Raw genomic sequence first — 115,343 nt, 5'->3', positions numbered from 1 at the left:
ACCGTGATAGGTGCTGCTTTAGGAGGAATTCCGGCTGATTTATTTGGTCGTAAGAAGACCCTCTTTTGGATTGGCTTAAGCTTTTTCATTTCCTCTATAGGGGCTGCAATTGCACCCGATGTGAATTTATTCATGCTATTTAGATTCTTAGGAGGTCTAGGTATTGGTGCTTCTTCCGTAGTAGCACCCATCTATATCTCAGAAATAGCCCCTGCAAAACATAGAGGTAAATTAGTTATCTCCTTTCAATTAAATATCGTTTTAGGTATTTTGATCGCATACGTTTCTAATTACTTTATTCAAGGAATGGAAAATGATTGGCGCATCATGTTAGGAGTGGTTTCCCTACCCTCTTTATTATTCTCCATTTTGATTCTATTGACTCCTGAAACACCTCAATTTTTACTTTTAAAGCGTAACGATTTAGCGGGAGCTCGTAAAGTATTAGAATTAGCAGATCCCAATCCAGAGGAAACTATTAATCGTATTCAAACGAATGCAAATAAGAATTTGACTCAGGAGCGCTTGTTTTCAGGCAAATTTGTTTGGCCTTTAACCTTAGCCTTCTTATTCGCCTTCTTTAATCAAATGTCAGGGATTAATGCCATTATTTATTATGCACCCCGAATCTATGAATTAACAGGTTTAGGAAAAGAGTCTGCTCTATTATCTACTGCAGGAATTGGAATCGCTAATTTACTTTTCACGCTACTAGGTTGGTATTTAATTGATCGGGTGGGTCGCCGTATTTTGATGTTTATTGGTTCGATTGGGTATATAGTAACGTTGAGTTTAATCGCCTATGCGTTTTATACGGAGTCATATACTTATGTGCCTATTTATATTTTTGCCTTTATTGCCTCGCATGCCATTGGTCAAGGATCTGTGATTTGGGTATTTATCTCAGAGATATTTCCTAACTCTGTTCGAGCTTCGGGTATGGCATGGGGTTCTTTAACTCACTGGGTATTTGCTGCATTAGTGGCAAACTTCTTCCCTCTTTTTACAGAATCGTATGGCGGGACACTTATTTTCGGTTTCTTCGCAGTGATGATGGTAGCTCAATTAGCTTATGTTGCCTTTATGATGCCTGAGACAAAAGGCGCGAATTTGGAAGATATCGAACAATCAATCATTATGCACTAAGGAAAATACCTATGTTATACTTCGATCCGAACAGCAGCAAACCTAAATACCAACAATTAATTGATGGTATAATTGATGGTATTAATTCCGGCTTATTAGAGCATGGAAAGCAATTGCCTTCCATTAATAAGGTAGCTAGTGAGTTCAATATGGCTCGAATGACTGTCACGAAGGCATACGATGACCTGAGAGAAAAGGGATTAATTAGCTCGCATCACGGAAAGGGTTTCTACGTTTCCAGTACAAATACGAAGAATGCACTACGTGTCTTTATCTTGATGGATGCTTTAACCCCCTACAAGGAGATTTTGTATGAGAGTATCATTCAAAATTTAGGTGATGACGTGAGTCATAATCTATTCTTTCATTACCATGATATCGAATTGTTTGAGGAATTAATCACGAATAACTTAGGTAAATACAATCACTACATCATATTGCCCCACTTTAATAAAAGCGTGGCTAAGATTGTATCTAAAATTCCGAAAGACAAACTTTTGGTATTAGATATAGACATTAAGGAGTTTAGTGATGATTATTCTATTTTGTACCAAAACTTTGAGACCAATATCTACCAAGGCTTAACACAGTCGCTAGATAAGGTTAAAAAATATGGACAAATCAACCTTGTCCTTAGTTCTAAAAGCTTTCAATATACACCAGACGGTATTATACAAGGGTTTACTAATTTCTGCACAAAGAATGGTTTAGAATTTGATATTATACCTGATTTAGATGACGATTACGAATTACAGGCAAATCAGGCTTATATCGTTTTTAGAGAGTATGATTTGATCAAAATGATCAACTGGACAACTAAAAACAAACTTAAACCAGGGAAAGATATTGGCATTATCTCTTACGATGACACTCCATTAAAAGAAATCATCGCTGAGGGTATCTCTGTCATTTCCAATGACTTCAGTAAAATGGGCGAAAGAGCTGCCCAAATGATCATTAACCGTGAAAAAGGACGCGAATCGAATGAATTTTATTTCATCGATCGAGGATCATTATAAATCCAAATGGACATTTAGCCAGCCGGCATCCATTTTCACGCCTAAGGTAGTATAAAAGTCAATAGCAGGCTGATTCCAATCCAATACTTGCCACATCATACCTGTGCATTTCATTCTTTTAGCTTCTTCAATGGCCTCATTGATAAGCTTTCTACCCAAACCTTTTCCTCTAAAAGCTTCTTTAATATACAAATCCTCTAAATAAAAACGTCTCCCCTTCCAGGTCGAGAATCGGTAATACCATAGGGAAAATCCAGCTAATTCATCATTCAAATAAATCAGATTAGCCGTGAATAAGGGATTATCTGAAAAACCTTCTTGAATATAATCAGCTAAACTAGAAGTTACTTCTTCAGGTGCCTTCTCAAAAATGGCTAATTCCATCACTAAATCTCGAACTAGGCCAATATCTTCTTTGGTGGCTCGGCGTATATTAATCTTATCCATTGATCGCTCTTAATTTAGTTAATAACGTTAAAAAGTCTTCTGGGAACTCTTGCTCGAATTGCATGAATTCATTGGTAACGGGGTGAATAAAGCCTAAAGAATAGGCGTGTAATGCCTGACGAGGACAAATTTTGAAGGCATTATCAATAAAGGATTTAAAACTTGCCATTGAAGACATATAGCGAATTTTATCTCCGCCATAGGTACTGTCAGAAAACAAAGGGTGTCCAATAGATTGGAAATGGGCCCTGATTTGATGGGTTCTACCGGTCTCTAATTTAAACTTGACAAAAGAAGCAAAACCAAAAGTTTCCATCACCTCATAATGTGTTATGGCAATTCTTCCATATTCTGAATCCTCAGGAAATATCGCTTGTATCTTTCGGTCCTTCGGACTTCTACCTATTTTACTTCGTATTGTCCCATTTGATTCCTTAGGAACACCCCAGCAAATGGCATAATAAGTTCTTTCAATACTATGTTCAAAGAATTGTTGACCTAGAAAATTCAAAGCAAATTCAGTTTTGCCAATCACTAAAATGCCTGAGGTATCTTTATCGATGCGATGTACAAGTCCTGGTCTGATATCTTTTTGTCCGGGCAGATTTTGGCAATGAAATAATAATCCATTCACTAAAGTGCCCGACCAATTACCCTGAGCGGGATGCACCACCATTCCTGGTGATTTATTCACAAGAATAAGTTGATCATCCTCATAGATAATATCAATCGGAATGTCTTCAGGATATACTTCTTTGTCTCTCGGAGGCGTTGCAAAAGAGACGGTAATATTGTCTAAAGGCTTAACCCGGTAATTAGACTTAATTAATCCACCATTCACCTTCACCGATCCCGCGTCAATTCCTACTTGAATCTTATTGCGGCTAGTGCCTGCAATTTTAATCATCAAATATTTGTCGATTCTCAGTAATTGCTGACCTTTGTCAACGGTGAAATTATAATGCTCAAACAAGTCATCTTCCTCTTCGGAATCTGGAGCATTCATTTCTGGATCGATGGACATAACAAACTTTGAATTTAACGCGTTAAACCTACCTTCACCGATGGAGGAGATATTTGATGAATGCTGGAATTCAAAAGGAATTCAAGTGTTTGTCAAACGAGATGACCTCATTCATCCCATCATTTCGGGAAATAAGTGGCGCAAATTAAAAAATTATATCCAAACCTTCTCATTAAACGAACATTCTGGGATACTTAGTTTTGGAGGAGCCTATTCCAATCACTTATTTGCTCTCGCCTTCGTAGGACATTCACTAAGAATTCCTACGGTTGGAATCGTACGAGGAGAAGAATTAATTATCACAAGCAATCCCTATTTAAATCAAATGAATGATTGGGGTATGAGATTGCATTTCGTGGCCCGGTCACTTTATCGTGATAAAGAAATTCCAAGTGAGTACGAGAACTACCTATGTATACCAGAGGGAGGATATGGCTCTCAAGCGATAGACGGAATGGATAATTTAGTCCATGAATTACCATCTTGCGATGCTATTTATTGCGCTATAGGAACTGGCGCTACGGCCATTGGTATTGCACGCGCCACAAGTGTGCTGGTTACAGGTATTCTAACTTTAAATAACCGGGCTGAAATAGAGGATCATTTGAAGGATTTTCCAGCCGCCAATTTAAAGTTAGACGATAAATATATCTTTGGGAAATACGCAAAATCGAATGCTGATTTAGAAACTTTTTGCAGGGATTTTTATGAAAAACACCAGATTGCCATCGAGCCCATTTATACGGGCCGGATGTTCTATGCTTTAGTTGATCATATAAAAAATGGCCACATAGCTCCTGATTCGAAACTAGTGGCCATCCATACGGGAGGAATAAAATAGTTTATCCTACCGAACCTTCTAATGAAATCGCTAAAAGCTTTTGAGCTTCTACGGCGAATTCCATGGGTAATTGATTCAATACTTCTTTCGCATATCCATTTACAATTAAGGCAATGGCCGTTTCTGTACTCAAGCCACGTTGATTGCAATAGAAAATTTGATCTTCACCAATCTTAGACGTAGTCGCTTCGTGCTCTACGGAAGCAGTATTGTTTTTCACCTCTAAGTATGGGAAAGTATGTGCTCCACATTTATCTCCTAATAATAAGGAGTCGCATTGTGAGAAATTCTTAGATCCATCTGCCTTACGAGCTACTTGAACTAAACCACGGTAAGAATTCTGAGAGAAACCTGCTGAAATACCTTTAGAAACGATACGGGACTTAGAATGCTTTCCTAAGTGAATCATTTTTGTCCCTGTATCTGCTTGTTGGTAATTATTTGTTACGGCTACAGAATAGAATTCTCCGATAGAATAGTCTCCTTTTAGGATAACCGATGGGTATTTCCAAGTTACAGCTGAACCTGTTTCTACCTGTGTCCAAGATAATTTTGAATGAGCCCCATCGCAAATACCACGCTTCGTTACAAAGTTGTAAATACCGCCCTTCCCTTCTTTATCACCTGGATACCAGTTTTGAACGGTAGAATACTTCACCTCTGCACCTTTATGTACATAAATCTCTACAACTGCGGCGTGCAATTGATTTTCATCACGCATGGGTGCAGTACAGCCTTCTAAATACGAAACATACGACTCATCTTCCGCCACAATAAGAGTACGCTCAAATTGGCCTGTTCCAGACGCGTTAATTCGGAAATAGGTGGATAATTCCATTGGGCAACGAACACCTTTTGGAATATAGCAGAAAGATCCGTCTGAAAATACGGCACTATTAAGCGCAGCGAAGTAATTATCTTTTACAGGAACCACTGAACCCAAGTATTTCTTGATCAATTCAGGATGTTCTTTTATGGCCTCAGAGATAGAGCAAAAGATAACACCTTTCTCCATTAAAGTCTCCTTGAAAGTAGTAGCTACTGAAACCGAATCAATAACGGCATCAACAGCTACATTAGAAAGACGCTTTTGCTCGTCTAAAGAAATGCCTAATTTTTCGAACGTACGACGTAGTTCAGGGTCAATTTCATCCAATGAATTCAATTGCTTTTTTTGAACCGGAGCAGAATAATATTTCAACTCATCGTATTTAGCCGGAGTGTATAATAAATTCGCCCAGTCAGGCTCCTGAAGTGTTCTCCAATAGCGATAAGCTGATAAACGCCATTCTCGCATCCAATCTGGTTCATTCTTTTTATCAGAGATAAAATGAATAATCGATTCACTAAGACCAATGGGAGCTTCATCTGTCTCGAAATGAGACTCAAATCCGTATTTATAATCGGACGTGGTTACTTCTTGTAAAATATCGTCTACCTTCTCTGCCATAATTTTGCATTTAGATGACAAAATTACAAAAGGATTTTGGAGAAAAATAGACTTAGTTTAGAATTATTCTAAACAGTTAAAATAAAGGTGTATTTCTGATCAGGCTTTCCTCTAGAGAGATAAATGTTTCTGTACGCTGAATACCTGTAACTCGTTGAATTTTATCGTGTAATACTTCTCGTAAATGTTGTGTATCCCGGCAAATAATTTTGGCAAAAATGGAATAAATACCTGTTGTATAGTGAATATTAACCACTTCTGGGATTTGTTCTAGCTGCTTTGCCACATCCTCATAAAGACTACTTTTGTCCAAGTAGATCCCAAGAAAGGCTGTTATATCCCACCCTATTTTAGAATAATCAATTAATAATTGAGCCCCTTTTACAATACCCATGGATTCCATCTTTTTCATCCGAACATGCACTGTTCCTCCAGAAACATCGAGACGCGTACCAATCTCCGTATACGGTAGGTTAGCATCTTTAACCAGAATTTCTAAAATCTTATAGTCCAAAGGATCAAGTTCAAACTTCTTTTCCATTTAATATTTGTAAATATTTAAGCTTCGAATTAAAAATTATGCAAAAAAAGACATTTTTTATTGAAAAATTTTGAAAAATATAAAATCTCCTTTTATATTTGTCCTACTAATTATTGCAAAGGTAATAATTTTCACTGTAGGGTGATGAAATTGGCAGACGTGCCCTCCTGTCTCGGGGGTGGTGAGTTCAGGATAAACACGGCATAATGGGTTGACCACTAAATCAGTTCTGTGTCGCGGCTAACTGCACCTTGGAGGTTCGAATCCTTCTCCTACAGCATTTTAATTAATTTGGTTTTTAGTTTGTTGATGAAGTGTAATGTTAAAAGCAATCTTATTTTAGGATTGCTTTTTTTAGTTTATATTAATCTATATATTTGGTAGACAAACTAGTTTTCATAAATTAAACCCCTACCATTATGTCATTAAGATTAGGAGACATCGCACCCGACTTTAGTGCGGATACGACATTAGGTCACATTAACTTCCATGAGTTTATCGGTGATTCTTGGGTATTGTTGTTTAGTCACCCGGCTGACTTTACACCTGTTTGTACAACAGAATTAGGCAAAACGGCCTTATTAAATGGTGAGTTTCAGAAAAGAAATGTGAAGCCTATTGCCATATCAGTTGATAGTTTAGAATCTCACAACAAATGGGTACCGGATATTGAAGAGGTAAATTCCGTTAAAATGAACTTCCCCATTATTGCAGATCCAGAAAAGAAGGTTGCCCTTCTTTACGATATGATTCACCCGAATGCTTCAGAAAAAGCAACTGTTCGTTCGGTATTTGTGATTGGGCCAGATAAGAAGATCAAATTAACGTTAATCTACCCTGCTTCTACGGGTCGTAATTTTACAGAAATTCTTCGTGTAATAGATTCCTTACAATTAACGGCCAATTACCAGGTAGCAACACCAGCGGATTGGGTAAACGGTGAAGATGTAATCATTGTTCCAGCAGTTTCTAATGAAGATGCGGTGGCAAAATTCCCGAAAGGATTTACTTCCGTGAAACCTTATTTACGCAAAACACCACAACCGAATCTTTAATTCTCTAGAATTTATTTAAACGCCAAAATTCATTCCGTGTGGATTTTGGCATTTTTATGTTTAAAACCGTATTTTTGCAGTTCATTAATATCATCCGCATGTTATCTACGATTAATTTCACAAGTACCTCCGCTTATAAAGCACTTCAATTAGATCAATCACGTCTAGCTTCCACTACAATAGTTCAGTTATTTAAAAAAGACGCCACTAGACAAGAAAAATATAGCCAAACTTTCAATTCCATTTTTTTTGATTACTCAAAAAACCTAATAGATGAGAAAAGTTTTCAATCGCTTATTCAATTAGCGAAAGAATGTGGCTTAGAAGATGCGATTCAAGCACAATTTAAAGGCGATAAAATTAATCAAACAGAAGGTCGCTCTGTATTACATACGGCGCTTAGAGCTAAAGCATCAGCCTCTGTAGTAGTGGATGGCGAAAATATTATCCCTAAAATTCAAGCAGTAAAAGCTCAAATGAAAGACTTTTCTAATCGTGTCATTTCAGGCGATTGGAAAGGATACTCTGGTAAACAAATTACGGATGTGGTAAACATCGGTATCGGTGGATCTGATTTAGGTCCAGTGATGGTGACTGAGGCCTTAAAACCTTATAAAACGCGTTTAAATGTTCACTTCGTCAGTAATGTGGACGGTACGCATATCGCAGAGACACTGAAGAAGGTTAATCCGGAAACAACTTTATTCTTAATTGCTTCTAAAACATTCACTACACAGGAAACAATGGCTAATGCCTTTTCAGCTAGAGATTGGTTCTTGGCTGCGGCTAAAGATAATGCAGCCGTAGCAAAGCATTTTGTGGCCTTATCTACGAATACAAAGGCGGTGGCTGAGTTTGGTATAGATACAGCCAATATGTTCGTCTTTTGGGATTGGGTAGGCGGTCGTTATTCATTATGGTCTGCTATTGGTTTGTCTATTTGCCTTTCCGTAGGATTCGATCATTTTGAGGCTTTATTAGCAGGTGCTGAGGCGATGGACTCTCATTTTGCGAGTGCTTCTTTAGACCAAAACATTCCAGTTATTCTAGGTTTATTAGGTATTTGGTATGTGAATTTCTTTAATGCTCCTACTCACGCCATTCTTCCTTATGATCAATATATGCACCGTTTTGCCGCCTATTTCCAACAAGGGGATATGGAATCGAATGGTAAGACGGTAGACCGTTCAGGAAAACGTGTGAATTATGCAACAGGTCCTGTTATTTGGGGAGAGCCTGGAACGAATGGCCAACATGCCTTCTATCAATTAATCCACCAAGGAACGCAATTAATTCCTGCCGATTTTATTGCACCGGCAGTGACTCATAACAAAATTGGTAATCACCACACTTTATTGATGTCTAATTTCTTCGCACAGACGGAAGCCTTAATGAATGGAAAATCGAAAGAGGTGGTTGTTGCTGAATTGCAAAAAGCAGGCTTGAATGAAGCAGAGATTGAGAAATTAGCTCCATTTAAGGTGTTTGAAGGAAATAAGCCGACGAACTCTTTCTTAGTGAAGCAAATCGATCCACATACCTTAGGTTCATTAATTGCGATGTATGAACACAAAATCTTTGTTCAGGGCGTGATTTGGAATATTTTTAGCTATGACCAATGGGGTGTAGAATTAGGAAAGCAATTAGCTAATTCAATTCTACCAGAATTAGAAAATGAAGAGAAAATCAATTCTCATGACTCTAGCACTAATGGATTGATTAATCAATTCAAAGCTTGGAGATAGGAATTACTTCAATAATGTGATGATTTCAGAGATGGAGAGCAGGTTCTGTTCTCCATTTTTCATGTTCTTTACGGAAGCTTTTCCTTCTTTTAGTTCAGACTCCCCTATTACAGCTACGAATGCTATTTTTTTCTTGTCAGCAAACTCGAATGATTTCTTGATTTTAGCAACATCCGGATACACTTCTGAAGGAATTCCTACTTTACGTAATTCATTTGCCATTCCTAATGCAGCTTTGCGCCCATCCTCATCGAAATAGGTGAAGAGGATAGCACTGGCACTGGTAGAGATTTCAGGGAAAAGTGAAAGCTCTTCCATCACGTCTAGGATACGCTCAATCCCAAATGAAATACCCACACCTGACATATTAGGCAAACCAAATGAACTTGTCAGGTCATCGTAACGTCCACCGCCCACGATTGAACCAAATGGTAAATCGACAGCCTTACCTTCGTAAATCAATCCAGTATAATAGCTCAATCCACGAGCTAATTTGTAATCAAATATTAGGTTATCGTTACTAAAGCCATTGGTTTCCGAAAGACTCAAAACTTCTTTAATTTCAGCTAAACCCTGCAGTCCAGTTTCATTCGTTCCAAAAAACGAAGTTAATTTCGCTAATTTAGCCTCATTTGTTCCCTCAAATAATACAAGCTCTTTTAAGGCCTCTACCTTTTCAGCGCTAAAACCATTCTGAATTAATTCATCAGCTACCTTATACCAACCAATCTTATCTAATTTGTCTAATGCAACAGCGAAAGAAACGAAACGAGCGCTTTCTCCTAAAGTATCTACAATACCAGCTAATATTTTACGGGAATTCAAATAGAGGTTTACACGTAATTTTAAAGAGGTGAAAATAGACTGAAAGAGAGCAATTAATTCTGCTTCATTTACTAAGGAGTCAGAACCAATAATATCCGCATCACATTGATAAAACTCGCGGTAACGACCACGCTGAGGACGATCAGCCCGCCAAACGGGTTGAATTTGGTAGCGACGAAATGGGAAAGCCAAATCATTGCGATTCATGGCAACGAACCGTGCAAAAGGTACTGTTAAATCGTAGCGAAGACCTTTTTCAGATATTTTTGTGGTCAGAGATTTAGACCCTGCGTCGATGTCAGAAGGAGAAACTTTGGACAAATAATCACCACTATTTAAAATCTTAAATAATAATTGATCGCCTTCTTCTCCGTATTTACCAGTCAAAGTAGATAGATTCTCAATGGCCGCGGTTTCAATTGCTTGAAAGCCAAAACCTTGAAAATGAGTCTTTATAATGTCAAAAACATAATTACGTTTTGCCATCTCAGAAGGGCCAAAATCCCTAGTTCCTCTTGCGTTTGCTGGTTTCTGCATCATATTAAAAAAAACAAATTTAATTAATTATGCCATAATATTTTTGATAATAGTCGATTTTACCTATTTTTGCAAACCAAATTATCAAAGACATGGCAGTAACTAGACTAAAACGTAAAGACAGAAGAAATAAAGCAGTAGCTAACAACAAGGTTGCAGCTATCAAAATCTTAAAAGCAAGACCAACTATTAAATTAGTTGATGTAGAAGCTATCAAAGCTAGCTTTGCTAAATAAGAATAATATTCTTTAAATTGAAACCGGTTTATGCCGGTTTTTTTATGTTCAATTCAATCCTATTCAACAATGAAAAAGACATTATTTGCAATTTCAGGGCTATTTTTAGCTTCTATCAGTTTTACACAGGCACAAGATCACCGTCATGTAAAGCCTAATCCAACTAACCCCAATGACACGGAATATTGGGAGCCAAGCATACCAGTGGTTACTCCTGGAGCCATTCCATCTGATGCTATCGTATTGTTTGATGGAAAGAATTTAGATAATTGGGAGTCTGCAAAAGATGGCTCACCGGCGGCTTGGAAAGTGGCTGATGGAAAAATGACTGTAGTAGGAGGAAAAGGAAATATCTCTACAAAGGAGAAATTTACTAACTACCAATTGCACATTGAATGGCAATCCCCTATCGAGCCAGAGACGTTAAAAAGCCAAGGAAAAGGAAATAGCGGAGTTTTTATGCAAGGTATGTACGAAGTTCAAGTAATGAACTCGTATCAAAATCCAACCTACCGTAACGGTCAGGCAGGTGCTATTTACAAACAAACACCTCCTTTAGTAAATGCAACGTCAAAAATGGGTGATTGGAATACCTATGACATCATATATACGGCACCGGTATTTACTACAAATGGTGGTATTGAAACACCGGCTTATGTGACAGTTATCCATAATGGAATTGTAGTTCAAAATCACACCAAAATTCAAGGTACAACAGAATACATCGGTCAACCTTTGAATCCAGTTCACGGACCAGGACCGATCAGTTTACAAGATCACGGGAATGCAGTTAGCTTCCGCAATATTTGGTTAAGAAAAATGTAATTAATTTCTTAATTTTGAAGGGAAGGTATTCAACATGGAAGCCTTCCCTTTTTTTGTTTCTATGAAATACATCATTAGCTGGGTTTTACGATTTATCCCAAGAAAATTTATTCAATTATTTGCACATCGATTAATCAAAATTTACAGCATTTTCTTGCGAGGAAATAAGGTACATTGCCCCGTTTGTGATCATTCTTTTAGTCATTTTCTACCTTATGGACGTTTAACTCCACGTGAAAATGCGCTTTGTCCTTCTTGTTTAAGTTTAGAGCGTCATCGATTGATGTATTTATACTTAAAAAACGAGACTCCCTTTTTTACGGATAAGCCTAAATTATTGCATATCGCACCTGAATATTGCTTTATTGATCGTTTTGAGAAGCATTTGGGAGATCAGTATATTACTGCGGATATTGAGAGTCCATTAGCAAAAGTGAAGATGGATTTGCATGATATTCCTTTTCCAGATAATACTTTTGATGCTGTTTTTTGTAATCACGTATTAGAACATGTGAAGGATGATGTGCGCTGCATGCAGGAAATTCGCCGTGTTTTGAAACCAAGTGGATTTGCATTATGCCAAAGCCCTCAACGTTACGATCTAGCCACTACCTACGAAGATGCGAGCATTACAAATCCTAGAGAGCGAGAAATTCATTTCTTACAAGATGATCACTTACGTATCTATGGGCGTGATTATGGTACTCAATTGGAAAATTCAGGTTTCAAAGTGGAACAAGTGAATCTGATTGAAAAATTAGGATTAGAAGAGAGCAAGAGATTGGCTCTGCCTTTAGAAGAAATCATTTACGTTTGTCGAAAATAAGATGCGCTACACTCCTTTTTCTGCCGAATTATTTAAAAAGAATCGTTCGAAATTATACGCTCAATTGCCTCCTAAATCGATCGTGGTCATTAGTTCGAATGATATTATGCCCACGAACGCCGATGGAACAATGGGATTTCGTCAGAATAGTGACCTATTTTATTTATCCGGTTTAGATCAAGAGGAGACCTTTTTGATATTGTATCCAGATGCTCCTGAAGCACAATGGCGAGAAATAGCCTTTGTTCGCGAGACATCTGAATTGATTGAGATTTGGGAAGGTCATAAGTATACGAAAGAAGAGGCGACGCAAACTTCTGGGATTAAAAACATTCAATGGACGAGTAATTTCGATAGCCTATTAAAGATCTTAATCTATTCTGCTAATCATTTGTATTTAACCGATAACGAGCATTTAAGAAATGCCTCGGTTGTTCAAACGCAGAATGCTCGTTTGGGAATTTCACTTCGTGAATTGTATCCTAATCATGCCATAGGGCGCCTCGCTCCTATTTTAAGTGATTTAAGAATGCAAAAAGAGCCTGAGGAATTACAGGCATTACAAGTGGCATGTGATATTACAGAAAAAGGATTCCGTCGCGTATTAAACTTTACGAAACCAGGCGTCACAGAATACGAGATTGAAGCAGAATTCATTCACGAATTTACCCGAAATCGATCTGAAGGCTTTGCCTACACACCTATCATTGCTTCAGGTGCTAATGCTTGTGTGCTTCATTACATCGATAATGCCTTGCCATGTAAAGATGGAGATATGCTTCTATTAGATGTGGGAGCATCCTATGCAAATTACAATGCGGATATGACTCGAACGATTCCAGTAAATGGTCGTTTCTCGCCACGTCAAAAACAAGTATATCAAGCCGTGCATGCCGTATTAGATTATGCGACAGAAATTATGCAGCCGGGTGTGTTTTGGGTAGATTACCAAAAAGAAGTTGTGCGTTTCATGGAAGGGCAACTGATCGATTTAGGTTTATTTACACGTGCTGATGTAGAAAAGCAAAATCCTGCTAATCCATTATTCAAAAGATATTTCATGCATGGCGTGGCACATCATTTAGGATTAGATGTGCACGATGTTTGGGATAAATACAAACCTTTTCAGGAGGGAATGGTTTTAACCTGTGAACCCGGAATTTATATTCAAGAAGAGGGATTAGGTATTCGTTTGGAAAACAACCTAGTCATTCAGAAAGGAAAGAATACGAATCTAATGAAAAATATCCCCTTGCATTGGGAGGAAATTGAAGATTTAATGAATCAATAAAACGGGTTAAATGCCTCGTTTTGGCTATATTTGTAGCTTAGTTTTTAGGGAAGCCCTAAGGAGAAAAAATTCTATATGAAACACCTGCGTAATTTTTGTATTATTGCCCATATTGATCACGGTAAAAGTACCTTAGCCGATCGATTAATTGAGTTCACCAATACCGTTCAGAAACGCGATATGATGAATCAATTGCTCGATGATATGGACTTAGAGCGCGAACGCGGAATTACGATTAAATCGCACGCGATTCAAATGCAGTATCCCAAAGACGGGGAATTATATACTTTCAACTTAATTGATACGCCTGGACACGTTGATTTCTCCTATGAGGTATCACGTTCTATTGCAGCCTGCGAAGGTGCATTATTGATTGTAGATGCGTCTCAGGGTATTGAGGCTCAAACAATTTCCAATTTATATTTAGCGATCAGTCATGATTTAGAAATCATTCCTGTTTTAAATAAAATTGATTTACCTGGCGCCATGCCAGAGGAAGTTTCTGATCAAATCATCGATTTGATAGGTTGTAAAAAAGAAGATATTATCCACGCCTCTGGTAAAGAAGGTATCGGTATACAAGATATCCTTGATGCAGTGGTAGAACGTATTCCTGCACCTAAAGGAGAACCTGAAGCTCCATTACAAGCCTTAATCTTTGACTCTACTTTCAACTCCTACCGTGGTATTGAGGTAATTTTCCGTGTATATAACGGTGAAATTAAAAAAGGAGACCGTGTCAAATTTATTAATACAGGCAAAGAGTATTACGCAGATGAGATTGGAACCTTAGGTCTAGAACAAGAGCCCAAACAAATCATTAAAACAGGGGATGTAGGCTATTTAATTTCTGGAATTAAAGAAGCGAAAGAAGTGAAGGTGGGTGATACAATTACTCACGTAGCGAACCCTACCCTTTCTGCTATTCAAGGTTTTGAAGAGGTAAAACCGATGGTATTTGCTGGGATTTATCCAGTAGAAACCTCAGAATTTGAAGATCTACGCGATGCGATGGAGAAGCTTCAATTAAATGATGCTTCCTTAGTTTGGGAACCTGAGACATCTGCCGCTTTAGGATTTGGTTTCCGTTGTGGATTCTTAGGCATGTTGCACATGGAAATTGTGCAAGAGCGTCTAGAAAGAGAATTCGACATGACAGTCATTACGACTGTCCCTTCCGTAAAGTTCAAAGTATTAACGACTTCAAAGGAAGAAATGTGGGTATCAGCTCCTGCTGATTTACCCGAGACAAACTTAATTGACACCATTGAAGAGCCTTACATTAAGGCACAAATAATTACAAAATCTGAGTATACAGGGGTCATTATGAGTCTTTGTATGGATAAGCGAGGTATTTTAGTGAATCAGATTTATTTGACAACTGACCGTGTGGAGTTGACATTCGATATGCCTTTATCAGAGGTTGTATTTGATTTCTTCGATCGTTTAAAGACCATTTCAAGAGGATATGCCTCTTTAGATTACGAATACAAGGATTATGAACCAGGTGACATGGTTAAGTTAGATATCATGTTAAATGGCGACAAGGTTGATGCTTTATCTGCCATTGTGCACCGCGACAAAGCCTATGATTGGGGTAAGCGTTTGTGTGAAAAATTACGTGAATTGATTCCGAGACAGCAATTTGAAATTGCCGTCCAGGCAGCGATTGGTCAAAAAATCATAGCTCGTGAAACAGTGAAAGCCTTACGTAAAGACGTATTAGCTAAATGTTACGGTGGTGATATTTCTCGTAAGCGTAAATTACTAGAGAAACAGAAAAAAGGTAAAAAACGCATGCGTCAAGTGGGTAACGTAGAAATTCCACAGGAGGCATTTATGGCAGTCCTTAAACTAGATTAGTAGAGAATAATTATCACATAAAATTTTTAAAAACAGGGTTTAAAGCGTATTTTTGATATTCAAACGAAATAAGATGGCTGAAATTATTAGAATGCCCAAGATGAGCGACACGATGTTAGAAGGCGTGATTGCAAATTGGCTAAAAAAAGAAGGTGACGTTATTAAATCAGGTGACATTATTGCGGAAGTCGAGACGGACAAAGCAACGATGGAATTAGAAAATTACGAAGACGGCACTTTATTATATATCGGTGTAAAGGTTGGTGAAGCAGTTCCAGTTGATGGAATTATCGCTATTGTAGGGACACCAGGTGAAGATTATTCAGCACTTTTAGCGGCTCCTGCTGCAGCGTCAGCTCCAGCACCTGTTGTAGCCGCAGAAACACCGGCAGCAGCTCCAGTGGCAGAAACTGCAGCCCCTACCCCAACAATCGACTTAAGTGGAGTTAAAGCAGTCGCTGTTCGTATGCCTAAAATGAGCGATACGATGGTAGAAGGCGTTATCGCTAAATGGTTAAAAGCTGTAGGTGATGTCATCAAGAATGGAGACATCATTGCTGAAGTAGAGACAGATAAAGCTACCATGGAATTAGAAAACTATGAAGATGGTACACTATTATATATTGGAGCAAAAGAAGGACAAGGTGTCATCGTAGATGGTATTATTGCTATCGTAGGAGAACCTGGTGCTAATTACCAATTGATTTTAGATGCTGAGGCAGCGCCTAAATCGGCTGCACCCGCACCAGTAGCTACAACTCCGGCTCCTGCGCCTGTGGCAAGTGCACCAGCACCTGTCATTACAAAGGCTCCAATTGCGGAAGAAAAAATCGCTTCTAAACCAGGTGCAGAATTGAAGGCAAGTCCTTTAGCTCGTGCTTTGGCAAAAGAAAAAGGATATAACTTAAACTGGATTACGGGAACGGGTGAAGGTGGACGTATCACAAAGGCAGATGTGGAAGAATATAATCCAAACTCTGGCGGTGCGAACGCAAACTTCACAGGTGGTGTGGAAAGCTTTGAGGATATTCCAAACAGCCAAATGCGTAAAACAATCGCTCGTCGTTTGTCTGAATCTAAATTTAGCGCTCCAGAATTCTATTTAACGATGGAAATCAATATGGATAAAGCGATGGAAGCGCGTGTATCTATGAATGAAGTATTACCCGTGAAGATTTCATTCAATGATATGGTGATTAAAGCCACTGCTCTATCCTTAGCGAAACACCCTAAAGTAAATTCTTACTGGATGGAAGATCGCATTCGTGTAAACAAACACGTACACATTGGTATGGCTGTAGCTGTTGAAGATGGCTTGCTAGTACCAGTGATTCGTTTTGCTTCTGAAAAATCAATCGCACAAATCTCAGCTGAGGCGAAAGATTTAGGAGGAAAAGCAAAAAATAAATTATTGCAACCGAAAGATTGGGAAGGCAATACATTTACCGTTTCTAACTTAGGTATGTTTGGAATCGACCAATTCACTTCTATTATCAACTCTCCAGAATCATGTATTCTTGCGGTAGGTGGTATTAAAGAAACCGTGGGTGTTAAGAATGGTCAATTCTATGCAACCAACATTATGAAATTAACATTGACTTGTGATCATCGCGTGGTAGATGGTGCAACGGGAGCTGCGTTCCTGTTAACCCTGAAACAATACTTAGAGGACCCAATCAAAATGTTTTTATAAAATTGATTCAGCAAGCCTCGAGTAATTTCGAGGCTTGCTTTTTTTAGATTACATACAATGAGCACAAACAATATCAGAATTGCGGTACAAAAGTCCGGACGTTTAAGCGATGATTCTTTAAAGCTTTTTAAAGAGTGTGGCATTAAATTTGAATCGGGTGGGTCTAAACTACGATCAATTTCTAGCAACTTCCCTATCGAGTTTTTATTTCTTCGCGATGACGATATCCCAGGATACGTGGAAGATGGTGTAGCTGATTTAGGAGTTGTGGGCCTAAACGTATTGATGGAGCACACACGCAAGGTAGATATCGTAAAAGAACTTGGTTTTTCTAAATGTCGTCTATCATTAGCTATTCCTAGAAGTGAAGCATATACAGATCTAAGTCAATTTGAAGGAAAGAGCATAGCGACGTCTTATCCCAACCTAACGAATCAATTCCTTAAAAAGAATGGCGTAAATGCAGAGATGCATGAGATATCGGGCTCAGTAGAGATTGCGCCAAGTATTGGACTTGCAGAGGGCATTTGCGATATCGTGTCTACTGGAGGAACACTTTTAAGCAATGGGTTGAAAGAGGTAGCTACGGTTTTCCAAAGCCAAGCAGTGATGATCTCTAACAATTCATTATCAGCTGAAAAACAGGCTATACTCGATAAACTATTATTTAGAATTGATTCTGTTCAAAGAGGTCAAAACGCAAAATATGTCGTGTTGAATGTGCAAGAACAGAACATTGAAAAAGTGACGGCTCTTTTGCCAGGGATGAAATCCCCTTCCGTATTGCCATTAGCAACGAAAGGATGGTTCTCACTTCACTCGGTTATTGAAGAAAACGATTTTTGGAATATCATCGAGAATCTTCGAGATGCAGGTGCAGAAGGAATTTTAGTTTTACCTATTGAAAAAATGATTCTTTAATCATGTTTACACAAATCAACTATCCTTCACCGACAGATTATGCTCGTCTTTGCGAAAGACCGGCATTGGAGCAGGCTGCTTTAGGTAGCTTAATTGAAGGTGTTTTTCAAAAAGTACAAACAGAAGGCGATGCTGCACTTCGCGAATTGACGAAGAATTATGAGAATCGAAATATCGATTCCATTCTCTATACACCAGAAGAGATTGATCAATTCGCAGCAAAAACAGAGGAGCATTTGCAGAAAGCTATAAAACACGCGTATGATAATATTTATGCCTTTCACAACGCACAAAAATTAGTTTCAGCCAAGATTGAAATTAATCCAGGCGTTGTCTGCTGGCAAAAAGCAACAGGCATAGATAAAGTGGGTATTTATATTCCCGGAGGCACGGCACCCCTATTCTCAACCGTTCTAATGTTAGCTATTCCCGCTAGGATTGCTGGTTGTCTAGAGGTTGTTTTATGTACTCCCGCAGAACATCCAGCCATTTTTTATGCTGCCAAACTTTGTGGTGTTACTAAGATGGCTAAAATTGGAGGTTCTCAAGCCATTGCAGCGTTAACTTTAGGAACAGAAAGTGTACCGAAGGTATATAAAATCTTTGGGCCAGGTAATCAATATGTTACAGCCGCTAAAATGTATGCTAATCGATTAGGTACTGCCATCGATATGCCAGCTGGTCCTTCTGAAGTGGCCGTTTATGCAGATTCCGAAGGGGTTCCTGCATTTATTGCTTCTGATTTACTTTCACAGGCTGAACATGGAATTGACTCGCAAGTCTTCCTAGTGAGCACAGACGAAAGAATTATTCAGGAGACCTTTCTAGCCATCGAGGATCAACTAAAAGAATTACCTCGAAGAGAATTAGCTAAAAAGGCATTATTGAATTCAAAATTCATTTTAGTAGCAACAGAAAAAGAAGCGACAGATTTATTAAATGAATATGCTGCTGAGCACTTGATCCTAGCCTGCAAGAATCCAGAAGCATTCGCAGATCAAATCAGGAATGCAGGATCTATTTTCTTAGGAAATTATACCCCAGAATCAGCAGGTGATTATGCTTCGGGAACGAACCACACTTTACCTACAAATGGATTTGCGCGCTCTTATTCAGGAGTAAACTTAGATTCATTCACTAAGAAAATAACGCTTCAATCCATCAGTAAAGCTGGTTTAAGCCATTTAGGCAACACAATCATTGATATGGCAGAAGCAGAATCACTTCAAGCACACGCTAACGCTGTTAAAGTACGATTAAAATGATTTTTCAGAACTTCATATTAGAACATATTTGGAACTTAAAACCTTATTCGTCTGCCAGAGATGAATTCAAAGGTAAAGAAGGTGTGTTTTTAGATGCCAATGAAAATCCAATGGGTTCCGGCGTTCCAAAAAAATGGAATCGATATCCTGATCCGTTACAATTAACGATTAAGGAGCAATTAGCGGCTATCAAACAATGCAATGTCGATCAAATCTTTTTAGGGAATGGATCTGATGAGGCAATTGATTTAATTATGCGAATGACCTGTCAATCGGGTATTCACAATATTATTCTTTGCCCTCCTACCTATGGAATGTACGAGGTTAGCGCTTCCATTAACCACATTGAACAGCGAAAAGTAAGTCTACTTACGAATTACCAGTTAGATGTGGCTGGTATTTTAGAAGCAATCGATTCAAATACGCGTTTGCTATTTATTTGTTCTCCTAACAATCCCACAGGAAATAAATTAAATCGTACAGATATTTACACCTTGATTGAATCCTTTACAACAGGATTCGTCATCATTGATGAAGCCTATATCGATTTCTCTGATGAGCCTAGTTTTATTCAGGAATTAGTGAAATACCCGCAATTAATTGTGATGCAGACACTTTCCAAAGCTTATGGATTAGCCTCCCTGCGTTTAGGAATGGCCTTTGCTCATCCCACAATTATCGGACTGTTAAATAAAATAAAGCCTCCTTATAATATCGGTGGAGCAACACAAGAAATTGTGATAAAAGCGTTAGCCAATACCTCATTTAAAGAGGATACGGTTTCTCTGCTATTGGCAGAAAGAAAACGTTTAATGGAATCTTTAGGACAAATTCCTGAGGTAATTCACATTTATCCATCTGACGCTAATTTTATTTTAGTTCGGTTTAAGAAATCGAATGAGCTATTTAATTATTTGATTTCAGAGAAATTAATCACCCGAAATAGAAGTACTGTTACTTTATGTGAAGATTCTATTCGAATTACGATTGGGTTATCAGAAGAAAACGATAAATTAGTTGATCTAATTTCTAAATTCTACGCAGCATAATATGTTAAAACGCATTGTCCTTTTCTTGTTTTTATGCTGTGGCTTCACTGCTGCAAAGGCACAAATGAAAGATTGGGCTGCGGGATTTAGAGTCGGCGAACCGGGCGGATTTATGATAAAACGCTATTTGCCCTCTGGTAAAAATGCGGTCGAATTTAATTTTGGGACGTATGGTGGACTTTGGGGGACGAATCGTTCTTATCAAAATGGCTCCTTTCAAAATATTGGATTCTCTCTCAATGCCTTGTATTTATGGCATCGACCTACTTTAGTAAATTCTGATTTGCATTATTATTATGGGGCTGGCCCGCAATTTGTTTCTAGAAATCTGTTTTCAGACAATTCGGTCTATCCTGAAACAAAAAGAGGCCTCGGTGCGGCCAGTATCGCTGGCTTAGAGTATTTCCCAATAGACGCCCCTAACCTATCCTTCTTTGCCGAATTAGGCTTATACACGGAATTACTCCCCAATCCCTTCTTCTTGCATATTCAAGGAGGTGTAGGTGTAAAAGTCAATTTTTAATGGGGATGTAGCTCAGTTGGCTAGAGCGCTTGCATGGCATGCAAGAGGTCGTCGGTTCGAGACCGATCTTCTCCACTATTACAATCTATCCTTAAACGATTCGTATCCGAAAGATTTAAACAATTGGAAATTACCTACTGTATCTATTTTTCCAATATTAGGTAGATTAACGCCATTGAAAGTGGTCGTTTTCACCATCGTATAATGAATCATATCTTCCAAGATGATTTCATCTCCTATTTGAAGCGGCTGTTCAAAAGAATAATCACCATAGAAATCACCCGCTAAACAAGTCATACCTCCAAAACGGTAGGTCGGCTTTCCTTTTTCAGGTTCAGAGTTCGCTCCTCTAATCCGTGGCTTATACGGCATCTCTAAGGTGTCAGGCATATGAGCCGCAAAGGAAACATCTAGTATGGCTACTGTAATCCCTGCAGACTCGATAATATCTAGAACGGTAGACTTTAAGAAACCTGTTTGCCAGCCTACAGCTGACCCTGGTTCTAGAATAATTTGTAAATTAGGGTACTTAGAACGAAATCCTTTCAGCAAACCGATTAAATGATCGACATCATAATCAGCCCGCGTAATCAAATGACCGCCTCCTAGATTTAACCATTTTAAAGATGGAAGTAGATCTCCAAATTTCTCTACAATAACGGCTAAGGTTCTTTCCAACACATACGAATCATTCTCACAAAGCGTATGTGAATGTAATCCTTCTATCCCCTCTGGTAAAATCCCTAAATCAGATCTGCGAATACCTAATCGAGAACCGGCAATGCATGGATTATACATATCGGTATCCACCTCCGCATATTCCGGATTAATGCGTAATCCACAGGAAATACCTGCTGTTAAAGCACGCTCTTTGTACTGATGATACTGATTAAGTGAATTGAAGGTAATGTGACCTGCATAAGAACTTAATTCAGCCCACTCAGATTCTAAATAGGCAGGTGAATAGACATGAGGTTTAACACCCATTTCCTCAAAAGCTAGGCGAGCTTCGTGCAATGAACTAGCCGTAGCTCCAGCTAAGTACTGTTTAACTAAGGGGAATTCATGATAAAAGGAAAAACCCTTTAAAGCGCAAATAATTTCAATTCCAGCCTCTTTTTGAACTCTTTTTAAAAGTTCCAGATTAGAAATCAATAAATTTTCCTCCAATACATAACAAGGAGATGGAATCGAAGGATAGTAATTCATCTTAATATTCGTGAGGTAAAGTGATGTTGTGTTGCTCATCCCAAGGCAAACCATGGATGTTCAATAATTCCATAAATGGATCTGGATTAAATTCTTCCACATTGAAAACGCCTGGAGCAAACCAAGAACCATCAATCATTAAAGAAGCTCCAATCATAGCAGGTACACCCGTCGTATAACTTACGCCTTGTGCTTGCACCTCTTTATAACAATCTGCGTGATGGCAATTATTCCAAACATAATACGTAGCATCCTTACCATCCTTAATACCTTTGATTTGGCAACCAATAGACGTTTGGCCTGAATAATTCTCTCCTAATGTCCCCGGTTCTGGTAAAACTGCCTTTAAGAACTCTAAAGGAACGATATCCGTTCCATTGAACTTAATCGGTGCAATGGAAGTCATGCCTACATTTTGAAGTACTTCTAGGTGAGTCAAATAAGCTTGACCAAATGTCATCCAAAAACGAGCACGCTTGAGCGTAGGGAAATTCTTTGTTAATGACTCTAATTCCTCGTGGTATAATACATAGGATTCTTTAGGTCCAATATTAGGATAATCAATCGGCTTATGAATCGACATCGGTTCGATTTCAATCCACTCCCCATTCTCCCAATACTTTCCTTTCTGCGTAATCTCCCGAATATTAATTTCCGGATTGAAATTCGTTGCAAATGCTTTTCCATGATCTCCTGCATTACAATCAATGATATCTAAATAATGCATTTCATCGAAATAATGCTTGTTAGCGTAAGCCGTATAAACACCTGTAACACCTGGGTCAAATCCACAACCTAACAAAGCCATCAAACCCGCTTTCTTAAATTTATCTTGGTAAGCCCACTGCCAAGAATATTCAAATTTGGCTACGTCTTTAGGCTCGTAATTCGCCGTATCTAAATAATGAACACCCGCTTCTAAACAAGCATCCATAATCGTTAAATCTTGGTAAGGCAAAGCCACATTAATCACTAAAAATGGCTTTTCTTCTTTAAATAAAGCTACTAATTCAGGTACATTATCTGCATCCACTTGACGAGTCTTCACAGCTGTAGGTAAACCGATAGCTACACATTCAGCAGCAATGGCATCACATTTAGCGAGTGTACGAGAAGCTAAAACAATCTCAGAGAAGGAAGCAGGGTTCATCGCACATTTTTTTACTACGACATTACCAACTCCACCAGCACCAATAATTACAATTTTTTTCGACATAGATTTTTAAAAAGAAATGCAAAAATAGAACATCAAAGCCTAATATCCATATTAATTTTTATATGGACGGATAATTTTAACAATGCGCTCTAGCCAAAACCTTTGGAATAATAAATCCTCACGAACTCCGTAACTCGTGCTAGCATGTATAAAACTAATAGATGGCTTTTCTTTTGTGATTAGACCCACATGATTGATCAACCCTACCTTACCTGTCGCAAAGAATACCCAATCTCCTAATTGAATATCTTGAAGCCTAATTTCCTCCCCAAATTTAGCTTGGTCTGCGGAAACACGCGGTATACTGAAATCATTTGATGAGTAGGCTTTAAACAATAAGCCAGAGCAATCCATCCCTTTTGTATCCATACCACCTGTACGATAAGGAACTCCTTTGTATTTTCTTGCTTCTTTTAAAATCGCCTTAATCTCTTTAGCGCTGTAATATGAAGAGCCAGGCTTGTGAAACATCCGCTTGACAAAAGAACAAGAATCCACTAGAATGACTAACAAGCAAAGTGCTAAAAATCGCTTACACATAGCGCAATTCTTTTGTTTCGAGATAAATTAAAACACCCTCCGTCACTTGATGACCCATAGATTGTAAAGTTTGTTTGTAACGAGCAATTTGTTCATCGTGCTCTGGCTTTGATTTACCCGTTTTAAAATCAATGACTTGTAAGGCATCACCTACCCGATTCACCCGATCAGGTCTTACAATCGATCCATCGGGACAAAGTAAATCCACTTCATTAAAAGCTAAATTTTCTCTCTTAAAAAATCCCTGCACTTTCGAATCCATAAATAACTCATCAATAAGAGATACATCTACCTTTGATTTTGACCTTACTTCTTGCCAAGCATCAAAATCAGGCAATTGAGCTAATAAATCATGTAGGCGATTACCGATTTCTCTTTTAGTCGATGAAGCGGTATATAAGTCAACTTTGGCTGAATTTACACGTAATGAAATAGCTTGATCTGCAATTTTAACTTGTAATTGAACATTTTTTGTCTGTTTTGCTAAATCCTCTCTCGATGATTTGGGCTCAACAATTGAATCGGAGAAGGTATAATAAGAACAAGCTAAAGAGGAGTCAATCTGCAAATATTCAGGTAAATCCATTTTTGTCCCCTTTTCTTCTGCATATTGATATAAAAGCTTTCCGACGGATTGATCAAAAGAGGCAATGGTCCTTGAATGCATATCAGCCTCAGGAACAGTTAAAAGAAGATGCAAGGATTGTTTAGGCCTTGTGGTGGCCACATATAACATATTTAAGGCATCTAAAAATATAGCTTCTTTCTCCACCTGTGCCGCATTTATTAAGGAAGGAAATGGCAATATTTCACTTGAATTAACACGTCCATAAATGGGTGGTAAATTCAATGTCTCTTCTCCCAATATAGTTGATGTTTCATCTGGATTGATATCAAACCAAATACGCTCAGATTCAGCCTGAAAAGTCCAATTAATATAGGGCACAATGACCACAGGATATTCTAAACCTTTCGATTTATGAATACTTGAAATAGTTACGGCATCTGCCTCCGAATCACTAGTGATGCAATAATTGTTTCTGTTTTGATTAAAGTGTGTCAAAAATCCGGCCGTTAATTTATCCTTATTTAAAACATACTCGTTTAAAATATCCAGGAACTTCCATAAGTAATCTTGTCCTTCCTCATTAGTTAACAAGTTGAAAACAGAGATTAACTCATATACCCATTGAAGTAGATCTATAAATTCAGGAACTACAATACCTTGGTCTTTAAAATATAGAATTGAATTGGAAAGTGCAGAACTACTGGAATAGCTACTAAGCTTTTCAAGTTCAGCTTCACTAATCACCTTACCTCGAATCTCCGCAAACTGATACACTAATTCATAGAAAAAGAGATTCTCTTTCGGGTTTTCAAGTAGGGATAAATAAGATAATATCAATCCTACTAACGGAGAATAATGCACCAAAAGTGAATCTGATGAGATAATAGGTATACCAATTTCTTTTAAACGCAAGGCTAGAAAACGAGAATGCTTATTCTTACGTGTCAGAATAGCGATGTCTTGATAATCAAAACCGAGCTTTCGATTATGTTGAATCAAATGGATGACCTGCCTTAACATAAACTCATTTTCTGGCTCTGTATAACCTGTAGGTTCTTTCGAATTATGGTATACCAAAAGATCCACCGTCCCATTGAATTCAGCTGACGGAATTTTCGGATTTTGTTTCAAATTATTGCCATACAAAGGAGCAATCAATGGGCATAATGCATTGACCTGCTGGTTTGTGGTTAAAGATTCGAAGAAGTCATTATTAAAGTTGACTATTTCTTTCGCACTTCGGTAGTTATCAGCTAGTGAAGCTGGGGTTACTTGATTCAATAAATATGAGAATCGAGATTCGTCTAAACTATCCTCATCAAAATGAATGTTTACTAAGGAGGCATTCTGAGTCGACAAAGAAGCAATCAAACTTACCTCTCCTCCTCTAAACTTGTAAATGGATTGCTTTGCGTCTCCTACTAATAAACTTCGCTTTCCAATGGATGTCGCATTTTCGATGAGTGGCATGAAATTCTTCCATTGCAAAATGGATGTATCTTGAAATTCATCAATGAAAATATGAAAATAGCGATCCCCTAATTTTTCATAAATAAATGGAATCGGATCCGTGGAGATAACTTCATATACTCTTTTAGAAAACTCTGAAATAGGAATCGCGGAATTCTCTTGTTGGTAAAGACGCATTTCTCGCTGAATCAGATTCAACAAGGCAATCTTCTTCAAATCTTTAAGTACCCAGTTTAAAAACCGATAACGCTTAGAATAAAGCGATTGCAATTCCAGAAACTGCGAGCCTAAATCGCTTAATTCTGCCGAATTAGATTCGATCAATGCTTTATCTACCGCACTTGCCTTTCCAGAGGACCAAGTATTCTTTTCAATGGCAGTCTTTAAATAATGATAGGACTTATCTGCTAATTCAGGTGATAATTCAGCAGACTTCATTATACCCACTGGGCCCTTTGAACCATAAAAATAGAGAGAATCATCTAGATTCATTTGGGCAATTATAGCGCAGAAGTTTGTCGCAATTAGCTTTACTTCCTCTAGCATCTGATTATTCAAGGAGCGTAGGTGATCCTCTAGGTGTAGAAAATCTCGAACAGTCGATGAAGCAATCTGAGGTTCAATTTTAAGAAACTTCTCATCAAGGGTAATTTTTAAAAAGCTATGCAAGCTATCCCTCATACGATTCCAGTTTCGACCTTCAGAGACTTCTTGATTTGCGAAAGATAAAATCAAATCACTTAATTCTCCATCCCCAGCATTATTCACCTGATCCAGTAAGCGATTAATTAACTCATGAATTAAATTATTTGAATCAAGTAAAATTTCATATTGGGTAGGCAGATTTAATTCGTCTATGAATGACGCGCTCAAACGCTGAACGAAAGAGTCAATAGTCATCACAGAAAACAAACCGTAATCTTGAAGTATCTGCTGTAAAGTAGTGGCAGCACGAAAAGCTAATTCTTCCTTTGATAAATCAATACCATCGGCGGCTAATTCTTGCTGAATTTTGGTCAGAATGGAGACAAACTTAGGCTGATCCTCAACTGATGTAGAATGAAAACTAGGATAATCAGCAATTCCAGATAAAAATTGTAAAATTCTTTGACGCATTTCCTCAGCCGCTTTTATCGTAAAAGTGACTGCCAGAATACGTCTAAAATACCCCTTCGTTTCTACCTCTGAGAGCGCCATCTTCAGATACTCGATGGTCAAGGTATAGGTTTTCCCTGAACCAGCTGAGGCTGAAAAGAGCGTAATTTGTTGAGGCTTCATGCAAATTCTATTAAGAATGCAAGATAAAATAAAAATAGGATTAATTCGGTATGCTTTTATTTCACTATCTTTGTTTCCCGTAACCAAATCAACAATTCTATCAATGTCTGGTAAAGGGAATCCCAAGAAATCCAAGTTCATTTTTGTTACGGGTGGTGTAACAAGCTCGTTAGGCAAAGGCATCATTGCCTCTTCTTTAGCTAAACTACTTCAAGCGCGAGGTTTAACCTGTACAATCCAAAAGTTTGACCCTTATATCAACATCGATCCAGGTACCCTGAATCCTTATGAACATGGCGAATGCTATGTAACGAATGACGGAGCAGAAACCGATCTTGATTTAGGACACTATGAGCGTTTCTTAAATACACCTACTAGCCAAGCTAATAACATTACAACCGGCCGTATTTACCATAATGTCATCACGAAAGAACGTAGAGGTGATTATTTAGGTAAAACAGTACAGGTAGTGCCACATATTACGGATGAGATCAAGCGTAATATCATGTTATTAGGCGAATCTGGAAAATATGATATCGTTATCACGGAAATTGGAGGTTGTGTGGGTGATATTGAATCATTACCATTCATAGAAGCAGCTCGCCAATTAAAATGGGATTTAGGTGAGAAGAATACTTTGTTTATTCACTTAACCTTAATTCCTTATTTAGCCTCTGCAGGAGAATTAAAAACAAAGCCTACGCAGCATAGCGTGAAGCAATTATCAGAATCAGGAATTCAACCTGATATCTTAGTTTGCAGAACAGAACACCCAATTCCGCAGGAGATGAAGAAGAAAATTGGTTTATTCTGTAACGTTTCCGAGGCAGATGTAATTGAAGCACGTGATGCTTCTACTATTTATGAAGTGCCTCTATTAATGAAGGAAGAGCGTTTAGATAGTCGCGTATTATACAAATTAGATATTTACAACGACAAAGAATCCAACCTAAAAAATTGGACTAACTTCTTGTCAAAGCTTCAAAATCCGAAGTTTGAGATTAATATCGGTTTAATTGGTAAATATGTTGAATTAAAAGATTCATATAAATCAATTGCAGAAGCCTTTATTCATGCAGGCGCGGCGAATGACATCAAAGTAAACTTGCAGTGGTTATCATCTGAAACGATGGATTCAGACGATTTATCTGAAACCCTGGCGGGATTAGATGGAATCTTGGTGGCACCTGGTTTTGGTGAGCGTGGTATTCAAGGCAAAATTAATGCGGTGAAATATGCGCGTGAAAATAAAATTCCATTCCTAGGTATTTGTTTAGGTATGCAATGTGCCGTTATTGAATATGCGCGTAATGTCATGGGATTAACAGAGGCTCACTCTTTCGAAATGAATCCTGATAGTCCAGATCCGGTGATCAACTTGATGCTAGAGCAAAAAGACATCTCTGAAAAAGGAGGAACGATGCGTTTAGGCTCTTATCCATGTAAGATTGAAAAAGGGACTTTGGCTTATAAAATATATGGCAAATCGTCCATTCAGGAGCGCCACAGACATCGCTATGAGTTTAATAATGACTATTTAGATCAGTTCCATAAAGCAGGCTTGATCACCTCAGGAATCAACCCAGATTCAAACTTAGTCGAGATTGTCGAAATTGAAAATCATCCTTTCTTCGTAGGAGTTCAGTTTCACCCAGAATATAAGTCAACAGTAGAGAGTCCTTCTCCCCTGTTTGTTCAATTCGTAAAAGCAGCACATCAGCATGCTGTTCCATTCATTAAAAATTCTAAATAAGAAATCATGGATAGAAATTCCATCACGGGTATTGTTTTAATTATGGGTATGCTTTTAGGCTACCAATATTTCTTTGCCCCAAAAGAGGAAGCATCGGTAGCTCCTAAGGCCGTTGCCTCAAAAACAATTGCTCACGCTAAAAAAGATACGGCTGTCATCGCCGTTCTAGATTCAACAGTTCAAAAAGAACAAGTATATACGCTTGAAAACAAGGATATCGTTGTTAAGGTATCTTCTATCGGAGCTAAATTAGTTTCTGTTCAACTAAAGAATTACAAGAGCTACGCAAATTTCAATGCAGGCAAAAACGACGGATTGTATATATATAATTCGAATAAAGATGAATTTGCCATTGAACTACCTACCACTTCGGGTAAGGTCAAGTTAAATACAATCGCATTTGTTGGTGTTCAAACAGGTAACAAAATTGAATTCACCGGAACTACTCCAGGTGGACAAGTGGTTAAATCATCTTATAATTTAGCTGAATCTGGGTTCCTGTTAGATTATCAATTAGATGCTAAATCGGTAGCTTTATCAGGCGGTGACTATTTCATTCACTGGAAAGAACAAGTACATCAAACGGAAAAAGATATTACCGAAGAACGTAAAGCAACCATTAATTATTTGCTAACAGAGGACGAAGAATTTGATTATTTGTCGGAAAATCCAAGTTCAGTAACTAACGAGAATTTAGACCAAAGCATTAAATGGATTAGCTTCAAGAAGAAATACTTCCTAAGTGGATTAATTCCTCAAGGATTTACTTTTAAGAAAGCTTCATTAACGGCTACACCTAATTTAACCGATAGCCTAAACATCAAGACCTTAGATGCGCAAATCGTTGGATCTGCATCAGATCTTTCTGCTGGTAAATCTAACTTCCAATTTTACTTTGGACCCAATGATTATTCCATCGTTAATAAGGTAGAGGTGCCTAATTTTGGTAAAAACGTGAAGCTTAGCTATGACTTTTTACTGCCAATTACGAAATACATTTTCGTTCCTTTATTCGGATTCTTAGAAAGCCTATTTACAAATTATGGTTTGTTGATTATTGTTTTAGTTTTAATCATCAAAACTGCCTTATTACCACTTACCTATAAATCGTACGTTTCTATGGCTAAGACGCGAATCTTAGCTCCTGAAATCGCAGCGATTAAAGAGAAAATTGGTGACGATGCTGCGCGTGTACAACAAGAAACGATGAAGTTATACGGTGAGGTGGGTGTTAATCCTTTAAGCGGATGTATTCCGGTATTAGCAACGATGCCCGTTTTAATGGCTGTATTTATGTTGTTCCCTAACTTGATTAATCTTCGTCAAGAGTCTTTCTTATGGGCGAACGATTTATCGACTTATGATTCATTTATCACCTTGCCATTTAGCATACCTTTCTACGGAGCTCACGTGAGTTTGTTTTGTTTATTAATGACCGTTTCGCAATTAGCGTATGGGTATTATAATAACCAAATCACACCAGATCAACCAGGTCAACCCATTAACATGAAAATGATGGCGTATGTGACGCCTGTTATCTTCATGTTCGTGATGAACTCCTTCCCTGCTGGTTTAAGTTTCTATTATTTCGTATCGAATTTGGTAACTATCGGTCAACAATTAGCCATTCGTAAATTCGTAAATGAGGATAAAATCAAAGCCTTATTAGACGAAAACAGAAAGAAAATTGCCGCAGGTGGTGGCCCTAAAAAATCCAAGTTCTCTCAATATCTTCAAACCCAATTGAAGACGATGGAAGAGCAACAAAAAGAAGCAGCAAAGAATACTAAGAAGAAAAAATAAGATGAACACCTTAAGCACAGCCTATTTTGAGAAAGCGAAAGAGTTAATTCCGGGAGGAGTAAATTCTCCGGTTCGCGCTTTTAAGTCGGTCGGAGGTAATCCCGTGTTTATTAAATCTGCTAAAGGTGCTTATTTGCAGGATGTAGATGGTAATTCTTATATTGATCTTATCGGCTCTTGGGGACCTATGCTTTTCGGCCATGCACATCAAGTGATTGAAGAAGCTGTTCGTAATGCTCTAGGTAATGGTTTTTCTTTTGGTGCTCCGACTTATAACGAAGTATTAATTGCGGAAAAAATCATCTCCATGATTCCTTCCGTTGAAAAAGTTAGATTAGTTAACTCTGGAACAGAGGCAACTATGGCTGCCATTCGCTTAGCAAGAGCCTATACGAAACGTGATAAAATCATCAAATTCGAGGGTTGCTACCATGGACATGGTGATTCCTTCTTAATCGCTGCTGGATCAGGTGTTGCTACCTTAGGAACTCCCGATAGTCCTGGAGTGACTGTATCGACAGCGAGAGATACATTAACCGCTATTTATAACGACCTTTCCAGTTTAGAAAACCTATTTAAAGCTAATCCATCCGAAGTTTCTGCGGTGATAGTGGAACCTGTTGTAGGAAATATGGGCTTAGTGATTCCCAAAGAGGGTTATTTAGAGGGTGTCCAGAAATTATGTCAACAATACGGCGCATTACTTATTTTCGATGAGGTAATGACTGGTTTTAGATTATCATCGAGTGGTTACCAAGGTCTTTCTGGTATTCAACCTGATTTAACCACCTTAGGAAAAATTATTGGTGGTGGACTACCGGTAGGTGCCTACGGAGGAAAAGCCGAAATAATGGACATGATTGCTCCTGCGGGTCCCGTGTACCAGGCTGGCACTTTATCAGGTAATCCTTTAGCTACGACGGCGGGTTTAGCTATGTTAAACTTAATCACAGATAATCCTTCAATTTATACGGAGTTAGCATCGCGTGGTTTAGCTCTGAAAGATGCCATGAGTGCTGATTTAAAGTCTTTAGGACTTAATTATACCATTAATCAAATCGGATCCATGTTTACCCTATTCTTCACGGATAAAGAGGTCAACAATTTTAGTGATGCGAAAACTTCAGATACCGCCTTATTCGGTAAGTATTTCAAAGGGATGCTTGCAAAAGGCATCTACTTACCTCCATCGCAATACGAGTCTTGGTTCTTATCCACGGCATTAGGGGATTCAGAATACGATCGAATTATCTCTGCTAGCAAAGAAACGCTTCAATCATTATAGAATGAAAACGCCGGCCTACAGCCTGATCATACCTGTCTATAATCGTCCACAAGAATTGGATGAATTATTAGCGTGTATTCAGTTGCAGGAATTTCGGGATTTTGAAGTGGTTGTTATTGAAGATGGTTCCACCAATGATGCCGCTCAAATTATTGAAAAATATAAGGCATCTTTTGATTTAGCTTATTATGTCAAAGAAAACGGTGGCCAAGGATTTGCCCGTAATTATGCTTTTGAAAAAGCTAAAGGAGATTTCTTTATTATATTAGATTCAGATGCGCTCTTAGAACCGACTTATTTGAATGAAGTGGACAAGGCCATTAAGGCAGATCATTTAGATTTATTTGGCGGTCCAGATAAAGATCATCCAAGCTTCTCCCCTATCCAAAAAGCCATCAGTTATTCCATGACTTCTTTTCTTACGACAGGAGGAATTCGAGGTAAAGAAAAGAACATTGGGGGACAATTTCATCCGAGAAGCTTCAACATGGGTATTTCTCGGAAAGTATATGAGGCGACAGGTGGATTTAAAATCACCAGAATGGGTGAAGATATCGAGTTCAGTATTCGATGTATCTCCATTGGTTTTAAATCTGGGCTAATTCCGAAGGCCTTTATTTACCATAAAAGAAGAACCGATTTTAGACAATTTTATAATCAGTTACATTTTTTCGGAAGAGCAAGAATCAATATAAGTCGTTTCTTTCCGAAAGAATTAAAGCCAGTTCACTTTTTCCCTTTCCTATTTTTCTGTTATTACGTTCTGACAGGATTAGCTCTATTATTTTTTCCTTCTCTAGGTGTTTTGCTTTTTTGCGGAATAATCATCTACAGCCTTCTTGTATTCTTCAGTGCTATTATAAACACCAAAGATTACCGAATAGCTTTATTAGCCATATTCGCGGCTAACATTCAACTATTTGCGTATGGAAAAGGCTTTGCGGAAGAGGGGTTACGCAAATGGCTTAGTAATACAACTGCTTAACTAAATAGTTTTGCACGTAATCCTCCACACCATCTTCTAGACTTGTAAAGGGTTTATCATAGCCAATTGAACGCAGCTTTTGCATCGTAGCTTCCGTAAAATATTGGTATTTATCACGTATATCTGCTGGTGTATCAATATATTGAATAGTAGGCGTTAAGCCTAAAGCTTGAAAAGTAGCCACACCTAAATCGTTAAATGATCTAGCCTTACCCGTACCTAAATTATAGATACCCGAATTTTTCCGATGCTCCATCAGGTAGATACAAACATCAATCAAATCCTTTACATAGATAAAATCACGCATTTGCTCTCCATCTTTAAAATCACTTCGATGTGATTTAAACAGGTTAAGCGTGCCGTTCTTTGTAATTTGTTGATACGCATGCCAAATAACGGACGCCATTCTTCCTTTATGGTATTCATTAGGACCATACACATTAAAAAACTTAAGTCCAGCGAAGAAAAATGGCTTTTTAGGCTGATTTAATGCCCAAATATCAAAGTCGTTTTTTGAATCACCATACGGATTCAAAGGCTTTAAGGAAGATATCAATTCCTCCTTATCCTCATACCCATTTTCACCCAGACCATAGGTCGCAGCTGAACTAGCATACACTAATGGAATTTGATAATTAACACAGGCCTCCCAAACCTTCTTAGAATAATCTAAATTCAATTCATCAAATATCGCCGTATCAAATTCGGTCGTATCCGTTCTTGCTCCGATGTGAAAAAAGAACTCCACTTCTCTATTATTCTTTTCTAACCAAGCAAACAAGTCCTTGCGATCAACCCGCTCCATGATAGCCTTATTAGCTAAATTTAGGTTCTTTTCAGCGTTTGAAAAGTCATCGACTGCAATGATGTAACGAAATTTCAACTCGTTCAACTTTTGAATCAAACAACTTCCAATAAATCCTGCGGCACCGGTTACAATGATCATAATATGCGTATTAAAAACACAAATTTACACAGATTACCGGAAGGTTTATTAACTTTGTGCAATTATTGGAACTCTGCTATTGTTTTCCCAGAGTCCCTCCACAAAAACTGAAAACAATGGTATACGTCATCCGTAAGGAACATTTTAATGCGGCTCACCGCTTATTCAATCCAGCCTGGTCAGAAGAGAAGAATCATGAGGTTTTTGGACCTTGTGCAAACAATAATTGGCATGGCCATAACTTTGAATTGATCGTAACTGTGAAAGGGATACCTGATCCAGATACGGGATTTGTGTATGATTTAAAGCAATTAGGAGACTTAATTAAAGCGGAGATCATCGATAAAGTAGATCATAAGAACTTAAATCTAGATGTGGACTTTATGTTTGGCAAGCTAGCTAGTTGTGAGATGCTTGTGATGGAATTTTGGAAAATTTTAGCTCCCAAAATTAAGGAAACCTCTGAAACAGCTACACTTCATAAAATACATTTGATCGAAACAAATAAGAACTCGGTCGAATATTTCGGGGAATAAAATGAAATACTTCATCCTAGCTGGCGAAAAATCTGGAGACCTTCACGGTTCAAATCTAATCCGAGAAATCGAATTATTGGATAAAGAAGCAGAAATTCAGGCTTGGGGTGGAGATGCCATGGCAGCTCAAGGGGCTGAAATACTACAACACCACAATCAATTAGCCATTATGGGCATATTAGGTGTTATTCAAAACCTCCAACGCTTAAAGAGATTATTTAAGACCTTTGCAAATCAAATTGATTCCTTTCAACCTGATGCAGTCATCTTTATCGATTATGGCGGATTTAATCTAAAGGCGGCAAAGATTGCAAAAAAGAAAGGATTCCAAACGCACTTTTACATTGCCCCTAAAGTATGGGCATGGAATAAAGGTCGAGTAAATGAATTGAAAAAGTGGATTGATCGCCTGTATGTTATCTTCCCATTCGAATTAGAGCTGTTTACAAAAGCGGGAATTCATACCCAATATGTAGGTAATCCTTTGCAAGATGCTATTCAGGCATTTGCACCTAATCCTACATTTACCTATCGAGATAAAAAATACGTGGCACTATTAGCCGGAAGTAGAAAGCAAGAAATTAAAACAGCTTTACCCTTATTTGAACAATTGGCTAAAGCTAATCCTGATTTACAATTTCTTATTGCAGGAATTAGTGAATGGAAGGAGTTATATCAAACAGAAATACCTGTTTTATTTGATCAAACCTATGATGTGGTAAAATCCGCTGAAGTAGCGATTGTCACCTCAGGTACGGCTACTTTAGAAACCGCCTTATTACAAACACCTCAAATTGTTGTCTATAAAACGGATTGGGTCTTCTATTCTTTGGCAAAAATCGTCATTCAAATAAAATACATCTCCCTAGTGAACATTATCCTAGACAAATTAGCCGTCCCTGAATTAATACAAGCTAATTTCTCTGTAGAGCACATGACCGCAAAGCTGAGAGAACTATTATTGAAAGGAACTATATATCAACAACAAAAGGAAGATTATCTAACCTTAAAGCAAATAGTAGGCGATTCAGGTGCCTCTAAGAAGACGGCATCTTTTATTTACTCTGCAGCTTCAGCTAAATAATTTTTAATCCAAGACTTCTGAACTCCGGGAATCGATTGATAATAACGAGCAATATCCAATTTATCTTTCTGGAAATCACCCGTTGTATAATACGGCTCTCTTATCTTGATTTCTTTATTTACAAAGTCAAAACCGATCATAATTAAGGGTACCTTAGCTCCGTCGGCTATATAATAAAATCCAGTTTTTAGCTCCTGTACATCCTTGCGAGTTCCTTCTGGAGCTAATACAGCATAGAAAGAATCCTTAGAATTATAGATATCTACAATGGCATCGACTAAATTTGATTTAGTCCCTCTGTTTACCGGATAACCGCCTAACCACGAAAATATACCGCCAAAAGGTCCTTCAAATAATTCTTTTTTACCCCAAAACAAAATGGGAATCTTGAGCAAGGAACGGGCGCCTAATCCAATCGGAAAATCTTTCCAAGTAGCATGTGGGCAAACAATAACTAAAGCTTTCTTTAAATCGCGAGGCACCTCTCCTACTAATTTCCAACCCGCTAATTTAAAAAGAACATCAAAAATCGGACTACTGACTAACATATGAATCTAATATTTCTTGAATTTGACTAAAATCTTTAGCGGGGTCTATCAAATAAGAAGCAATACCTAAACCTTTCGCAGAATTAATATTAGCAACATTATCATCAAAAAACAATACATCTTGTACTTGAAGATTTTGTTCAGTTAACACTTGCTGATAAATAGCTGTATTTGGTTTGACTAAGCCCATATCAAAGGAAAAATACACCTGATCAAATAGACTAAACAAACTTTCACCGGACGGACCTAAACCGACTTGAGTAAATCGCTTCGCGTGTATGGAACTCGTATTACTTAATAAATAGAGTGAAAACCTAGATTTCAAAGACAAAATCCATTCATAGACACCTGCATGATACGATAAAAGTAAGGCAGAAAAGGCCTCATCAAATTCAGCATCAGTACAGTTCAAAGCTAAATGAAAACGAATATGCTCCCTAAACTCTTGATCTGTTTGTTTTCCAGATTCGTAAGGGACCCACAGACTTTCCTGTTGAATCTTTTGTCCAATACTCATTGAATCGTATGTTGAAAACGCAGAAAAGGCCTGATAAGTCAGTTCTAAATCAATGGGCAACAGAACATTACCTAAATCAAAGATGATTGCCTTCATCCTACTATTCTATCACCTGTCCCATAGCTCCGAACTTATCAATTCGTTGCGCAATACGTGTAGCAGGATCTATAACGGACAAAACAGCTATTTCCTTCTTAATAACCTCTTTTAACTGGGCAGCTGCTTCTGTAGGATTTAAATGTGCTCCACCTAAAGGCTCTGGGATAATACCATCTATTAACTTATTAGTAAGCATATCATTGGCCGTTAACTTCAATGCCTCTGCTGCTTGCTCTTTATAATTCCAACTTCTCCATAAAATAGAAGAACATGATTCGGGCGAAATAACAGAATACCACGTATTCTCCATCATCAAAACTCGGTCACCCACGGCGATACCTAAGGCTCCACCAGAAGCACCCTCACCAATAATGACACAAATAACTGGCACCTTTAACATAAACATATCGCGAATATTACGTGCGATAGCCTCACCTTGACCTCTCTCCTCAGCTTCTAAACCAGGGAAAGCACCAGGTGTATCAATTAAACAAACGATAGGCTTATTAAACTTCTCTGCCATCTTCATCAGACGTAAAGCCTTACGGTATCCCTCCGGATTAGGCATACCAAAATTACGGTACTGACGCTCTTTTGTATTGCGACCTTTTTGTTGACCAATAAACATCACAGACAATTCCCCATCAATGGTACCAAAACCACCCACCATCGCCTTATCATCAGCCACATTGCGATCACCATGAATCTCAATGAACTCCTCGCACATGTGCTCTATGTAATCAAAAGTGTAAGGGCGGTCCGGATGTCTCGACAATTGAACACGCTGCCAACGCGTTAAATTCGAAAATGTTTCTTTTTTCAATTCTAAAATCTTATCAGTCAAAGAAGCTACAGCAGCTGTCACATCGACATTATTCTCTAATGCAAGCTTACGCATTTCGATCAACTTGTCTTCTAACTCAGCGATAGGCTTCTCAAATTCCAATAATGTTTTCATAAAGCGTAAATTTTGATACAAAAATAAAATTAAAGCTCGAAAGTATCTTCCTTCTGAGGCAAAATAACATCAGCATATCCTAATCCATTCAGAATAGACGAAAACTCTAACATACTTGCCTCTTCCCCATGCGAAAGAAATATTTTCTTGATTTTAGAAGGATTCTGTTGCTTCACAAAAGTCAAAAGCCCAGTCTGATCTGCGTGACCCGAGAAAACGTCAATTTTACGAATTTGGGCATTCACCTTATATTCTCTATCCTTAACCACGATCATATCAGTGCCTGCTAGCAATTGCCGGCCTAAAGTACCTTCAGCCGTATAACCAATCAATAAGATGGTGGCATAAGTATTAGAAATATTGTCCGCAATATGCTGTTCTACACGTCCACCTGAAATCATACCTGAAGAGGAAATGATAATACAAGGTTCGCGGTAATTGCGAATCGCTTTACTTTCTTTCTCGGTATGAAGAAATATCAAATTATCCACATCGAATAATTCGTCATTTTCCCTGTGAAATTCGCGTGCTTCCGGATTTAAATACGATAAGTATTTCGAATAGATTTTAGTAGAACTACGACCCATCGGACTATCCGTAAACACTCGAACAGCTGGAAAATTTCGTTCTTCTATTAATTTATTAAGCGTATATAGAACAGCCTGTGTACGACCCACAGAAAAAGCTGGAATCACCAGGCGACCAGGACGATCGATACAGGTTTCTTTAATCACTTTTCCCAAAGCATCCATCGGACTATCCTTATCCTCATGAATACGATTGCCATAGGTTGTTTCGCAAACTAAATAGTCAACTTCCGGGAAAGGCTGCGGATCGATATGTAAAGGATAATTCGCACGACCGATATCTCCACTAAATCCAATCGTTTTTGTCTGCCCATTTTCAGTAACAGAAATCAACACATGCGCAGCACCTAATAAGTGACCAGCGGGAACAAAAGTAATTTCAAGACCTGGGAATACGACAAACCTACGGTTAAACTGAAGTGTCACGAAATTGTCCAAAGCATTCTCCACATCCTTTTGGAGATAGAGATCCCCTTTACGAAGAAGACGATCCATCTGCTTATGCTTTTTGCGACTCTCCCCTTGCGCTGCCTTTAAGCGACGTAAATGAAGACTAGCAGAATCCATCAAGAGAAGTTCGGCTAAATCAGCCGTAGGTGGTGTGCACAAGATTTGGCCTTCATATCCTTCGCGATAGAGCATCGGAATATTACCAGAGTGGTCAATGTGTGCGTGAGTTAAAATCACTAAATTAATTAGTGAGGCATCGAAGGAAAAGAAGGACTTTTGTTCAACCGGCTCCTCAAAGTCGATCTTACGCTCCATGTCCGTTCCACAATCGATTAATATTTGGTAGCCATCCTCCAACTGCAACAGGAACATACTTCCGGTTACTTGTCTGGCAGCTCCTAAAAAGGATAATTGCATAGAATAAAGAAAATAGGGGCTACAAGAGCCCCCTTTACACTACAAAAATAAGAGTATTTTCTTAAAAATTACTTGCTAGCAGCGAATTCTGCCTGAATTTTGTCTAATTCCTCTTTCGAGTTTAAACGATCAGAAATTAATGTCCGGTATCTGAAAGTGATAGATTCACCTTTCTTTAATGTCAAATTACGCTCATCCTTCCCATTGCTAAATACTTTGGCCCCTAAAGGATTTACAGCAAACAAACCATAACCACGTGCATGCCAATAACTTGGATAGGAAACATTAGCCGGATGATCAAATATGGTTACAGAAATCAAATGATTATCCATCTCTCCATGTAAGTTCATCCATTTAGCACGTGTACTCCAAACCGCTTCACCCTTCACTCCTTCTGAGCTCAAGTAATCCCCTGTCACACCTGTATTATCCATCACTGGAACTTTCGTTTCAACACCATGTGCATCCGTAAAAACATCAGGTTTATTCGAAGGAATTTCTAATTGACGAGCCACTCGTATGGCAAACATGCCGTCTTTCACGTCTTTGAATAAAACCTGATCAGCTACCGCGGTCAAAGTGGTGATGCGATCTACTGTTCTAGAGTCAGCCGTACCTGAAAAAACATAGGTCGTCTTTTCGGCTAACACCTTTTGACCTTTTCCATCATTATCAATCCAATCGGCAGCCACTTCTAACAAACCTTTCTTTGCATCTTGCTTAACAATTGACGTATGTAAAATCGTACCCATCTTGTGGTTTTGCAATGAAGCGATGATGTTAGTCGAGTTATTCCAATAATCAAATCCATTCACATCTTCATAATTCAACCACATACCCACATGGTGTGGATGATCAATGCGTTCTCCAGCTCTAGGAGCCATCGGATAACCACGCGTGATGGTAGTTCCTTTTGCAGAGATTAAAGGAAACAAAACAGCTTTTTTAAGAACACCTTGCCCTGGAAAGAAATAAGAAGTAAATGGTTTACCACCTACCTCCACGTCCACTGATGTCTTAGAAGATTTAAAAGTAACTGGAAGATTTTGTGCAAAAGACGTAAATCCCACCAGTCCTAAACAGAAGCAAATTATTTTTTTCATAAGGCTTATTAAATAAAATTCCGAAGGCCACCAGGCCTCCGGAATCTAAATTAAAAAATCAAATTAATCTTAGTAACCTGAGTTTTGTGGGAATCCGCCATTCTCAGACAAATCCACTTGCTTTTGTGGAATAGGACGAACGTAGTGAATATCTCTCACACCTACTGCCGCATCTGTGTTATATAACTTAACACGCTCGACTAGGTTGTTCCAACGCTTCAAGTCCATCCAACGAGTTTGCTCACCAGCAAGCTCACGTGCACGTTCTTCCATGATTAAGTTCATATCTACAGAAGTAACTTTCATCGCGTCTTCTTTTCCTTTAGCTGCCGCACGAACACGTACTGCATTAATAGCAGCTACAGATTCAGTTTGCTTGCCTAATTTGAATTGCGCTTCCGCTAACATCAAATACGTATCTGCTAAACGATGAACGAAGTAATCACGAGATCCATTCTCATACGTCATATCTGGACGAAGTGGATCAAAGAACTTCTTTAACGTAGGGAATAAAGCGTAGTTATATAAACTAGGTACCAATACTTGGTATTTCTTAGCAGCACGCTCAGCTAAAGTCATCTCATAGCCAGGTATAAAAATAGTTGTATCACCTGCTTTGTAAGTAACTGTTGCTTTTGAACCATCAAAGGTCGTGTTGTAAGTGCCTGGCTTATTAGATAACCATGTATCCTTAAACGTTTTATTGTAACGTGTATCATTTACACGTTCAGCAAATACGGTGTTTAATAAATACGGAGTAGGCTTCAAACGCTTAAATGGTCGACCATTTATCACATCACGCTGCATACCTGGCTGAACGTCATATTGCATACCGAAATACAAGTGAAGCTTATTTCCTTGGTTATCTACAAAACCATTCGTTAAAGGATCTGATGTATATTGAACTGCAAAAATTACCTCATTATTTATCTGATTAGCTTGATCAAAAACAGAGGCAAAATCAGGTAATAGAGCAAAACCGTAGTTTGCAATAACCGAATTACATAAAGTAGCCGCATTTGCATAATCAGTAGCTTCAGCAAACTTAGAAGAAGCACGTGTTAAATACACCTTAGCTAACAAGTTCTCAGCAGCTGGCTTAGTCGCACGACCATAATCCCCAGCAGCCTTAACTGCAGGTAAAACTGCTATAGCTTCTTTTAAATCAGTTTCAATCTGCTTGTAAACTGCTTGCTCAGAAGCACGAGTAGCTGCTTTAGTCGGACCTGTAGTTTCTTTTAATCGTAAGTCTAAAGGGCCAAACTGTTGTACTAAAATGAAATAATAGTGAGCACGTAAGTACTTCATCTCAGCTACTCGAGTAGCCTTTACTGCATCAGTAATACCTGTTACTGCAGGAGCACGATCAATTACCGCATTAATGGTATTGATACCTTTATACGTCTCATCCCATAATTCTGCTAAAATTGATACAGAAGAAGTTAATTGAGAGTCATAAAAGTGGAAACCTTTGAATGAACCATCCGCACCTGCACTGTAAATATCAGTACCATATTCTGACATTGTTAAACCACGCTCTGTTGCATAGAATGAACGAAGTGGCGTATAAGCAGCATTCGTAGCAGCCACGAATCCAGGAGTCGTAGCGATGTAATCATTACTGATAGAAGAAACGACTGTCTCTTTCAGTAGATCACTACATGAGGCAGTACCCAACATAATCGCTGAAGCAATACCTACTAATTTTAATGAATTTTTGATATATAAACTTTTCATTATTTCAGGGATTAAAATTTAATATTTAAACCAAACGTAGAAACAGATGTAGCCGGAGTTACGTTGTTATCCACGTTACCATTTGAAGTCTCTGGATCCACACCATTTTCTTTTGAACGGTAGTTCGAGAAGATGAATGGCTGTTGAATACTAGCAAACAAACGTAAAGACGATAAACCTAATTTAGCAGCAGTTTTTGCTGGGAAATTATAACCAAAGTTGATGTTACGAACTTTGATGAAAGATCCATCATAGTACATAATCGCTGTGTTATAAGCTGGGAACTCTTGGTTAAAGTTAGGACGAGGATAACGAGCACCTGGATTGTTAGGAGTCCAGTAATCTACCTTGATTTGATTGTAACGACCTTGTAGGTAGTTCGAGTTTTGGTGGAACTTAGATACAATCATCTGACCTTGACGTGTAAAGATGAAGAATGACAAATCGAATCCTTTGTATGAGAAACGGTTTGTGATACCACCTGTCCAAGCTGGAACATCAGATCCTAATAACACACGGTCATCAGCAGTAATCTTACCATCATTGTTCGCATCCTTCACTTTGATTTGACCCACTGTAAAGCCCATTGCTTTTGCCTTGTCAGCCTCAGCAGTTTGCCAGATACCAGCATACTCATAATCAAAATAAGAGTTCAACGGTTTACCAATGAACCAACGGTTACCTACGTCATCTTTCTTACCATTGTAAAGAGAAACGATTTCTTCTGTATTCTTGTAGAATACAAAGTCAGTGCTCCATTTAAATCCATTCGCTGCATCGATGTTATTCGTTGTTAACGAAAGTTCAATACCACGGTTCATCGTCTCTCCTACGTTACGCGTAACTGCAGCGAAACCTGTTGAAGTAGGTAATTGATCTGATAATAATAAATCCGTTGTATTTGTTTGGTAATATTCTGCAGAACCTGAAACGCGACCTCTCCATACAGAGAAATCAACACCCACGTTTTGAGAAGTAGAAGTTTCCCACTTTAAATCCGCATTACCAATCGTGTTAGGACGGTAACCATAAGCTGCTGTGTTATTCCAAGCATAGGAAGTACGACCTTCCAGACCTACAGTTTGGTAAGGAGAAAGACCTTGATTACCAACTTGTGCATAAGAAGCACGAACTTTTAATTCATCTAACCAAGTCAAATCTTTCATGAAGTTCTCTTGGTGAACATTCCAACCCAAGGCTACACCTGGGAAATTACCCCACTTCGTATTCGCACCGAAACGAGATGAACCATCACGACGAGCAGTCACTGTCAATAAATACTTTCCTTTATAGTCATAATTAATACGAGCCATATATGAAGCAATCGTCCATTGAATTAAGTTAGATCCTACTCCCTGAATAGAAGAAGCATTACCCACATTGTAGAATTGTTGAGACTCCACCGGAACACCTAATACATTTTGAGTAAACTGTTCAAAATTATCACGTTGCATAGACTGCAACAAAGTCACACCTAAATTATGATCTTTAAACTGCTTATTATACGTTAAGATATTTTCGATCGTATAATTGAAACCCTGACGATTATCTGTGTAAGCGGTTGGATTACCACCCTTAATTGCGTTCGTTAAAGCTCCGTCAAAACGACCATTACGCGAGATGGTAAAATCAGGGCCAAAGTTTACACGGTATTTCAAACCTTTAGCTAATTGTAATTCTGCATAAATACTATTGAAAATACGGTATTTCTTCGTTTCATCCACCTTTGCACCTGGTACAATCTCATTTAACGGATTCGTTAAAAGCGCATCATCCGTTTGTTGGAAAATTAGGTTACCAGAATCATCATGTGATCTTGCTAATGGGTTTTGAGATAATAAAAATCCATATGGGTTTAGGTTAGCTCCATTCGTTACAGAATACATTAAATAAGAAGACGCTCCTACTTTCAATGATTTATTCACTTGGTGATCTACACTTGTGCGAACTGAATAGCGTGTGAAATCTAAACCTTGAATGATACCATTATCTTGGAAATAACCCGCATTGATGGAGAATTGAGTTTTCTCATTTCCTCCTTGAACACCGATCGCATGGTTTTGTTGCATACCTTTTCTTACCATCATATCTTGGTAATCCGTTGTACGTCCTTTGGCAATACCATCTAATTCGATAGCTGTAAATAACTTAGAATCAGCAAAGGCATCCATCACACCAGTAGGTACTAAATTTCCATTCGCATCCTTATAAGTACCGATTGTACGACGTGACTCACGCTTCATTTCAGCGTACTCAGCGCCCGTAAATAAGTTAATCTTATCTAATGATTGAGTTGAACCGATGTAAGAATCATAAGAAATAACCGTCTTACCATCTTTACCACCACGCTTCGTTGTAATCAAAACAACACCATTCGCACCACGAGCACCGTAGATAGCAGTTGCTGTTGCATCTTTTAAGATTTCCATTGAAGCCACGTCATTCGGGTTCATATCTTCATAACCACCTGAAAGAGGAATACCGTCCACGACATATAATGGATCATTACCAGCGTTGAATGAACGACGACCACGAATTAACACACGTGGTACTGTTCCTGGTTTCGAACCTGATTGCGCTACGTCCACACCTGCCACACGACCTTGCATCGCTTGACCTAAGTTGGTAATTGGCATCTCCGTGATTTGTTTAGCAGTTACAGATGAAATAGCACCTGTTAATTGACTCTTCTTTTGAGTACCATAACCTACCACAACAACTTCTTGTAAAGATTTAGTATCAGCACTAAGAGACACATTGATTTGCGTCTTAGATCCTACTGAAACTTCTTGTGAATTAGTACCAACCGCTGAAAAAACTAAAACAGCAGAGTTACCTACAGTAATTTTGTAATTTCCATCCATGTCTGTTGAAGTACCTTTAGAAGTACCTTTAACAGCAACACTGGCTCCTGGAATACCCGAACCATCGTCAGATGACGTAACTTTACCTGTGACCATCCGATCTTGGGCAAAAATTTGAATACTCAATAACAGCATTATACCGCTAAGGAGCACCTTGGAAAGTAATTTTTTTCTCATAGGTTAAATTAATTAAGTTGTTTGCAAAGTCAGTTGGATCCTCTCCCACAAGGCTTTGCATTCTTGTTGGGATAGTCTTAAGGGTTTAATTGGGTACTTATTTACTATTTTTAATCTCTTTATCCAGCTCATTCTTTTCGATAACATGTCAATCTTTTAAGATTACTTACCATGAAAAGAAGAAAACTTATGTGTTTTACTCAAATATATCTTACAATTATTCAATAATTAACAAGCATAAGCTTTTGACGTCATATGCTCCTTCATCACGCGAAGTGCTCCAAAGATCAAATTATATACCGATTGTGGATTAATATTCATGTGTTCCGAGATCTGATCGGTATCCATATTTTCAAAATACTTCAACGTAATGGCCTCTTTTTGACGTTTACTGAGTTTATTTAAACTAGCATACATCGTCCTATGCGACATGTGCTCCTCCTCTACCATCACTAATTGTCTTTCAGCAGAAGGCATATCTTCCATAAACTGGTATTGATAAGCTTCGTGGTGATTCTGATTTTTTAACTGAGATTCTAATTGACGTACAATCTTACGTTTGATGGATGCCATTAAATAAAATTTCACACTTGTCGTGGGTCCAAGGCTCGCGTGATTTTTCCAAATCTCCACGAACAAATCATGTAAACTATCCTTAATTAAATCCTTGTCACTCGTAATCCCCATACAATAGGTATATAGCGGTTGAACGAAATGAGAATACAAGACAGCAAAAGCTTGTTGATCACCTGATCTAAACTGATCCCAAACCTCTACTTCATTAATGGACTTCTTCATAAAACTGATCTAAAATTGTACAATAGTTATATGTATTATCATTTGACATATACTACTCAGGGAATATAGACCATAATTGTATAAAAAATCAAAGAAATTATTTAATTTTTTTCCGTAAACGTTTACGGAAACGTTTACAAACTAAAAAAGTTTAAAACTGTTCAAGAAAATCAGAAATAATAATCGTTTCTTTGAATTCTTGATGAAAATCAGGAATTGCATTAAATCAATAAAACTTATATGAATAAAAAATTAAACACCCTTGACGCATCGATGCTCGTGATGGGTTCCATGATTGGCTCTGGTATCTTTTTAGTTAGTTCAGAGGTAGCCCGTTCGGTGGGCTCCCCTATTTATTGGATTGGCACCTGGCTTTTAACTGCCTTTTTAACCATTACGGGTGCATACGCGTATGGAAAGTTGAGTTCTGTGTTTCCCAAAACAGGTGGACAATATATCTACCTAAAAGAATCCTATAATCCTTTAACGGGCTTCTTGTTTGGCTGGACCACTTTTTTAGTCATTCAGACGGGAACAATCGCAGCTGTTGCTGTAGCCTTTGCCCGCTATGCAGGATTTATCTTTCCGGGTATATTAAATGATACGCCATTAGTGGGTGATTTCATTACTACTCAGCAAATTTTGGCGGCTTCTCTTATTGCCTTGTTGACTTATATCAATAGTAGAGGGGTTCAATTTGCCTCTTTAGTTCAAAATATTTTTACGATTACCAAAATTGGAGCTATTATCATCCTCATTATCATCGGTTTATATGTAGGGATTGCAAATGAATGGATTCATTTTGAAGGATTTTTTGCGGCACCCTTCACAGTAGAGAAGAACGCATCACATGCAATCGGTGGATGGGAATTGATTTCGCTCTTCGGTGTAGCAATGATCGGACCGTTATTCTCCTCTTCTGCTTGGAATAATGTCACCTTTGCGAGTGCTGACTTTGAAGATCCGAAGAAAACCATCGCAAAAGGATTAGTCTATGGATCGGCTTTAGTTTGTTTACTTTATTTGCTCACAAATATGGCCTATTTAAGCATTCTACCTTTAAAAGGAGAAGCGGACGGAATTAATAGCTATGCCCGTGGAATTATGTTTGCCACACAAGATCGATTAGGAGCTGCGGCATTAGAAACCGTTCTTGGAGGAATAGGTGCTTTAGTGATGGCGGTGTTTATTATGATTTCCACTTTTGGATGTAATAATGGAATCATTTTAGCGGGTGGTCGATTATTCCAAGCGATGGCAAATGATCGCTTGTTTTTCAAGAAAGCAGCAGAAACAAATGATAAAGATGTACCCGTTTATTCACTAGGAATTCAAGGCTTGTGGGCCATCTTATTGTGTTTCTCGGGATCCTATGGTGCGTTATTAGACTTTACCGTATTCGCTATTCTGATATTTTACTTCCTAACTGTAGCATCTGTATTCAAAACTAGAATCATGCAGAATGAACTGCCTCTTTTACAGAAGTTGTTATTTAGCGGATACCTAATTTTGTTAGTGGGAATAGCAGGAAACCTGTTGTGGGTTAAAACACTTTCCTCATCTATCGGATTAGGAATCGTACTTTTAGGTATTCCTTTCTACTTTGTGATGAAGAAAACTCAAAGCAATTGATTTGCTTTCATCCAGGAAATTAAACGATCGAACCACAAGTCCCCACTTGTGGTTTTATTGTTTAGTCCAAAACCGTGACCACCTTTTGCATAAACATGCAAATCCACTGGAACTTTATTAGCGGTCAATTTTTCCGCATAGAGTAAAGAATTCTTTAATGGAACTGCATTGTCATCTGCAGCGTGAACCAAAAAGGCTTTTGGGGTTTGAGGGGTTACCTGCTCTTCATTAGAAAATAAATGCAAGTCTTCTTCTGAAGGATTTTTGCCTAATAGGTTTTGGGAACTACCACCATGACCAAAAGATCTCACCGAAATAACAGGATATAGTAAAATCGAAAAGTCAGGTCTTACGTTAGCTCCAGGTAGAATACCCGTATAATCCTTCGTAAAATGAGTTGAGGCTGTTGCCGCTAAATGACCACCCGCTGAAAAACCCATAATACCCACCTTATTAGAATCGACATTCCATTTCGTTGCATTTTCACGAACAAGAGCTAGAGCAGCTTGCGCATCCTGTAATGGCGCATATTTCTTCTCTACTTGAGCCGAATCCTCCGGTAAACGGTAATATAAAACGAAAGCAGAAACACCAATTTCATTGAACTTCGCTGCGATATCGTAGCCCTCATGAGAAGAGGCCAAAATGCGGTATCCTCCACCTGGGCAAATAACAACACATGATTTAGGGTCTTTACCCATCGTGGCTGGGAAAAAGCGATAAGTAGGAACAGTCACTTTGGAAATTCGCTCTATACCATCTGCGCCTTTAACAGCAGATTGTTTATTGACAACTTCTTTATAATTAGGAATGCCATGTGAATACAAAGGAGTAAATTCTTGTGCCATGGCCGAGGAGGTAAGTAATAAAGCGATTAAAATCTTTTTCATTTGGTAGAGGTCTTTTCAGTAGTAATTAACAAAACTGCAAATAAAATCAAGCTACTTGCTACTAGTAATATACTACTTAAAGACTCACCTAGAATAAGATTACCCAAAAATAAGGCAATAATTGGATTGACGTAGGTATAAGTAGACACCAAAGTGGCATCCAACACATTAGACAAATAGCCAAATAATCCAAAACCTACCATCGAACCAATTAAGGCTAAATAAGTAAATACGCCAATCGCTTTAATTGGTAACTCAGCGATAGAAACCTTTTGAATATCACCTTGAAAAAAAGCTATAGCTACTAAAATCAGGCCACCTGTCAGCATTTGAATGGCACAAACCTGCGTAAAATGATACGTGTTGGCTTTCGTGAACTGAATATAAAAGACCCCTAAATTCCAAGCCACAACCGCAATCAAAAGAAATCCCATACCTCGATAAAAGTCAATTTCTTTTCCTGGTATCGCGAGATTTTTTTGGGAGGCTAATAAAATGATTCCAACGAAACCAATCAGTGTTCCTATTAACTTACGATTACTCGGTTTGCGTCCTGATATCCAAAAGAATACCACCAGTAATAATGGACCAAAAGCCATAAAAACGGAGGATAAACCAGAAGGAATCGTCTGACCAGCTAAAGCCATAAAACCGTTTCCTAGGGTGATCAACAGGAAACCCGCTGACAAATGCACCTTCCAATGCGCTACAGGTAATTTTTTCCAATGACCACCAAGAATGGACCAGAGTAGAAATAATAGTCCAGCAACTAAATTTCGAGAAAAGGAAATAACAAGCGGGGGTAAAAATTCTAACAAAATACGAACACTTAGAAAGGTGCTCCCCCAAATTAGGTATAGGCCTCCAAGCGCCAAAATAGTTACTAGCGATATGGATTCCTTTTTATTCATTTTAATCTAATAAATCAGGTCTTCTCGTTTGCGTCCGTAATACAGCCTGCTCATGACGCCATTCTTCAATTTTCTTTTCATGCCCAGACAACAAAACAGCAGGAACATCCATCCCCTCGAAACTTGCAGGTCTTGTATATACAGGAGGTGCCAATAAGCCATCTTGAAATGAATCTGTTAAGGCTGAACTTTCATCCCCTATCGCCCCTGGAATTAAACGAATAATCGCATCCGCCGTTACAGCGGCAGCTAATTCACCACCAGATAGCACATAATCACCAATCGAAATCTCTTTCGTCACATACTTTTCTCGTATACGCTCATCGATTCCTTTATAATGACCACAAATGAACAAAAGATTCTCTCCTAGGCTTAATTGATTCACTAAACCTTGTTTTAAAACGATGCCATCGGGACTAAAATAGATAATCTCATTATAGTTGCGATCTGCTTTTAACGTTTCAATGCATTTTGCCAAAGGTTCCACCGCCATTACCATTCCAGCTCCCCCACCAAATGGATAATCATCCACTTGTTTATGTTTCTTTTCTGAATAATTATGCAAATCATGAAACACGACTTCCACTAGTCCAGCTTTTGCCGCACGTGCACAGATGGAATGCTCAAAAAAGCTATTCATCAACGATGGAACTACCGAAATTATATCAATCCGCATCATTCTCTGTATACACTTCTAATAATCCATCAGGTAAAATACTATGCACCGTTTGGTTTTTCTTATCCACTTTTGGGATGATCGTATCAATTAGGGGTATTAAAACCTCATGATTTTGATAATTCATCACTAAAACATCTTGGGCACCCGTACTATAAATCTCCTTCACAGTACCTAAGGTCCCTAAATTTGAATCAATTACCTGATAACCAATCACCTCGTGGTAATAATATTGATCATCTTTTAATTTAGGCAAAGCACTTAAAGGTAAAAATACTTTAAGACCCACTAAGTCTTTCGTCGCATCCAATGAATTAATCCCTTCTAGAGTGATCAGATTCAAATTATCTCGAATCTGAATATCTTCCACAAAATAAGGAACCATTTCATTTCCTTGCTGTAAAAAGATCGCATCTAAGTCTTCATACTCATACGGATCGTCTACATCTAAATAAAGATGAAATGCGCCTTTCAAACCATGGGGTTTTGAAAGCGTGCCTAATTCAAAATATTCGGTCTTTGCCATAGGTACAAAAAAAAATCATACAAACTTGCGAACAAATTTGTATGATTTTAATCAAAATGTGAAAATTATTCAGCTGCTGGAGCCTCTTCTGCTGCTGCTTCAGCTGCAGGAGCTTCTTCTACTGCTGTTTCTTCAGCTTCTGGAGCCTCTTCAACTACTGTTTCTTCAACTGCTGCAGGAGTCTCAGCTACTACCTCATCTACTTCAACACCAGTTGCCTCTTCTTCCGCTTCGTTGATAGCTTCTACTACGCTAGCTACTAAAGCTTCTTCAGCTACCTTATTTTTTGCTGCAATTGATTCAGCACGAGCGCTAGAAACTTTTGCTTCAGCTTCTAAACGAGCCGCTTTAGACTTCGCTTTAGATTGTTGCAATGTAGTTGCTTTCGACTGATTTGCTACTTCTTTCTCTGCTTTCCAAGCCTCAAACTTCGCATCAGCTTGTTCTTGTGTGATCGCACCTTTGTTAACACCTACTTGTAAGTGTTTTGCATACATGATTCCTTTGTGAGAAAGGATTGCACGAACTGTGTCAGTTGGTTGAGCACCGTTCAATACCCATTGGATTGCTTGTTTCTCGTTTAAAACGACAGTTGCTGGATTGGTGTTAGGGTTGTATGTTCCAATTTTTTCAACAAAACGTCCGTCACGTGGTGCACGAGCATCCGCAACTACAACATCGAACATCGCTAACTTCTTGCGTCCACGACGCGCTAATCTGATTTTAACAGCCATTATATATGGGTTTGTGAGGGATCCCGTCCCTCGGGTTTATAAATAGTCTGCAAAATTAAACTATTTTGCATTCATTTCAAACAAAGAAATAGAGAAAATAAACCGATAAGCCGAATTCTGTCAATGGTTACCCACCGTCCTATCATTTATCTTCGACAAACATCACTGTTTATCTGTAGCAATCTACCCACTAGCATCGGACGAGCCACCCTTTTGCCTTGCGGCAGCTAGCCTATTTGATCTTGCAACACGTGAGGTTTACCTATGCCTGTTTTGTCACCAAACCAGCGGTGGGCTCTTACCCCACCTTTTCACCCTTACCCGAAGGCGGTAATTTTCTGTGGCACTTGCTGTAGAATCCGAAGATTCCCCTTCCTGTTAGGAAGCACGCTGCTCTATGTTGTTCGGACTTTCCTCTTTAAAAAGCGATAGGATAGTCTATTTTCTCTAAGGCAAAGGTAAGATTTTATTTGGCCAAAGACCAATTTCCTTCTAAAGCCCCTTCAATCAAGACAGAGGAAGAATCAAAATAAATCTTTTGAAAACGTATGGCTCCTCCCTTTTGCAATGAAATCGAGGAAGGCAAGCGCTTTAATAAAGAAGAAGGCTGAAAACGGAAATTAGCCGCCTGAACCTGCAATTTACGTTGAATTTTACGCGTAAATAGCGAGGCTGGAAAACCTAAACCACGCAAATTACTATCGTTAATTTGAATACCTAGGCTATGGTCAGGATATATAACAAAATCAAAATTAGCTTCTATTTGAGAGTATTTGCCTTTGAATTTCTCCAGCTTAAAAATCATTCCAGAAGAACCTAATACTAAATTAGCCTCCCCTTTTAACTTTGGGTTACCTTGTTTGAGAATCGCTACAATCTCTGGTCCCGATAGTTGATACTGAAATGGAAGAACAGAGGTAGAAACTGCAGATGATAGGTCTTTGATTGGAATTAAAATAGGTGTTTGAATCGATACACCTGACTTAATTCGCAAGCCACCAAAATAACGTACCTGACCTTTCACACCACCCGAAGTGAATTCCAAATTTCGAACATCAAAGGCAGAATTCGATACAGGTTCTAAACGATATCCTGAAGGGATATCTGAAAAAAAACGCTGAAATAACAAGGGTTTAGATACCGTAGTTTTTATACTCGCATTCAAAGACTGTTGCATTTGTGAAATAACCAGTGGTTTCTTTTGGTTAAATAATTGATCAACCACTCCTGAAACATTGACTGGGAAACCTAACACTTTTACAGATGGCTTTTGAAGCCAACTATAGTCATAATTTGCCTCTCTAATTTGTAACGTATTAAAACCTGTTAAATCCCATTTCAGCTGAACATTAATTGCTAAGTCACCTGAAACGGTACCCGCAGAAATACCAGCTAGTTCTGGTTTTGCCTGCATACGCACTGGAAGCATAATTTTTACCTGATCCTTAGCTAGGTACTGAGCCTTGATAGGACCTAAGAGACGAATATCTAAGGGGAAATCCAAAACTGCGGAAGGCTCCGTGTTCTGATATAAAACCGAACCTGACTTTAATTGACTTAAAGTGAATAAACTGTAATATGACAAAGCAAAATCCACCGTCGTTAAACTCGGTTTAATTGCTGGGAATTTGTCAACATAAGTAGATTTACTAATCACCTTCGCCGGCACGATTGATTTAGCGCAGGAAAGCAATAAAAAGCTAAGAAAAAACAGATAAATCCTCATAAAAAAAGAGACCTCAATCTTTAACGAAAAGACTGAGGTCTAATTATGTTATCAAATTAAACTAGGTCAATAAACCCCCATTCACAGAAATAACCTGACCCGTTACATAGGAACTCATATCAGAACCTAAGAATAAACACACATCTGCTACTTCTGATGCTTGGCCTCCCCTTTTCATCGGGATGGACTTTGTCCATTCTTCAATAGCAGCCTCGTTTAATTCCTCCGTCATCTCGGTTTCAATAAATCCGGGAGCAATCGCATTGCAACGAATATTACGAGAACCTAATTCCAGTGCAACCGATTTGGTAAACCCAATAATACCTGCCTTAGAAGCCGCATAGTTCGATTGGCCCGCATTTCCTTTAATACCAACAATAGAGGTCATATTGATGATCGAACCAGATTTAGCTTTCATCATCGGCTTTGTTACCGCTTTTGTCAAATTGAAAATCGATTTTAAATTCACACGAATCACTTCATCCCATTGCTCCTCAGACATACGCATCAATAGACCATCGCGTGTAATACCTGCATTATTAATTAAAATGTCAATCGTTCCAAAATCAGCTAACACATCTTCTACTAACTTTTCTGACTCTGTGTAAGAAGACGCATCCGAACGATAACCTTTCGACATGATACCAAAAGCAGCTAATTCTTGCTCTAGCGCTTGTCCTTTTTCAACAGAAGATAAATAAGTAAAAGCGACATTTGCGCCAGCTTTTGCAAAAGTTGTCGCGATAGCCCGACCGATACCACGTGAGGCACCTGTCACTAAAACGACCTTGTTTTGTACTAATGACATATTATTTTTTTTGTTTGGTTAATTCTTTTCTTGTTTTTCTGGCCAAAGTCAATGCATCTTCCCCCTCTTCAAAATCAGCCACAATGTATTCCCCTTCAGCTAATGCACCTTTCAATATTTCCTCTGCTAAAGCATCTTCTAAATACTTCTGAATCGCTCTATTTAAAGGTCTAGCACCGTACTGAGGATCATAACCCTTATCGGCCATAAAGTCTTTCGCCTTCTCCGTCAATTCTACTTCAAAGCCAAGATTAGCTAAACGGTTCTTTAACTTAGTTAACATCAAATCAATAATCTGATGAATGGCCGGACGCTCTAACGAATTGAAGACAATGATATCATCTAAACGGTTAATGAACTCTGGCGCAAATGCCTTTTTCAACGCGTTTTGAATGGTTGTCTTAGCATACTCATCTAAGTTATCCACTTTAGATTTCGTAGAGAAACCAATTCCAGAACCGAAATCCTTCAAATCACGCGCCCCAATATTCGAAGTCATGATGATAATCGTATTTCTGAAATCTACGCGACGACCTAAGCCATCTGTTAAAATACCATCATCTAATACTTGTAAAAGCAAATTAAAAACATCTGGATGCGCTTTTTCAATCTCATCCAATAGAACAACAGCATACGGTTTACGGCGAATCTTCTCCGTTAATTGTCCACCTTCTTCATAGCCTACATATCCTGGAGGCGCTCCGACCAAGCGAGATACACTGAATTTCTCCATGTATTCACTCATATCGATACGAACTAAAGCATCTTCTTTGTCAAACAAATACGTAGCTAATACTTTCGCCATCTCCGTCTTACCTACACCCGTAGGGCCTAAGAAGATAAAGGAACCTATTGGTTTCTTCGGATCTTTTAAACCTACACGCGTACGTTGGATCGCTTTTACTAATTTCTTGATTGCATCTGGCTGTCCAATTACCTGATTAGACAACTCTTCTTCCATCAACAACAATTTCTCTCCCTCTTTAGCCGCCACACGATTAACTGGAATACCCGTCATCTGTGCAATTACTTCGGCTACATTTTCTTCGGTTACTGTGAATTTCTGCTTCTTCGAATCCTCTTCCCAAGCGGCCTTAGATTGCTCTAATTGATCAATTAATTTCTTCTCACGATCGCGTAATTGAGCCGCTTCCTCGTATTTCTGAGACTTCACCACTTGGTTTTTCTCTTTCTTTACGATTTCGATTTGGCCTTCTAAGGCTACGATATCTTCTGGAACATTGATATTCGAAATGTGTACACGAGCACCTACTTCATCTAATACGTCAATCGCCTTATCCGGCAAGAAACGATCGGAAATATAGCGATCAGATAATTTCACAGCTGAAATAATCGATTCATCCGTGTAGATTACATGGTGGTGATCTTCGTACTTATCCTTAATGTTGTGTAGAATCTCAATGGTTTCATCCACTGTTGTTGCATCTACCATAACAGTTTGGAAACGACGAGCTAATGCTCCATCTTTCTCAATATATTGACGGTACTCGTCTAAGGTCGTAGCACCAATCACTTGAATATCTCCACGAGCTAAAGCAGGCTTAAACATATTCGATGCATCCAATGAACCAGAAGCTCCACCAGCACCCACAATGGTGTGTAATTCATCAATGAATAAGATGACGTCAGTCGATTTCTCTAACTCATTCATTACCGCCTTCATACGCTCCTCAAACTGCCCACGGTACTTCGTACCTGCCACTAATGAAGCGATATCCAAGGTAACAACGCGCTTACCGAAAAGCACACGAGATACTTTCTTTTGTACAATACGTAAAGCTAATCCTTCCGCAATAGCTGTTTTACCTACACCGGGCTCACCTATGAGTATGGGATTATTTTTCTTGCGACGAGATAAAATCTGAGCAACACGCTCAATTTCTTTCTCACGACCCACGATAGGGTCCAACTTTCCGTTTTCCGCGATTTTAGTTAAATCACGGCCAAAATTATCTAAAACAGGCGTTTTACTTTTCTCTCCTGGTTTTGCTCCGGCAGCACTTGCGCCTGAAGAACCAGCAGAACCTGATCCAGCGCTATAAAGACGTGAATCGTCGTCATTATCATCCGTATCAGAGCTGGCTTTAGGATTTGCTCCTTGCCCATTTCCTGATTGGAATTCCACCATTTCTTTGATTAAATCGTAGTATACTTGGTATTTCTCCAAAATCTGTGTCGCCACATTATCCTCATCACGTAAGACAGCCATTAATAAATGATCTGTCTCTACCACATTGGTTTTGAAATACTTAGCCTCTAAATACGTCAAACGTAATACCTTCTCAGCTTGCTTTGTTAATGGGATATTTAACATATTCTCCCGATCAAAGGATGAACGGGTAGTGGAAGCGGTGGAATGTTCGATGCTTTGGCGTAAAGAATCCAAAGAAACACCTGAACGCAATAATAAATCAATACCAGGTCCTTGACCATCTCGAATCATCCCCAGCATCAAATGTTCAGTCCCGATGTAATCGTGACCTAAACGCAACGCCTCTTCTCTCGCTAGCGAGATGACTTCCTTCACTTTATTCGAAAATTTAGCCTCCATATCGTTCTTTTTATATCTTCAATTTGGTGATTCAACCATTTGAATACCTAAATTGTTCCCTTTTACTTCAAAAAAGTCAAGGACTCTTTCCCGTGATTCATTAATAAATCAATGATAGACAGGTTAGGAACAAACTCAGACCCAAAACATTGCCTGTAAGATCTATTAACATAGATTGAACGTTCTGTCCAATCCTTTTTAGCATTCATCTCATTGAAATAACTTTTACCCTCAAATTCCCCAAAACCTTCCGTTTTAGTATACTCGAATGGAGTATCTAAAATTCGATAAACAAAAGTTAAAAGTTCAATATTTAAATCTACTAAAAAATTCCTTTTTCTTGCAAAAATCTGGCTTAAATAAGGCCCAAAATATTCGTAAAAGGGAGAGTTACCATAAGCAGCTTGAATGGCACCTAGATGCTGTTTCATCCAGTTTTGGGAATAATCAATTTGAATATCCTTCGCTTTTATTTTCTGACCAGAGACATGCACTACCGGAATGCTTAAACGTTCCACTCCATTAGCCCCTAAAATTAGGCAGCGATTCCGATAGGTTTGCTTAGGGAAATTCTCTTCGACCTCGAATACCAAGTTTGGATTCTGAAGTAGAAGCGACATGTATTCTAGGCTAGGTAAATAATGAAGCTCAATGTGCATTCCCAAAAATAAATCGGATATTTGTGATTCGAAAGAACAAAGATAATAAGAATGAAAGCGTCTCCCCTGTTTCTGTACAAACTAATTGGCAAATTACCTTTGTCCCTGTTATATGGCTTCGCTTCCTTTTGTGCTTTCCTCTTTTATTACCTCATTCCTTACCGTAAAAAAGTCATTCAAGGAAATCTGAGCAATTCATTTCCAAAGGCCTCAGATAAAGAAATTAACCAGCTGACTTATCAATTTTACGGATACCTGACAGACCAATTAGTCGAGTTTTTCAAAGGTGTTTCCATCTCTAAGGAGGATATGTTAGCCCGTTTTGAGATTAAAAATGAAGAAATAGTTTCTGATTTTATTAACAAAGGGATTCCAGTCATCTTGGTTGCAGGACATCAAGGAAATTGGGAATGGGCCATCCATCGTTTAGCTTTAAGTAAGAATCCACATGATGTGATTTACCAAAAACTTAATAATCCCACTTTTAACGAGTTTACGAAACAAGTAAGGTCCCGTTTTGGCCATGTAGTATTATTAGAAAAAAGAGAATCTGTTCTTTTAACAAGAGAAAGAAAAGATATCCCGCGTGTCATTTGTTTAGCTGCAGATCAAGCTCCCCAAAAGCCTGAATCAGCCTATTGGACTACGTTTTTGCATCAAGATACTGCCTTCTTCACTGGTATGGAACGCTTCGCTAGAGACTATCAATATCCAGTAGTTTTTGCGGAATTGATTCGAACAAAAAGAGGTAAGTACACGATGACCTATGAATTATTAGCCAATGTACCATTCGATGAACTTGCACCTGGCGAAATAATCGAACGATTCGCAAGACGATTAGAGAAATCTATTAATGCATATCCAGAACAGTATTTGTGGTCACACAGACGTTGGAAGCACACTAAACCGGTGAAATTAAGCCTGAAGTGGTCTTAATTAAAATCAGAACAATCCCCTATTCCTTCCCGAATAATCTCGAATTCGTTTTCCATAATTTCGATAACACTCGATGGGGTATAACCACCCACTCCACCATCTAGGATTAAATCTACGGCATGACCGAGGCGATCAAAAATCAAACTAGGATCCGTATAATCTTCTAAATCTAAATCTTCCTGAGGCAAAGATGTCGTCAAAAGAGGTGAACCTAACAATTCAACAATAGAGAGAATTGGATGATAATCTGGAATCCGAATACCCACTGTTTTCTTGCCTTGAACTAAAATAGAAGGCACCTTACTGCTTGCAGGCAAAACAAAAGTATAAGCACCAGGCAGGTACCTTTTTAAAGTCTTGAAGGCAAAATCAGAGACTTTGGCATAATTAGCAATCGAACTTAAATCAGCACAAATAAAGGAGAATCTGTTCTTAGAGGCCTGAATCCCTTTAATTTCACAGATACGGTTGACAGCCTTCGTCGAATTAATATGGCAACCCAAGGCATACATGGTATCCGTTTTATAGATAATCACCGCATCCTTTTCTAAGGCTTTTACAATCTCATCTAGCGTAGATTGACTGTTATTCTTATCATACAAACGAATTAATTCTGCCATATTATTCTAAAAAATAATCCGTTTCTGCTTCTTCTTTTTCCTCTTTTACCTGATCAATACTAGCGTTAATCTCAAAACCTACGAGCAAAATCAGCGCGATAAAATAAAGCCAAACCATTAAAGCAATCAAGGATCCAATGGAACCATAGACCTTATTATAACTCGCAAAATTCACCAAATAATAGGAGAATAAATTCGTCACTAAAATGGTCAAAATAGAGGCTGTAATGGATCCTACATTAAAAAACTTCCACCGTTTCGTGATAGCTGGTGCATAATAATAGATGATCGAAATCGTCAAAAAGAAGATGGCAAAAATGAGGAAGTAGGTCAGAATATTCAATAAATAAAAATTGAAATCATAATCGATAAGCCCCTTCCCTTTCAAATAACCAATCACCAATTTACCAACGATAAATACGGAGAAAGCGGTAATCAACACAAAGGTCAACAGGAAATTCAAGGAAACGGCTATTACGCGCTCCTTAATTAGACCTCGATTTTCTTTAGTTCTATACGTCAAGTTAAATGACCTAATTAATGCCTGAATACCACTTGTAGAAGCGTAAAGGGCAAAAAGAAAACCAAATGACAATACGCCTCCCGATTTCTTTCGAATCAAATCCAACAATAATTCGGTGAAATCCTTTTGCAAATTCTTCGGAATCGAAGACTTCAAAAAATTCACCATTTTAATATCAAAATTATCAACTGGGATGTAGGCTAATAGAGAAAATAAAAAGATGATGGTCGGGAATACCGCTAACGTAAAGTTATAGGCCACCGCAGCCGCTCTTACATCGATATCGAAATGAAAGATTTTTTTATAAAGAATCGTCAAAATCCTCGCGAGAATATAATGTTCCTCGCAGTCCTTCCAAAACAACCTAACCTCTTTCCAAACCCTTCTAAGCATCACTTTTCTTTTCAATAATAGCCGAAATCAACCATTCAGGTGCTTTCACCACTTTTTTAGAAGCTAAATCCATAAAGACTAAGGTAGTCTTTCCTTCATGTAGCAACTCATCTAACTGATTATAAATGCGATATTCGAACTCAATACGAGCAGAGGGCATTTTGACCAAGGTACAATTAACCCTTAATAAGTCGTCATATAAGGCTGGTGCGTGGTATTTTGAATAATTCTCATATACCGGCAAACCTATACCTGCATCCTCTAATACCTTATAACTGACACCAATATCCCGTAATGTCTCCACTCGAGCAATCTCATAGAAACGCGCATAATTACCATAATAGACGTAGCCCATTTGGTCCGTATCCGCATAACACACTCGGTAAAAGACGCTATGAGTCAGCATATTAGTGAATTTTGTTTTTATCTAATGCCTTCTGGTAATCCGCTGCATTCTTCCTATGCTCCTCATAGGATACCGCAAAAGCGTGGTTCTCAGAAAAATCAGCTTTAGCACAGAAGTAGAGGTAGTCATGGTGTTCTAAATTCAACACTCGATCGATCACATCACCAGAAACAATCGAAATTGGCCCCGGAGGCAAGCCTGTATTTTTGTATGTATTATACGGAGAATTTAATGCCGTATACTTACTAGTTACTCGCTTAATCGTAAAATCTTTCCACGCAAAAACTACCGTAGGATCAGCCTGAAGTGGCATATTGGCCTGAAGTCGATTCCAATAAACACCCGCTACGCGCGCTTGCTCTTTCGAATTTTTAGATTCACCATAAACGATACTGGCTAAAATAGAAACCTGGACAGGTGTTAAGCCTAATTTCTGTGCTTCCTCTTTTCTTTTTGACGTCCAAAACTTCACATAAGCTTTATTCATCTTCTCCAAAAACTCAGGGAAAGTTGTTGTCCAATTCACCTCATAAGTATTAGGAACAAAAATCGCTGGGCTTGTTTCAGAATCAAAACCCCATTTTTGCATCATCTCCGTTGAATCAAGAACGGCATAAATCGCAGCAGAATCATAAGCAGTCTGATGCGCAATTCGACCAGCCATATCTTCCTTTAAACGGAAGTTATTAATAACCACTTTATAAGCATCCTGACGACCATTTCTTAGTTTACGAAGCAATTCCCAATTGCCCATCTCACTGTGAATGATATAACGCCCTGGTCGTACTTTATCTGGGTACTTTAGAACTTTAGCTAAAAAGCGGAAACTCAATTGATCGCGCACGATATCATGCTTCTTCAACGTATCTAGAACAGATTCGTAAGTAGCTTTTTGAGGTATAAATAATTCAAAAGGCTTGTTTGCTTCTACATTAAAATTCGGCGTTTTAAAAACTTGCCAAACATAATAGGAAAACATAGCTGAAACCAAGCTAAATAACAGAATGAATATTTTGATACGTTTATTCGTAACCATCTTAATCAATTTTAAAATCTAAGTTAAAACGGGTGGAAAGGGTTTTTAAATCCTCCACAACCGGGTTTAAAAGAGGAATACCCTCTATGCGGCGAATAGCCTCTAATTCACGTTCAGGATCACCAGGAATTAGCACTTGCTTTCCTTCTACGGCTTTAGCAGATCTAAAACGACGAATCCATTTATCCATATCCTGAGTAAAATCTTCAGCAGATCTAAAGGCATCCACGCGCATCGCACCTAGAAAATGCCCAGTCCCATTACCGACAGTTTCACCCGCCTGCATAAAGCCTGCTGTTGCAAATGGAGGCACCCAGGGTCCAAAATTTGCCCCAGAAAGAACCCCTGATAATATATCGACAATCGCACCTAAACCATAGCCTTTGTGCGAACCATGCTCGCGATCACCACCTAATGGCAATAAAGCTCCTCCATTTTTAATGGCAAAAGCATCATTACAGGGATCTCCATTCGCATCTTGCACCCAGCCATCAGGCGTGTCTAAACCTTTGCGTTGTAATATTTCTAATTTACCATACGCTACTGCCGTGGAAGCAAAATCAGCCACAAATGCGGGCTCCTCGTTTGCAGGAATCGCGACAGCAATAGGATTCGTGCCTAATAATTTCTCTTTTGAAAAGGTTGGAGTCACAAGCGGAGCCGCATGTGTCATTGCCCAACCAATCATTTGGGAAGGTAGCGCCTTCATGGCATGATAACCCGCAATTCCAAAGTGATTTGAATTCTGAACAGCCACCCATCCCGTACCAGCTTGTGCCGCTTTTTCACAGGCAATCTCCATAGCTTTAGGCGCTACCACTAATCCTAGCCCCCTATCTCCATCTAAAGTGGCGGTTGAAGGTGTCTCATGTAGAACTTTCACCTGAGGTTTTGTGTTTAGTCTACCGTGATCATATAGGCGCACATAACCAGCTAAACGAGCCACGCCATGCGAGTCGATACCCCGCGCATCCGCAGACACAAGGACATCGGAAGCTAAATCGGCATCTTGTTCACTACAACCTATGGCTGTAAAAACAGAGGCCACGTATTCTTTTAATAAATGATAATCTGCCTGCATAGTATAAACTAAACCACAAAGATAATTAGAACTATTGGTAATAATATTGCCAAAATGCACCTAAATTTGAATCAAAATTACATCAACAATGAACTTACTATCATCCGCCTGGTTTTGGTTACTTATCATTGTAGCCATCGTCATCATTCGTGACGTTTTCATTCAAAAAGCACATACCATTACACACAACTTCCCTATCGTGGGGCACTTCAGGTATTGGTTAGAACGTATTGGTCCTGAATTAAGGCAATACATTGTCGCCAATAACAGAGAAGAATTACCCTTTAATCGACAAGAGCGTTCTTGGATTTATGCTTCTTCTAAGAACGAAAATAACTTACAAGGTTTTGGAACTGATCAAGACTTCAGCTCTCCTGGTTATATCTTCATCAAAAATGCGATGATGGGATTCAATCCACCTGCGTCACATTTGTTCAAACAAAACCCAGGTGTTTTACCTGCCGCCAAAGTCATCGGGTTGTATCATAAAAGGGCCAAACCATTTCGTCCCTATTCGGTAGTAAATATATCCGGAATGAGCTTCGGGTCACTTTCGGCTAAAGCCGTCGAATCCTTAAATAAAGGTGCCTTATTAGCAGGATGTTACCACAATACCGGAGAGGGTTCTTTATCACCTTATCACCAAAACGGTGCTGATGTCATGTTAAACATTGGAACTGCTTATTTTGGCGTTAGGGAACTAGATGGTCGTTTTTCGATGGAAAAATTGAAACAAAAAGTAACAGACAATCCCTGTATTAAAGCCATTGAACTAAAACTTTCTCAAGGAGCTAAACCTGGAAAAGGCGGCATGCTACCTAAATCTAAAATCAATAAAGAGATTGCGGAAATTCGTCACATACCGATGGATAAAGATGCCATTTCACCTGCTTTTCACTCTGAATTCTCCAATGTACCCGAAATGGTCGACTTTATTGAAGCCATGGCAACTGAAACAGGTTTGCCTGTCGGTGTTAAATCTGCCATTGGCAAGCTAGAGCAGTGGGAAGAATTAGCTGCCTTCATGGCTAAAACGGATAAAGGACCAGACTTTATCACCATTGATGGCGGTGAAGGCGGTACTGGTGCTGCACCTCACGCCTTCGCAGATCACGTTTCGATGCCATTTACCTTTGCTTTTGCAAAGATTTACCAAATCTTTCAGCGTCATAATTTAACTGACAAAATCTTCTTCATTGCCTCGGGCAAATTAGGCTTCCCTGAAAAAGCCTTAATGGCATTTGCCATGGGGGCTGATAGTATTCACATTGCACGTGAAGCCATGATGTCAATCGGTTGTATTCAAGCACAAAAATGCCACACAAACCATTGCCCGACCGGTATTGCTACTTCTAATAAGTGGTTACAGGCAGGAATAGATGTGACCTTAAAAAGCGAACGCTATTACCGGTATCACTACACTTTAGTCAAAGAGATCGCTGAAATAACCCATGCCTGCGGGTATGAACATCCTTGCCAAATGACAATGGACGACATTGAGTGGTCTATGGGTGATAATAACCGTACAATGGCCTTGTCAAAAGCCTTAGGTTATACAAAAACAGATGTAAGCTATTCCGGATTAGAAGAATTAGTCAAATGTCCACATTTGGGTGGTCTAAATGCAAGAAAACGGCTATCTTTGTAACATGTTATCAATATCTAATTTAAACTTCTATTTCGGAAGTCGCGCTTTGTACGAAGGCGCAAGTTTGCATATCAAGCCTAAGACTAAAATCGGTTTAATCGGTGCCAATGGCACAGGAAAGTCTACCTTATTACGTCTGATTTCAGGGGAATACACCCCAGATGGTGGTACCATCTCCAAGTCAGGTGATTGTACGATTGGATTTTTAAACCAAGATTTATTATCCTATCAAACGGATGATAGCATTTTGAATGTGGCCATGCAGGCTTTTGAGAAGCAATTAGAACTTCAGAAAGAGATTGATAAAGTGCTTCATAAGATGGAAACAAATTATGAAGACAAAGACATCGATTTATTAGCTAAACTACAAGAAGATTTCGAACGATTAGACGGATATACAATCCAATCACGTACGGAAGAGATATTAGAGGGTCTTGGTTTTAGCACCGATGATTTACACCGCCCTTTGAAATTATTTTCAGGAGGATGGAGAATGCGCGTCATGTTAGCCAAGCTTTTGCTTCAGAAACCTGCCCTTCTCCTACTCGACGAGCCTACTAATCACTTGGACTTACCGTCTATTGAATGGGTAGAAAAGTATATTCATGATTACGAGGGCTCTATAGTCGTTGTTTCTCACGATCGTTATTTCTTAGATCGGACTATCGATAATATTGCCGAAGTTTCAGGAGCTAAGATCACCCTTTATCCTGGGAATTATTCCTTCTACATGGAGGAAAAGGCTTTGCGTAATGAAATTCAGAAAGGTGCATTTGAAAATCAACAAGCTCAAATTCGTCAAACAGAGCGATTTATTGAACGTTTTAAAGCCAAAGCATCGAAAGCTAGACAGGTTCAATCTCGTGTAAAAGCCTTGGATAAAATCGATATTATCGATGATGTAATTGATGAAAAAGCGAAAGTAAACTTCAAGTTTAATTTTGGTACAGAGCCAGGTCGCTTTATTCTATTCTTAGAACATATTTCCAAAGCTTTTGGAGAAAAAGTAATCCTTAAAAATACCTCAGCTACGATTAACCGAGGTGACAAAATTGCCCTTATTGGAGCAAATGGTAAAGGTAAATCTACTTTGCTTCGTATCATTTCAGGTACGGAACAAATTGATGGGGAAAGAAGAACGGGACATAATGTGATCGAATCCTTCTTTGCACAGCATCAATTAGAAAGTTTAACGGTAGAAAACACTTTAATTGACGAGCTAAAAGCAACAGGAACGACTAAAACGGAGATGGAATTACGTTCCGTGTTGGGCTGTTTCTTGTTCTCAGGAGAAGAAGTCTTCAAGAAAATTAAAGTTCTTTCTGGAGGTGAAAAATCACGTGTAGCTTTGGCCAAAGTATTAATTTCTGAGGCAAACTTCCTGTTACTCGATGAGCCTACGAATCACTTGGATATGCAATCCGTTAACATCCTGATTCAGGCCTTGCAGCAATATGAAGGAACCTATGTAGTTGTTTCCCACGACCGCTATTTTGTGACTAACATCGCGAATAAGATTTGGTACATTGAAGATCATGAGATCAAAGAATATCCAGGCACTTTCGATGAGTACGAGACCTGGATGGCCACACGCGAAACATCAAAACCAGTCGCTGCAAAATCCGTAGCAAAACAAAAGCCGGAACTAGCACCTGTAGAGGCAAAGACTCCGAATCAAGCGAAACAAATTGAAAAATTAGAAGCCGAAATTATGGTGATTGAAAATAACATCGCCTCTATCGAAGCCCAAATGGTCGATTTAGCTAATGCCGCGGATTATACTGGATTAAAGAAATTAGAAGCAGACCTAGCTACTGAAAAAGAGAAGTTATCAGCAACGACTGCTTCTTGGGAAGCCTTAATATAAATCACATGAAGACCTATTTATCGCTTTTGCTTATAATAGGTCTTCCTTTTTTAGGAATAGGCCAAATACAGTCCAAAATTCACCATTCGAATATCAAGACAGCATTTGTCAAAAATTCAAATGTACTCTTACATCCAAATGTTGTCCTCAATTTAGGATCAGAGCAAAACTCTACGCTTCAATTCGATGATTTAGGTCTAAATTACCCTAACTATTACTTTAGATTAATCCATTGCCAGTCTGGTTGGAAACCATCCCCCCTTTCCGATATTGAATACTTACAAGATTTCAATGATATTCCCCTTCGCAATCCGGAATCATCCATCGGCACAAAAGTACCTTATCTACATTATACTATTCCTCTTCCTGCCGTAAAAGTCAGTGGTAATTACGTAGCGATGGTATATAATAAGCGAAACAAAAAAGACACCGTTTTATGTGTTCGTTTTTCAGTGGCAGAACAAATCGTACGAGTTAGCCCTCAAATTTCCTACGCAAAAACAAATAACCTACGCGCAAGTCATCAAAGTGTAGATTTCAAATTAAATATTCCTCCGTTTTTAAATTTTACAGGAGATGATCAATTATCTATCCAAATACGACAAAACTATCAATCTGCCAATTTGCTAAAAAAGCTCCCAATGGGACAATTTAATCAGCAAGACAACACACTAAGTTTCCCCTTCTTCAGCCAGGAGAATGCCTTCCCTGGTTCCAATGAATTTAGGTTGATTGATCTGAGAAGCTCACAACAAAAGTTAAACTTTGTCGATCACATTGAAACAGGTGAAAAGATTAATCGAATTAGCACGCAAGTTGAACAAGCTCAAGGCCTCTATCCCTATATTCAACGAAATGATTTGAATGGTGCTTACGCCATTGAATCCTATGAAAACAAAGACAATCCCTTGTACGCTGATTATGTCAAGTGTACATTTCAATTAAAACCCATTGATACCCCTCAGTCCCTATTTCTAATTGGTGGTTTTAATGATTATCAGCTAGAATCCTCCCTTGAATTGAATTCAACTACAGGCTATTTTGAACATACCGAGTTACTGAAGCAGGGCATTTATAATTACCAGTATAAAAGCAAAAATCCCTCTAACACGACATTAGAGGGAAATTATTCTCAAACCGAAAATATTTACGAGATTCTCATTTACTTCCAAAAACCAGGAACCAGATATGATTCGTTGGTGGGATATACGACAGTGGTCAGTGGGCAGTAGCCTGTCGCTAGTCACTAGTCGCTAGTCACTAGTCGAGAGTCGTTATACGTTAAAGCGGAAGTGCATAATGTCTCCATCCTGCACCACATACTCCTTACCTTCCACACTTAACTTACCCGCCTCTTTACATCCTGCTTCTGTTTTGTAAGCTACGTAATCAGCTAATTTAATCACTTCCGCACGGATAAATCCACGTTCAAAATCGGTGTGAATCACACCTGCTGCCGCGGGAGCTTTCCAGCCTTTTTGAATTGTCCAGGCACGAACTTCTTGAACACCCGCTGTGAAGTAGGTAATCAAGTTCAACAAGTGGTACGAACTACGAATCAATTTGTCTAAACCTGATTCTTTCAAACCATATTCTTCCAAGAACATCGCACGATCATCCATATCTTCCATTTCAGCAATTTGGGCTTCCAAAGCCGCACAAACTACGACTACTTCCGCATTCTCAGGTGCCACATTCGCTTTTAATTCATCCACATATTGATTTCCACCAGCAGAAATAGAGGCTTCATCTACGTTAGCCACATAAATAACTGGCTTATCAGTCAATAGGTATAAATCCCCAATCGCTGCCTGACGTAAATCATCATCCATCACGACAGTTCTGGCAGATTTACCTTCTTCTAACGTTGCTTTGAATTGTTGTAAAGCGGCTAATTCTGCTTTTGCTTTCGCATCCCCTGCTTTAGCTGCACGCTCCGTTTTAGAAATCTTTTTATCAACAGAATCCAAATCTTTAATCTGAAGCTCTAAATCGATAATTTCTTTATCACTAACTGGATTTACACGACCTTCCACGTGAACGATATTTTCATCTTCAAAACAACGCACGACGTGAATAATGGCATCCACTTCTCTAATATTGGCTAAAAATTTATTTCCCAAACCAGCACCAGTAGAGGCTCCTTTCACAAGACCTGCAATGTCGGTAAACTCGATTACCGTAGGTAAAATACGGTTTGGTTTCACTAATTCTGCTAACACATTTAAGCGCTCATCAGGAACTGTTACAATCCCCACATTCGGTTCAATCGTACAGAAAGGATAATTAGCTGCTTCTGCTTTGTTAGAAGAAATAGCACTAAATAATGTTGATTTTCCTACGTTAGGCAATCCGACAATTCCACAAGTTAATCCCATAGTAATTTTAAAAATGAAAGCACAAAAGTACGGCTAAAAATCAAAAAGCCCCTGATTTCTCAGAGGCTTTTTAAAATATTTTAAGGCTAACTTATTCCCATTTTAAATCTGTTCCCCCAAACTCATCCTCATCTCTGTTAAACGAAGAAAAATCTACATCTGGCATTAACTCCGTTTTCACATGATTAACTGCCTCGTTTAAGCCTTCTACGAACTTATCGAAATCTTCCTTGTATAAAAACATCTTGTGTTTCTCATATACAAAGCCATCTTCTTTTTGATGGCGGCGACTTTCCGTAATCGTAATGTAATAATCTTGAGAGCGTGTAGACTTCACATCAAAAAAATACGTTCTCTTTCCAGCTCTAATACGTTTAGAAAATAATTCTTCTCTATCTCTTTCTTCCACGGGTATTTAAATTATGGTTTCACAATGTGTAAATCTACTATTTATTCTCATTCACTCAAAAAAAATCAAAAGAATTAAGCAGCCCTGCGTATAAGCTGAAATTTTTATATCCGAATTTAAACTGCCATCTTTACTAAAACCAATCACTTTTTAATGATAAAAATACCATCAATAATTCTATTGATTTGCACGTTTTTATCCCTAAATACCTTCTCACAAGATTTAGGATACGAAAAAGTGGGCATCGCCTCCTTTTATGCTAATTCATTTTATGGTAAAAAGACGGCCAGTGGCGAAAAGTTAAAAAAGACTATTTTAACTGCCGCGCACAAAAAATTCCCCTTTAATACCTTGGTGGAAGTAACAAATTTATCGAACCGAAAAAGTGTGATCGTTCGGATAAATGACAGAGGCCCCTACCGAAAAGGCCGCGTGATAGACCTATCTGAAGCTGCAGCGAAGAAATTAAACCTGAAGAAAATCGGATTAGTACGAGTTAAAATTAAAATCGTTGGATTTGAGAACGAACTTATGCTCATTCCATACCAGAAACTATCTCTTGAAAGTAATCCCAAGTTTAGCCGAAACTTCTATCAAAAATCGCGTCTGAAATACAAGACGCATTATAAAATGAAGAAGAATGTAAAGCACAAAAAGTATATCAACAAGAAATATACAAAACGCTAGATTTACTTTCGTCTTGTCTCCAGGTATTGAATGAAGTCCTTCAAATTTTCCACGGGGATTCTTTTCCCAACAATTTTCTTTTGTGCATCTAGTACATAAACCATCGGAGTAGAATACACATCAAATCGATTTCTAAAATCGGTATAGTACTCTTCCTTATTCGATTGTGGGTTCATATGAATATCAATCCCATTTACCCAAGAACTTAATTTAAATTCGGTTAGAAACTTTTTCCAAGCCCCCATATCTCTGCCAATACAAGCAGCTAACACACCCACATTCTTTGACTTGAAATATTCTTGTAATGCGACGAGTTTAGGTGTTTCCTGCTTACAATGGCTACAATCAGGATCATAAATAAAAACGACCGTATACTTAAAAGGTAACTCCCCTACTTTGATTTCTTTTGCGTTAACATCCGTTAAATACATCGCAGGAAATTGCTTACCTAATAGTAAAGGTTTGATAATGGCTATTCGTTCTTTCATTCGACGAACAGTACTTGTATCCCATAAAGCAGGTTCCCCGATGTAATATTTCTCCGCTATATGAACGAAAGCACCATCCGTACCTAATATGGGGTTATTCTCATAAGTACTTGCTATTTTATAGATGATATACCGACGCACTTCGGTGTCCTTTGCTTTTGCTAATAGTATATCAGCCTCTCTGGCAATTGAATCAGACTCTTGAACGACTAAATCTTTGAAAAAACGCTCTAATTTCCGTTGTAAAAAGGGTGTCCGAACCATTCTTTCATCCGCTAGATCCATGCCATCAAAATAATGCTTCTTATAATAATGGTATTGAAAAAGCTGCATTTTAGTTGTGTCCGCCTTATTCTTTAAGGAGCCACTGTAGACAGGTATTTCTGGATCAAAAGAAGACTCGATAAGCTTAGAAACAAATAAGCGGCTATTGGAAGACTTCCATTGCTTTTGAAACTGCTGCACCTCTGCTATCAGACTCTGTTTCCGTGCTGAAGCTATATTAGGTTGATTGATAGCAGTGTACAAATCATTCATCCTTTTTTGGAAAGCGTAAAAAGCAGAATTTTCTGGTGAATTCTGAAAAGATATACTTTGCAAAATATTCGTTGTATCTAGTGAGAATGAAAAATTAGGCTCTTCCACTACCAAATCAATAAACTTAGAATTGAGAAATGAAATCAAGTAAAGCCCTTTAGGTAATTGATCGGTGCCTTTAAAACGGAATTCCCCGTCCTCATTAGCAACTACGGTATCCTTAATTACCTGTTGATTATAGCCAAAATAATGCGCTAAGTACACCTCAGATTTAGATAGTCCTTTTATTTTACCTTGAATATCATACTGTCCAAAAGAAAACGTGGTGAATACTAAAATAAAAAGAAACGATCCAAGTACTTTCATGAGATTAGAATAAATTTGTGACAACACTATCAAATTTACAATGTTTTTTATCCTTTCTAAAATACTTGACTTCCTACTTCAACCACTTTGTTGGATATTTTTACTTTTAGGATTCGCGTATTTTACTCGATTTTCTCAACGTCTAATCGCCATTACTATCGCCTTATTGTTAGTGATGACGAATGGATGGTTTGTAAATCAATGTTATTTGGCCTACGAAACACCACAAACAACTTTGAAAAAACCGTTTCAATGGTGCATCATTTTAGGTGGCGGCATGATGCGATCAGGTGAAGGATACAGAACTGGTGAAACCGCAGATCGCTTTGTTCAACCCTTATTACTTTATAAAAAAGGTATGGTCAAAAAACTGCTCATCACCGGGGGGAACGTCAATATCAAAGGTCTAAAAATAGATGATACCCAAGAGAGTAAAAAAGTAAAAGAGGTATTAATCGCCATGGGTGTTGCTGAAAAAGATATTTATTTAGAGGAAAATGCTAGAAATACCCACGAGAATGCCACTTACACGAAGAAAATGCTAGCCCCTTATTTGGCAGAAGAAATGGTACTTGTCACCTCCGCAATGCATATGCCTAGAGCTAGAGCCTGCTATATCAAAGAAGGCTTTAGAGTGGTCGTTTACCCAGCAGATATAAAGAAAAAGGATACCCCTTCAGGTATCCTCGATCTAGTTATTCCTCAAGAACGAAATCTGAGCAAATTCGCTGAATTAATCAGGGAAATGGCTGGATTCGTTATTTATAAAGTTGTTGGATTTGCCTAGGTAGACAAAATCTCCACCATCCGAATTAAGTCCTCTGAAACCGGCTTCTTCTTCGTAATGGTATCGTGGAATGGAGTATAAATCAATTGATTATTTACCACACCAGCCATTACATTTTTCTCACCACGTAACAAGCCCTCAAGAGCACCTAAACCTAATCTGCTCGCCAAAATACGATCATAAGCCGTAGGAATACCCCCTCTTTGAATATGGCCTAAAGTAGTCACCCGAATATCTAAATTTTCATCCATTTTATCTTTGATATTCTTCGCAACTATTTGCGCATTTCCTTCTTCATCACCTTCGGCAACGATAACTATCGATGAAGACTTCTTCTTGTCAAATCCTCTCTGCAAAACAGCAGCAATATCATCAACAGAAGTTAAATTCTCCGGAATCATCACAGATTCAGCTCCACCCGCAATAGCACATTGGATGGCGATATAACCTGAGTCACGGCCCATCACTTCGATAAAAAAAACGCGATCATGTGAATCTGCCGTATCACGGATTTTATCCACCGCATCTAACGCAGTGTTCACCGCCGTATCAAATCCAATGGTATAATCTGTTCCGTAAAGGTCATTATCAATCGTTCCAGGAGCACCTACTGTAGGTATTTTATATTCATTATAGAATATCTCAGCACCCGTAAAAGTTCCGTTACCGCCGATAGCGACTAAACCTTCGATACCCAATTCCTGTAATTTGTCGTATGCTTTTTTACGACCTTCAGTCGTCATAAATTCTTTAGAACGAGCAGACTTTAATATAGTACCACCGCGTTGAATGATATTGCTAACCGATTGAGAATTTAAAGGAATAATATCCCCTTTTATCATTCCATTATAGCCTCTCACAATTCCATAAACCTCCACTCCATGGTAGGCAGCACCTCTAACTATCGCACGAATACAGGCATTCATTCCTGGTGCATCCCCTCCTGACGTAAATACAGCTATTTTCTTCATCTCTTGTATTTATATTTTCTTAGACCTATTAATCTATCAAAAATACAATCTTTCTCTGTTTTTACCTCCATTTTTGCTATTAAAAAACTAATAAAAACGTAAATTTGGGAGAATCAAATCAAATTTTATTCCGCTTATGAACGCAAATGAATTTTTATACGCCTATCTAAATAATGCATCTCCAACTGGTTTTGAGGCGAGTGGCCAAAAGATTTGGTTAGATTATATCAAACCCTTCATCGATGAAAAAATCATTGATACCTATGGAACAGCTGTAGGTGTTATCAACCCAGGTCAACCCTATAAGGTTGTTATCGAGGCACATGCAGATGAAATCTCCTGGTTTGTTAATTACATTGATGACAATGGATATTTATTCTTACGTCGTAATGGTGGTTCTGATGCCTTAATCGCTCCTTCGATGCGAGCAAATATTCATACGAAAGACAAAGTTATTAAAGGTGTTTTTGGCTGGCCTGCGATTCACGTGAGGGATATTGCCAAAGATAAAGCCCCTGCTGTCACTGATATTTTCATTGACTGTGGTGCAGCGAATAAAAAGGAAGTCGAAGAAATGGGTATCCACGTAGGAACAGTGGTTACCTTCGAGGATGGATTGATGGAATTGAATGGTAAGTATTTAGTCGGTCGTGCGTTAGATAACCGCATTGGTGGTTATATGATTGCAGAGGTGGCTAGAAAAATCAAAGAGAATAATATCCAATTACCATTCACACTTTACGTAGTTAACTCCGTACAAGAGGAGATTGGCTTACGCGGTGCTGAAATGATCGTGCGTCGATTGAAACCAGATTTAGCGTTCATTACAGACGTTACTCACGATACGCAGTCACCGATGTACAACAAGAAAACGCAAGGTGATATGTCATGTGGTAAAGGTCCTGTCATCTGTTATGGTCCTGCAGTACAAAATAATGTTCGGGATTTCATCATTGAGGTGGCAGAAGAAAATAAGATTGACTTCCAAAGACAAGCCGTTTCTCGCTCGACAGGAACAGATACCGATTCCTTCGCTTATGCCACGGAAGGCGTGGCTTCAGCCCTAATTAGCTTACCCCTAAAATACATGCACACGACTGTGGAGACTATCGCAAAGGACGATATGAACGCGGTAATCGAGTTAATCTATCAGTGCTTGTTGAAGGTGAAGGGGGATGAGGATTGGCGCTATTTTAACTAAATCACGGTTAAAATTGTGCTGCGCAATAATTTGTAACCGTTATTTAATTAAAATCTCAGATTAGAGATAATAGAGTAGAGAGTAGAGGTGGTTAATTAACTCTTTACTCTATACTCTGTAATCTTTCCCCTACTGAATCTTTAGATATCGCGAGAAAAACTCATACGTCCTCAACATCTGATCAATGCGTTGGCGGTTGTTACCTGAGCGAGTCAATTCATGGGTACCACCTGGGTGGCGTACATATTCTACCTCGCGACCTAACACTTTAAGACTTTTGTACAACATCTCACTTTGGATAACACCTGTGCGCAAGTCATTTTCGCCGTGGAAAATAATCAGTGGGGTTTTGATGTTTTGGACATAAGAATAAGGTGATTCGCGATCCAGAATCGCTTTCGTAGCTTTTTCCCAAGGATAACCTCCGAAATAGTTTGGAACTAAACGCCAGGCATTTCCTTCTCCCATAAAGGTGGTCAACTCATAAACGCCACGTTGTGCACAAGCTACTTTGAAACGATTCGTGTGTCCCACAATCCAAGCGACTAAATAACCGGCATAAGATCCACCTGTTACGGCTAATTGGGTCGTATCGGCCCATCCTTCTGCAATGGTTAAGTCTAAGGCTTTCATTACATCAGAAGTAGGTCCAGCACCCCAATCTTTCACATTAGCTGCTAAAAAGTCGGAGCCATATCCTCCAGAACCGCGAGGATTAGCGTAAACGATTCCCATACCTTTGGCTGCATAATACTGAAATTCATGCCACATGCTGGCTTCTCCCGTTCCCCACATGGCAGATGGTCCGCCATGGATTTCTAATACCAATGGATATTTCTGTCCAGCGATATAGTTTGTGGGCTTCATAACCCAATAATCCACTTTCAAACCTTTGGCATTCGTAAATGTATGTTTAGTCGGTTTTACAATTTCTTTTGTTGCTAACCAGTCTACATTAAAGGAAGTGAATCTTTTTTCGCCAGCAGCAGATTGTAGGTAGATTTCGGATGGATTATCGATCCCTGTTTTGGCATAAACAAAACCCGCACTTGTTAGGTCAAAACCTAAAACTCCTTCTGTATAGCTAGTAATTTGCTTTAGTTCTTTTGAATTTAAATCATAGTTAAACAACGGTGCCCCACCTTGATCTTGTGCGGTAAAGTAGAGTTTAGATTCATCTGAAGACCACTTAACTTGAGTGATCACCCGATCGAAAGGTATCTTAATCGACTTTGCCGGTTGACTTACCGAAATGACATTTAATGAGGCATTTTGTACTCCTGTAGAGGTAGCTTCTTGAAAAGCTAGCCACTTTTCAGATGGAGAAAGAGTCAAATTAGACATCTTATAACCCTTCTTCTGATAAAGTATTTTGTTATTTAGTCCAATATAGGAATCCAAAACCTTATCAGGATGTGCGAGAGAATCCGCTGGAACAATGGCAAAAATACCCTGACTTGAAATCTCGAAATCCGACCAGCGTTGAAACGGATTATTCACTAATTCTGGTTTACCTGTTAAGGTCGTTTTGAATAAAGCGGGCAAAGGTAATTCAGAGGTTGTTGAAGCTTCTTCTTGAAAATTTAAGCGGTTAATCACTTTCGCTTTTTTATCCACTTCATTCTGCGCTAAGTAAGCTCTAACTTCTTCAATGGACCCATTTGGATTCGCTTTGGCCTTCTTAGAAATCCCTGAAAGCATAGGTTTTTCCATAGTCCAAGAAGGAATCATTCCTTTCTTGTTATAAACTGAATCAGCCAGGAATTCCTTCAACGTAAAGGATGATTGAAAATAGATTCCCTTACCATCAGCAGACCAAATAGGGTTCGACGCAGCAAACGGTACACTCGTAATCGCCTGTGGCTCCCCTCCTGATAAATCTAATACATACACTTGTGATTTAGCGCCCATATCTCGCGTAAAAGCAATTTTAGAACCATCTGGACTCCAAACAGGCGAAGTGATGGAATATTTACCAGAAGTTAATGCACGAGATTCACCTGTCAACAGGTTACCTAGGTATAAATGAGTTTGGTAAACAAAATCATTCTTCTTATCTGGATCATGTACAATCGAAGTGAGCGTATAAACAAATTGATTTCCCTTCGGGGATACAAGCGGCTTTCCGGCTGTTTTAATTTTTAATAAATCGGTAACTTGGATTTTCTCTTTTGGGCTTTGGCCTAAAACGCTAAATGCGAAAAGAAGTAGAAATAGGTGTTTCATAGATGAAATGTCTAGGTAAAAAAAATGCTCAGTATCCGGGGACACTGAGCATAAAAATACGAGTTAATTCGATTAAATCAATTTCAAGATTTCTTCTCCGATAGCATCGGTTCCTAAAATCATCGATTTATCCGTTGTTGCATCTGCAATATCACCTGTACGGAAACCTTTCTTCAATACTTGATCTACAGCATTGATAACTACCTCTGATTCAGCTTTCATACCGAAAGAAATATCTAATAATAGAGCTGCAGATAAAACAGAAGCCATTGGATTCGCTAATCCTTTTCCTGTAATATCGTGAGCAGAACCATGAATTGGCTCATAAACACCTGTTCCATCACCGATTGAAGCAGACGCTAACATACCCATAGAACCTGCAATCTGAGAAGCTTCATCCGTTAAGATATCACCGAATAAATTCGCTGTAACTACTACGTCAAAACGCTTTGGATCCTTGATTAATAACATCGCCGTTGCATCTACGAACTGGTATTCTACTGTTACGTCAGGGTATTCTAGGGCTAACTTTTGAATTACTTCACGCCATAAACGGGATGATTCCAATACGTTCGCCTTATCTACTGAAACTAAATGCTTCTTACGAGTGCGAGCAGCTTCAAAAGCCTTGCGACCAATACGCTCCACTTCGTAACGGCTATATTCCGCCACGTCATAAGCGGTATCTCCATTATTCTTACGGCCTTTTTCTCCGAAATATATATCCCCTGTCAATTCACGGAAGAACAAAATATCCGCTCCTTTTAGAATTTCAGGCTTAATGCTAGAAGCACTTAATAATTCATCAAACAATTTAATCGGGCGAAGATTCGCATAAAGACCTAATTCCTTACGCATTTTCAATAAACCTTGCTCAGGACGTACTTTCGCTGAAGGATCGTTATCGTATTTCGGATGACCTACTGCGCCGAACAATACAGCATCAGATGCCTTCATTTTTTCTAATGTCTCCGCTGGTAATGGATCTCCCGTCGCTTCGATCGCCACGTGACCAATGAGTGCTTCGTCATACGTAAAATCATGGCCAAATTTAGCCGCGATTTTCTCTAATACTTTTTTACCTACTTCGGTTACTTCTTGACCGATTCCATCACCTGGAACAATTAAAATATGCTTCTTCGCCATTATTATATTATTATATCAAATTCAACATTTTTTGGGTGGCTTTAATCGCTGACACAGTTTGGTCAGAATCTAAACCTCTTGTAATTAACTCTTTACCGGCATTAGACCAGGTAATAATCGTTTCACAAAGCGCATCTGAATCACCACCCGGTGGAATACGCACCGCATAATCCTTTAACACAGGTAGAATTTTACCATGCTTCTCAAAGATGATACTTAATGCCTTCATAAACGCATCGTATTGACCATCCCCTTGCGCATGCTCCTCAAAAACATCGCCGTCAATCGAAATTTTAAGCGTTACAGAAGGACGTAAATCTTTTGAGTGAGTTAATACGTAATTCAACACCTGAACACGTTCCTCGATTGCATTGCTATCCAACACATCAGAGATGATGTACGGAAGATCGTTTTGAGTCACTACCTCTTTGCGATCACCTAATTCAATGATACGCTGAGTTACAATCTTTAAATCTTGATCAGACAATTGAATACCAAGAGCTGCTAGATTATTCTCAATATTTGCCTTTCCAGACGTTTTACCCAAAGCGTATTTACGCTCTCTGCCAAAACGCTCCGGCATTAAATCATTATGGTACAGATTATTCTTTTTATCCCCATCCGCATGAATACCCGCCGTCTGCGTAAACACATTCTCTCCCACCACTGGCTTGTTCACCGGAATTCGGAAACCAGAAAAAGTCTCCACTAACTTACTCACGCGATAAAGTGACTTTTCGCAAACCGACGTCTTTACATCCGTCTGATAATCATTCAATACGGCAATAACACTAGCAAGAGGTGCATTTCCTGCTCTCTCCCCCATGCCATTCACCGTTAAGTGTAGACCATGCACGCCACAACGAACCGCTTCTAATGCATTCGCTGTACCTAAATCATAGTCATTATGGGCATGAAAATCGAAATGTGTTTTTGGATAACGTGCAATCAATTGCTTAATAAAATCAGCAACTTCATAGGGAGTTAATATTCCCAAAGTATCAGGCAATAAAACTCGATCCACCGGCTGTGTTTGTAAGAAATCTAGGTATTGAAATACATAGTTCGCACTATTGCGCATCCCATTACTCCAATCTTCTAGATAAACATTCACCGCTAAGCCTTTAGATTTTGCTAAGGAAATCGTTTCACCTATTTCTTTAAAATGCTGCTCTGGAGTTTTCTTAAGCTGATGTTGAAGGTGATTAAGAGAACCTTTGGTTAATAAGTTCATCACTTTAGCTCCTGCATCTAACATCCATTGAACGGATGTTCCTCCATCCACAAAGGTTAAAACCTCCACTTTATCAAGGAAACCATTGGCTTCTGCCCAAGAAGTAATCTTCTTCACCGCCTGAAATTCACCTTCAGATACACGTGCAGACGCAATCTCAATACGATCGACCTTTAATTCAGTCAAAAGTAATTGAGCTATGGTTAACTTCTCTGAGGCTGAAAACGATACTCCGCTGGTTTGTTCCCCATCGCGAAGGGTCGTATCCATTATTTCTATGTGGCGTTTCAAAAGACTAGCGGTTTTCAGCAAAAGCACTAATTTCTGATTTCATCGCTTGTAAATAATCGATGTCATCGAAACCATTCAATAAATTATTCTTCTTGTAGTTGTTAATCGCAAATTTCTCAGAAGCACCGGTTGCCACTATTGTGATCGTTTGATCTGGAAGATTTACAACTAATTCCGCTTTCGGATCTACTTCGATAGCTGTAAAAATCTCGTGTAAGAATTCAGGACTAACTTGTACTGGTAGTACACCCACGTTAATCGCATTCCCACGGAAAATATCCGCAAAGAAGGAAGAAACGACACAACGGAATCCATAATCATAGATAGCCCAAGCTGCGTGCTCGCGAGAAGAACCTGAACCGAAGTTCTTTCCTCCCACTAAAATCTGACCAGAATAAGTCGGGTTATTTAAAACGAAATCACCCTTAGGTGCATCATTCTTATCATAACGCCAATCTCTAAATAGATTATCACCAAATCCTTTACGCTCAGTTGCTTTTAAGAAACGAGCTGGGATAATTTGGTCTGTATCCACATTCTCAATCGGAAGAGGTACAGCAGAACTTTTCAATATATTAAAACTATCGTAAGCCATAATGCTTTGTATTTATTCGATCTTATAAAAATTCTCTTGGGTCAGTTACCACACCAGTAATTGCAGCCGCTGCTGCGACTAAAGGACTCGCTAATAAAGTGCGAGAGCCAGGACCTTGACGGCCTTCAAAATTACGATTAGACGTACTCACTGCATATTTACCAGCAGGAATTTTGTCATCATTCATCGCTAGACAAGCCGAACAACCCGGTTGACGTAAAGCAAATCCAGCTTCAGTTAAGATATCGTAAATACCCTCTTCTCTAATTTGTGCTTCCACAATATGAGAACCAGGAACTACCCAAGCCGTCACGTGATCTGCTTTCTTACGGCCTTTCACAATCGATGCAAAAGCACGGAAGTCTTCGATACGACCATTCGTACAAGATCCAATGAATACATAATCCACTTTCTTACCGATCATTGAATCATTTTGAGCAAAGCCCATATACTCTAATGATTTTTCATACGTCGCTACACCACCTTCCACATCTTCTGCGTTCGGGATGTTTTTAGAGATACCCATACCCATACCCGGGTTAGTACCATACGTAATCATCGGTTCAATATCAGACGCCAAGAAGGTAATTTCCTCGTCAAAAGAGGCACCGGCATCTGTTTTCAAAGTCTTCCAATACGCTAATTGTTTGTCCCAATCCGCGCCTTTCGGTGCTAATTCGCGACCTTCGATATAATCAAAAGTAGTTTGATCTGGTGCAATCATTCCACCACGAGCACCCATTTCAATACTTAGGTTACAAACGGTCATACGACCTTCCATCGACATTTTTTCAAACACATCCCCTGCGTATTCTACAAAATAACCTGTAGCACCAGAAGTAGTTAATTTAGAGATAATGTACAAGGCTACGTCTTTTGGAGTAACTCCTTTACCTAAAGCTCCATTTACGTTAATACGCATTTTCTTAGGCTTAGGCTGCATAATACATTGGGAAGAAAGTACCATCTCCACTTCAGAGGTACCAATACCAAAGGCAATCGCTCCAAACGCACCGTGAGTAGACGTATGAGAATCCCCACATACAATCGTCATACCTGGTAATGTGATCCCATTTTCAGGCCCTACCACGTGAACAATTCCATTTTTAGGATTACCTAGTCCCCAGTGTGAAATACCATATTTAGCGGTATTCTTCTCCAATTGCAACAATTGATTGGCTGAAAGCGGATCTTCTACTGGTAAATGTTGGTTAATCGTGGGCGTATTATGATCCGCTGTCGCAAACGTACGCTCAGGGAATAACACACCAATACCACGTGTTTCAAGTCCTAAAAAAGCTACTGGGGATGTTACCTCGTGAATGAAGTGACGGTCGATGAAAAATACATCTGGACCATCCTCAATTTTACGAACAACATGTGAATCCCATACTTTATCAAATAAGGTGGAGGGGGAATTGCTCATTATATCAATTAGTTTTAAAGTCGCTATAATTATAATTAAGCTACAAAAATGGCGTTTTTTTTGCAAAAATGCAAAGTAAATAGGCTGTTAAATGTGAGTATTGCCAAATAATCTTCTGCCTAAATTGAGGCACGAGGAATATAAACGAAAGGATTTTCGTATTTATTCCGCTCATTGGTAAGTACTAACTCAGCCGCCTTCCTACCCAAGGCCTCAAAATCTGTAGATATAGTTGAAATACCATCAAATAACAAACGCTTGATGGGTGTTTCATTATAGGAAAGAATCCCAATATCCTTACCTAAGCGCAAACCTTGCACCCTAATTCGATCAAGCAAGGATATCAAATCATCTTCCATAACAGTGATGTACGCTTGACCTTTATCTACATTTAAATCTGCCAGCGATTCCACTACCTGGTAGTCAAAAGCAAAGTCACTACAAAAATGAATAAATCCTTGTACAATCTCTTTGGGATAATAGCTGGAAGCTGGAAAAATAAGCCGCAAAGAAGGGTAGTTTACTAATTTATCTTTCGCTTCTTGTAGACTTTGGTAGATATCCTTTTCGAAATTTTCATAGACCGCTCCAAATTTTCCTTGAACACCCGGTAAAAGCTTATCAACTAAAATCAACTTATCTTTTGGCAATAAATTAATCAAATCAACCGCCATCTCCTCTCCTTCTAGAAAATGCGGAATCAATACCATATGCGTATAATCCCGGTCGCGACTTTCGATTATTCTTTTGAGAAGATTAAAGTCATTATTATAAATGTAAAAATCGATGGAACCCTCATCGCCTATGGACTGAACAAAAGCATCATAAATGATCTTCTTGTGGACACTTAATTTATTGAATAACAAAAAGATCTTTAAGTTACGAGGCACTTCATCGACCTTAATATAAAAGCCTTTCCCGCGTATCGAATCAATAATACCTTGCTGCTTGAGATAATTATACCCTTTTTCGACTGTAATTCGAGCCATATAATGCTCAAAACTTACCTCATTAATGGAAGGCAATAATTCTCCCTTCTTAATTTTCCCTTTTTGAATACCCTCAATTATAGCATTCGCTAATTGACGGTACTTAGGCGTAGAAGAAAATTCATCTATATAAATTAAGGACAGCATTACTTAATCGAATTGCCGATTCCCACAATAATAACAGAGATCAAAATCACGACAATTCCTCCTATTACCGTTCTCATCGTTTTCGAAGACACCCCTTTCCATTCTTTGAAATATAGTCCCCAGAAATTAGATGTGATGATAATGGTTGCCATATGTAGAATCCAGGAACTAGCACCGTTTCCTAATTTGCTCTCTCCCATTCCGTAGAAGAAGAATTGCAAGAACCAAGTCGTACCAGCGACAGCCGCAAACAAATAATTCATTCGCAATGGAGCTGAAGCATTTAGATAATCTCCAAAGGTCTTGTTAGAGAAATTCAAATACATACAATAGACAAAATTCGTTAGGAAGCCACCCCAAAGCACGACAATAAAGATGACATTGTTTTGGAATAAAGGATCACATCCTTTCGCTACCGCTACATCAGCCATATCCTTACCCGCTTCTAGACCGAAGTTGAAGCAGGCAGAACACAAACCTGAAATGGTAGCCACGATTAGACCTTTCGTTAAACTAAACTCTTTAATAGTCTCTTGCTTTTGCTCTTGAGATAGCTCACCCTCTTTCATCATCCCCGCTTTCCCACACAAGAAAATACCAAAAACGCAAACTACTATGCCTAACAAAACCACCTGACCACCTGTACTTCCTATAATTTGAGAGATGGTATCTCCTTCTATACCAGCAACTTCCCGGTAAATAGGGGGAACTAAAGCCCCGAAAATACTACATAAACTTAAAGCGATGGACATGCCTAAAGACATCCCTAAATAACGCATCGCTAGTCCAAAGGTCAAACCACCAATTCCCCAAAGAACGCCAAAAACGAATGTCCAGAAGAAAGTGCCTGAATCAATCGTTTGGATGATATTCATAAAATCAGGAATGGTTAACCAGGCAGCAAGAAGAGGAACGATCAACCAAGAAAAAACACCACCTATAATCCAAGCACTTTCCCAAGACCACACTTGAATTTTCCGATAAGGAATATAAAAACTGCCGGAAGCAAAGCCACCCAGTGAATGAAAGAAAAGACCTAAAATTGAACCCATAGTTAACGTTTTGTTATAAAAGTAAATGAACTTCAATAATTACTCTCAAAGCCTACAATAAAATAGCTGCTGATGGATCTAGTCCAACAGCAGCTATTTTTTAAAAACAAACTTATTCTTTTACTATCGTGGTAGCAAACGGTTTACCCGATGAAATAACGTGTAAAACATATTTACCTACACGAATGCCTGAAAAGTCAGTAAATACGATTTCCTTAATGGGGGCTTCATACGTATGTTGGTAAATAACAGCTCCTAATTGGTCATAAATAGCCACAAAAGTAGGCTTTGTGCTAGTAGCAGAGAAACCGATCGTCAACTTGTCAATAAATGGATTTGGATAGGTTGTGTAGGTGATTAGATTTTCTTCCTGCACATTTAACTTAATTCCAGATGCAGCAATACTCCGCTCTAATAAAGATGGCTGCTTAAACCCTTGTCTAACCACCACGCCTCCTGAAGATGATGTTCCAGTGACCGCGCTTTGCTGCCCAATGATTTGGGAATAATATTTACCATCTACAACTGTGGTGGCACCTCCTGCTCCAATGGCAGAACTTACCACTTTTTGAGCGTAAGCCATTGTAGTGAAAACGACAAGAAACAAACCCGTGAAAATACCTTTCATATTAATTAATTTTAAATTTAAGCATGTAATCTTCCATACTTTCACCTGCAAATTCAACAAAATACCTCGACAAATCACTTTTATTTAAAAAACCAGATTCGATATGCAGCGTATCCAAGCATTTAACCTGCAAACATCCTTCACGAATCAAATTTTTAGCAAACTGAATTCGAAGCCGATTCATCTCATCAGTGAAATTAGTGAAAAGATAAAGTTCAAAAAAATCGCGCAATTCCTTTTGATCAACTTGAACTAATTCACCGAATTGATCCAAATGAAGCGTTGGATTTAAAAAAGGCTTATTAAAAATGTAACAAGCATTCACTAATTGATCTAATTTCCACCAATAAACTTCTTGAGGATTAAAGGATCTTTTAATTTGATCCACATTTAAATAAATCACCTGAGGAAAGAAATAAAGCGCACAAACCATTACCATGTAGGCCGCTAATGAAATATATTTAATCTCGCTCGGATGATTCAAAAAAGTATATCCCCATGAATTTTCTAACCAAACTCCCAAAAAAACAGAACTCATTCCCACAAAAATCAATAACTGTAAAAGCAAAAATGCGCATAACCATTTCCCTAAGGCGGTGGCTTTGAAAAAATACAATTGATTCTTTTTTATATATAACAATCCCCAAACCGTATAAAATAGTAGTAATAAAGGACGTAAAATATAAAGAGTTGATGTACTAAATAGGTAACCCAATTGAATGGTGAACATAGATGTCCAATTACTAAACACTTGCCTCACCACACTCACCTTGTATTCATAAGGTGAAAAATAATAGGGCAATGTATCCAAAAAGACGATAATGAAGGGTAAAAAATGTACGAAATCAAAGCGATTTAATTGGGTTTTACCACTTCGTAAACTCTGAAGATAAAAGAATAATACAGGGCCAATCAGGAAATATAGGGACGAAAAATTTCCATATAAGAAGACTGTAAATAAAAAACTATGCCCTAAGGACATAGAATAAATGGTTAGACAGTAGATGCCGGAAATGAAAAATAACGTAGCTAGATAAATATTCGGATTTGCGAATATATTCCCTTTCGATTTCAGAAAAATGATGGTTGGAGTCATAAAACTTGTAAAAAGTGTCATGACAAAAATCGATTGAAAAAGAAACAACATTATTAAGTGGTTAGTAATGTGTGTAATCTACAAAAATATACTGAATGCATGACTATACTTTGTAAATTACCAAGTAGTTGATAATTGAATATGAAAACAAGTTCAAAACTGGGTCGTTTTTGGAATCTTTTGGGCCCTGGATACAGTGATAAGGTCATGAGGCGACCTACAACTTCGTGGGATTTTTTTTAATTGAGCGATAATATGACAGCGATTATTCACGGTTTAACGCCACCCTCCTAAAAGTGATTATTTTTCGATAATAACAAAGAAGTGATGGGGGAACAGACAAACAGTTTGATCGTCCATATTTTAGGCGTATTAGCCTTCATCATAATGACAGCAGCGGCTGTAGTATTGGTTTACTTACAATTTTGGGGATAAAAAAACCATACTCTCTTATCAAGAGTATGGTAAAAAAAAGAGTGGACCAGCATGGGCTCGAACCATGGACCCCCTGATTATGAGTCAGATGCTCTAACCAACTGAGCTACAAGTCCGCATTGTACATCCCATAATAGGAATTCAATGTGGCACAAAATTAAGGAATACTAACCTTTTTAGCTAAATTTCAGAAAAGAATATCCCATGTACCCGACTAAAATTATTAATGATCCGATTTATGGTTTTATTAAAATCAATAATCCATTAATTCTAGAGCTCATAGACCACCCTTATTTTCAGCGACTTAAGCGAATCAAACAATTAGGTTTAGCGGAGTTTGTCTATCCAGGTGCACACCACACCCGTTTTCATCATGCTTTAGGTGCGATGCATCTCATGGATCAAGTTTTGGATAATCTAAAAGCTAAGGGGTATTCCATTTCCGCAGAGGAACGCGAAGGTGCGGAAATAGCCATTCTATTGCATGATATTGGGCATGGTCCTTTTTCACATGTGTTAGAATACACTTTATTAAATGAAGTGAAACATGAGGATGTCTCTACCCTATTAATGGCAAAATTGAACCAACATTTTCAGGGTCGTTTAAATCTAGCCATTGACATTTTTGAGAATAAATATCCCCGTAAATTTTTCCATCAACTAGTCTCTTCGCAATTAGATGTAGACCGTTTAGATTATTTAAGCCGTGATTCCTTTTATACTGGTGTACGTGAAGGTTTCATCGGTTCTGAGCGCTTATTAAGCATGATGGATTTGAATAATGAACAATTAGTCATTGAAGAAAAAGGAATCTATTCGACCGAGAACTTCCTGATGGCAAGACGTTTAATGTATTGGCAAGTCTACCTACATAAAACGGCTATTGCAGCGGAGACGATGTTAATTCAAATTTTAAGAAGAGCTAAATTTTTATTTTCAGAAGGCCAAAAGCTTACTTGTTCAGGCCCCCTAAAAACATTCTTAAAACAAACCCATACTTGGGAGGAATTTTCGACGAAAGATAACCTATTGATTGCGTTTACAGAATTAGATGACCATGATGTATGGGCAGCCATCAAAGAGTGGAAGAATTCGAGTGATAAGATATTAAGGCATTTGAGTACACACTTTTTGGCCAGAAAATTATTCACCTGTAAATTAGGCTCACAACCAATTCCTAAGGCAAAAAGACTGGAAATCGAAGAGAATATCAAACGAGAATACGGAATTAGCGACGAAGAATTATCCTACTTCGTCATTGAAGGTTCTACCTCAAATGCAGCCTACGTACAGGGCGATAATACAATAAAAATGGTCGACAAACAAGGTCAAGTTGTCGAGTTACTCGAAGCATCAGATTTACCGACCATCCAAGCATTAAGTAAGATTGTAAAAAAATACTATTTTTGTTGTCCAAAGAGCGTATATTTGCAAGGAGAATTGAGCTAATGGATATTCTCTTCGCATCTATTAAACATCGTTTGCCGAATGAAATTTACTGTTGACCAAATAGCCCAATTAATTCAAGGTACAGTAGATGGCGATGGATCAGCAATTATTACGACGTTTAACAAGATAGAGGAAGGGCAAGAAGGCAGTATATCTTTCTTAGCTAATCCTAAATACGAAACCTTTCTTTATCAATCTAAAGCTACTGCTATCATTATAGCTACTGATTTGGTATTAAAAGAAAAACCTTTAGCTACCTTAATCAAGGTAAAAGACCCCTACTTTGCCTTCACAATTTTACTTCAAAAATACCAGGAGTTCACAAGCATTAAAGAGACAGGGATTCAACAACCCAGCTTTATCGAACAGACGGCAGAAATAGGCAAAGAAGTTTATTTAGGCACATTTTCTAGCGTAGGTGCTGGATCTAAGATAGGTAATAATACCTACGTAGCCGCCCATGTAACAATTGGAAAAAATGTACGAATTGGTACTGATTGTGTTATCTACCCAGGTGTAGTTATTTATAACGATACTGTCATTGGGAATTCTTGTACAATTCATGCGAATGCTGTGATTGGATCCGATGGATTCGGTTTTGCACCGCAAGCAGATGGAACTTTCACCACCATCCCTCAATTAGGGAACGTGGTTTTAGAAGATGGTGTTAGTGTAGGTGCGAATACAACCATCGACAGAGCTACCATGGGATCTACTTTAATTAAAAAAGGTGTTAAAATAGATAACCTAGTTCAAATAGCGCACAATGTAGAGGTAGGAGAAAATACAGCCATAGCAGCACAGACTGGCGTATCAGGTTCTACTAAAATAGGCAAAAACTGCCTTATCGGTGGCCAAGTGGGTGTCGCTGGGCACATCAGTATTGCAGATAAAACGATTGTTACTGCTCAATCGGGAGTAACTAAATCGGTCCGTAAAGAGGGCCAAATTTTAGGAGGTACACCGGCATCTCCTAACAGTGAATATTTAAAACGCAACGCTTTATTGCGCCAATTGCCGGACTTATTAAAACGATTAGAATCTTAATAACGCGTATGAATAATAAGCAACATACCATTACCAAGGCTGTAACACTTACAGGTGTAGGTTTACATACTGGCGTAGTTGCCAATCTTACTTTTTTACCTGCTCCGGCCAATCACGGGATTAAATTTCAGCGTGTGGACTTACCAGGGCAACCGATCGCAGATGCGGATGTTGATTATGTAGTGGATACATCGCGAGGAACAACGATTGAACACAATGGCGCTCGCATAAATACCGTTGAGCACGTTTTAGCGGCATTGGTTGGGTTAGAAGTAGATAATATCCTTATCCAATTAGACGGACCAGAACCTCCAATTATGGATGGTAGTTCCATCAAATTTGTAGAGGCATTAAAGGATGCTATTTTAGTAGAACAAGATGCTCATCGTAAGTTTTTCGAATTAACGGAAGAAGTACGTTACAAAGACTTAGAAAATGGTATTGAATTAGCTGCTTTGCCGCTGAACGATTACCGCATGGCAGTAATGGTTGATTATAATTCCAAATTTTTATCGAGCCAGCATGCTAATTTAAGTCACGTTTCACAGTTTGAGAAAGACTTCTCAATGTGCCGCACTTTTTGTTTTGTTCATGAGTTAGAGGTTTTATACAAAGCGGGATTAATCAAAGGTGGTGACCTAAATAATGCGATTGTCATCGCGGATAAAGATTATTCAGAATCAGAATTAGCCCATCTATCAGAAGTATTAGGGAAGCCGAAGATCTCCGTTTCAAAAGAAGCTGGTATCCTAAACAATACAAATCTTCATTTTAACAATGAAATGGCACGCCATAAATTGTTAGACCTTATGGGTGATTTGGCCCTTGTGGGAAGACCTATCAAGGCTCAAATATTAGCTTCTCGTCCAGGTCACGCCTCAAACGTGGAACTGGCTCGTAAGATTAAGAAGTTAATGTTAGATTCTGAGAAGAATAAGGTTCCTGTCTACGATCCTAAGCAGCCTCCAATTTTCACTCACGAGCGTGTTTATGAGTTATTACCACATCGTTATCCTTTCCAAATGATTGATAAAATCATTTATTTAGATGATACGAGCGTTGTGGGTGTGAAAAATGTGACTATGAATGAGAATTATTTCATGGGTCATTTCCCAAACAATCCAGTAATGCCAGGTGTTATGCAAGTGGAAGCGATGGCTCAGACAGGTGGAATTCTTGTTTTAAGTTCTGTTGAGGATCCTGAAAATTATTGGCCTTACCTGGTAGGTATTGAGAATTGCCGTTTTAGAAAAAGCGTTATTCCAGGCGATACGATTATCTTTAGATGCGAGTTACAAGCTCCTATCCGTAGAGGAATCGCTAAAATGACCGGTAAAGCCTATGTAGCAGGTCAAGTTGTATGTGAAGCAGAAATGACTGCTAGTTTAGTTCGTAAGTCCTAAGGTTTATTATAATATGATTCATCAATTAACTCATATTGATCCAAAAGCTAAGATTGCAGCGAATGTTAGCATTGATGCTTTTACTTCTATACACGAAGATGTAGAAATTGGTGAAGGATCATGGATCGGTTCTAATGTGACCATTTATCCTGGTGCTCGTATTGGAAAAAATGTCCGCATTTTTCCTGGTGCTGTTATTTCCGCTATTCCTCAAGATTTAAAATTTGGAGGGGAAATGACAACGGCTGAAATCGGAGACAATTCTACCATTAGAGAATGTGTCACAATCAACCGAGGAACATCTGACAAGCTGAAAACTGTGATAGGTAAGAATTGCCTAATCATGGCCTATGTTCACGTAGCACACGACTGTTTTATTGGTGATAATTGTATTCTTGCAAACTCTGTCCAAATGGCAGGGCACGTAACTGTAGGAGATTTTGCCATTATTGGCGGATCATCTGCAATACATCAATTTGCGACTATTGGAGCCCATGTGATGATTTCAGGAGGCTCATTAGTTAGAAAAGATGTACCTCCATTCACTAAGTCAGGAAGAGAGCCTTTAAGCTATGCGGGGATAAACTCAGTTGGTCTTCGTCGTCGCAATTATAGCGATGAACAAATAAATAACATTCAAGAAGCCTATCGTTACCTTTATTTAAAAGGATTAAATACGAATGCCGCTTTAGAAGAAATCGCCTCGCAATTACCAAATTCACCTGAAGTAAACGAAATCCTAGATTTCGTTAAAAATTCAGAGCGAGGTATCATGAAAGGATAATCTGAATGGAAATTCTTGCTCAAAACATCTCAAAAAAGTTTAGACAAGAATATGTCATTAAACAATTCAGCTATCAATTCAAGGCAGGAAATTCCTATGCTATAACAGGGCCTAATGGCTCAGGTAAATCAACTTTACTTCAACTCTTAGCGCAATATACTTTACCCAATTCAGGCAAAGTGGAGATGCCACAAGTAGAGGCTGAAAATGTGTATTCACAAATTACGTATGCTGCGCCTTACGTGGAATTAATTGAGGAATATACTTTAGTGGAGCATCTGGAATTGCTAAAGAAGAACCAGTACCTCCCCTTTTCCATCAACATAGATATTTTTGAGAAGTTCATTGAACTTAGTCCTGACAGGCATAAACCCATCAAGAATTATTCCTCCGGCATGCGCCAAAAAATCAAATTAGGCTTTGCTTTATTATCTGATAGGCCCGTATTATTATTAGATGAACCCACGACTAATTTTGACGAGTCAGCAAAAAACTGGTTTTTTGACCGACTTAATGAACAGAAAGAAAAGTTAATCATTATTGCTTCGAATGAAGCTAGAGAAATTGAATTCTGCTCTCACAGAATTTCAATTCAAGATTTTAAATAATACGACTCATTCGAATTCGTATTGCACCCCATAAGACGAGTACAAATCCGCAAAAAAAGCAAAGATCAGTAAACTGAAGGACTCCCATACTCAATCGATTATAAGGAGAGGATAAATCAAACATATCCCAGCCTAGTTCCTTCAAACCTTGCCAAAAAAAGAAGTTCAAGACTAATCCTAATAGGAAAGCTACCGGTTGCTTCTTCGTAAAACTAGAACCTAATACACCTAATCCAACAAAACAAAGTAATAGTAACAGTAAAGCTGCATAGCCTCCATAAATCAAAGAGGAATCAAAATTAGAGGCTGGCAAACCTAACAAGGCAATACTTTGTACAAAAAAAAGGCTAGGTAATAGGACTAAAATTAGGATGCTTAAAAGCGCTAAACACTTCGCCCCTAGAATTTGGGTATCGGAAATTGGCAATGATCTCAGTAATTGAAATGTACCCTTCTCTACTTCTTCCGAAAAAGAATTCATCGTCAGTGAAGGGACTAAAAACAAGAAAAACCAAGGACTTAGATTGAAAAATACAGATAATTCAGCGAACCCAAAATCGAGTACATTACCATCAACCACCCAAACATACACACCCATTAAAACAAAAAAAGATGCGATGATCCCCCAGCCCATCCAAGAGCTAAAAAAGGCCAACACATCTTTCTTTAGAAGTGCTAACATCTTATTCAAAAATAGGTTTCTCGCGCTTAACAACAGCCGATACGATTAACCCTAACAAGAAATTAAAAATTACTCCTGTAATAACTACAACTACGAATTGCATTCCAGGATTCATAAATAAACGAGTCATTTCTTCAGCACTTTGAATTTGGCTAGCGCTCATTCCTTGGTCCTCCATCTTCTCTCTCGCTAAATCCATTTGGCGTTGAATCACTGAATTATCGATGAATTCGATGTAGATATAGTTAAATCCTCCGGCTACTAGACCACCAATGGCGCCTAATAATGTGGATAATCCTAAACCTTGGCCATAGGTAATATATCCTGCATTCTGTTCTCTATATTCTCTTAAACATAAATAGGTAATCGTAACGGCTAACACTAAAGAGAAGATCCCTGAAATCCATCCGATAGATTCTTGGAAATTCTCAGCCCAACCCATGACATTTACTAGAGTGGAGAAAAGAAAACTCAATAAGCCTGAAATGAAGCCATATTTTAAGGCAATAACAGAAGAGGAAACACTTGATTCGTTTGTTGAATTATCCATAGCTATTTTTTATAATAAAGTGAAATTAACAAATTTGGCAAAAAGCCTAGTGCAATTTTTTGAACAAAATCATCCTTGGCGATACTATAAGCATTAATTGATTTAATCCCGTCATGAAGACTGTTATAATACTCTCCCCCTTCTTGACTCACAATCACTTCTTTATACCCATTTAATTCCAATAAACTCTGTTGAATATAGCCGTCTAACATATATAGGCCTTGTCCTGTTTGGAAAAAATAATGTAGAAATAAAGCTGAAAAGGTGGCCGTTACAATGATTAAAATGTATTGCAATACAAAATAAACAAGGAAATGCTTTTTCTCTCCTTGATTACGACTAGGGAATTTGAAAATATACCACCATTGAAAGAAAAGTAAAAAGACGAAGGTCGGTGCCTTTTTTCCACCAATGGGTATAATACCTATTTGCTGCAAAATGAAACCATAAGCCACGAGTAAAACCACAAATAAGATGGCGTAGATGACAAATCGGCTAATTTCTGAGAACCAATTATTGACCATATACTCCCTTTATTTTATAATCAAACTTATGATCAATGAAAATAGAATTCTTTGATTTAGAAACGATCGAATTCGCATCATACACGAACGCTTCTTTCGAAATCACGACACCTTTCACTTTTTCCCCCACCTGTAACTCAGGCTGCTTGAAACCTAAGAAGGCAGCTGGATGATGAGAAATATATTGATCTGCTTTAGCTAATCCTTGTTTAGAAGCTTCTGATAAGAAAGCGATGGCCAAGGTCTCTAAACCAATCGTACCAAAGGAGGCTTGATCAAATTCCAGGTCTTTATTCTCCACTTCCACTGGGTGATGATCAGATACGACTGATTGAATTACGCCCTCCTTTAAACCTTGCCATAAGGCTATTCGATCTTGTTCCGTTCTAAGCGGCGGATTTACCTTCTTTAAGGTATCAAAATCAGAGACAGCCTCTTCAGTAAATAGTAAAGAATAGATCGCCACATCAGCCGTAACTGGTAATCCGGACGCTTGCGCTTGTTTAATCAATTCTACTGATTCGGCAGCTGATATACAGGAGAGATGTAAGGAGAATTCAGCATCCGCAAGCCCGAAGGAGTGCTTCATCACGTAGGCTAATAAATCCAAATCCCTTTTGATGTGCATCGTCTCAGCTAAAACAGGGATTCCTTTTAAACCCAATAAGGTACTTTGAAGTCCTTCGTGGATTTGGCCAAATAAAGATAAACCCTTCACGTCTGGGCGAGAGATAACTTTAACGGGTAAGGGCTGCAAGTATTGCAAGCACTTAAGCATCAGGTCTGTATCTTGAAGAGAACCGGCTCCATGGCTAAACCAAGAGGCCCCCGCTTTATGCAGATCCATCAAGTCACTAAAGTTCTCTGCCTTATTATCTAAAGTTAAGGGAGCAGCTGGGTAGCAAGCGATTCCTGATCCTGCTAATTTAGAGGCTATATAGTGTATCGCCTCTGGTTGTTGTGGAACAGGATCGCCGGTAGGCAATAAAAGTAGATCTAAAACCCCACCCTTTCTTGCGGCAGATTGCAAACTAGTCCAATCCTCTTTATGCTCACCACCTGGTAAAGTATGATGTACACGTAAATCCACTACGGATGGGTACCAAAGTAATTGATCACCACATACCACTTCATCCGCCTTCTCCTCAATAGCTGAACCAATGGCAACCCAACGACCATTCTCGGATAAAAGATCCACCTTCTTCCCAAAATTAGAAGAACGGCTATCTTGAATTAAAATCTGTTTGAATAAGATCCGCATTTGTTCTGTTATATAAAAAAACCCTGATTAACAGGGTTTTAAAATCAATGTCCGATAAAGGATTTGTATGTTTCCACATCCATCAATTGAGAAAGATCACCCGCATCTGCTGCTTTGATTTTCACTACCCAGCCATCTCCGTAAGGATCTGAATTAATTAATTCTGGGCTATTGTTTAAGGCTGTATTAAATTCTACAATTTCACCAGCGACAGGTAAGAATAAGTCAGAAACCGTTTTAACCGCTTCAACTGTACCGAAAACACCGTCTTTTGCAATGTTTTGACCCACGGTCTCCACCTCTACAAAAACGATATCTCCTAATTCACTCTGAGCAAAATCAGTAATACCTACGATAGCTACATCGCCATCTACTTTAATCCACTCGTGTTCTTGAGTATATTTTAATTCGCTTGGAAAGTTCATATGATAATTTGTTTGCCCACAAAGGTCACAAAAAACTCTATTTATTGCAAACGATTTTCGATTATTCAGATAAACTATATCGGATTTGGAAGCCCCCTGCCACAGTGGAACGATAGAATGAATTAGAAACCAGAGGATTGTTCATCATTTTATCAAAATAGGCTGTCACCGTCAATTTATTATTGACGTTATAACTTAATTGTGGACGGAATTGGAAATTTACAAAACCTTGGGTCACAATCGTCTCCGCATCTAATTTCCGTTGCAAAGTACGAGTATCTCGAATGGTTAGATTCATATTGAAACGTAAGTCATTGGGTAGTCGTACAGCTCTCCCATTAATTTTGAAAGGGATTAGCATATTCGCTTTCGTAAATCCTACCGCAACGGTGAGGTCCTTATTGGCTAATTCAGCCACTTGGGAATTCGCTAAATTCAAACCGACATTACGATCCTGATTGTATTCCAAACGTAGGGAAATCTTACTCTTAGTTACCGCATTCACTCCAATTAATGGAGAGAATCGTTCCACAAAGGAAATCGTACTCATCACATAGACTGGAATCAAGGTATTCGTTACCGGATCAAATCGAGACGACAGTGGATACAATAAACTGTTTAATGACAGGTTCATATAATCCGTCGCAAACTGCCCATATTCTAAAGAAGAAACGAAATTACCTACATTATAGGTACTCGAATACATGTGCGAAATAGTGAAGGAAGCAAAATTATTTTTTATCCCTGGAATTAAATTCAAGCCATTATAATCTACTTTCCAATTGGGTAATGGGATATCGTAGAAAGGTGAATATTTAACGCTATTCGCAGAAACACCTGAATATGCCGCAAAGAAGGCTGGAATAAGCACATCTTGAGAATTTTGGTTATAAGTACCTATTTCAGTCGGCTTCGAACGATTTAGACGAGATAATAAAACAGAGCGATTAGATCTGAATTCCTCGAATACGGTCTCCGGATTAGAGAATGCCGTCATGAAGGACAAGAAGGACATGGAATAATTACCAGAGCGAATCGGGCTTTGGGAAACAAAAGGGCCACCTGGTTTATCTGGACGGAAAAATTCTTGGTAATTATCCCCGCGGTTATAATTTCCATCCACTTGAATTCGAAGATCCTTGGTCGGTTCTAATTGAGTGGAATAGGTTAGCTTTTGCGTTCGTAATTGCGTGAAAGGCGTATTTTGAACGGTACTACGAGTTAACCAACCATTCTCGGCGGCCTTGAATCGAATGCCATCATCCTGACTACCCCGAATAAAATCAAAACCTGGCGCTTGATTAATAGCGTTCATACCTAACATACCCGGATTAGGAAGGAAACCTGGCAAAGTTGTCGATTCATTAATTGCATAATTAACTTGAATTCCGCGAAGGGTTAACAAAAGACGAGTAATGGATTTAAGTGCTCCTTTTGCTGGAATCACAATTTCTTCGTCATCTCCTGGATTACGAGCGATATTTTTACCAAAAGAACGAGGACTATTCGCCCAGCGCAACGCTTTTACACGGTTATATAAAGCAACAAAGTCTATTTTACCATTAATCGCTTGTTCCCGCGTATTTTTGATGATATTCCCAAAAGGTAAACCTAAAGAATCGCGTATGTCAAAAGAGTTCGCATAATAATTATATCCGATGCGATGGGTATAATCTGCATTCATCCAATCCGTTAAAACCGATTTTTGCAAAGGCAATCGCCAAACCATTCCGGCCTGTTGATCAAAACTTTTCGCACGACCCAATGCCCGAAGACTTATCATCACCGAATCTCTTTTTTCTTGTGTATCTAAATCCCCTATGGGTTCATCTATAATGGAATTAACCTGTGCATTGTAATTTAGAACAACACTCTTCGTTAAATTCCAATTCATCGCATACTGCCTATTCAAAAACCAATACTTCTCAAACTGAGGGGCTACGTCTAAGGTTGTGAATTCAGCATTGCGCATCTGCGTTTTAATAAAACTGCGATCCATGTCTAAACGAACAAGTAACGAAGAAGGCACTAAATTCAAATTAAAGTCCTTAATCAAATCAAATGAGGCCTTTTTAAAGGGTTCTAAAAAACGTGACGAGCTGGTGAAAGCATATAAAACACTTCCTTTATGACTTAATTGAGAATACTCTGCAATTAATGGACTCGTTCTGAGCATCTCAGAGAAAGCATAAGAAAAGGTGAAATTCGAAAAATCCCAAGGATACGAAGTTTTCGCCGTCGGGCTTTTCAATTTCTTCACATTAGAGAAATTAAACCCTTTCCGTTCCGTATTATCCTCCACTAAGGTCAAATACGATTGTTTCTTTGCCTCTGAAGAGAATTTCTGAATCGAATTAGTCAAGAAAATATCTGGATCAAATGGGTCAAATTGCGGAGAAATATTTCTTCGGTCATAGGTGATGAAGAAGGGAATTTTAAAGCCCCAGTTCTTTGGCAATAACTTATCTAAATTCAAATTAGCCGTAATGCCATATTCAACATTATTCTCCCGACTACGTTCGGAAATTTTTGCTTGAACACCGCCAAAACCATAATTCTTAAAGCTCCCATTCATCTGAATCGTACCCAAATCCGCCAGCTTTAAACCTAGTTTACCAACTGCCGCCTCGCCTGAGGTTTGATCAAAACCGGAGGCACGCAACTCATTCACCCAAATACAGAAGGATTTATTCGTCAAGCTGGTATTTCGCACCCCTATCATCGTAACCATTGTGGCACTTTGATCTGGACGTCCCATCACCGTAATCTTATAAACTTTACCTGTAGAACTCGTTATTAGCATCGTAAATCGATCATTCAAACTTTTTCCTTGTCGATCACGCTCCGTTTTCACCTGCTTCACTAGATCAAATTCCATATCAAATTCATTCTCCATTGGCCAAATCTCCGTATCTAGGCTTTGCCCCTTCTGAGTTTGAGTCAAACCCGTATTTTCAATCTCGTAGTAATTATCAGTTAAATCTGTACCAAATCGCAAGAATGCACTCACTTGACCATTAATTGCATCAGGACTTTGCATTGAAACAAACATCTTCAGACGCTTGTAATTAATGAAGTCGAACAAAGTATTTTTGTAGACGGCCCTGGCATCCCCTGGACGTAAATTATCCACACAAAGACTCATCGATTGCTCATTCAAACGAGCATTATTTATCGTTGTAATATCTTGATCACGCACAAATCCAGGTGGAACCACGTATGGAATAGCCGATTCGCCTTTATTCGCTGGACCATTTTCCTCGATATTGACACTCGAAACCCGGAATTTCGCATCGTAAGACTCAGGCAAATCCTGCCCTCCCCGCTTATCTAATTCACCTGTAAACTTCCGATAACTATAGCCAGACAATTGCAATTGGGCAAAACGCAATACCACTGGTTCTTGAAACTCCTTCAAAACCATCCGCATAAAACGGATCGATTTAAACGAATTGATTTCCCCAGCAGGTGTCTTATAAATACGCTTATCCTTAATGGGAATGCGGAATAAATACCAATTAACACCACCCTCTGCTATTTTATCGACTACAAATCCTGATCCAATCTGGAGCGAACTAGGTTTCAAATCAACCTCATATTCAAAATAGGCCTCATTTTCGTTGACCGTATTATCATTATTCAAATCCTCCCGGTCAGGTAACATGCTATTCGCCTCCGTAAAACTAGCGTTAGATGGATTAGCCGTAGAAGGGCTATTATTTTCCATCCCTAAATAATTCTTGTAACGCTGAATTAATGATTCTGTCGAATTGAATTTTTGATTCAAATAATAATCAAAATCATCTGCTGCGGGGTCATTTTGGATTTTTGCCAAAGCAGCAGCATCCGTCACTCTCCCCTTAATCTGATCTAAATAGGCCCTGAAATGAGTTACCTCAGTTACGGCATTGGCGTCATCGGATCGATTAGGTAATCCATCTAGACCAATATCTTGCTTCTCACGTCCCGCTGAATTATCAAACGCATTAATCACGAACTGACGCGATGGAGCTAATCCCCAATCAGTCGTCTCTACATTTTTACCCGTTCCGGAAGTAATTTTATCACCGGCTGGAATACCATTCTCAAAATTCGAATAGCCATCTGGTATAAAATCTTCCGAGACATCCCCTAAATGAAACACGAGTTTACCCCCAGTCTCGTTGTTTTTATTAAATACACCATCTCGAATCTTCCCAGCTTCACCACCAATAAATGGATCCATCAACCAAAATTCAATTTGCTCCACATTCGCGTTATCAAAATCAGTATCTGAACTGATAGCTCGTGTAATAGAACCAAAATTAGACGCTGGAGTGGGCAACAAACCGTTCGCACTTAAATTAGGGTTAAAGTTATATAAGCCCCTTTCTGATGGAAAATAAGCCACATCTAATACGCCAATAGGTAAATTGGTAATGTTATTTGCAAAGTCTTTATTAGGGAATAAACCTTTAGGAGTCACTACCCGCTCGTAGGCATACGCGTTCACCTTTGTGGGATCGATTCCAGGAACATCTAAACCAAATCCACCTTGACCATAAATACTCGCATCGACCGTATAGGCAGAAATCTTAGCTCGGTTAAATCCTGCTGCAAGTTTATTTCCTGCTTGCACATAAGATTTAGGAGTTGCGCCTGATTTCCAAAGTGTCGGTTGGGAACTTAAATTATAAATGACACGTGCCGATTCAAAGTCATCGATAAACGCATTCCCTTGAACGCGGTCATTGACATTCGGAATCAGTTTGGCAAATTCTCCTTGGAAATCAATGACAGAAGTTTCTTTAGTAGAAATCAAAGGTAACTTATCCAATAAGCGAGTTAAACCAGGTGAATTCTGAAGAATCGTGGCATCAAAACCCAATAGCGTATTATTCACCGGTTCATTCCCCATCGCCACACGTCTGAAAAATGCCGGCGGACTCTCAGACATGTTTTGAATCGTAGCACCCAGGTGAATATTCTTACCCAGATTATAATCTAAACGTGTTCCCAATAAGGTACGTATCTGATTAGAAAATAAATCTGGCTTCTCGTAGCAAACCTTTATTTCGCGACCTGAACTAAAAACACCCTCATTAATGATTTTAACCCGCCCTGATTGCGGCTCCACAATATAGTCCGTGCCAGCTGAAAGTGATTGACCACCTGCCGTTACTGTAACTGACTTGGCCTCTACACCAAATGGCAACGATATATCTCCACCAGAACCTGATTGGAATGAACCTTTTATGAAAAATTTATTCTTCGATGAAAGCTGAGCCGCATCAATTTGTGTGCCTGAATATAACTTATCAAACACGTATTTGTCGATTAAATTAGCTTCGGAAGCAGTGAACTTTGAGCGCAAATTAGACCCAAATGGCTCCAGAATAGGGAAAATAATTTTACCATTCTTTGAGTCCACCGTTATGTCTTCTACGAAGTCAAAATTTCCATCGGGCTGAGGATCACCCACAAAATTTAACTTATCCAACCCGATGACTTTAACCAGAGGGATATCTTTGAAATTCGCACCCTCGATCAGGTTACTATTATCAATCCCAGTCGCATCATCTTTATACACGATTCGCAATTGGAAATTCTGTTTGGTTAAGGAGGAGGTGTTCAAAGAATAAATATTCTTCATCATTAAATCCCACATCGGATGAGGCCTACCTGATGCTTGATTCAGGTTATTCCGAATCGTACTGGATTTCAACATTTTTAGAATCAACACCTCATCATCTTGACGAGCCTGGTAATCTTCCGTTAACTCGCCTACCTTATATTTCCGACCATTTAACGTGTATTCATAGGCAACCGCTAGCACTTCGTCATTTCGCAAAGGGGCAACTAAGGAGATATATCCCAATTGAGAATTAAACTTAAATTCGCGATCTGTCAAGCGCTTTGCCCCTTTCAATACATCAAAATCTGTCCCTCTTTTTAAATTATAGGTGTTTTCTAAACGGTCTGTAGACTCATTAGATTTCCGTAAGTTCGGGTCTGCCTGCAATTTCGCATACATCCCATTTGCCTTATTGTCTACCGGACTTGTTGGATTAAGAGGAAGTACAATGGAATTAGTACTATTATAGGGATTTGATTCCCCCAAATCGTACAAAGAGACTAAATTCCGAAGTGTTTCTGTACTCTGAGTCCGGTTAGTGACATATACTTCTACCCTAGTTACCGCTATCCCGCTGGTAATTACCGGAAGATTCTTTAGTGCTCGCTCGTAATTATTTCTGAAATAGGATGACAAAAAGAAGTGCCTATTCTCATCGTATTGATCGACTCTCAATTCAAAATTCTTCCCTTGAGCCCCCCCTTTAAGCGTAATGCAATCTTGTTTTGAACGTTGTTGTGCAGCAACGACCGTCATATCTAAGGCACCAAAACGTAATAAAGTTTTCACCCCAAATAAATTCTGAATACCCGGAATTAATTGAGAATTCAAAGTCCAGGAGGTATTTCCTACTTCGATGTTTTGGAGAATATCTTCTTCCTGAGTCTTCCAATTTAGTTTTAATTGATTTTGAAAGTTAAAACTAGCCTTCGTGTCAAAATTGACATTCAAATTTAACTTATCTCCAATCTTTCCTTGAAAGTTAATCTGCGCCTGTTCATTAAAGAACAAGTTACCGACATAGCGCAATTGAACAGGAATGGCTGGATTATCAACGAACTGACCCATATAACCCACATCTAAGAGAAGTGAACCATTCGGTTTAAAAGAGACCTCGGTCCCTCCGAAAATACGATCAATCGCGGGAGGCAATTCAATAGACGGGAAAAGACCTCTCGATTTTAGGTTACTACTTCCGTCTAAACTTTTTGAATAGGATTGCCAAAAACTGCGGTTAACCTGCTGATTTTGAAGGCGGTTAAACGTAGAAAAATCTGTAATCGAAGAGGTTCCTGTGGCATCCTTTTGAACCACTAATTTCTCATCCGACTCAAAAGAATACGAAGGCTTAGATTTGTAAATGGAAAAGGGAGATTTAGAAGAGGTCCTAGCGGACTTTTTCAAAGATAACCGAGGTCTCCTCCCCGATTTAGCTACGGTATCGACCTGAGCATTTCCAGAAAAAGACAAAAACATCCCGAGTCCCAGTAAAACCTGGAACAAAAGCACATTTCTATGTCTTTTCTGCTTAGTCAATTATCTCAAGGCTAATTTGATTAAATTTTCTACCGTTGCTTCCGGATTTGATTTCAAGATGGTATCAAGACTCTTTTCAGCCGCAGTACGTGGAATGCCTAAAGTAACAAGCGCAGCTAATGCCTCCTGTTTATTGCCAAAATGCACGTCATGAGAAGCAATTCCAGCTTCTACAAACAAGGCATCTTTTTTGCACTTATCTTTCAATTCCAAAATAACACGCTGTGCAGACTTGGAACCAATTCCTTTAATAGACTGAATCAAAGCAATGTTTTCGTTCATAATGGCGGAACGAATTTCGTTCGAAGAGAAGGAGGATAACATCACCAAAGCTGTACTCAGCCCAATTCCAGAAACAGAAATTAAATCAAGAAACAGGTATTTCTCATCCATGGAATGAAACCCAACCAAGGTATGAGAATCTTCTTTCACCTGTAGGTGAGTAAACAACTTGCAATTTTCTTCTCCATCACCTAATGCAGCATATGTTTGAAGGGAGATTTTTACTTCATAACCAACCCCGTTCACATCAATAATCACGTGAGCACGGTCTTTGTGTGCTAATTTTCCTTTTAAATAAGCGATCATATTACCTGCGTTTAGAACGTTTTCGTGACTTTTTCTTTTTACTCTTCTTTGATTTACGACTCTTCGTATACTTTCTTCGACTGTATTTCTTTGAGAAGCGCTGCTTAGCTTTAGTTAATTTATAATAAGAAAGGATTTGCCCTTTCCTTAACTTACTCCCTTTGATTTGATTCAATCGCTTTAATTCACCTACACTGATCCGTAATTTCCGAGCGACGGAAGATAAATTATCTCCACTTCTCACTTTATACGTGAAGCGTTTAGCCACATGCGAAACCTCCGGCACCTCTTCCTCCTTCTCTTCCAAAGTATCGGCTTCCAATTCGGTTGGTATGCTTAAGTCTACCCTAGCCGAATCCATAATACGTCCTCTATTTTGAGTAAAATAGGTAAAATGACTTTTAGGTAAGTGAACTTTTACATTTTTCGCATTTTTAGGCAAAAAATGCGAAAGTATATGCGGGTTAAGGCGTTTTAAGGTATCTAATGAAAATCCGGTTAATTGAGTTAGGATGTTCAAATTCAGGTAACCACTAACAAGAATACTGTCCTTTGGAATATCAATGACCCAATTCTCAGGCTGAATGGAATGATCCCAATGAAAATTCATCATATAGGTCATAGCGATAAACTGAGGTACATAAGCCCTCGTTTGAGCCGGAAGGCAGGCATAAATACCCCAAAAATCATTGCTTCCGCCACAACGGCGCATTGCCCGTTTTACATTCGCTGGTCCCGTATTATAAGCTGCTAGCGCTAAATGCCAATCTCCAAAGGTCTTGTGTAATCGCTTCAGGTATTGACAAGCCGCCTCCGTTGCTCTCTCCGCATCAAATCGCTCATCAATGTATTGATCCACTCGCATTCCAAAATCACCACGAGCCGTATAAGGCATGAATTGCCATAAACCTCCAGCTCCTTTATTGGAAATAGCCCTATTCTCTAATCCTGATTCAATCAATGATAGGTACTTCAACTCATCTGGAAGGCCATATTTTATTAAATACTTCTCGTATAAAGGAAAAAAAACATCCTTCTTTTCTAACATCCGTTGCGTGAAACTGGCTTTTCTAAAAGCAAAAATTTCTACGAACTGATGCGTAATGATATTGTAATTCAACGGAATTACATTTTCTAACTTCTTAAGTCGATCTTGAATTAATCCTGGATCAATGGTGAAAGCGGGAGGCCCACCTTGCTCTAATTGAGCCAATGAATCAATCTGCTTAAAATCATAGGCAGGCTGATAGGCTCCTGTTACCTGAGAAAAGGAAACATAAGAGAGAAATAAACAGAAAAGAAAAACGATGCTATTTTTCATCAGAATTTATCAATTCACCTAGATCTAATAACTTCTGCTCTTGAAAAGGACTCGTCATCAATTGGAAGCCCATGGGCAGACCTTCACTATCTACTCCCATCGGAATAGATAAACCAGGAATCCCCGCTACATTCGCTTGTACGGTAAATAAATCACCTAAATACATTTGAATTGGATCTGTTGTCTTCTCTCCTACTTTATAAGCGGTAGATGAAGTCGTAGGAGAAATGATAAAGTCATAAGCGCCTAAAATGGCTAAGGTTTTATCCTGAATAAGTCTACGAACCTTTTGAGCCTTTGTATAATATGCATCATAATAATCAGCGCTCAACACAAAGGTGCCTAACATGATCCTTCTTTGGACTTCTTCCCCAAAACCTTCTTGACGCGTACGCTTGTACAACTGCATTAAATCGCCTGCCTTCTCCGTACGATGACCAAATTTCACCCCATCAAAACGAGACAAATTAGAACTTGATTCTGCTGTCGTTAAAACGTAGTAAGTAGGCAATAACTGATCGATGTATGGAAAGTCAACCCCTTCTACTACATAACCAGATGCTTGCAAAGAAGCTATTTTACGCTGAAATGCTTCTTTAATCTCCGGTTGCAGACTTGGATGTTCCACGACTTCTTTGATATAGGCAATACGCTTCTTGTCTTTCTGAATAGCAAGAATAATGGAACTCACCGTACTATCCTGACCATCGTCCCCTTTTATCACATCCAGCACTAAACGCGCATCTGATACATAATTTGTAATAGGCCCAATAGTATCGAAAGAGGACGCGTAAGCAATTAAACCCCAACGAGATACTAATCCATAGGTAGGTTTTAAACCAACCACTCCGCAAAAAGCAGCTGGCATACGGATGGAACCCCCAGTATCAGTTCCTAACGAAACCTGGCACATTCCCGCTTGAACAGCCACTGCAGAACCACCTGAACTTCCACCAGCCACATAGGCCTGATTCGCAAAATTCAATACAGGTCCATAAGCTGAGTTCTCATTCGTACTTCCCATCCCAAACTCGTCACAGTTTTGGCGACCAATAATAATCGCATCTTCGTCTAGTAAACGCTGTACTGCCGTTGCTGAAAAAGTCGATTTAAACGTATCTAGAATTTTACTTCCGGCATACGAATGATGCCCTTCATAACAAAGTAAGTCTTTAATACCCACCACTAAGCCCGCTAATTTCCCAGCAGTTCCTGCTTTGATTTTTTCATCAACTTGGACTGCTTTCAGGATCGCTTCCTCCTCATACACCTCTAAAAAAGCATTCAAGGAATGATTATAGGCTTGAATTTGGGCTAAATGTTGTGCGACTATGGTAGAAACTGAAAGCTCACCCGCTAGCAATTTCTCCCTAATTTTCGCATAAGGTTGACTCGTAAAACTCATTAAAAAGGGAATCTGTATAAAACACAAAAGCATAGTTGAATTTCTCCAACTATGCAGCTATAAGGGATAAGTGAGACTTATTCTTTCGTATCGTCTAACTCTTTATTGATCTGATCTTTCACATCATTCTTCGCATTTTGAAACTCGCGAATACCTTTGCCTAGCCCCTTCATTAATTCAGGTAGTTTTTTACCACCAAAAAATAATAAAATCAAAAGGCCGATTAATAACATTTCGCCACCACCTAGGCTATTTAAAAATAATAATATGCTTGCAGTCATCATATCTGTTTTGTCTAAATTTTCGTAAATATATTTAAAAAAGGTTAATTATTCGTGTATTTAAAGATGTTTTTCAAACTCATCCAACTCATCTTTTATCGCCTTCCCTACCCAAACGACAATAGCTAAATCATCCGCAAAACCCACTAATGGTAAAAAGTCTGGAATGAAGTCAAAGGGCATCACAAAATAGAGCAAAGCTGCCGTTATTTTAACTAACGTCACCAGAGGTAATTTCGTATACGTTCCTTGGACATAGCCTTTAATTAATTCACTAAAGAGTACAATGTAACGATTTAATAACTTAACTACAGTTAAATTACTGCTAGCAGCAGTCTCTTGCACTTTCTTCAATGCCCCCTTCAACAAAGTCAGAAGCCCTAATTTGTTTTGAGAAAAAAGCACTTCACTTTTTTCCATCGCTTCCTTAAAAAAGCGGGAATCCACGATACGCTTCACCCAGGTGCTTGATTGCGACATAATAATTTCGATTAATGCTTAAATATAGTAAAATCATTTAAGGATTTGTCGTATTTTTGTATCGTTTTTTGAATCAGTTGAACCCAAAATTATAACAATGAAAATCACAGTAGTAGGAGCAGGTGCTGTAGGAGCAACTTGTGCTGACAACATTGCCAGAAAAGAATTGGCAGATGAATTAGTTTTATTAGATATCAAAGAAGGTATTGCAGAAGGTAAAACATTAGATATGTATCAAACAGCTAGTTTGTTAGGTTTTGATACAACGTTAATCGGTTCGACTAATGATTACACGAAGACAGCAAATTCTGATGTCGTTGTGATTACTTCAGGACTTCCACGTAAACCAGGTATGACTCGTGAGGAGTTAATCGGAGTAAATGCGGGAATCGTGAAAAGTGTAGTAGAAAACATTTTAAAGTATTCTAAAAACCCGATCATCGTGATCATCTCTAACCCGATGGACACAATGACGTATTTAGCGAAGTCAGTAGCTGGTTTAGACAAGCACCGCATCATTGGTATGGGTGGTACTTTAGACTCTGCTCGCTTCAAGTGCTATTTAGCAAAAGCGATGGATGTATCCATTAATGATATTTCAGGAACGGTTATCGGTGGTCACGGTGATACAACAATGATCCCATTAAAGCGTTTAGCTACGTATAACGGCGTTCCAGTTTCTCAATTCTTAGATGATTCTACTTTAGATAAAGTAGTAGCAGATACGATGGTAGGTGGAGCAACACTTACAGGCTTATTAGGAACTTCTGCTTGGTACGCACCAGGTGCTGCAGGAGCTGCTTTAGTCGAAGCAATCGTACGCGATGAGAAAAAAATCATGGCATGTTGCGTATCTCTTGATGGAGAATATGGCCAAAAAGATATCTGCTTAGGCGTTCCTGTCGTTTTAGGCAAAAATGGTTGGGAGAAAATTGTTGACTATAAGTTAACTGATGATGAGCAAGCTGCATTCAACAAGTCAGCTGACGCGGTACGTAACATGAACTCCGTTTTAGATACTTTATCTCTGTAATTTTACAGGGTTAAAATTAAAAGCCTCTCCTATTAGTTTAGGGGAGGCTTTTTAGTAGTCAGTGGACAGTAGTCAGTAACTGGTAGACAGTTCTTTATTTTGATCGGATTGCGATTACTGGATCCATCTTAGCGGCAACCCAAGCTGGAATAATTCCAGAAAGAATACCGATAAAACTGGAGATAAATAATCCTGTCACGATATTCTTCATCGAAAGAACTAATGGTAAGGCATCCTGCGGAATGAGGGTTAATAAGACAACTAATCCAATGCCGACTAATCCCCCAATCAAACTCAAAAACACCGCCTCGAATAAGAATTGAAATAAGATGAAATAATTCTTGGCCCCTAAGGACTTCTGAATTCCAATAATGTTTGTTCTCTCCTTTACCGAAACGAACATAATATTCGCGATTCCAAAACCTCCCACTAAAAGTGAGAATCCAGCAATCAAAGCTCCTGCAATGTTTAGTGCCGCAAAAATGCCATCAAAAAACTGATTTAAACCGTCTAAACGGTTCACAGCAAAATTTGCCTCTTGTTTAGGCTTAATAGAACGTAATGAACGCATTAAACCCGTTACCTCCCCTTCTAATTCCTCTTGTCCGATATCGTCATCCATCGCTTTAATAGCGATATCTGGTGCTGGCTTATCTTTTTGAAATACAGCTGAGAAGGTTGAATAAGGGATAAATACCTTTTCGTCAGGCGTTCCACCAAAACTTAACATGTCATTACCCTTCTTTTCAATAATTCCAATTACTTGGAATTTAATCCCATTTAATTTGATTTGATCTCCTACAATAGCCTGGAGATTTTCTGAGACTTTGGAACCAATAATCACCACATTTAGGGCATTTTCTGATTCAATAGGCAAGAAATAACGACCTAATTGAATAGGCACACTCGTAATTTGATTATAATCATAACTAGCTCCAGTCATATTCACATCCATACTAGAGCTCCCTCTAGTGGCTGAAGCGGAACGACCATTGTCAATAATAGCAATTGCTTTAGCTGATTTTAAGTTGTCTTTCAAGAACTGAAATTCGCTGTATTTCATCTCAGGTCGGTTCAAATACTTCCACCAAGGATAGTTATTCTGCATCAACCAAGGCCATTTACCAACATATAATACACCTGAACCCGCGAAAGAATCAATTTCTGAACGAATGTTTTTATTGAGAGAATCTACGGCCGTGAATACAGCGACAATGGCAAAAATCCCCACGCTCACCCCCAAAAGGGATAAAGTCGTGCGCATGATGTTCGAGCGCAATGCCTGGTAGGCAAAAATCAAACTCTCGTAAACTTGAATTAAAAACTTCATAGGATTCGGATAGAATTCAAATTTAGAAAATTAATCACAAGAAAATGGTGAACTTTTATGAACAGAGCTTATAAACTTTGAATGGCAATATGAAGGTAAGATTGGATTTCGTAAATTCACTTTCCATTTAGGAATTATGAGCTGGAGTAATTACGAGGTACGTTTATTGAAAGACCATTTTGAGGGTCAATTGTTTTTTGACGAGAGTCAATCAGCAAGAATAGCGAAGCGTATCTATGCGACCGATGCCTCGGTATATCAAGTAAAACCAGCCGCAGTGGCCATTCCAGCCTCTTCGAAAGATATCAAACGTCTCATTCAATTCGCCATACAAGCAAAGACAGGCTTAATTCCTAGAGGAGCCGGAACTTCCTTGGCTGGACAAGTCGTGGGTGATGGAATTGTGATGGAAATTTCATCCGCTTTAGGCAAAGTCATTTCGCTTAATAAGAAAGAGAAAAGCGTTTGGATAGAACCGGGTATCGTACGGGATGATTTAAACAAGCATTTAGCAAGTGCTGACTTATTTTTTGGTCCAGAAACTTCAACTGCGAACCGCGCCTTATTAGGCGGAATGTTAGGAAATAATAGCTGTGGATTGCATAGTATTGTGTGGGGAAATGTACGGGATCATATTTTAGAAACACGGGCATTTTTATCAGATGGAACGGAGATTCACACCCAACCATTAACTCGGGAGGAATTTTACCACAAGACCACCCTACAAAATTTAGAAGGTAAAATCTACCGGGAAATTCACCGAATGTTGAACAATCCCGAGATCCAGACTTTAATAAAAGACCGCTTTCCTAAGAAATCCTTAAAACGTAGAAATACGGGCTATGCGCTGGATGCTTTATTGGATATGCAGCCCTTCTCTCCTGAGGGTGAACAATTTAACTTATCTAAGTTAATCGCGGGTTCGGAAGGAACATTGGCTGTCGTTCATTCAATGAAGTTGAATTTGTTAGATCTCCCTCAGCCAGAGGTAGCTTTAATTTGTATTCATTGTCATAGTTTGCAAGAGTCTTTACAGGCGAATATCACAGCCCTAAAACATCCCATATTGGCTTCAGAATTAGTGGATGATTACATTTTGTCATTCACGGAGGGGCATCCTAATTTTGAGAAAGATCGCGGATTTATCGAAGGAAAACCGGCAGCCATCTTGATGGTGGAAATGCGAGCTGATTCTCGAGAAGAACTCGACAGGAACGTATCTAATTTAATTCAGGATCTGAATCAGGCCAATCAAGGATATGCCTACCCTATTTTATGGGGTACTGATATTGCCAAAGGTTGGGACATCAGAAAAGCTGGATTGGGCTTAATTCGTAACCTAGAAGGTGATACACAACCCGTCAATTTAATTGAAGATTGTGCTGTGGATCCTTCAGATTTGCCCGCATATGTGGCAGAAATACAGGAATTACTGGCTCTTCACGAAACGAAAGCTGCCTACTACGCGCATGCTGGAGCGGGAGAATTGCATATCGAGCCCTTTATCAATTTGAAAAGTCCGGAAGGAATCAAATTATTTAGGAGCATTTTGGCTGAAACAGTTGAAATACTTAAGAAATACAAAGGATCTTTAAGTGGCGAACATGGAGACGGTCGTTTACGTGGTGAATTTATTCCTGAATTAATGGGAAAAGAAGTCTATAGCTTGTTCAAAGAGATTAAACACGTTTTTGACCCACAACATGTCTTTAATCCTGGTAAAATAACGGACAGTCCCGCGATGGATACGGCTTTCCGTTTTACAGATCAAAAAGCGACAGAACCATCCTATTATTTTGATTATGGTGTTTGGCGAAATCCACTTGGACTAGCTGAAAAATGTTCAGGATCAGGGGATTGCAAGAAAACATCCTTAAGCGGCGGAACGATGTGTCCCAGTTATATGGCCACTTTGCAGGAAAAAGATTCCACAAGAGCGAGGGCTAATATGCTCCGACAATTATTGAGTTCTCCGGCAGAAGAAACCTTTTCGAATCCTGATTTACACGAGATTCTAGATTTATGTTTGTCTTGTAAAGGCTGCCAAACAGAATGCCCATCCGGTGTGGACATGGGTAAACTAAAGGCAGAAACGCTGCAGCAGTCTTATTTGAAATCGGGAGTTCCCTTGCGCACTCAACTGATTGGCAACTTCCCAACCCTACAACGCTATGCTAGTTATGTAGCTCCCTTGTATAATTTTCTGGTTGAATTCCCCTTGACTGCTTCTTTAATTAAAGTCGCCATGGGATTTGCCATAGAGCGCAGTCTGCCTGCTGTTCAATTCACCAGTTTAGAAACCTGGTTCAAGCGTTATGCGAAGAAAAATCCTCAGCAGGGATTAAAGAACGGCCTAGTTTATCTATTTGCTGATGAATTCTCAAATCACAATGAGGTTCCTTTAGGCCAAAAAACAATCAAATTATTGAATCGCTTGGGCTATGGAGTGGAGATTCCGTCGGATATCATCTCTGGTCGCAGTTTTATTTCCAAAGGAATGCTCGTCGAAGCCAAGGCTTTGGCAAATTCCAATGTAGAAAAACTGCAAGCACTCATATCTACTGACCACCCCCTAATCGGTATAGAACCGAGTGCCTTATTAACCTTTAGAGATGAAATTCCTGCCTTAGTCGATGCAAATAAACGAGCACAAGCTGAGGCCTTAAAACCTAATTGCCTACTCATAGATGAGTTTATCGCCCGTGAATTTAAAGCAGGTAAAATTAGCATAGATGACTTCCATGGCAAACAACAGAAGATTCTGTTACATGGACATTGTCATCAAAAATCCATCGCCGGTTTAACAGCCACACGCATCGCATTAAGTATTCCTTCCCAATATGAAGTAGAGCTTTTACCTACGGGATGTTGCGGAATGGCGGGATCTTTTGGCTATGAAAAGAAGCACTATAAATTATCTCAGCAAATCGCTAACCTCGTTTTGTTCCCCCGTTTATTAAATAAACCCATTAAAAGCATCATTGCCAGCAACGGAACCTCTTGTCGTCATCAAATCAAAGACGGTATCGAACAAGAAGGTCTACACACGGCAGAAATTCTATATAACGCCCTAAAATGATCCAATACAACTTATCCTTATTTTTTGAGCCCACGATTCACGAATCCGCTATCCGTGCCTTAAAAACGGTCATTATGCCTGAAATCGAAAAACAGGCCTTTGTTGATCAAATTTTCTTGTTTGAAATTAGCTCCCATCAAGAACCAGATTCTGTTGGTTATTCCCTGCAATGCTGGCTTCCCACCTTCGAGGAATCACATCCAGAATTCATTGAAGGAATTGTTTCAGGTTTTTTCCAAAAGGAATTCGCGAATCAGTTTGTGTATTTTCCGAGTCAGTTGAAGAGAGTAGATAGTCACTAGTCACTAGTCGTCGCTTCGCAACTTAGTCGTCCTGCGGACTTAGTCACAAAAATCATTTCACGAAGCCATCGCCGGAGGCGATTCCTACTTTGTTCTTTGTACTTTTTGCTTTGTACTTTAAAGAGCCCAATCAATCCCCTCCTGCCCACTCTTCACCAGGTACTCATTGATTTTCGAAAACGGTTTCGTCCCAAAGAATCCGCCTCGATTCGCAGATAAGGGAGATGGATGTGCCGCCTGAATGATGAAATGCTTTTGAGCATCAATGTGCTTAGCTAGCTTTTGGGCATAAGCACCCCACAGAACAAATACCACGGATTCTTTCTGTTGACTTAGCTGACTGACCACTTCTTCTGTAAATTGTTCCCAACCGCGCTTGGCATGTGAACCCGGTTCTTCTGAACGGACGGTCAACACGCTATTCAAAAGCAAAACGCCTTGATCTGCCCAAGAACTTAAATCACCCGAATACCGAATCACTTTCAGATCAACATACAATTCCTTGTAAATATTTTTTAGCGAGGGCGGCAAAGGGAAGTTTGCGGGAACAGAAAACGATAAACCTTGTGCTTGTCCCTCTCCATGGTAGGGATCCTGGCCTATAATAACGACTTTGGTTTGCTGAAAGGAACAACGGTGAAAAGCGGAGAAGACTTGATGGATGGGTGGAAAAATATCCTTTTGGCCATATTCTAGCATTAGAAAAGAACATAACTCGGAAAAATAAGGAGATGTCAAAGATGAATTCAACACCTTTTTCCACTCATTATTCAAAGAATCAGCTAATTTTACTTTCAGATTACTCATTAGACCTTTATAGGATGACAGAAGCTTTTTCAAATGGATTTATAATTTCAGTAGACACCACACATCTACCAGAAATGGAATTAAATCCTCCTTACAAACACTTTTTCTCCTACCAAATTACAATCAAAAACTTGAGTAACCAACCAGGACAGCTTGTGAGTCGTTTTTGGGAAATTGTAGATGGTATTGGTTCTAAAGAAACGGTGAACGGTTTAGGTGTGGTAGGACAGCAACCGATCATTGAGCCCGGCAATTCATTTACCTACACTTCTGGTTGTCCATTGATATCCTCCATTGGTAAAATGAGCGGACATTATGTATTCCTGAATTTAGAAAATCAGGCTACTTTTAAAGTAGACATCCCTCCTTTTGAGCTTATTCCTGCCTACCATCTGAATTAATGAATCGGCTTCAATTTTATCTCAAGGCACAAACAGCGCATGGATTACATTCACCCTCAATCTATGCCTTGTATTGTGAACTTTTAAATCCATTCCTCAAGGGTCAATTAACTTATGAACAATTAGTTGAGGAATTGAAGAAGCGATATACTGAAGGAAAAATTATAGAAATGTCTTCAGAATTTGAACCAGCTCAGATGACATTAAATGACGTCATTTTAATTCCAAAACCTTATAGAAACGAGCCTTTTTGGAATTCACTTAAATCACACCCATCTGTTATTCAAACGGTGGATCTGTATGATCTAGGTTTAGTATTTTTCAAACCCATTTGTCCGAAACAAAATTTTTACCTTCGTAAAATGTAACAAAAAAGGGGCTCAAATTGAGCCCCTTTTGATTATTTGTCTGCTTTCGCAATATCGACATTTACTCGTTTGCCCTTAATTTGAGCTCCCGCCATTTTGTCTAATACCACATTCGCATATTCTTTCGGTACATCCACAAACGTGTGTTTGTTCTCGATTTGAATTTGGCCTAAAACGTTTCCTGGAATTCCAGATTCTCCAGCGAATGCTCCTACGATGTTAGAAGGAGATATTTTCTCGTTGAATCCGATATTCACGACTAAACGCACCATGTTTTCGTCAGAACGGTAAGGTTTGCCTTCGCGATCCATACGAGGACCACGAGGAGCCGAATTACGATCACCGCCTCTTTCGAAACGACCTCCGCGGTCTCCACCACGGTCACCACCTCTTTCGAAACGGCCAGCACCACGGCGATCTCCGCCACGATCTCCACCGCCCCAACGATCACCGCCACCGCCTCTTTCGAAACGACCTCCGCCACCGCGTTCATCGCGACCATACTTACGTGAGCTACGTTCCATATCGCCTTCGAGATTCTCATCACCGAATTCGTTCTTCACGACACCCATGTTCATCTTAACTAACGCAGCCACAACTTGCTCCACAGTGAATCCAGCATGTTGGAAATTAGGTAAAGCATCATCAAACAATTCTAAACCGCCTTCAGCGATCGTAGCAGCTACCCGATCGATAAACATTCCCTTTTTAACCCCCACTACGTCAGAGAAAGTAGGAATCACGCCTTTATCAATTTTTACTTTCGTATAATTCATGATATCACGCAAACGATTGCGCTCAGCACCTACCACTAAAGTAAACGCCTTACCAGACTTACCAGCACGACCTGTACGACCGATACGGTGTACATAATATTCTTCATCTAATGGAATGTCGTAATTGATTACGGCATCTACGTTATCTACGTCTAAACCACGAGCTGCCACATCCGTCGCCACTAAGAAACTCACATTTCCACCACGGAAACGATTCATTACTTGCGTACGTTGTGATTGACGTAAGTCACCGTGTAAGCCTTCCGCTGCATAACCACGCAACATCAATTCTTCTACTACTTCGTCTACACGTTTCTTTTGGTTACAGAAAATCAAAACCAATTTTAAGGAATAGAAGTCGATCAAACGTGTTGTCACTTCCATTTTCGCACGACCCTTCACATCATAGTATAATTGCTCGATGTTTACGTTCGTGATCTCATTCTTTACCACTTTAACTAATTTAGGGTTAGTTAAATAACGGTTCGTCAAGGCCATAATCGGCTTAGACATAGTTGCTGAGAACAAGACTGTTTGACGCTCATTTGGAATTTCTTCCAATATGCTTTCGATATCCTCACGGAAACCCATATCTAACATCTCATCTGCCTCATCTAAAACGATCATCGATGCTTGATTTAATTTCAAGGCACGACGCTCGATCAAGTCAATAACACGACCTGGAGTACCTACTACAATGTTTGCCCCTGCTTTCAAAGACTTAATTTGACGATCAATGGAATCTCCACCATATACCGTCGTCACCCAAACCCCTTTTGTATATTTAGACAACTTCTTCATTTCCTCAGAAACTTGAACCGCTAATTCACGCGTAGGACATAAGATGATTGCTTGAACATACTTCTCAAAAGGAACAATATGCTCAATCATCGGAATACCGAAGGCGGCTGTTTTACCAGTACCTGTCTGCGCTTGACCGATGACATCACGACCTTCCATTACGAAAGGAATTGCTTCTGATTGGATGGGAGAAGCAAACTCAAAGCCCATTTCTTTTACTGCTTCTTGGATTCCTTCCGACAATGGAAGCGAATCGAAGCGAATTTTTTCACTCATTTGATATATTTAATTACGATGCCCGAACACATCCGTAATTTAACTCCTGCCGATAGCCTTTGAAAAAAGGAAAAAAGAGAGTTCCTGCGGATGTATTTAATAAACAAAGCACAAAAGTACCTCTTATTAAATTAGAATGCAATAAAATTGTACTATTTTAATGAAGAACGCTTCTTAAAGCTGAAAATGATTTCATTATTCGAGGAATTAGGCAAAGTAGCGACCGTAATTCTTTTGGGATTCAAGCCTTCACCTACTAATCGATTCTTTAACACATATGCATGCTCCTTCGCTGTTGCAGGCCCTTTTTCGGAAGAAACTTGGACTTGAACATCCACCTCCTTGAACTTAGTTAAACCAGATGCTATTTGCTTAAATAGATAGGTTTTAGGAGTAGATAATAATTCAGTTTTATCTGAAAACTCGAGCTCAGTACACGCTAAATCAAGTGGAGTAACGACAGTTGAATCGGACACATACGCATGAAAAGCCACAATAATTGATTCTTTGGGAACCTGAAATGGCTTTCCTTCCGGCCAAACTAAAGTAGTAAGCGAATCATTCGTAGCTCTAGATGAATCTAATGCCACCTTCGTTAAACTATCATTTAACTTAGCTAAACTGTCAATGGGAATGATTTCACTCGTCTCTTCTTTATCGATTGGCGCCTCTTCACTAGTGCGATTAACAAAAAATAAAATCAAAGCAACAATAATTGCACCTGCAACAAGGCTAATTAAAAAGATCGAGTAATTACGTTTAGTCTTATCATCTGAAGGCGAAAAAGGCTCATCATAAACAACCGAATCCCCTTTAAGCACATCCTTCAACACCAAAATATCAATTAAAGCTACCTGAATTTTCGGAGGCGCTAAGGCATAAAAATCATTCTTTGTCGGTTGATAATATTCCCCGAAGGATTTAAAATCCCGTAAAGCATCGTAATCATACTCTTTCAAGCGAAAACCATACAACGCATAACTCAAGGTTAAACCTTTAATAATCGTTGAACTCTTAGCGCCCAATTGCCCACCTAATAAAGTAGCAATGGCACTTTTCTTATCAGGCAATAAAATGCCCATCATTCCTTCGCCAAAACGATACAAAGATTCATAATCAGGCATTCCTTTTCCTGAACTTAACAACTTCGCTACCTCCTCTTGTGGAGCAGATTTAGCGAGCATAAAATTGTAGAGCGCATTGAAACGGATTCTATTTCGAAATAATTTGAGTGCACTACCTAATACAACCGCTTCAAAAGCTGGAATCAAGTCCAGTACTTTTTCTTGCTTCTCCGTGCACAAATCTGCTAATCGCTTAGCAAAAAACGTTTTTTCTTCCGGTGTTATTAAAGCAAATACTTGGCTCATAAGGATTATTTCTAGCCCAAAATTACCTTATTTTTTTTATTTGCTTACCTTTGTAAGAT

At 38.8% G+C, this 115,343-nt stretch carries 100 protein-coding genes, 2 tRNA genes and 1 other RNA gene (2 of these 103 only partly in view); 41 read left to right on the top strand and 62 right to left on the bottom strand.

Annotated elements, in window-relative coordinates; translation table 11 throughout:
* Both V7S74_RS01570 and V7S74_RS01565 read left to right on the top strand, forming a co-directional pair.
* Positions 1–1,146, top strand: the 3' portion of a protein-coding gene (locus tag V7S74_RS01570; protein WP_406777017.1) for a sugar porter family MFS transporter. 162 nt of this gene lie to the left of the window's left edge; 1,146 of the gene's 1,308 nt are visible here — the last part of the coding sequence; its start codon lies off the left edge, out of view; its stop codon occupies positions 1,144–1,146.
* A gap of 11 nt (positions 1,147–1,157) precedes the next feature.
* Positions 1,158–2,165, top strand: a complete 1,008-nt coding sequence (locus V7S74_RS01565; protein ID WP_406777016.1) for a GntR family transcriptional regulator — start codon at positions 1,158–1,160, stop codon at positions 2,163–2,165.
* On the opposite strand, the gene V7S74_RS01560 is transcribed toward V7S74_RS01565, so the two are convergent.
* Both V7S74_RS01560 and V7S74_RS01555 read right to left on the bottom strand, forming a co-directional pair.
* Positions 2,160–2,612 carry a GNAT family N-acetyltransferase gene (locus V7S74_RS01560; RefSeq protein WP_406777015.1) on the bottom strand — a complete coding sequence of 151 codons (453 nt, stop codon included), beginning with the start codon at positions 2,610–2,612 and terminating at the stop codon, positions 2,160–2,162. The genes V7S74_RS01565 and V7S74_RS01560 overlap by 6 nt on opposite strands.
* Positions 2,605–3,636 carry an RluA family pseudouridine synthase gene (locus tag V7S74_RS01555; RefSeq protein WP_406777014.1) on the bottom strand — a complete coding sequence of 344 codons (1,032 nt, stop codon included), beginning with the start codon at positions 3,634–3,636 and terminating at the stop codon, positions 2,605–2,607. Before V7S74_RS01555 ends, V7S74_RS01560 begins: the two co-directional genes overlap by 8 nt.
* A gap of 40 nt (positions 3,637–3,676) precedes the next feature.
* On the opposite strand from V7S74_RS01555, the gene V7S74_RS01550 reads away from it, so the two are divergent.
* Positions 3,677–4,477, top strand: coding sequence for a 1-aminocyclopropane-1-carboxylate deaminase/D-cysteine desulfhydrase (locus tag V7S74_RS01550; RefSeq protein ID WP_406777013.1), 801 nt, complete (start codon positions 3,677–3,679; stop codon positions 4,475–4,477).
* Between the two features lies 1 nt (position 4,478).
* Here V7S74_RS01550 and sufB read toward each other — a convergent pair whose 3' ends face one another.
* Complete coding sequence (sufB, locus tag V7S74_RS01545; RefSeq protein WP_406777012.1) at positions 4,479–5,927, bottom strand: Fe-S cluster assembly protein SufB; 1,449 nt, start codon at positions 5,925–5,927, stop codon at positions 4,479–4,481.
* A gap of 76 nt (positions 5,928–6,003) precedes the next feature.
* The gene (locus V7S74_RS01540) at positions 6,004–6,468 is read right to left on the bottom strand and encodes an Lrp/AsnC ligand binding domain-containing protein (protein ID WP_395617496.1); all 465 of its coding nucleotides are present in this window, start codon (positions 6,466–6,468) and stop codon (positions 6,004–6,006) included.
* Between the two features lie 419 nt (positions 6,469–6,887).
* Here V7S74_RS01540 and V7S74_RS01535 point away from each other — a divergent pair, with 419 nt between their 5' ends.
* Complete coding sequence (locus V7S74_RS01535; RefSeq protein ID WP_406777011.1) at positions 6,888–7,523, top strand: peroxiredoxin; 636 nt, start codon at positions 6,888–6,890, stop codon at positions 7,521–7,523.
* Between the two features lie 98 nt (positions 7,524–7,621).
* Complete coding sequence (gene pgi / locus V7S74_RS01530) at positions 7,622–9,268, top strand: glucose-6-phosphate isomerase (RefSeq protein WP_406777690.1); 1,647 nt, start codon at positions 7,622–7,624, stop codon at positions 9,266–9,268.
* A gap of 3 nt (positions 9,269–9,271) precedes the next feature.
* Here the strand turns inward: pgi and hisS are convergent, their stop codons facing one another.
* Entirely contained in the window at positions 9,272–10,633 is a 1,362-nt protein-coding gene (gene hisS / locus V7S74_RS01525) for a histidine--tRNA ligase (protein ID WP_406777010.1), read from the bottom strand.
* Positions 10,634–10,722: 89 nt separating this feature from the next.
* On the opposite strand from hisS, the gene V7S74_RS01520 reads away from it, so the two are divergent.
* The 11 genes from V7S74_RS01520 (at position 10,723) to V7S74_RS01470 (ending at position 21,197) form a co-directional block, all read left to right on the top strand.
* On the top strand, positions 10,723–10,866 hold the full coding sequence (locus V7S74_RS01520) for a hypothetical protein (protein ID WP_223130690.1): 144 nt from the start codon (positions 10,723–10,725) through the stop codon (positions 10,864–10,866).
* A 69-nt stretch (positions 10,867–10,935) separates the two neighbouring features.
* On the top strand, positions 10,936–11,691 hold the full coding sequence (locus tag V7S74_RS01515; RefSeq protein WP_406777009.1) for a 3-keto-disaccharide hydrolase: 756 nt from the start codon (positions 10,936–10,938) through the stop codon (positions 11,689–11,691).
* 61 nt (positions 11,692–11,752) lie between these two features.
* Positions 11,753–12,517: a class I SAM-dependent methyltransferase gene (locus V7S74_RS01510; protein ID WP_406777008.1), complete on the top strand. Its 765-nt coding sequence runs from the start codon at positions 11,753–11,755 to the stop codon at positions 12,515–12,517.
* A 1-nt stretch (position 12,518) separates the two neighbouring features.
* Positions 12,519–13,808, top strand: a complete 1,290-nt coding sequence (locus V7S74_RS01505; protein WP_406777007.1) for an aminopeptidase P family protein — start codon at positions 12,519–12,521, stop codon at positions 13,806–13,808.
* Between the two features lie 75 nt (positions 13,809–13,883).
* The gene (gene lepA, locus V7S74_RS01500) at positions 13,884–15,671 is read left to right on the top strand and encodes a translation elongation factor 4 (protein ID WP_406777006.1); all 1,788 of its coding nucleotides are present in this window, start codon (positions 13,884–13,886) and stop codon (positions 15,669–15,671) included.
* 73 nt (positions 15,672–15,744) lie between these two features.
* Entirely contained in the window at positions 15,745–17,364 is a 1,620-nt protein-coding gene (locus tag V7S74_RS01495; RefSeq protein ID WP_406777005.1) for a 2-oxo acid dehydrogenase subunit E2, read from the top strand.
* 57 nt (positions 17,365–17,421) lie between these two features.
* A complete protein-coding gene (hisG, locus tag V7S74_RS01490) occupies positions 17,422–18,285 on the top strand; it encodes an ATP phosphoribosyltransferase (protein ID WP_406777004.1) in 864 nt (287 codons plus the stop codon).
* A gap of 2 nt (positions 18,286–18,287) precedes the next feature.
* Complete coding sequence (gene hisD / locus V7S74_RS01485; RefSeq protein WP_406777003.1) at positions 18,288–19,550, top strand: histidinol dehydrogenase; 1,263 nt, start codon at positions 18,288–18,290, stop codon at positions 19,548–19,550.
* Positions 19,547–20,599, top strand: a complete 1,053-nt coding sequence (gene hisC, locus V7S74_RS01480) for a histidinol-phosphate transaminase (protein ID WP_406777002.1) — start codon at positions 19,547–19,549, stop codon at positions 20,597–20,599. The genes hisD and hisC overlap by 4 nt, the downstream gene beginning before the upstream one ends.
* Position 20,600: 1 nt before the next feature.
* Positions 20,601–21,122, top strand: a complete 522-nt coding sequence (locus tag V7S74_RS01475) for a hypothetical protein (protein ID WP_406777001.1) — start codon at positions 20,601–20,603, stop codon at positions 21,120–21,122.
* Between the two features lies 1 nt (position 21,123).
* Positions 21,124–21,197: transfer RNA gene (locus V7S74_RS01470), tRNA-Ala, on the top strand.
* 3 nt (positions 21,198–21,200) lie between these two features.
* On the opposite strand, the gene nspC is transcribed toward V7S74_RS01470, so the two are convergent.
* From nspC to V7S74_RS01450, 4 genes are read right to left on the bottom strand one after another with little or no spacing between them, the layout of a single operon-like run.
* Positions 21,201–22,331 carry a carboxynorspermidine decarboxylase gene (gene nspC / locus V7S74_RS01465; RefSeq protein WP_406777000.1) on the bottom strand — a complete coding sequence of 377 codons (1,131 nt, stop codon included), beginning with the start codon at positions 22,329–22,331 and terminating at the stop codon, positions 21,201–21,203.
* A 1-nt stretch (position 22,332) separates the two neighbouring features.
* The gene (locus tag V7S74_RS01460) at positions 22,333–23,547 is read right to left on the bottom strand and encodes a saccharopine dehydrogenase family protein (RefSeq protein WP_406776999.1); all 1,215 of its coding nucleotides are present in this window, start codon (positions 23,545–23,547) and stop codon (positions 22,333–22,335) included.
* Positions 23,548–23,598: 51 nt separating this feature from the next.
* Entirely contained in the window at positions 23,599–24,087 is a 489-nt protein-coding gene (locus V7S74_RS01455; protein WP_406776998.1) for a C40 family peptidase, read from the bottom strand.
* Positions 24,080–27,403 (bottom strand): UvrD-helicase domain-containing protein, encoded by a 3,324-nt coding sequence (locus tag V7S74_RS01450; protein WP_406776997.1) that lies wholly within the window; start codon positions 27,401–27,403, stop codon positions 24,080–24,082. Before V7S74_RS01450 ends, V7S74_RS01455 begins: the two co-directional genes overlap by 8 nt.
* A 103-nt stretch (positions 27,404–27,506) precedes the next feature.
* Here V7S74_RS01450 and V7S74_RS01445 point away from each other — a divergent pair, with 103 nt between their 5' ends.
* Genes V7S74_RS01445 through V7S74_RS01430 form a run of 4 tightly spaced genes read left to right on the top strand, consistent with a single transcriptional unit; the run spans position 27,507 to position 33,229 of the window.
* Positions 27,507–29,156 (top strand): CTP synthase, encoded by a 1,650-nt coding sequence (locus V7S74_RS01445; protein WP_406776996.1) that lies wholly within the window; start codon positions 27,507–27,509, stop codon positions 29,154–29,156.
* Between the two features lie 6 nt (positions 29,157–29,162).
* Positions 29,163–30,959: a membrane protein insertase YidC gene (gene yidC / locus V7S74_RS01440; protein ID WP_406776995.1), complete on the top strand. Its 1,797-nt coding sequence runs from the start codon at positions 29,163–29,165 to the stop codon at positions 30,957–30,959.
* Position 30,960: 1 nt separating this feature from the next.
* Complete coding sequence (gene hemL / locus V7S74_RS01435; RefSeq protein WP_406776994.1) at positions 30,961–32,244, top strand: glutamate-1-semialdehyde 2,1-aminomutase; 1,284 nt, start codon at positions 30,961–30,963, stop codon at positions 32,242–32,244.
* Between the two features lies 1 nt (position 32,245).
* Entirely contained in the window at positions 32,246–33,229 is a 984-nt protein-coding gene (locus V7S74_RS01430; protein ID WP_406776993.1) for a glycosyltransferase family 2 protein, read from the top strand.
* Here the strand turns inward: V7S74_RS01430 and rfaD are convergent.
* The gene (rfaD, locus tag V7S74_RS01425; protein ID WP_406776992.1) at positions 33,210–34,175 is read right to left on the bottom strand and encodes an ADP-glyceromanno-heptose 6-epimerase; all 966 of its coding nucleotides are present in this window, start codon (positions 34,173–34,175) and stop codon (positions 33,210–33,212) included. The two genes, V7S74_RS01430 and rfaD, sit on opposite strands and share 20 nt — an antisense overlap.
* A gap of 116 nt (positions 34,176–34,291) precedes the next feature.
* Here rfaD and V7S74_RS01420 point away from each other — a divergent pair, with 116 nt between their 5' ends.
* Both V7S74_RS01420 and lpxB read left to right on the top strand, forming a co-directional pair.
* Positions 34,292–34,711: a 6-pyruvoyl trahydropterin synthase family protein gene (locus tag V7S74_RS01420; protein WP_406776991.1), complete on the top strand. Its 420-nt coding sequence runs from the start codon at positions 34,292–34,294 to the stop codon at positions 34,709–34,711.
* 1 nt (position 34,712) lies between these two features.
* Positions 34,713–35,795 carry a lipid-A-disaccharide synthase gene (gene lpxB / locus V7S74_RS01415; RefSeq protein WP_406776990.1) on the top strand — a complete coding sequence of 361 codons (1,083 nt, stop codon included), beginning with the start codon at positions 34,713–34,715 and terminating at the stop codon, positions 35,793–35,795.
* On the opposite strand, the gene V7S74_RS01410 is transcribed toward lpxB, so the two are convergent.
* From V7S74_RS01410 to V7S74_RS01375, 8 genes are all read right to left on the bottom strand, one after another.
* A complete protein-coding gene (locus V7S74_RS01410; RefSeq protein ID WP_406776989.1) occupies positions 35,771–36,343 on the bottom strand; it encodes a 1-acyl-sn-glycerol-3-phosphate acyltransferase in 573 nt (190 codons plus the stop codon). The genes lpxB and V7S74_RS01410 overlap by 25 nt on opposite strands.
* Positions 36,330–36,956, bottom strand: coding sequence for an HAD family hydrolase (locus V7S74_RS01405; protein ID WP_406776988.1), 627 nt, complete (start codon positions 36,954–36,956; stop codon positions 36,330–36,332). Before V7S74_RS01405 ends, V7S74_RS01410 begins: the two co-directional genes overlap by 14 nt.
* A gap of 4 nt (positions 36,957–36,960) precedes the next feature.
* Positions 36,961–37,917: an acetyl-CoA carboxylase carboxyltransferase subunit alpha gene (locus V7S74_RS01400; RefSeq protein ID WP_406776987.1), complete on the bottom strand. Its 957-nt coding sequence runs from the start codon at positions 37,915–37,917 to the stop codon at positions 36,961–36,963.
* Between the two features lie 29 nt (positions 37,918–37,946).
* Positions 37,947–39,371, bottom strand: coding sequence for an MBL fold metallo-hydrolase RNA specificity domain-containing protein (locus V7S74_RS01395; RefSeq protein WP_406776986.1), 1,425 nt, complete (start codon positions 39,369–39,371; stop codon positions 37,947–37,949).
* Between the two features lie 68 nt (positions 39,372–39,439).
* Entirely contained in the window at positions 39,440–40,474 is a 1,035-nt protein-coding gene (locus tag V7S74_RS01390; RefSeq protein WP_406776985.1) for a DUF6807 domain-containing protein, read from the bottom strand.
* Between the two features lie 69 nt (positions 40,475–40,543).
* Complete coding sequence (locus tag V7S74_RS01385; RefSeq protein ID WP_406776984.1) at positions 40,544–42,211, bottom strand: RagB/SusD family nutrient uptake outer membrane protein; 1,668 nt, start codon at positions 42,209–42,211, stop codon at positions 40,544–40,546.
* A gap of 11 nt (positions 42,212–42,222) precedes the next feature.
* Entirely contained in the window at positions 42,223–45,210 is a 2,988-nt protein-coding gene (locus tag V7S74_RS01380) for a SusC/RagA family TonB-linked outer membrane protein (protein WP_406777689.1), read from the bottom strand.
* A 270-nt stretch (positions 45,211–45,480) separates the two neighbouring features.
* Positions 45,481–46,050: an RNA polymerase sigma factor gene (locus tag V7S74_RS01375; protein ID WP_406776983.1), complete on the bottom strand. Its 570-nt coding sequence runs from the start codon at positions 46,048–46,050 to the stop codon at positions 45,481–45,483.
* Between the two features lie 240 nt (positions 46,051–46,290).
* Here V7S74_RS01375 and V7S74_RS01370 point away from each other — a divergent pair, with 240 nt between their 5' ends.
* Positions 46,291–47,682, top strand: coding sequence for an APC family permease (locus tag V7S74_RS01370; RefSeq protein ID WP_406776982.1), 1,392 nt, complete (start codon positions 46,291–46,293; stop codon positions 47,680–47,682).
* Here V7S74_RS01370 and V7S74_RS01365 read toward each other — a convergent pair.
* From V7S74_RS01365 to V7S74_RS01320, 10 genes are all read right to left on the bottom strand, one after another.
* Positions 47,670–48,572, bottom strand: a complete 903-nt coding sequence (locus V7S74_RS01365) for an alpha/beta hydrolase (RefSeq protein ID WP_406776981.1) — start codon at positions 48,570–48,572, stop codon at positions 47,670–47,672. The two genes, V7S74_RS01370 and V7S74_RS01365, sit on opposite strands and share 13 nt — an antisense overlap.
* Complete coding sequence (locus V7S74_RS01360; RefSeq protein WP_406776980.1) at positions 48,569–49,483, bottom strand: EamA family transporter; 915 nt, start codon at positions 49,481–49,483, stop codon at positions 48,569–48,571. Before V7S74_RS01360 ends, V7S74_RS01365 begins: the two co-directional genes overlap by 4 nt.
* A gap of 1 nt (position 49,484) precedes the next feature.
* Positions 49,485–50,159 (bottom strand): tRNA (guanosine(37)-N1)-methyltransferase TrmD, encoded by a 675-nt coding sequence (gene trmD, locus V7S74_RS01355; protein WP_406777688.1) that lies wholly within the window; start codon positions 50,157–50,159, stop codon positions 49,485–49,487.
* A complete protein-coding gene (gene rimM / locus V7S74_RS01350; RefSeq protein ID WP_406776979.1) occupies positions 50,149–50,685 on the bottom strand; it encodes a ribosome maturation factor RimM in 537 nt (178 codons plus the stop codon). The genes trmD and rimM overlap by 11 nt, the downstream gene beginning before the upstream one ends.
* Before the next feature lie 65 nt (positions 50,686–50,750).
* On the bottom strand, positions 50,751–51,419 hold the full coding sequence (locus tag V7S74_RS01345; RefSeq protein ID WP_406776978.1) for a 30S ribosomal protein S16: 669 nt from the start codon (positions 51,417–51,419) through the stop codon (positions 50,751–50,753).
* 90 nt (positions 51,420–51,509) lie between these two features.
* Positions 51,510–51,864, bottom strand: an RNA gene (rnpB, locus tag V7S74_RS01340) — RNase P RNA component class A.
* Positions 51,865–51,885: 21 nt separating this feature from the next.
* Complete coding sequence (locus V7S74_RS01335) at positions 51,886–53,112, bottom strand: DUF4403 family protein (protein WP_406776977.1); 1,227 nt, start codon at positions 53,110–53,112, stop codon at positions 51,886–51,888.
* 94 nt (positions 53,113–53,206) lie between these two features.
* Complete coding sequence (fabG, locus tag V7S74_RS01330; RefSeq protein ID WP_406776976.1) at positions 53,207–53,953, bottom strand: 3-oxoacyl-[acyl-carrier-protein] reductase; 747 nt, start codon at positions 53,951–53,953, stop codon at positions 53,207–53,209.
* A gap of 1 nt (position 53,954) precedes the next feature.
* On the bottom strand, positions 53,955–56,525 hold the full coding sequence (locus tag V7S74_RS01325) for an ATP-dependent Clp protease ATP-binding subunit (protein ID WP_406776975.1): 2,571 nt from the start codon (positions 56,523–56,525) through the stop codon (positions 53,955–53,957).
* Between the two features lie 62 nt (positions 56,526–56,587).
* Positions 56,588–57,184: a WbqC family protein gene (locus tag V7S74_RS01320; RefSeq protein WP_406776974.1), complete on the bottom strand. Its 597-nt coding sequence runs from the start codon at positions 57,182–57,184 to the stop codon at positions 56,588–56,590.
* Positions 57,185–57,235: 51 nt separating this feature from the next.
* On the opposite strand from V7S74_RS01320, the gene V7S74_RS01315 reads away from it, so the two are divergent.
* A complete protein-coding gene (locus V7S74_RS01315) occupies positions 57,236–58,120 on the top strand; it encodes a lysophospholipid acyltransferase family protein (protein WP_406776973.1) in 885 nt (294 codons plus the stop codon).
* Here V7S74_RS01315 and V7S74_RS01310 read toward each other — a convergent pair.
* The 5 genes from V7S74_RS01310 to V7S74_RS01290 form a co-directional block, all read right to left on the bottom strand.
* Entirely contained in the window at positions 58,117–58,740 is a 624-nt protein-coding gene (locus V7S74_RS01310; protein WP_406776972.1) for an L-threonylcarbamoyladenylate synthase, read from the bottom strand. The genes V7S74_RS01315 and V7S74_RS01310 overlap by 4 nt on opposite strands.
* Before the next feature lies 1 nt (position 58,741).
* The gene (locus V7S74_RS01305) at positions 58,742–59,581 is read right to left on the bottom strand and encodes a YihY/virulence factor BrkB family protein (protein WP_406776971.1); all 840 of its coding nucleotides are present in this window, start codon (positions 59,579–59,581) and stop codon (positions 58,742–58,744) included.
* Positions 59,582–59,648: 67 nt separating this feature from the next.
* Positions 59,649–60,062, bottom strand: a complete 414-nt coding sequence (locus tag V7S74_RS01300; RefSeq protein ID WP_406776970.1) for an acyl-CoA thioesterase — start codon at positions 60,060–60,062, stop codon at positions 59,649–59,651.
* A 1-nt stretch (position 60,063) separates the two neighbouring features.
* A complete protein-coding gene (gene mltG / locus V7S74_RS01295; protein WP_406776969.1) occupies positions 60,064–61,098 on the bottom strand; it encodes an endolytic transglycosylase MltG in 1,035 nt (344 codons plus the stop codon).
* Between the two features lies 1 nt (position 61,099).
* Positions 61,100–62,179: an Ldh family oxidoreductase gene (locus V7S74_RS01290; RefSeq protein ID WP_406776968.1), complete on the bottom strand. Its 1,080-nt coding sequence runs from the start codon at positions 62,177–62,179 to the stop codon at positions 61,100–61,102.
* A gap of 88 nt (positions 62,180–62,267) precedes the next feature.
* Between V7S74_RS01290 and V7S74_RS01285 the strand changes: the two genes are divergently transcribed.
* From V7S74_RS01285 to V7S74_RS01275, 3 genes are read left to right on the top strand one after another with little or no spacing between them, the layout of a single operon-like run.
* Entirely contained in the window at positions 62,268–63,827 is a 1,560-nt protein-coding gene (locus V7S74_RS01285; protein ID WP_406776967.1) for an FMN-binding glutamate synthase family protein, read from the top strand.
* Position 63,828: 1 nt separating this feature from the next.
* Entirely contained in the window at positions 63,829–65,694 is a 1,866-nt protein-coding gene (locus tag V7S74_RS01280) for an ABC-F family ATP-binding cassette domain-containing protein (protein WP_406776966.1), read from the top strand.
* A 5-nt stretch (positions 65,695–65,699) separates the two neighbouring features.
* The gene (locus V7S74_RS01275; protein ID WP_406776965.1) at positions 65,700–66,926 is read left to right on the top strand and encodes a type IX secretion system plug protein; all 1,227 of its coding nucleotides are present in this window, start codon (positions 65,700–65,702) and stop codon (positions 66,924–66,926) included.
* A gap of 42 nt (positions 66,927–66,968) precedes the next feature.
* On the opposite strand, the gene ychF is transcribed toward V7S74_RS01275, so the two are convergent.
* Complete coding sequence (gene ychF, locus V7S74_RS01270) at positions 66,969–68,072, bottom strand: redox-regulated ATPase YchF (RefSeq protein WP_406776964.1); 1,104 nt, start codon at positions 68,070–68,072, stop codon at positions 66,969–66,971.
* Positions 68,073–68,163: 91 nt separating this feature from the next.
* Positions 68,164–68,481 carry a DUF3276 family protein gene (locus V7S74_RS01265; RefSeq protein WP_406776963.1) on the bottom strand — a complete coding sequence of 106 codons (318 nt, stop codon included), beginning with the start codon at positions 68,479–68,481 and terminating at the stop codon, positions 68,164–68,166.
* Positions 68,482–68,634: 153 nt separating this feature from the next.
* On the opposite strand from V7S74_RS01265, the gene V7S74_RS01260 reads away from it, so the two are divergent.
* The gene (locus tag V7S74_RS01260) at positions 68,635–69,168 is read left to right on the top strand and encodes a septal ring lytic transglycosylase RlpA family protein (protein ID WP_406776962.1); all 534 of its coding nucleotides are present in this window, start codon (positions 68,635–68,637) and stop codon (positions 69,166–69,168) included.
* Between the two features lie 2 nt (positions 69,169–69,170).
* Here V7S74_RS01260 and V7S74_RS01255 read toward each other — a convergent pair whose 3' ends face one another.
* Complete coding sequence (locus V7S74_RS01255; protein WP_406776961.1) at positions 69,171–70,559, bottom strand: DUF4369 domain-containing protein; 1,389 nt, start codon at positions 70,557–70,559, stop codon at positions 69,171–69,173.
* Between the two features lie 208 nt (positions 70,560–70,767).
* On the opposite strand from V7S74_RS01255, the gene V7S74_RS01250 reads away from it, so the two are divergent.
* On the top strand, positions 70,768–71,346 hold the full coding sequence (locus V7S74_RS01250; protein WP_406776960.1) for a YdcF family protein: 579 nt from the start codon (positions 70,768–70,770) through the stop codon (positions 71,344–71,346).
* Here the strand turns inward: V7S74_RS01250 and pfkA are convergent.
* Positions 71,343–72,317, bottom strand: a complete 975-nt coding sequence (gene pfkA / locus V7S74_RS01245; protein ID WP_406776959.1) for a 6-phosphofructokinase — start codon at positions 72,315–72,317, stop codon at positions 71,343–71,345. The two genes, V7S74_RS01250 and pfkA, sit on opposite strands and share 4 nt — an antisense overlap.
* A 136-nt stretch (positions 72,318–72,453) precedes the next feature.
* On the opposite strand from pfkA, the gene V7S74_RS01240 reads away from it, so the two are divergent.
* Complete coding sequence (locus V7S74_RS01240) at positions 72,454–73,518, top strand: M42 family metallopeptidase (RefSeq protein WP_406776958.1); 1,065 nt, start codon at positions 72,454–72,456, stop codon at positions 73,516–73,518.
* 129 nt (positions 73,519–73,647) lie between these two features.
* Here the strand turns inward: V7S74_RS01240 and V7S74_RS01235 are convergent, their stop codons facing one another.
* The 10 genes from V7S74_RS01235 to V7S74_RS01190 all read right to left on the bottom strand — a co-directional run bounded on the left by V7S74_RS01235 (position 73,648) and on the right by V7S74_RS01190 (position 84,899).
* The gene (locus tag V7S74_RS01235) at positions 73,648–75,744 is read right to left on the bottom strand and encodes a prolyl oligopeptidase family serine peptidase (protein WP_406776957.1); all 2,097 of its coding nucleotides are present in this window, start codon (positions 75,742–75,744) and stop codon (positions 73,648–73,650) included.
* Positions 75,745–75,816: 72 nt separating this feature from the next.
* The gene (gene leuB / locus V7S74_RS01230) at positions 75,817–76,890 is read right to left on the bottom strand and encodes a 3-isopropylmalate dehydrogenase (RefSeq protein WP_406776956.1); all 1,074 of its coding nucleotides are present in this window, start codon (positions 76,888–76,890) and stop codon (positions 75,817–75,819) included.
* 10 nt (positions 76,891–76,900) lie between these two features.
* Positions 76,901–78,394 (bottom strand): alpha-isopropylmalate synthase regulatory domain-containing protein, encoded by a 1,494-nt coding sequence (locus V7S74_RS01225; RefSeq protein WP_406776955.1) that lies wholly within the window; start codon positions 78,392–78,394, stop codon positions 76,901–76,903.
* Between the two features lie 25 nt (positions 78,395–78,419).
* Positions 78,420–79,010, bottom strand: coding sequence for a 3-isopropylmalate dehydratase small subunit (gene leuD, locus V7S74_RS01220; protein WP_406776954.1), 591 nt, complete (start codon positions 79,008–79,010; stop codon positions 78,420–78,422).
* A 22-nt stretch (positions 79,011–79,032) separates the two neighbouring features.
* Positions 79,033–80,436, bottom strand: coding sequence for a 3-isopropylmalate dehydratase large subunit (gene leuC / locus V7S74_RS01215; RefSeq protein WP_406776953.1), 1,404 nt, complete (start codon positions 80,434–80,436; stop codon positions 79,033–79,035).
* A 119-nt stretch (positions 80,437–80,555) separates the two neighbouring features.
* Positions 80,556–81,572, bottom strand: coding sequence for a GntR family transcriptional regulator (locus V7S74_RS01210; protein WP_406776952.1), 1,017 nt, complete (start codon positions 81,570–81,572; stop codon positions 80,556–80,558).
* Entirely contained in the window at positions 81,572–82,624 is a 1,053-nt protein-coding gene (gene rhaT / locus V7S74_RS01205) for an L-rhamnose/proton symporter RhaT (RefSeq protein ID WP_406776951.1), read from the bottom strand. The genes V7S74_RS01210 and rhaT overlap by 1 nt, the downstream gene beginning before the upstream one ends.
* A gap of 112 nt (positions 82,625–82,736) precedes the next feature.
* Positions 82,737–83,252, bottom strand: coding sequence for a T9SS type A sorting domain-containing protein (locus tag V7S74_RS01200; RefSeq protein WP_406776950.1), 516 nt, complete (start codon positions 83,250–83,252; stop codon positions 82,737–82,739).
* A 1-nt stretch (position 83,253) separates the two neighbouring features.
* A complete protein-coding gene (locus V7S74_RS01195; protein WP_406776949.1) occupies positions 83,254–83,982 on the bottom strand; it encodes a hypothetical protein in 729 nt (242 codons plus the stop codon).
* 843 nt (positions 83,983–84,825) lie between these two features.
* A tRNA-Ile gene (locus V7S74_RS01190) sits at positions 84,826–84,899 on the bottom strand.
* Between the two features lie 88 nt (positions 84,900–84,987).
* On the opposite strand from V7S74_RS01190, the gene V7S74_RS01185 reads away from it, so the two are divergent.
* The 5 genes from V7S74_RS01185 to V7S74_RS01165 are packed head-to-tail and all read left to right on the top strand — an operon-like array spanning position 84,988 to position 90,074.
* A complete protein-coding gene (locus V7S74_RS01185) occupies positions 84,988–86,232 on the top strand; it encodes an HD domain-containing protein (protein ID WP_406776948.1) in 1,245 nt (414 codons plus the stop codon).
* A 39-nt stretch (positions 86,233–86,271) separates the two neighbouring features.
* Positions 86,272–87,279, top strand: a complete 1,008-nt coding sequence (gene lpxD / locus V7S74_RS01180) for a UDP-3-O-(3-hydroxymyristoyl)glucosamine N-acyltransferase (protein ID WP_406776947.1) — start codon at positions 86,272–86,274, stop codon at positions 87,277–87,279.
* Positions 87,280–87,287: 8 nt separating this feature from the next.
* Positions 87,288–88,682, top strand: coding sequence for a bifunctional UDP-3-O-[3-hydroxymyristoyl] N-acetylglucosamine deacetylase/3-hydroxyacyl-ACP dehydratase (locus tag V7S74_RS01175; RefSeq protein ID WP_406776946.1), 1,395 nt, complete (start codon positions 87,288–87,290; stop codon positions 88,680–88,682).
* 13 nt (positions 88,683–88,695) lie between these two features.
* Positions 88,696–89,466, top strand: a complete 771-nt coding sequence (lpxA, locus tag V7S74_RS01170) for an acyl-ACP--UDP-N-acetylglucosamine O-acyltransferase (protein ID WP_406776945.1) — start codon at positions 88,696–88,698, stop codon at positions 89,464–89,466.
* Between the two features lie 5 nt (positions 89,467–89,471).
* Positions 89,472–90,074: an ABC transporter ATP-binding protein gene (locus V7S74_RS01165; RefSeq protein ID WP_406776944.1), complete on the top strand. Its 603-nt coding sequence runs from the start codon at positions 89,472–89,474 to the stop codon at positions 90,072–90,074.
* On the opposite strand, the gene V7S74_RS01160 is transcribed toward V7S74_RS01165, so the two are convergent.
* From V7S74_RS01160 to V7S74_RS01110, 11 genes are all read right to left on the bottom strand, one after another.
* On the bottom strand, positions 90,067–90,756 hold the full coding sequence (locus tag V7S74_RS01160) for an ABC transporter permease subunit (protein WP_406776943.1): 690 nt from the start codon (positions 90,754–90,756) through the stop codon (positions 90,067–90,069). The genes V7S74_RS01165 and V7S74_RS01160 overlap by 8 nt on opposite strands.
* Before the next feature lies 1 nt (position 90,757).
* On the bottom strand, positions 90,758–91,306 hold the full coding sequence (locus V7S74_RS01155; protein WP_406776942.1) for a DUF4199 domain-containing protein: 549 nt from the start codon (positions 91,304–91,306) through the stop codon (positions 90,758–90,760).
* Between the two features lie 2 nt (positions 91,307–91,308).
* Positions 91,309–91,830 carry a hypothetical protein gene (locus V7S74_RS01150; RefSeq protein ID WP_406776941.1) on the bottom strand — a complete coding sequence of 174 codons (522 nt, stop codon included), beginning with the start codon at positions 91,828–91,830 and terminating at the stop codon, positions 91,309–91,311.
* Positions 91,820–93,091 (bottom strand): dihydroorotase, encoded by a 1,272-nt coding sequence (locus V7S74_RS01145; RefSeq protein ID WP_406776940.1) that lies wholly within the window; start codon positions 93,089–93,091, stop codon positions 91,820–91,822. The genes V7S74_RS01150 and V7S74_RS01145 overlap by 11 nt, the downstream gene beginning before the upstream one ends.
* Positions 93,092–93,135: 44 nt before the next feature.
* Complete coding sequence (gene gcvH / locus V7S74_RS01140; protein WP_406776939.1) at positions 93,136–93,516, bottom strand: glycine cleavage system protein GcvH; 381 nt, start codon at positions 93,514–93,516, stop codon at positions 93,136–93,138.
* 61 nt (positions 93,517–93,577) lie between these two features.
* The gene (sov, locus tag V7S74_RS01135) at positions 93,578–100,534 is read right to left on the bottom strand and encodes a T9SS outer membrane translocon Sov/SprA (RefSeq protein ID WP_406776938.1); all 6,957 of its coding nucleotides are present in this window, start codon (positions 100,532–100,534) and stop codon (positions 93,578–93,580) included.
* Between the two features lie 132 nt (positions 100,535–100,666).
* Positions 100,667–101,254 carry a Holliday junction branch migration protein RuvA gene (ruvA, locus tag V7S74_RS01130; RefSeq protein ID WP_406776937.1) on the bottom strand — a complete coding sequence of 196 codons (588 nt, stop codon included), beginning with the start codon at positions 101,252–101,254 and terminating at the stop codon, positions 100,667–100,669.
* Between the two features lies 1 nt (position 101,255).
* Complete coding sequence (locus tag V7S74_RS01125; RefSeq protein ID WP_406776936.1) at positions 101,256–102,575, bottom strand: lytic transglycosylase domain-containing protein; 1,320 nt, start codon at positions 102,573–102,575, stop codon at positions 101,256–101,258.
* Entirely contained in the window at positions 102,565–103,980 is a 1,416-nt protein-coding gene (gene gatA, locus V7S74_RS01120) for an Asp-tRNA(Asn)/Glu-tRNA(Gln) amidotransferase subunit GatA (RefSeq protein ID WP_406776935.1), read from the bottom strand. The genes V7S74_RS01125 and gatA overlap by 11 nt, the downstream gene beginning before the upstream one ends.
* A 77-nt stretch (positions 103,981–104,057) precedes the next feature.
* Positions 104,058–104,264: a Sec-independent protein translocase subunit TatA/TatB gene (locus V7S74_RS01115; protein ID WP_201737841.1), complete on the bottom strand. Its 207-nt coding sequence runs from the start codon at positions 104,262–104,264 to the stop codon at positions 104,058–104,060.
* Positions 104,265–104,321: 57 nt separating this feature from the next.
* Complete coding sequence (locus tag V7S74_RS01110; protein WP_406776934.1) at positions 104,322–104,741, bottom strand: YkvA family protein; 420 nt, start codon at positions 104,739–104,741, stop codon at positions 104,322–104,324.
* A 97-nt stretch (positions 104,742–104,838) separates the two neighbouring features.
* Here V7S74_RS01110 and mdh point away from each other — a divergent pair, with 97 nt between their 5' ends.
* Positions 104,839–105,774: a malate dehydrogenase gene (gene mdh, locus V7S74_RS01105; protein ID WP_406776933.1), complete on the top strand. Its 936-nt coding sequence runs from the start codon at positions 104,839–104,841 to the stop codon at positions 105,772–105,774.
* Between the two features lie 94 nt (positions 105,775–105,868).
* Here mdh and V7S74_RS01100 read toward each other — a convergent pair whose 3' ends face one another.
* Positions 105,869–107,104, bottom strand: coding sequence for an ABC transporter permease (locus V7S74_RS01100; protein WP_406776932.1), 1,236 nt, complete (start codon positions 107,102–107,104; stop codon positions 105,869–105,871).
* A gap of 136 nt (positions 107,105–107,240) precedes the next feature.
* On the opposite strand from V7S74_RS01100, the gene V7S74_RS01095 reads away from it, so the two are divergent.
* Positions 107,241–110,183, top strand: a complete 2,943-nt coding sequence (locus V7S74_RS01095) for an FAD-binding and (Fe-S)-binding domain-containing protein (RefSeq protein ID WP_406776931.1) — start codon at positions 107,241–107,243, stop codon at positions 110,181–110,183.
* Positions 110,180–110,485, top strand: coding sequence for a DUF4286 family protein (locus V7S74_RS01090; RefSeq protein WP_406776930.1), 306 nt, complete (start codon positions 110,180–110,182; stop codon positions 110,483–110,485). Before V7S74_RS01095 ends, V7S74_RS01090 begins: the two co-directional genes overlap by 4 nt.
* Before the next feature lie 117 nt (positions 110,486–110,602).
* Here V7S74_RS01090 and V7S74_RS01085 read toward each other — a convergent pair whose 3' ends face one another.
* On the bottom strand, positions 110,603–111,292 hold the full coding sequence (locus tag V7S74_RS01085) for a uracil-DNA glycosylase (RefSeq protein WP_406776929.1): 690 nt from the start codon (positions 111,290–111,292) through the stop codon (positions 110,603–110,605).
* A 14-nt stretch (positions 111,293–111,306) separates the two neighbouring features.
* On the opposite strand from V7S74_RS01085, the gene apaG reads away from it, so the two are divergent.
* Complete coding sequence (apaG, locus tag V7S74_RS01080) at positions 111,307–111,693, top strand: Co2+/Mg2+ efflux protein ApaG (RefSeq protein ID WP_406776928.1); 387 nt, start codon at positions 111,307–111,309, stop codon at positions 111,691–111,693.
* 170 nt (positions 111,694–111,863) lie between these two features.
* Positions 111,864–112,061, top strand: coding sequence for a hypothetical protein (locus tag V7S74_RS01075; protein ID WP_406776927.1), 198 nt, complete (start codon positions 111,864–111,866; stop codon positions 112,059–112,061).
* 32 nt (positions 112,062–112,093) lie between these two features.
* Here the strand turns inward: V7S74_RS01075 and V7S74_RS01070 are convergent, their stop codons facing one another.
* Together V7S74_RS01070 and V7S74_RS01065 are read right to left on the bottom strand one after the other, a co-directional pair.
* On the bottom strand, positions 112,094–113,914 hold the full coding sequence (locus V7S74_RS01070; RefSeq protein WP_406776926.1) for a DEAD/DEAH box helicase: 1,821 nt from the start codon (positions 113,912–113,914) through the stop codon (positions 112,094–112,096).
* Positions 113,915–114,066: 152 nt separating this feature from the next.
* On the bottom strand, positions 114,067–115,284 hold the full coding sequence (locus V7S74_RS01065; protein ID WP_406776925.1) for a hypothetical protein: 1,218 nt from the start codon (positions 115,282–115,284) through the stop codon (positions 114,067–114,069).
* Between the two features lie 57 nt (positions 115,285–115,341).
* Between V7S74_RS01065 and hisB the strand changes: the two genes are divergently transcribed.
* Positions 115,342–115,343: a 2-nt sliver of a bifunctional histidinol-phosphatase/imidazoleglycerol-phosphate dehydratase HisB gene (gene hisB, locus V7S74_RS01060; RefSeq protein WP_406776924.1), read on the top strand. The gene runs 1,111 nt beyond the window's last position; only 2 of the gene's 1,113 nt are visible here; only part of the start codon is in view: it crosses the right edge, with 2 bases visible at positions 115,342–115,343; its stop codon lies off the right edge, out of view.

Source organism: Aquirufa novilacunae (genome assembly GCF_045310505.1).
Classification (GTDB): domain Bacteria; phylum Bacteroidota; class Bacteroidia; order Cytophagales; family Spirosomataceae; genus Aquirufa; species Aquirufa novilacunae.
Note: the sequence above shows the minus strand (reverse complement) of the source record. Positions and strands in the feature narration are given on the sequence as shown.

Excerpts from the sequence above, each read along its gene's own strand:
- V7S74_RS01565 (WP_406777016.1), top strand. The coding sequence starts at position 1,158 with ATGTTATACTTCGATCCGAACAGCAGCAAACCTAAATACCAACAATTA.
- V7S74_RS01560 (WP_406777015.1), bottom strand. The coding sequence starts at position 2,612 with ATGGATAAGATTAATATACGCCGAGCCACCAAAGAAGATATTGGCCTA.
- V7S74_RS01555 (WP_406777014.1), bottom strand. The coding sequence starts at position 3,636 with ATGTCCATCGATCCAGAAATGAATGCTCCAGATTCCGAAGAGGAAGAT.
- V7S74_RS01550 (WP_406777013.1), top strand. The coding sequence starts at position 3,677 with ATGGAGGAGATATTTGATGAATGCTGGAATTCAAAAGGAATTCAAGTG.
- sufB (WP_406777012.1), bottom strand. The coding sequence starts at position 5,927 with ATGGCAGAGAAGGTAGACGATATTTTACAAGAAGTAACCACGTCCGAT.
- V7S74_RS01540 (WP_395617496.1), bottom strand. The coding sequence starts at position 6,468 with ATGGAAAAGAAGTTTGAACTTGATCCTTTGGACTATAAGATTTTAGAA.
- V7S74_RS01535 (WP_406777011.1), top strand. The coding sequence starts at position 6,888 with ATGTCATTAAGATTAGGAGACATCGCACCCGACTTTAGTGCGGATACG.
- pgi (WP_406777690.1), top strand. The coding sequence starts at position 7,622 with ATGTTATCTACGATTAATTTCACAAGTACCTCCGCTTATAAAGCACTT.
- hisS (WP_406777010.1), bottom strand. The coding sequence starts at position 10,633 with ATGATGCAGAAACCAGCAAACGCAAGAGGAACTAGGGATTTTGGCCCT.
- V7S74_RS01520 (WP_223130690.1), top strand. The coding sequence starts at position 10,723 with ATGGCAGTAACTAGACTAAAACGTAAAGACAGAAGAAATAAAGCAGTA.
- V7S74_RS01515 (WP_406777009.1), top strand. The coding sequence starts at position 10,936 with ATGAAAAAGACATTATTTGCAATTTCAGGGCTATTTTTAGCTTCTATC.
- V7S74_RS01510 (WP_406777008.1), top strand. The coding sequence starts at position 11,753 with ATGAAATACATCATTAGCTGGGTTTTACGATTTATCCCAAGAAAATTT.
- V7S74_RS01505 (WP_406777007.1), top strand. The coding sequence starts at position 12,519 with ATGCGCTACACTCCTTTTTCTGCCGAATTATTTAAAAAGAATCGTTCG.
- lepA (WP_406777006.1), top strand. The coding sequence starts at position 13,884 with ATGAAACACCTGCGTAATTTTTGTATTATTGCCCATATTGATCACGGT.
- V7S74_RS01495 (WP_406777005.1), top strand. The coding sequence starts at position 15,745 with ATGGCTGAAATTATTAGAATGCCCAAGATGAGCGACACGATGTTAGAA.
- hisG (WP_406777004.1), top strand. The coding sequence starts at position 17,422 with ATGAGCACAAACAATATCAGAATTGCGGTACAAAAGTCCGGACGTTTA.
- hisD (WP_406777003.1), top strand. The coding sequence starts at position 18,288 with ATGTTTACACAAATCAACTATCCTTCACCGACAGATTATGCTCGTCTT.
- hisC (WP_406777002.1), top strand. The coding sequence starts at position 19,547 with ATGATTTTTCAGAACTTCATATTAGAACATATTTGGAACTTAAAACCT.
- V7S74_RS01475 (WP_406777001.1), top strand. The coding sequence starts at position 20,601 with ATGTTAAAACGCATTGTCCTTTTCTTGTTTTTATGCTGTGGCTTCACT.
- nspC (WP_406777000.1), bottom strand. The coding sequence starts at position 22,331 with ATGAATTACTATCCTTCGATTCCATCTCCTTGTTATGTATTGGAGGAA.
- V7S74_RS01460 (WP_406776999.1), bottom strand. The coding sequence starts at position 23,547 with ATGTCGAAAAAAATTGTAATTATTGGTGCTGGTGGAGTTGGTAATGTC.
- V7S74_RS01455 (WP_406776998.1), bottom strand. The coding sequence starts at position 24,087 with ATGTGTAAGCGATTTTTAGCACTTTGCTTGTTAGTCATTCTAGTGGAT.
- V7S74_RS01450 (WP_406776997.1), bottom strand. The coding sequence starts at position 27,403 with ATGAAGCCTCAACAAATTACGCTCTTTTCAGCCTCAGCTGGTTCAGGG.
- V7S74_RS01445 (WP_406776996.1), top strand. The coding sequence starts at position 27,507 with ATGTCTGGTAAAGGGAATCCCAAGAAATCCAAGTTCATTTTTGTTACG.
- yidC (WP_406776995.1), top strand. The coding sequence starts at position 29,163 with ATGGATAGAAATTCCATCACGGGTATTGTTTTAATTATGGGTATGCTT.
- hemL (WP_406776994.1), top strand. The coding sequence starts at position 30,961 with ATGAACACCTTAAGCACAGCCTATTTTGAGAAAGCGAAAGAGTTAATT.
- V7S74_RS01430 (WP_406776993.1), top strand. The coding sequence starts at position 32,246 with ATGAAAACGCCGGCCTACAGCCTGATCATACCTGTCTATAATCGTCCA.
- rfaD (WP_406776992.1), bottom strand. The coding sequence starts at position 34,175 with ATGATCATTGTAACCGGTGCCGCAGGATTTATTGGAAGTTGTTTGATT.
- V7S74_RS01420 (WP_406776991.1), top strand. The coding sequence starts at position 34,292 with ATGGTATACGTCATCCGTAAGGAACATTTTAATGCGGCTCACCGCTTA.
- lpxB (WP_406776990.1), top strand. The coding sequence starts at position 34,713 with ATGAAATACTTCATCCTAGCTGGCGAAAAATCTGGAGACCTTCACGGT.
- V7S74_RS01410 (WP_406776989.1), bottom strand. The coding sequence starts at position 36,343 with ATGTTAGTCAGTAGTCCGATTTTTGATGTTCTTTTTAAATTAGCGGGT.
- V7S74_RS01405 (WP_406776988.1), bottom strand. The coding sequence starts at position 36,956 with ATGAAGGCAATCATCTTTGATTTAGGTAATGTTCTGTTGCCCATTGAT.
- V7S74_RS01400 (WP_406776987.1), bottom strand. The coding sequence starts at position 37,917 with ATGAAAACATTATTGGAATTTGAGAAGCCTATCGCTGAGTTAGAAGAC.
- V7S74_RS01395 (WP_406776986.1), bottom strand. The coding sequence starts at position 39,371 with ATGCAATTATCCTTTTTAGGAGCTGCCAGACAAGTAACCGGAAGTATG.
- V7S74_RS01390 (WP_406776985.1), bottom strand. The coding sequence starts at position 40,474 with ATGAAAAAAATAATTTGCTTCTGTTTAGGACTGGTGGGATTTACGTCT.
- V7S74_RS01385 (WP_406776984.1), bottom strand. The coding sequence starts at position 42,211 with ATGAAAAGTTTATATATCAAAAATTCATTAAAATTAGTAGGTATTGCT.
- V7S74_RS01380 (WP_406777689.1), bottom strand. The coding sequence starts at position 45,210 with ATGCTGTTATTGAGTATTCAAATTTTTGCCCAAGATCGGATGGTCACA.
- V7S74_RS01375 (WP_406776983.1), bottom strand. The coding sequence starts at position 46,050 with ATGAAGAAGTCCATTAATGAAGTAGAGGTTTGGGATCAGTTTAGATCA.
- V7S74_RS01370 (WP_406776982.1), top strand. The coding sequence starts at position 46,291 with ATGAATAAAAAATTAAACACCCTTGACGCATCGATGCTCGTGATGGGT.
- V7S74_RS01365 (WP_406776981.1), bottom strand. The coding sequence starts at position 48,572 with ATGAAAAAGATTTTAATCGCTTTATTACTTACCTCCTCGGCCATGGCA.
- V7S74_RS01360 (WP_406776980.1), bottom strand. The coding sequence starts at position 49,483 with ATGAATAAAAAGGAATCCATATCGCTAGTAACTATTTTGGCGCTTGGA.
- trmD (WP_406777688.1), bottom strand. The coding sequence starts at position 50,159 with ATGCGGATTGATATAATTTCGGTAGTTCCATCGTTGATGAATAGCTTT.
- rimM (WP_406776979.1), bottom strand. The coding sequence starts at position 50,685 with ATGGCAAAGACCGAATATTTTGAATTAGGCACGCTTTCAAAACCCCAT.
- V7S74_RS01345 (WP_406776978.1), bottom strand. The coding sequence starts at position 51,419 with ATGGCTGTTAAAATCAGATTAGCGCGTCGTGGACGCAAGAAGTTAGCG.
- fabG (WP_406776976.1), bottom strand. The coding sequence starts at position 53,953 with ATGTCATTAGTACAAAACAAGGTCGTTTTAGTGACAGGTGCCTCACGT.
- V7S74_RS01325 (WP_406776975.1), bottom strand. The coding sequence starts at position 56,525 with ATGGAGGCTAAATTTTCGAATAAAGTGAAGGAAGTCATCTCGCTAGCG.
- V7S74_RS01320 (WP_406776974.1), bottom strand. The coding sequence starts at position 57,184 with ATGCACATTGAGCTTCATTATTTACCTAGCCTAGAATACATGTCGCTT.
- V7S74_RS01315 (WP_406776973.1), top strand. The coding sequence starts at position 57,236 with ATGAAAGCGTCTCCCCTGTTTCTGTACAAACTAATTGGCAAATTACCT.
- V7S74_RS01310 (WP_406776972.1), bottom strand. The coding sequence starts at position 58,740 with ATGGCAGAATTAATTCGTTTGTATGATAAGAATAACAGTCAATCTACG.
- V7S74_RS01300 (WP_406776970.1), bottom strand. The coding sequence starts at position 60,062 with ATGCTGACTCATAGCGTCTTTTACCGAGTGTGTTATGCGGATACGGAC.
- mltG (WP_406776969.1), bottom strand. The coding sequence starts at position 61,098 with ATGGTTACGAATAAACGTATCAAAATATTCATTCTGTTATTTAGCTTG.
- V7S74_RS01290 (WP_406776968.1), bottom strand. The coding sequence starts at position 62,179 with ATGCAGGCAGATTATCATTTATTAAAAGAATACGTGGCCTCTGTTTTT.
- V7S74_RS01285 (WP_406776967.1), top strand. The coding sequence starts at position 62,268 with ATGAACTTACTATCATCCGCCTGGTTTTGGTTACTTATCATTGTAGCC.
- V7S74_RS01280 (WP_406776966.1), top strand. The coding sequence starts at position 63,829 with ATGTTATCAATATCTAATTTAAACTTCTATTTCGGAAGTCGCGCTTTG.
- V7S74_RS01275 (WP_406776965.1), top strand. The coding sequence starts at position 65,700 with ATGAAGACCTATTTATCGCTTTTGCTTATAATAGGTCTTCCTTTTTTA.
- ychF (WP_406776964.1), bottom strand. The coding sequence starts at position 68,072 with ATGGGATTAACTTGTGGAATTGTCGGATTGCCTAACGTAGGAAAATCA.
- V7S74_RS01260 (WP_406776962.1), top strand. The coding sequence starts at position 68,635 with ATGATAAAAATACCATCAATAATTCTATTGATTTGCACGTTTTTATCC.
- V7S74_RS01255 (WP_406776961.1), bottom strand. The coding sequence starts at position 70,559 with ATGAAAGTACTTGGATCGTTTCTTTTTATTTTAGTATTCACCACGTTT.
- pfkA (WP_406776959.1), bottom strand. The coding sequence starts at position 72,317 with ATGAAGAAAATAGCTGTATTTACGTCAGGAGGGGATGCACCAGGAATG.
- V7S74_RS01240 (WP_406776958.1), top strand. The coding sequence starts at position 72,454 with ATGAACGCAAATGAATTTTTATACGCCTATCTAAATAATGCATCTCCA.
- V7S74_RS01235 (WP_406776957.1), bottom strand. The coding sequence starts at position 75,744 with ATGAAACACCTATTTCTACTTCTTTTCGCATTTAGCGTTTTAGGCCAA.
- leuB (WP_406776956.1), bottom strand. The coding sequence starts at position 76,890 with ATGGCGAAGAAGCATATTTTAATTGTTCCAGGTGATGGAATCGGTCAA.
- V7S74_RS01225 (WP_406776955.1), bottom strand. The coding sequence starts at position 78,394 with ATGGATACGACCCTTCGCGATGGGGAACAAACCAGCGGAGTATCGTTT.
- leuD (WP_406776954.1), bottom strand. The coding sequence starts at position 79,010 with ATGGCTTACGATAGTTTTAATATATTGAAAAGTTCTGCTGTACCTCTT.
- leuC (WP_406776953.1), bottom strand. The coding sequence starts at position 80,436 with ATGAGCAATTCCCCCTCCACCTTATTTGATAAAGTATGGGATTCACAT.
- V7S74_RS01210 (WP_406776952.1), bottom strand. The coding sequence starts at position 81,572 with ATGCTGTCCTTAATTTATATAGATGAATTTTCTTCTACGCCTAAGTAC.
- rhaT (WP_406776951.1), bottom strand. The coding sequence starts at position 82,624 with ATGGGTTCAATTTTAGGTCTTTTCTTTCATTCACTGGGTGGCTTTGCT.
- V7S74_RS01200 (WP_406776950.1), bottom strand. The coding sequence starts at position 83,252 with ATGAAAGGTATTTTCACGGGTTTGTTTCTTGTCGTTTTCACTACAATG.
- V7S74_RS01195 (WP_406776949.1), bottom strand. The coding sequence starts at position 83,982 with ATGTTCACCATTCAATTGGGTTACCTATTTAGTACATCAACTCTTTAT.
- V7S74_RS01185 (WP_406776948.1), top strand. The coding sequence starts at position 84,988 with ATGTACCCGACTAAAATTATTAATGATCCGATTTATGGTTTTATTAAA.
- lpxD (WP_406776947.1), top strand. The coding sequence starts at position 86,272 with ATGAAATTTACTGTTGACCAAATAGCCCAATTAATTCAAGGTACAGTA.
- V7S74_RS01175 (WP_406776946.1), top strand. The coding sequence starts at position 87,288 with ATGAATAATAAGCAACATACCATTACCAAGGCTGTAACACTTACAGGT.
- lpxA (WP_406776945.1), top strand. The coding sequence starts at position 88,696 with ATGATTCATCAATTAACTCATATTGATCCAAAAGCTAAGATTGCAGCG.
- V7S74_RS01165 (WP_406776944.1), top strand. The coding sequence starts at position 89,472 with ATGGAAATTCTTGCTCAAAACATCTCAAAAAAGTTTAGACAAGAATAT.
- V7S74_RS01160 (WP_406776943.1), bottom strand. The coding sequence starts at position 90,756 with ATGTTAGCACTTCTAAAGAAAGATGTGTTGGCCTTTTTTAGCTCTTGG.
- V7S74_RS01155 (WP_406776942.1), bottom strand. The coding sequence starts at position 91,306 with ATGGATAATTCAACAAACGAATCAAGTGTTTCCTCTTCTGTTATTGCC.
- V7S74_RS01150 (WP_406776941.1), bottom strand. The coding sequence starts at position 91,830 with ATGGTCAATAATTGGTTCTCAGAAATTAGCCGATTTGTCATCTACGCC.
- V7S74_RS01145 (WP_406776940.1), bottom strand. The coding sequence starts at position 93,091 with ATGCGGATCTTATTCAAACAGATTTTAATTCAAGATAGCCGTTCTTCT.
- gcvH (WP_406776939.1), bottom strand. The coding sequence starts at position 93,516 with ATGAACTTTCCAAGCGAATTAAAATATACTCAAGAACACGAGTGGATT.
- ruvA (WP_406776937.1), bottom strand. The coding sequence starts at position 101,254 with ATGATCGCTTATTTAAAAGGAAAATTAGCACACAAAGACCGTGCTCAC.
- V7S74_RS01125 (WP_406776936.1), bottom strand. The coding sequence starts at position 102,575 with ATGAAAAATAGCATCGTTTTTCTTTTCTGTTTATTTCTCTCTTATGTT.
- gatA (WP_406776935.1), bottom strand. The coding sequence starts at position 103,980 with ATGAGTTTTACGAGTCAACCTTATGCGAAAATTAGGGAGAAATTGCTA.
- V7S74_RS01115 (WP_201737841.1), bottom strand. The coding sequence starts at position 104,264 with ATGATGACTGCAAGCATATTATTATTTTTAAATAGCCTAGGTGGTGGC.
- V7S74_RS01110 (WP_406776934.1), bottom strand. The coding sequence starts at position 104,741 with ATGTCGCAATCAAGCACCTGGGTGAAGCGTATCGTGGATTCCCGCTTT.
- mdh (WP_406776933.1), top strand. The coding sequence starts at position 104,839 with ATGAAAATCACAGTAGTAGGAGCAGGTGCTGTAGGAGCAACTTGTGCT.
- V7S74_RS01100 (WP_406776932.1), bottom strand. The coding sequence starts at position 107,104 with ATGAAGTTTTTAATTCAAGTTTACGAGAGTTTGATTTTTGCCTACCAG.
- V7S74_RS01095 (WP_406776931.1), top strand. The coding sequence starts at position 107,241 with ATGAGCTGGAGTAATTACGAGGTACGTTTATTGAAAGACCATTTTGAG.
- V7S74_RS01090 (WP_406776930.1), top strand. The coding sequence starts at position 110,180 with ATGATCCAATACAACTTATCCTTATTTTTTGAGCCCACGATTCACGAA.
- V7S74_RS01085 (WP_406776929.1), bottom strand. The coding sequence starts at position 111,292 with ATGAGTAATCTGAAAGTAAAATTAGCTGATTCTTTGAATAATGAGTGG.
- apaG (WP_406776928.1), top strand. The coding sequence starts at position 111,307 with ATGACAGAAGCTTTTTCAAATGGATTTATAATTTCAGTAGACACCACA.
- V7S74_RS01075 (WP_406776927.1), top strand. The coding sequence starts at position 111,864 with ATGTCTTCAGAATTTGAACCAGCTCAGATGACATTAAATGACGTCATT.
- V7S74_RS01070 (WP_406776926.1), bottom strand. The coding sequence starts at position 113,914 with ATGAGTGAAAAAATTCGCTTCGATTCGCTTCCATTGTCGGAAGGAATC.
- V7S74_RS01065 (WP_406776925.1), bottom strand. The coding sequence starts at position 115,284 with ATGAGCCAAGTATTTGCTTTAATAACACCGGAAGAAAAAACGTTTTTT.